The following is a 113,779-nucleotide window of genomic DNA, read 5'->3' on the forward strand; positions in this document are numbered from 1 at the left end:
GGGATCGACGCAGTCGCCGATCAGGATGACCCCGCCGCAACCGGCGGAATCAGCGGTGCGGATGATGGTGCCCAGATTGCCGGGGTCGCGGACCTGTTCCAGCGCCACCCAGCAGGGGGCCGAGGCCGGATCGATGTCGGCCAGTTTGACGAAGGTCTGGTCGAACACACCCAGCACCGTCTGGGGGTTGTCGCGACGGCTGATCTTCTCGAGGATCGGATGGGTGACGGTGACGACCTCGCCGCCGGCGGCGCGGGTCTCGGCCATGGCCCGGTCCAGCAGCGGATGGGCGCGTGCCTCCATCCCGACCATCAGCAGGGTCGGGGTGCGGCCCTGATCGAGGGCCTCGCCGATGAATTTCAGACCTTCGGCCAGGAAGCGGCCGGTGGCCTCGCGTTCCTTGCGCATGTGCAGGGCACGCACGGCCTTGACCGTGTCATTGGTCAGGGAGGTGATCAGGCGGGGCTCGCTCACCGGTCGCTCCAGCGCGAGAAGAAGCTGAGGCCGATGGCGCGGCCGTCCTTGCCGTCCTCGGCCAGGGCCAGTTCACCCCAGTCGATGCGGCCGCCGCGGGTGGCCGTGGCCTCGGCCATCACATGGGCCAGGGACAGGCCCGAGATGCGGGCGGCGTAGGCGTTCAGCAGCAGGAAGGAGGCGTCATCGGACAGCAGGGCGGCGCAGTCGGTGACCAGCCCGGGCAGGTCCTCGAACAGGCGCCAGACTTCGCCGGTCGGGCCGCGCCCGTATTTGGGTGGATCGAGGATGATGCCGTCGTATTTCGAGCCACGCCGGACCTCGCGCGCGACATATTTGCGGGCGTCCTCGACGATCCAGCGGATCGGCCGGTCGGCCATGCCGGACAGTTCCGCATTCTCGCGCGCCCAGGCGACCGACTTCTTGGAGGCGTCGACATGGGTGACCTCGGCCCCGGCGGCGGCGCAGGCCAGGCTGGCGACACCGGTATAGCCGAACAGGTTGAGGATCTTCGGCCGCGGCCCGTCCTTGCGTTCCCGGACCAGGGCGCGGATGCGGCCGTCCAGCCAGTCCCAGTTGGCCGCCTGCTCGGGGAAAAAGGCCAGGTGGCGGAAGGGGGTGAAACGGCTGGTGAAGCGCACGTCGCGCCAGGCGAGCGGGAAATTGTCGATCGGGCCACCAGCGAACCGCCAGCGGCCGTCGTCATCCTCGTCCTGCGGATCGAACACGGCGTCGGCGCGGGTGAAGGCCTCGGGATCACGCGGCGACCAGAAACACTGGGGCTCGGGCCGGACCACAGTGAAGCGGCCGTAGCGTTCCAGCTTGCGGCCGTCGCCGCTGTCCAGCAGGGCGTAGTCGGGCCAGCCCCGCGTTACGAGGGTTTCGGGCGTGGGGGAAAGAACCGGAGGCATCCGCGCTGATAGGCGCTCAGGCGGCCTGTCGTCCAGAGTCGGCAACAGCGTCGGTGTCCATCGCCTCCACCGGATCGGCCGGGTGACGGGTCTTGTCCCAGGCGAAAGGCTCGCGGATCAGCCGCCAGACGGCATGTGCAAAGGCCAGGCTGAGCAGGGACCAGTAGGCCGGGGCGGTGACCATGTCGCCCAGGTGATAGGACAGGCCGGCTCGCTTCGCCCCAACCGCGCAGCTCAGCCAGGCCGCGGCGACGCCGAGCCCGAGCACGGCGAGAGCCAGCAACGGTGTGGCCGGGGACAGGCCTGCAAAGCCGGCAACCAACACCGCCGCGGCGACCCAGGCCAGGGACACAGCATGCAGCGCCGCCGATACCAGGGCCACGCCAAGGGTCATGGTCAACGAGATCAGACCGCGTACGCCCAGGCCGAACGGAGCACGACTGTGCACCCCCCAGGTCTGCATATAACCCTTCAACCATCGGGTTCGCTGCGGCAGCCAGTGTTCCATCGGCCCGGGCGGAGTCTCCCAGGTCGGACTGGCGATCAGCCCCTGCCGCCAGCCGTGTCGCCACAGACGAAAACCGAGATCGGCGTCCTCGGTCACATTCCAGGCGTCCCAGCCGCCGACGGTGCGCAGCACGTCGATACGGAAATGGTTGCTGGTCCCGCCGAGGGGAAAGGGCAGGCCCAGACCGACCAGGCCGGGCAGGGTGACCTCGAACAGGGCGGCGTATTCGGCGGCGAACTGGTGCTCGAGGAAACCGGCCCGCCCGCTGCGGGTGCGGATGCGCAGCGGGGCCTGCAAACACGCCAGTCGACCGGCTTGGTCAGCGGCGAACCGGGCCGCGGCCTCGCGCAGTTGGCCCGGGTCCGGTTCATCCTCGGCGTCATAGACGGTCAACAGCTCGCCGGTGGCACGGGTCAGGGCGTGGTTCAGCGCCCGAGGCTTGGTCCGGGGCACACCGGGCGGCACCAGCAGCAGCTTCAGCCAGGACGGCGGCCGGGCGGCGATGACCGCCTGGATCGTCGGATGATCGTCCGCCTCAAGCACCAGCCAGCCGTCCAGCCGGTGCCGGGGATAGTCGAGGGCCGACAGACGGCCGATCAGTTGCGGCACGATCTCGGCCTCGTCGTGCAGGGCGGCCAGCACGGTATAGCGTGGCCAACGGTCCGGCGGCTCCGGTCGCGGTGGCTTCCGACCACTGCACACGACCAGCAGGAGCCGCCACACCGCGCACAGGAAGAATCCGACCCCTATGCCGAGCACGGCGGCCCGGATCGTCGCGTCCGGCCACAAGACCAGGGCTGTGGTTGTCCCGGCCATGGCAATGCCGACGACCGTCATCTGTATCGGAGTTGCCCCTGTGCGGGCGGCACTGTCCGGGACGGCCGGCCGGGCAGGCCGGACGCCGAGCCACCCCCTGTCCGGATCGCTGACCGCCACCATGGCGTACCCGTAATACGCGAAATATGGTTAATCAACCGCACAGCGTGTGGTGTTGGCGGTGCGGAGCGAATGCCGCTATTCAAGCGTCTGGTCCATTGGAGTGCAGGTTTGTCCGGCGTCACCCGTCTCAATCGCCGATCCGCACGCAAGCCCAAGGGCGAGGGCCATTCCCGGCGTGCCGAAATCCTGACCGCCGCCGAGCAGATCTTCGTCGAGCACGGCTATGAAGGGGCGACGATCCGCAAGATCGCCGATCAGGTCGGCCTGTCCTCGACCGCCCTCTACATGCATTTCTCCGACAAGCAGGCGATCCTGCACGAGATCTGCCGGGAGTCGTTCGAAACCCTGATCGCCCTGAACCAGGCGGTCCTGGCCGAGTCCGGTGAACCCGAGGCCCGGATGCGGCGGATGATGGAGGCCTATCTCGCCTTTGGCTTCGCCAATCCCAATGCCTATCGACTGGTCTATATGACCCGGGCCCTGGAGGCACCGGGCGGTGCCGAAACCGTCGCCCAGCAGTTGGGGGCCGCGCTGTTCCGGTCATTCGAGGCCGTGGTCGAGGATGCAGAGCAGGCCGGTCGGCTGCGCGGCGGGGCCCGCGCGACGACCCAGGCCCTGTGGGCCGGCGGGCACGGCGTCGTGTCCCTGATGATCACCAAGCCCAATTTCGACTGGGTTGATCGCGAGACCCTGGTGAACACGATGATGGACGCCCTGTTCATGGGGTTGCTCAAGCCGTGAGCGCGCGGGTTCTGGTGACGATGGCCGCGCTGGCCTGGCTGGCGGCCGGGCCGACGACGGCAGCCCCGTTGCGGGTCCTGTCGCTGGACCAGTGTGCCGATCAGTATGTGCTGGCCCTGGCCCCCGAGGCCGAACTGGCCCTGTCACCGCGGGCGGACGATCCCGATTCCCGGTTGCGTGAGGCGGCGCGGGGACGGCGCCAGGTCCGGCCGACACTGGAAGCCGCCATCGCCTTCCAGCCCGATGTCGTGGTGCGCTACTGGGGCGGCGAGCCGCGACTGCTGGCGGCGCTGGAGCGGCGCGGGGTGCAAGTCCTGCTGATCGACGACGCCACGGACATGGCCGGGGTTCAGGCCACGCTCAGGCGGGTGTCGGCCGGTCTTGGCCGGGCCGAGCGGGGGGATGCGTTGATCCAGCACATGGACGCCCAACTGGCCACGATCGCCTCGCCGACGGAGCCTCGGCCGGGGGCGCTGTATCTGACGGCCGGGGGGTTCACCGCCGGTCGCGACACACTGGTGGGCGCGATTTTCAGGGCGGCGGGTTTCGCCAATCTGGCGGCGTCACCCGGATTCGCGCCGGTCAGTGTCGAGCGGATCGCCCTGAACCCGCCGTTGCGCTTTGTGCTGGGCTTCTTCGACCAGATCCGGGCCGACTGGCGCGGGCCCGGACGCCATCCCGTGGTGCGCCGCGCCGCCGCCGGGCGGGTCGCTGCGCGCCTGCCGGCCACGGTGCTGTCCTGCCCGGCGTGGTTTGCCGCCGACGCTGCCGCGATGCTGGCCGACTCGCAATGAGCGCCTCGGGGACCGCCGCGCGGCTGAATCTGTTGCTGGCCGGCCTGATCGTGCTGGGTCTCGGTCTGGCCATTACGTTCGGCGAAAGCCTGTTCGGGCTGGACCAGTACCTCGCCGCCGTTACCCAGCCCGGTTCGGGACCGGCCGAGGTGTTGTGGCAGGTACGGGCCCCGCGCGCTGTCTGCGCTCTCGCGGTCGGCGCGGCCTTGGGTCTGTCGGGTGCGGTGATGCAGGGGCTTTTGCGCAATCCGCTGGCCGATCCCGGCGTGCTGGGCGTCTCGGCTACCGCAGCGCTGGGGGCCGCCTCGGCCATTGTACTGGGCGCGGCTGCAATACCCGGCGCGGTTGAGATCGCCGCCTTGGCCGGTGCCGGTCTGGCCGGGACCGCCCTGATCCTGTTCGCCAGCCGGGTGCGGGCACCCGAGGCCCTGATCCTGTTCGGCGTGGCCCTGTCCAGTTTCGCGGGCGCGGCGACGGCCCTGATCTTCAACCTGTCCCCGTCACCGATCGCCATGGCCGAGGTGATGAGCTGGCTGCTGGGATCGGTGCAGAACCGCAGCTGGATCGATGTGGCCTGGATCGTGCCGGCGGTGATCGTTTCGGGCCTGTTCGCCTGGCTGGCGGCACCGGGACTAAGGATGCTGTCGCTGGGTGAGGAGACGGCCGCCACTTCAGGCCTGCCGATGGCACGGATGCGTCTGCTGGCGCTAATCGCGGCGGCGCTGGCGGCCGGGGCGGCGGTCGCCGTGGCCGGGGTGATCGGCTTCGTCGGCCTGGCCGCGCCGCATCTGGTGCGGACGGCGATGCGCGGCGACCCGGGCCGGTTGCTGCTGCCCTCGGCACTGGGCGGCGGCCTGATGCTGGTGCTCGCCGATCTGGCGGCGCGGATGACGCCGACTGATCAGGAACTGAAGCTAGGGGTGTTCACCGCCCTGGTCGGGGCACCCTTGTTCGCCCTGATCGCCTGGCGCGCGGCGCGGGAGTGGCGGCTGTGAGCGTCGTGGCTCTGAATGGAGCGACGGCGGCGATCGGCCGACGGACGGTGCTGGATGTGGTCGATCTGACGGTCAGCCCCGGCGAACTAGTGGCCCTGTGCGGGCCCAATGGCGCGGGCAAGTCCAGTGCGATCCGCGCCGCCCTCGGCCTGCTGCCACTGACCCGTGGCCGGGCCCTGCTGGACGGACAGGCATTGTCGGACCTGTCGCCGGGCCAGAGGGCCGAATGCGCCGCCTATCTGCCACAGGAGCGGCGTATCGCCTGGAACCTGCCGGCGGTCGAGGTCGCCGCCCTGGGCGCGCCGTGGCTGGCAGGCGAGGCGGCGCTGGACCGGGCCCGCGCGGCGCTGGTCGAGGTCGACATCGGGCATCTGGTCGACCGGGGCGTGTCCGAGATGTCGGGGGGCGAGCGGGCCCGGGTTCTGCTGGCGCGGCTGCTGACGACGCGGGCGCGGGCCCTGCTGGCGGACGAGCCGGTAGCCGGGCTGGACCCCGATGCCCAGCTGATGGTGCTGGAGCGTTTGGCGGCGCGGGCGCGGGCCGGTCAGGCGGTGCTGGTCAGCCTGCACGACCTGACCCTGGCCGCGCGTTTCGCCGACCGGGTCGTAGTGCTGGACCAGGGTCGCGTGGTGGCCGATGGACCGCCGGTGGAGGCCCTGCGTCCTGACATCCTGCGCACGGTGTTCGGCCTGTCCGCCATCTGGCTGGACGGGCCGGACGGCCCGCTGCTGGCGGCCAGCCGCGCCGCGACCGGACCAGTCTCGCTTCAGGGACGGTAGGGCCGCGGACCGGCCGAGACACCACGAGCGATGTCGCTCGATGTGGACAGCGGCGCCGCCCCACCGTTCAAACGCGCCTTGTAGACGGCCATGTTTTCCATCACCCGCATCATATAGTTACGCGTCTCGGTGAAGGGCACACATTCAATGAAATCGACCGGATCAACAGAGCCGTCGCGTGGGTCGCCGCAGCGGGCGATCCACTGGGGCGGGCGGGCCGGCCCGGCGTTGTAACCGACCGTGGCCAGCAGCATCGACCCGCCGAACCGGCTGGTCAGGTCGCCCAGATGAAAGCTGCCGAGGGTCATGTTGTAGTCGGCATCCCACAACCGCTCGGCCGAGAACGGCATGTTCAGCTGGCGCGCCACCGCCGCCCCGGTCGACGGAAGAAACTGCATCATGCCGCGGGCATCGGCCCCTGAACGGGCACGCGGATCAAAGCTGGATTCCTGACGGGTGATGGCCAGGGTAAACTCAAGCGGCGCGGCACCGGCGACGGTCGGCGGAATGCGGATCGGATACTGTCGCTCGGGCATCAGATAGCCGCGCTGGCTGGCGGCGCGGCCGACCATCATCGCGGTGAAATCCTCGCCATAGCCACGCGACATGTCCATCAGCAGGGCCAGATCGGCCGCTCCGGGCAGGGTGTCGTCCAACTGATAGGTGAAGACGCGGAACAGGGAAGCCTCGCCGGTCTCACCCAGGATCCGGGTGGCGCGCACGACTTCATCGGCCTCGTACCGGGCGATGTCGGCCCGGGTCGGGACGATTTCCGCGGGCAGGGTCAGGGTGGTGATCCCGGCCTTTTCCGCAGCGAGCTGGCCGTAGAAGGTCTGAATGTGCGCTGAGCCTTCGAGATAGCGCTGGTGGGCGGTGGCGGTGTCACCGGCGGCCTCGGCGGCCCGTCCCAGCCAGTAGAGGGCCCGCCCCTGGGTGATCGGGGTCGAGGACATCGCGCGCAGGGCCTCGAAATGGCTGGCCGCGCGGGCGGGATCATTCAGCTTGGTCAGGGCGACCCAGCCGGCGAAGAACTCGGCGTCGACCATCCGTTCGCCGGACGGGAAGCCGTGGCCGGCCATGGAATCATAGGCGGCGCGCCATTCCCGGCGCTCCAGAGCGTCGAGGAAATAGTTGCGGCGCTCGCTCCACAGGGTGCTTTGCCCGTCACTGTGGGAAGGGGCCCGGGGCAGGGCGGACAGCAGGGCTAAGCCTTCGGACTGACGGCCGGCGGCGCGCAACAGCCGGACCCGTTCCAGCACAACGGCGGGGTCCCGAGCCTGTGCGGGCGTCAGGCCCGCCACGATGGAATCCCCGTTGTAGGCGGTCCGCAGGGCCAGAACGGCCTCGGCCACGGTGCGGCGCTCGGGTGAGACCAGGGTGATCATCTCGCGCGTGGCCGGACCGTGCGGACCCAGCAGCAGCATGTCGAGCCGGGCTTCGTGATCGGCCTGGGTCAGCCAGCGGCCCCAGCGGGTCAGAATTCGAGCCTGAGGCGCGGCGTCAAACGACTGGGTCCGCCACCAGTCGCGAATCAGGGGGCGGGCCTCATCGCCGCGATTCTTCTGTTCGAGCGCCCCGGCGAAGGCGATCACGCCTTCGATGGTGGCGGGGGCCTGTCCGTCGAAGAAGGCGAGAACGGTGTCGGGTCCGGCATTGGCGAGATCCAGCGCCCGTTCACCCGCGGCCTCACGTGATTCGGCCCGGGGCCAGGCGGCGAAGCGGGACTGGGCCGTCGCCAGTTCGCTGAAGGACAGTTGTTCGGCCGAGGTGTCGATCAGGGCCCATTCGACCAGCTTGCGGGCGGTCGGATCGCTGATCCGGGCCATGACGGTCTGGGTGGTGATGACGTCGCGGGCTCGCGCTGCCGCAAGGCCCTCACGAAACAGGACGGTGTCCGAATCGGTCAGCAATCGGCCCTGATACGCCGACGTGGCGACATAGGGTGTCGCCTGGCTGCTGATCAGAACGGCGGGGTCGGGGGCGAGAATCGCCAGGGCGGCGGCCAAGGTCGTCGCAAACATGATCTTTTCGATCCCCATTCATCCCGGTTGCAGCAGACCAGCGGGCAACCTACCCTCCGGCGCTTCTTATCTGGCGACAGCCGCCCGACTTCCACGCAGGACCATCGTTTCAATGACCGTCCCTTTGTTCAAGGGTGTGATCACCGCCCTGATCACACCACTTCGTGACGGAAACGTGGACGAAAGTGCGTTCGAGCGTCTGGTTGAACGCCAGATCGCTGCGGGGGTTCACGGACTCGTGCCGATGGGGACCACGGGCGAGAGCGCGACCCTGCATCCGGACGAGCATATGCGCGTCGTTGAACTGTGCGTGAAGGTCGCCGCCGGGCGGGTCCGGGTCATCGCCGGGGCTGGATCTACCGCCACTGACAAGGCGATCGAACTGGTCCGCCATGCCAAGACCGTTGGGGCGGACGGGGCGCTGGTGGTCACCCCCTATTACAACCGGCCGTCACAGACGGGTCTGGCCCTGCATTATGAGGCGATCGCCGAAGCGGTGCAGTTGCCGGTGCTGCTGTACAATGTGCCGTCGAGGACCGGCGTCGATCTGGCCAACGAGACGGTGGCCCGGCTGGCGGCCCATCCCAATATCGTCGGCATCAAGGATGCCACCGGCGACATGGTCCGACCCAGCTGGATGCGCGCCAATATTGATGCGCCTTTCGATCTGATCTCGGGCGATGATTGCAGTTGCCTGGGCCTGATGGCGCTGGGCGGGGCGGGGGTGATCTCGGTCACATCCAATGTCGCGCCCGAAGCCATGGTCGCCCTGTATGAGGCCTTCGCCAGCGGAGACCTGGCCACGGCGCGCTCGTGGCAGGACCGGCTGATCGGCCTGCACCGGGCGCTGTTCCTCGATAATTCCCCGGCTCCGGCGAAATACGCCCTGGCCCGTCTGGGCCTGTGCGACGAGTCCGTACGCCTGCCCCTGTCCCCGACCGCCGACGCGGTAAAGCCGGCGATCGACCGGGCCCTTGCGGCTGCGGGAGTGATCTGATGGCGTCCGAACAGCCCAAGACCAAGCTGATCGCCGAGAACCGGCGGGCGCGGTACGACTATTTTCTCGAGGATTTCATCGAGGCCGGCATCCAGCTGCTGGGCACCGAGATCAAGTCGCTGCGCTCGGGGCGAGCCAATATCGCTGAAAGCTATGCGGCGGTGGAGGGGCGGGAGATCGTGTTGGTCAATGCCGACATCCCGCCATACCAACAGGCCTATCGCTTCAATCACGAGCCGCGCCGGCACCGGAAGCTGCTGCTGCACCGCAAGCAGATCGACAAGTTGATCGGGGCCGTCCAGCGCGAGGGGCGGACGATCATTCCGGTGAAATTGTACTTGAACGAGGCTGGCAAGGCCAAGCTGGAGATTGCCCTGGCCAAGGGCAAAAAACTTCACGACAAGCGCGAGAACGAAGCGGCGCGGGACTGGCAGCGCGACAAGGCCAGGCTCATGCGAGACAAGGGCTAATCAGGCGGACGGCGCGCTCATGACCGGACGCGCGTCCAGAATGCCGGGGCTGGCGGCGACGTTAAAGGCATCGGTGCCGTAGGGGCCGAGCGACGGCGGGCTCAAACTCTGACCGACGGTCAGGCCGAGAACGGTCACCAGTACCGTCAGGACCAGGGCGATGACGGCCACGCGCCGTTCCGTCGCTGAAAACACTCGATCCGATCTGCGCATCATATCCTCCCGGTTCCTCACCCGATCAGAGAACGTGATCACAGCCGGGCTGTTCCCGGCGATTTCGCCGGAATCGTCGTCGCCCGCGCCCGACGTGGCGCGGGCGACACAGGTAGGTCTAGCGGATCAGCCCTCGATCAGGGCCCGGGCGCGGCGGAAGACGGTCTCGAACATCTCCGGTGTCAGCCGCCCTGTGTTCGTGTTGAGGCGGGAGCAGTGGTAGCTGTTGAGCAGGATGTAGTCGCGGACCGGGGCCTCGACGCCATGACCCGGAGCCACGGCCGAGACCGGCAGGTCGAGTGCCTTGAGCACATTGCGCCGCGATACGTCACCGAGGGTCACGATCACCCTGAGACGGGGCAGGGCGGCCAGACGCGACACGAGGAAGGGACGGCAGGTGGCCTCCTCGACAGGAAGCGGCTTGTTGCCGGGTGGGGCACAGCGCACGGCATTGGTGACCATACAGTCGACCAGTTGCAGGCTGTCGTCGGACCGGGCCTCGAACTCACCGGAGGCAAACCCCGTCTTCTTCAGCGTCTCATAGAGTAGCCAGCCGGCGTGATCGCCGGTGAAGGGCCGGCCGGTGCGATTGGCCCCGGTGCGACCGGGCGCGAGACCGACGATCAGCAAGCGCGCCTGCGGATCCCCGAACGAGGGCGCAGCCCCGTTGAACCAGTCCGGATTCTCCCGGGCATTGACCCCGCGATAGGCGACCAGTCGCGGACACAGCGGGCAGTTGCGGGGCGGATCGGGCGGGACGACGAAATTCATGTCTCGGGCTCCGGCGGGAAGGTCCGCACCGACGGTGGCGTCGCCGGGGCGCGCGGCCGTCCGAACTCGGCAATCAGTTCGGCCAGTTCGATGAAGTCATCGGCCTGCCGCCGCAGCTCGTCGGCGATGTGGGGCGGTTGAACCTTCAGCGTCGAGACCACGGTGACGCGCACGCCACGGGCCTGGACGGCTTCGACGACCCGACGGAAATCGCCGTCGCCTGAGAAGAGAACGGCGTGATCGATGTGCGGGGCCAATTCCAGCATGTCGACTGCGATCTCGATATCCATATTGCCCTTGATCCGGGCCTGCCCCTGACCGTCGGTGAAGCGCTTGGCCGGCTTGGTCACCACGCGAAAGCCGTTGTAGTCGAGGAAGTCGATCAGCGGCCGGATCGGCGAGAACTCTTCGCCCTCCACCACGGCCGTGTAATAATAGGCCCTCGTCAGCACGGCCCGGTCGCGGAACGACTCGACCATCTTCCTGAAGTCGAGATCGGCATTCAGGGCGCGGACCGACGAATAGAGGTTGGCCCCGTCGATGAAGAGGGCGACGCGATCGGTCGGATACAGGGTCATGAACACGGACGTCCCCAAAACGAACGGCCCGGTGTCCGTCAAAATCGACGGCGGGCTGGATCTGGATGCCGCAGTCATCGTTGCGCTGGGCAGCAATGACAAGGGGGTCTGGCCGAGCTGCCGCGACGGACTCCAGGCGGCACTCGCTCGATTCCGCGTCGAAGGGCTGGATGTCGTGGCACAGTCGTCATGGTGGCATTCCAGCGCCTGGCCCGATCCGACGGACCCGCCCTTCCTCAACGGCGTGGTGATTGTTCGTACCGCCCTGGACCCGCACGATGTAATGGCTGCCCTGGGGCGGATCGAGGAGGCGTTCGGGCGGCAGAGAGGGCCACGCAACGGTCCACGAACGCTGGATCTTGACCTGATCGCCTATGGTCGTATCCGCGGAGACCTGAACGGACTGATCCTGCCTCACCCGCGGGCGGCCGAGCGGTTGTTCGTGATGGGGCCGCTGGCCGAGATCGCGCCGGATTGGCTGCATCCGGAGGGCGCAGGTCGGGCGGCGGACCTGGCCACGACGGCACCCGTTGGACGGGACGCCCGGTCGATTCCGGATGACGCTGCGTCACAACGGTAGTTGCCGCCGACAGAAACATTGCCTCATTCCCGCCCATGCGGCGTTGCACAATCACGCGTAACGCTCTATTTTGTTCGGTTCTCCCCGTCGCTAGAGGATTTTCATGGCCCGCGTAACTGTCGAAGACTGCATCGAGAAGGTACCGAACCGTTTCGGACTGGTTCTGCTGGCCGGTAATCGCGCCCGCGCGATCGCCAATGGCGCGCCGCTGACCCTCGATCGGGACAATGACAAGAACCCGGTCGTCGCCTTGCGCGAACTGGCCGACGACATGGTCAAGCCGGACGAGCTGCGCGAGACCATCATCGTCACCCTGCAGCGCGTCGACGAGCGTACCGAGGCCGAGGATGAAGCCGAGGTCGTGGCCCTGCTGGCCGAACCGCAGCACATGAACATGGCCGAGGCCGAGCTGATCCGTGCGCTGCAAAGCGACCGCGACGGCGGCCAGGAGGAGCGATACTGACGGCTGAGTCCGCCAACGGTATCACCATCCTGCCGGCGCGGTCTTCCAAGGCCGCGACGTCTCCCGAAACTGCCAATCGAAACGATCCTGCGCCTGCGGGCGACGACGCTGCGCCGCGGCGCGTCCCGATCCTGCGTCAATTCGAACTGATTGAGGCCGTCAAGGCCTACGACCCGACTGCCGACGAGGCGTTGCTCAATCGCGCCTACGTCTATGCGATGAAGATGCACGGTTCGCAGTTGCGAGCGTCCGGCGATCCCTATTTCGCCCATCCCATCCAGGTCGCCGGCATCCTGACCGACTACAAGCTGGATACGGCCAGCATCGTCACGGCCCTGCTGCACGACGTGGTCGAGGACACCTCGGCCACCCGCGACGACATCGCGGCCATGTTCGGCGAGGAGGTCGCCTCCCTGGTCGAGGGGGTCACCAAGCTGAGCCGGCTGGAACTGCAGGCGGAGCACACCCGCCAGGCCGAGAACCTGCGCAAATTCATCCTCGCCATTTCCAAGGATGTCCGCGTCCTGCTGGTGAAGCTGGCCGACCGTCTGCACAACATGCGGACGCTGAAATATGTCAAACCGGAGAAGCGCGAGCGCATCAGCCGCGAGACCCTGGAGGTCTATGCGCCGCTGGGTCGGTCGATCGGTATCCATTCGATCGCGTCAGAACTGGAAGAACTGGCGTTCGAACATCTGAACCCCACGGCCCGCACCGCGATCGAGCGACGACTGGAGGCGCTGAAGCTGGAGCACGGCCGCGCTATCGACGGCGTCTCGCGCGATGTGGAAAAGGTCCTGGCCGAGGCGGGGGTCAAGGCGCACGTGTTCGGTCGGCAGAAGACGCCCTATTCAATCTGGCGCAAGCTGCAGCGCAAGTCGGTCGGCTTTTCGTCCCTGTCCGACATCTACGGCTTCAGGGTCGTCGTGATGAGCGAGGACGACTGCTACCGGGCGCTGGGCGTCATTCACCGGGCCTGGCCCGTGGTGCCGGAACGATTCAAGGATTTCATCTCGACGCCCAAGTCGAACAACTACCGCTCGCTGCACACCACGGTCGTAGGGCCGTCAGGTCTACGCATCGAGATGCAGCTCCGCACCGAGGCCATGGACCGGGTCGCCGAGGACGGGGTGGCGGCGCACTGGGCCTACAAGAACAAGAGCTATGGCTTCGATCAGGAAGCGATGGAGCGCGACGGCGGGCGCGACCCGCTGCAGAACCTGCGTCATCTGGTTCAGGTGATCGAGCACGGCGAGGGCGGCGAGGACTGGGTCGAGCACGCCAAGCTGGAAATGTATCTCGACCAGGTGTTCGTGTTCACGCCCAAGGGGGCGCTGATCACCCTGCCGCGCGGCGGTATGGCGCTGGACTTCGCCTATGCGGTTCACACCGAGGTCGGTGACACCGCCGTGGGGGTCAAGGTCAACGGCGAGCTGAAGCCGATGCGGACCCAGCTCCAGAACGGCGACGTGGTCGAGGTTATCCGCGGAGCCAAGCGCGAGATTCCGGCCGACTGGCGCTCGCTGACCGTCACCGGTCGGGCCCGCTCGGCCATCCGCCGTCATATTCGAACCAGCGAGCGCGACGAGTTCCAGAAGCTGGGCAAGGCGACGCTGGAACAGACCCTGGCGCGCGGGGAAAAGCTGCTGGCCGAGGTGACCCTGACCCCGGTGCTGGAGACCATGGCCATCGCCAATGACGATGACCTGTTTGAGGCCATCGGCCGCGGCCAACTGTCCGCCGGCAAGGTGGCCGAGACCCTGTTCCCGGCTTTAAAGGGGCGGATGAAGGCCGGACCGGACCGGCGGCGCATTGTCGATGAACAGGCCCGCCTGTTCGTGCGCGGTGGCGGCCTGACCCCGGGCGTCAGCGTTCATTTCGGCCAGTGTTGTTCGCCGGTGCCGGGCGACCGCATCGTCGGCATCCTCGGGGAGGACGTCGGCCTGACCGTCCACACCATCGATTGCCAGAGGCTGGCGGATTACGCCGACGATGATTCGGTCTGGCAGGACCTGCAGTGGACGGCGCATGCGGAACAGGGCGCTGTGGCTGCGGCCCGGCTGCACGCCACCATCAAGAACGCCCCGGGCGTCCTCGGCGAGGTCGCAACCCTGATCGGGGAGGCCGGCGGCAATATCCTCAACCTGATAATGAGCCTCCGACAGCAGGACTTCTTCGACGTCATCATCGATGTCGAGGTCGAGGACGCCAAACACGCCACCACCATCATGGCCGCGCTGAGAGCCAATCCCTCGGTGGATACGGTCGAACGGCCACGGGGTTAGGCCTTGCGGCGCGGACCAGTCCCGTTATGACGACCCCCATGACCTCAGAAGACGTATTGAACGAGTTCCGCGCCGTGGGTGCCCTGCGTGAGGGGCATTTCGTGCTGTCGTCCGGCCTGCACAGCCCGGTCTTCCTGCAGAAGAACCTGGTATTCATGGACACCGCGCGCTGCGAGCGGCTGTGCAAGGCGCTGGCGCAGAAGATCATCGCCGCCGTCGGGCCGGTCGATGTAGCCATTTCCCCGGCCGTGGGCGGTATCATCCCCGGCTATGAAACGGCCCGGCATCTGGGCGTGCCCTCGATGTATGTCGAGCGTGAGGGCGGGACCTTCAAACTTCGCCGCGGCTTTCAGGTCGAGCCGGGCCAGAAGGTGGTGATGGTCGAGGACATCGTCACCACGGGGCTGAGTTCGCGCGAATGTATCGCCGCGATCAAGGCGGCCGGCGGCGACGTCGTGGCCGCGGCCTGTATCGTCGATCGCTCGGGTGGGCGGGCCGACGTCGGCGTGCCCCTGATCGCCCTTGCGACGCTGGACGTGCCAGCCTGGCCGGCCGATGCCCTGCCACCCGAACTGGCGGCCCTGCCGGTTGAGGACCCCGGCAGTCGCCGTCTGGCCAAACAGGGTTGAGACGATGAGCGAACGGGTCCGGCTGGGCGTTAATATCGACCATGTGGCCACGGTGCGGAACGCCCGGGGCGGCAGCCACCCTGATCCGGTGCGCGCGGCCCGTGTCGCCCTCGCGGCCGGCGGTGACGGCATCACTGCCCATCTGCGCGAGGATCGTCGGCATATTACGGACCGGGACATCGAGGCTCTGAGCGCGCTTTGCGCCGAGGCTGGTCGTCCGCTCAATCTTGAAATGGCCCTGACGGAGGAGATGCTGGCCATCGCCCTGCGCCACCGGCCTCACGCGGCCTGTCTGGTGCCCGAACGGCGCGAGGAGGTCACGACCGAGGGCGGGCTGAACGTCGTCGCCCAGGCCGACGACATGGCCCGCGCCGCCGGGACGCTGTCCGCGGCCGGCATCCGGGTATCGCTGTTCATCGATCCGGACGTGGAACAGGTCAAAGCCTCGGCCGCGGTCGGGGCCCAGGTGATCGAGCTGCACACCGGTCGGTTCTGTCATGCCGTCGGCGACGCCCACGGGGTCGAATTCCGGCGTCTAGCCGAGGCGGCGCGCCTGGGTCACAGCCTCGGGCTGGAGGTGCATGCCGGGCACGGCCTGAACTATGAGACCGCGGCCGAGGTGCTGGCCATTCCCGAGATTCGCGAGCTCAATATCGGCCATTTCCTGATCGGTGAAGCCGTCTTCATCGGCCTCGACGCCGCGGTCGGGCGGATGCGGACCGTGATGGACGGAATCACCGCGTGATCATCGGCATCGGCACAGACCTGTGCGACATCCGCCGCATCCAGACCTCGCTCAACCGGTTCGGCGACCGCTTCAAGCAGCGCTGCTTCACCGAGCTGGAGCGCACCCGCTCGGATCGCAAGCCCGATCCCGCGTGGAGCTATGCCAAACGGTTTGCGGCCAAGGAGGCCTGCGCCAAGGCCCTGGGGACCGGCATGCGGTCGGACGTCTACTGGCGGGACATGGGTGTGGCGAACCGCCCCAGTGGCCAGCCCACCATGGCCCTGACCGGCAATGCCGCCCGGCATCTGGAACAACTGATTCCAGCCGGTCATGAGGCGCGGATTCACCTGACGCTGAGCGACGAACACCCGTACGCACTCGCCTTCGTGGTGATCGAAGCCTTGCCGCTGGCTTAATCACGTTATACCCGTTTCGCGGTCAAAGACCGTGCACAACGGCTGGGGGACAGGGGTCACATGAGCGACGAACACAAGACCGACGACGCACACGACACGCACGCTGCGCCCGACGCGCACGATGCGCATGACTCCGACCATCATGACGCGCCCCCGGCGACGGCTGATGACGCGCATTCGGCTGAACCTGCTGCGGATGAACCGGCCCACGCACCGGTCGAGACCGCGGACCACGGTCCCGACGATCATGCCGCCCATGACGACCACGCTCCGGCTGAAGCCGGACACCCTGACCAGGACACCCATGCCGCTCATGATGATCATGGTCCCGATCACAGTCACGAGACTCCGGCCGAAGCCGTCCACCACGAGCCTGTCGCTCACCCTGACGAAACGTCGGACCACAACATGAGCGACGCCGCCCCCGTGGCCGCCGCGGCTGTGGCCGCGACCGCCGCATCCGCCAAGCCGCCCGTGTGGAGCGACCACGGCGACGCGCCGTTCGAGGAGTCCGAGCCGGTGACCCCGCCCCCCTCGAAAAAGGGCAAGAAGGCCAGCAAGACCTCCGACGGCGGCAATGAGTTCGTCGAGATTGTGAAGACGATCGTCTTCGCCCTGCTGATCGCCCTGGTGCTGCGGGTGTTCCTGTTCCAGCCCTTCACCATTCCGTCGGCCTCGATGGAGCCCAACCTCTATGAGGGCGACTACATCGTCGTGACCAAGTGGAGCTACGGCTACTCCAAACACTCCATTCCGGGGAGCCCGGGTCTGTTCAACGGCCGGATCCTGGAGCGCGGACCGCAGCGTGGCGACATCGCCGTGTTCAAGCTGCCGGCCGATAACAAGACCGACTACATCAAGCGCGTCATCGGCCTGCCGGGTGACCGGATCCAGATGATCAACAACCGGCTGTACCTGAACGGCACGATCGTGCCGGACGTGGTGCTGGGCCAGGCTGAAGAAGCCGACGCCTATGGCCCGCGTCCGGTGACGCGACTGGTCGAGACCCTGCCCGGTGGCCGGGAGTTCACCATCAATGATTTCGGCCCCGGCTTCCCGCTGGACAATACCGAGGTCTTCACCGTCCCGGCCGGCCACTATTTCATGATGGGCGACAATCGCGACAACTCGGTCGACAGTCGTGAACACCCCGAGCGCGGCGGCGTCGGCCTGGTTCCGGCCGAGAACCTGATCGGCAAGGCCCAGATCATCCTGTTCTCCTGGTCACCGGGGGCCTCCCTGTGGGATCCCATCAGCTGGTTCAGCAAGCTGCGTCCGAGCCGGTTCTTTACCGTTCTGGAGTGATGGCCAATCTGCGGGCCGAGGCGGTCGCTGAACTCACGCGCCGTCTTGGCCACGTCTTCCACGACCCGGCCTTGCTGGAGCGGGCCCTGACCCATGCCAGCGTCGGGGAGGGGGCGGTGCGTGATGCCGCCGGTCGGCCGATCCGCGACAACCAGCGTTTTGAGTTCCTGGGCGACCGGGTGCTGGGTTTGCTGGTGGCTGAAAAGCTGATGCGCGACTTTCCCGAGGCCGATGAGGGCGACATGTCCTCGCGCCTGCACAGTCTGGTCGACAAGGTCGCCTGTGCCCGCGTGGCCGAGAGTCTGGGCGTCGGACCGGCCATGCGCCTGTCGGCCGGGGAATCCAAACAGGGCGGCCGCCGGCGTGAGAGCGTGCTGGGCGACGCCATGGAGGCCATTCTGGCCGCCGTCTATTTCGACGGCGGACTGGATGCCGCTCGCCGGGTCTTCGACTCCAGTTGGGCGGCGGAATTCCAGGCGACCCCGACCCGGGCCGTGACCAATCCTAAATCGACGCTGCAGGAATGGGCCCTGAAGCTGGGCCGCGCCCTGCCGACCTATCGCGTGGTGGACCGCAGTGGCTCCGATCATGCCCCGACCTTTACGGTCGAAGCCGTGGTAGAAGGCGTCGAAGCCTTGACCGCGACCGGACGATCACGTCAGGAGGCGGAGAAGGCGGCCGCAACGGCCCTTTTGAAACGCGAAGGCTTGATTTGACCGATACCGAAAACCCCAACCAGCACGCCGGCTTTGCCGCCATCATCGGCGCGCCGAACGCCGGGAAGTCGACGCTGGTCAATCGGCTGACGGGGTCGAAGGTCTCGATCGTCACCCAGAAGGTTCAGACCACGCGCTTTCCGGTACGCGGTATCGCCATCGAGGGCGATGCGCAGATCGTACTGGTCGATACGCCCGGCATCTTCACGCCGCGCCGCCGTCTGGACCGGGCCATGGTCGCCGCCGCCTGGGGCGGAGCCCAGGACGCCGATGTGGTCGTGCACCTGATTGATGCGGCCTCGCACATCGCATCGGAAGGCAAGGACGGCACGCCGGCCGACCGCCGCTCGGCCGAAGACACCGAAACCATCATCGCCAATCTCAAGGCGACCGGGGTCCAGGTCATCCTGGCCCTGAACAAGATCGACGGCATGCGCCGCGACACCCTGCTGGCCCTGTCCCATGCCCTGTTCGAAACCGGCGTCTATTCCGAGGTCTATATGATCTCTGCCCTGAGCGGCGACGGTGTCGACGACCTGAAACAGCGGCTGGCCCGCGGAATGCCGAAGGGCCACTGGCTGTATCCCGAAGACCAGAGCGCCGATGTGCCGATCCGGGTGCTGGCCGCCGAAATCACGCGTGAGAAGCTGTATCTGCGGGTCCACGAGGAACTGCCCTATTCGGCGGCGGTCGAGACCACGGCCTTTGACGAAAAGCCGGACGGCTCGGTGCGGATCGAGCAGACCGTCTATGTCGAGCGCGAGAGCCAGCGGCCGATCATCATCGGCAAGGGCGGCCAGACCCTGAAATGGATCGGCCAGAAGTCGCGCGAGGAACTGACCCTGCTGCTGGACCGTCAGGTCCATCTGTTCGTCACGGTCAAGGTCGATCCGAAATGGCAGGACAGCAAGGCGCTGTACGCCCAGTTCGGTCTGGACTTCAACGCCTGATGGCCGCCGGGCAGACACCGGCCCCGGTCGACTTCTATTTCTCGTTTCGCAGTCCCTATTCCTATCTCGCGGTGCGTCAGGTCCGGGCCATAACGGCCGAGCACGCGCTGGACGTCACCCTGCGCGTGGTGCGGCCGCTGGCCGTCCGCGATCCGGACTTCTTCAAGACGGTCAATCCGATGTGGCCGCCCTATCTGTTCCGGGACGTGACCCGGATCGCCGAGCGTCTGGCGTTGCCATTTCGCTGGCCGCGACCGGACCCGGTCGTGCAGGATCTGGCCAGCGGCACCATCGCTGCCGACCAGCCGTATATTGGCCGGCTAAGCCGGCTTGGCGTGCTGGCCGCTGAACAGGGCGTCGGGCTGGCCTATGTCGAGGCGGTCTCACACCTGATCTGGTCCGGTGAGGTCGACGGCTGGGACCAGGGCGATCACCTGGCCCGGGCGGCGGTCGCGGCCGGACTGGAGCCGGAAGCGCTTGAGGCGCAGGCTGTGGCCGAGTCCGAGCGGCTGGACGCGGTGCTGCAGACCCATGAAGCGGCCCAGGCGACGGCGGGACACTGGGGTGTGCCGTTGTTCGTCTACCGGGACGAGCCCTTCTTCGGTCAGGATCGTCTGCCAGACCTGCTGTGGCGCATCGCGCAGAATCGCCGGACTGAAGCGGATTGAGCAAGGCCGCCCGCAGGGTACGCCGGGTCGTAAGAGAGTAGACGTTACGTGTTCCATGTTCCCCGTCACGCCGGTGGCCATCCCCGACTGACCATGGCCCTGATTGCGGTTACCGTACTGGGCGCGGCGGTCGTGTCCGGCATCGCCTCGAGCCGACCGGTCGCCACCGAACCATCAATCGAGGCTCTGGCCGCGGTGCCACGGCCCCCGGTCCAGGTGGTCCAGACCCTGCCCGAACTGACGGAAGCTCTGGACCGTGTGTCACGCGGCGGCCGCGGGTTCAGCGGGGCCGTGCTGGTCGCGCGCGGTGATCAGGTCCTGTTCCGTCAGATCTATGGCATGGCCGACCACGCACGCGACAAGCCACTGGCTCTGGACTCCCGGTTCCGGCTCGCGTCGGTCAGCAAGCAGTTCACCGCCGCTGCCATTCTGAAGCTGCAGGATGAGGGGGTGCTGTCGGTCTATGATCCCCTGTGCAAATGGATCCAGCCCTGTCCCGCCGCCTGGGAACCGATCCGCCTGCACCATCTTCTGGCCCACACCTCGGGCGTGCCTGACCTGATGGCCCGTCCCGCCTGGGGGCTGCAGCGGGTCACGCCCGCCACCGTCGCGGAACTGACCGAGGCCTCCAGACAGTACCGGCTACAGTTCCCTCCCGGTTCCAAGGTTCGCTACGACAATGCCGGCTACAATCTGCTGGGGGCCGTGGTCGAGCGGGCGTCCGGCCTGCCGCTGGCCACCTATCTGCAGCGCACCTTCTTCACGCCACTGGGCATGAAGGACACCGGCTCTGACGCCGACGGCAAGGCCCGGGACCTGGTCACGGGCTATGCCCATTTTCCCGGCGGCCTGACGCCGCAGAACGACGCCAATGTCAGCATCGTCTTCGCCGCCGGGGCGCTGTATTCGACGCTGGACGACATGCTGGTCTGGGAACGGGCCCTGCATCACGGACGGGTCGTCAGTCCCCGGTCCTATGCGCAGATGATCGCGGATCACGCTCCGGACAGCACGCCAAAAGAGCGCGGCCGGGTCCGACGCGACTGGGGCTTCGGCCTGTTCACCAACAGCCTGGGCCGTCGGGTTCGCCCCGCCTTCGAGGATCGGCAAATCTATCATACCGGCAGCTGGTCGGGGTTCCGCAACCTGGTGACCTACCAGCCGGACGACGATGTCACGGTGATCGTCCTGTCCAACAATTATCACCAGCGTGAGCAGGTCTTTCTGATCAGCCAGCAGGCCGTGGCCGAAGTCCTGGGGCGACCGTTCCCGACGACATTGGCGCGCTGAGATCCCGGATTTCTGAACGCCGAATCGACACAGGCCCGGCCGCGACGACATGGACAAAAACCGGGACAGGCAGGACAAAAGGCGCGACATCAGACACATCCTGTATTCGGCCGACCGAACCGCCCGGAATTCGCGCCAATCGACGGAGGCACGCCCATGTTCGTCCTGATCGCCACCCTGATGCTGACTGCCGCGCCGCAGACGGCTGACACCGCCGAACAGGCGGCCGTGTCCATCGTGATTGACCGGATGCATGCAGCGGCGTCCCGGGCCGACGGCGCTGACTATTTCGCCCAGTTCACGCCGGACGCGCGCTTCATCGGCACCGACTCCGGCGAGCGCTGGTCGTTGGTCGCCTTCCGCGCCTATGCTGAACCGTTTTTCGCGCGCGGTCAGGGCTGGACCTATGTGCCGCATGACCGGGTGGTGACGATCGCCCCGATCGCCTGCCGCTGCGTGGCCTGGTTCGACGAGCGACTCGACAATGCCAGCTATGGCGAGACGCGCGGTTCCGGCGTGCTGCGCCTGACCGACGACGGCTGGAAGATCGAACAATATGTGCTGAGCTTCGCCGTGCCCAACGACGCGGCCCGGGATGTGGTCGCCCTGATCCGCCAGCAAACGGTTACCCCCGACTGATGGACTTCAACGAAGAAGCCTTCGTCCTGTCGGCCCGGGGGCACGGCGACACCGGGGTGGTCGCCGAACTGCTGACCGAAACGCACGGCCGTCGCGCCGCCTATGTGGCGGGTGGGGCGTCGCGTCGGATGAAGCCGTTCCTGCAGCCTGGAGCCCGGGTCATCGTCGACTACCGGGCGCGGACCTCGGACCATCTGGGCTCGGCGCGGCTGGAGCCGGTGGGCGAGGGGCCCAGCGCCCTGTTCGAGGATTCGATGGCCCTGACCGGACTGGCCGCCGCCGCCGCAGTGGCGCAGGGGGCGCTGCCCGAGCGCGAGCCGCATCCGGGGGCCTTTATGGCCTTCGAGGCGCTGATGGCGGCGTTTGCGATCCCCGAGGTCTGGCCGGCCATCTTTGTGCGGTTCGAGGCGGGGTTGCTGGAGGACCTGGGATTCGGCCTCGACCTGTCCAGCTGCGCCGTCAGCGGGACGATGGATGATCTGGTCTGGGTCAGTCCGCGCACCGGGCGGGCGGTCAGCCGCGACTCCGGCGCGCCCTATGCCGACAAGCTGCTGGTGCTGCCGCCGTTCATGCTGGGCGCGCAGGCGGGTTTGGGGCCAGGCGATGTCGGGGCCGGACTGGCCCTGACCGGGCATTTTCTCGAACAGTTCGTGTTCCACCCGCAGAACCGGCCGATCCCGTCGGCCCGGGTCTGGATGATCGACAAGCTGGGGGACGCGGGGCGGCTCTGACCCGCGTCAGGTTGCCGCCGGTTCCCTCGGCGGACCCGCACCAAGCCGGACGAAGTCTCGTCCGCTGGGCTGCTGGTACAGCTGCAGGCCGAACTCCGGCAGGATGGCGATCAGATGGTCGAAAATATCGGCCTGGATGCCCTCATACGCGACCCACGAGGTGGTCGCGGTGAAACAGTAGATCTCCAGCGGCAGGCCCTGCGGCGTCGGGTCCAGCTGGCGCACCATCTGGGTCATGCCCTGGTGGATGCCGGAATGGGCCTTCAGATAGGAGGCGACATAGGCGCGGAAGGTGCCAAGATTGGTGACACGGCGCGCGTTGACTGAGTCCCGGCCTGCCTCCACCATCCGGGCGTTCCAGGCTTCCAGCTCGTCCTGCTTGCTCTCCAGATAGTCGTCGATCAGGGCGAAGCGCCGCATCCGCTCACGTTCCTCAGGCTCGAGGAAGCGCACGCTGGTCTGGTCGATCAGCAGGGCCCGCATGATGCGCCGCCCGCCGGACTCCTCCATGCCGCGCCAGTTCTTGAAGCTTTCGTTGATCAGCTTCCAGGTCGGGATGGTGGTGATGGTCTTGTCCCAGTTCTGAACCTTGACCGTATGCAGGGCGATGTCGATCACGTCACCGTCGGCGTTCAGTTCGGGCATTTCGATCCAGTCGCCGACGCGCAGCATGTCGTTTGAGGTCAGTTGCACGGAGGCGACCAGCGACAGGATGGTGTCCTTGAACACCAGCATCAGGATCGCCGCCATCGCACCCATGCCGGACAGCAGCAGCAACGGCGACCGATCGATCAGCGTGGCCAGGATCAGGATCGTGGCGATCACGAACAGAATGATCTTGACGACCTGGAGATAGCCCTTGATCGGGCGGCTGGCGGCCTCTGGCCGACGCGAATAGACGGTGTTCACCAGCGTCAGCGCGGCAGCAATCGCCATCACCACGGTCAAGATGATGAAGGCGGCGGCGACGTTACGGGTTACCAGCATCACGGCGGGCGGCAGATGCGGCACAGCCTGGACGCCCTGATAGACGATGAACGCCGGCACGATCCGCGCCAGCCGCACCGACACGGGCCGCAGCGACTCGCTGACCTGGTTCAGGCCCATTCGCGACAACCCGTGGCGGATCGCTCTCAGCAGGACCTCATTGGTGATCCATTGAGACAGGAGGGCGGCCGCGACGAGGGCGGCCAGCCCCGCGGCCAGGGCGGCGAGGGGATGGACGTCAAAATAGGTAATGGCCGCGTCCATGAAGTCACTTCGGCTGTGGGGAGGAGGTCCAGCCTAGCATCCGGGTGGCGGGGCTGGCCAACCCTGTGTATCCACAGTCGCGCGCCCCCGGATGAGCGCAATCGGGCGCGCTGCCCTAGACTCGGCGACCTGCTTCCCTGATTCGAAAGCCCATGACCGTTCACACTCCGACGCCCGAGGGCGGCCGCATTATCGATGAACCGATGAGCGAGGCGCTGTCGCAGCGCTATCTGGCCTATGCCCTGTCGACCATTACCAACCGCGCCCTGCCGGACGTGCGCGACGGCTTCAAGCCGGTGCACCGGCGCATCCTGTACGCCATGCACCAGATGCGGCTGAACCCGCAGGCGGCGGCGCGCAAATGCGCCAAGGTCGTCGGTGAGGTGATGGGCGGCTATCACCCGCACGGCGACGCCTCGATCTATGAGGCGCTGGTGCGGCTGGCCCAGGATTTCGCCCAACGCTATCCGCTGGTCGACGGTCAGGGCAATTTCGGCAACATCGACGGCGATAGCGCCGCGGCCATGCGGTACACCGAGTGCAAGCTGACCTCGGCGGCGACCCTGCTGCTGGAAGGTATCGATCAGGACGCGGTCGATTTCCGCGCCACCTACGACGACCAGGACGAGGAGCCGGTCGTCCTGCCCGCGGGCTTCCCCAATCTGCTGGCCAACGGCTCATCAGGCATCGCCGTCGGCATGGCCACCTCGATCCCGCCGCACAATGTCGGCGAACTGATCGACGCCTGTATGGTGCTGCTGGAGCGGCCGGAGGCGACGACCGAGGAACTGGCCACCATCGTGCCGGGGCCGGACTTTCCGACCGGCGGTGTGGCGGTCGAGGGCCATGCCTCGATCCTCGACGCCTATGAGACCGGGCGCGGTGGCGTGCGGCTGCGGGCGCGCTGGGAGACCGAGGATCTGGGCCGGGGCGTGTGGCGCATCATCGTCACCGAGATGCCCTATCAGGTGCAGAAGAGCCGGCTGATCGAGGCGCTGGCCGACCTGATCGAGCACAAGAAGGCCCCGCTGCTGGGTGATGTGCGCGACGAGTCGGCCGAGGACATCCGGCTGGTGCTGGAACCCAAGAGCCGCACGGTCGAGCCCGAGGTGCTGATGGAGAGCCTGTTCAAGCTCTCGGACCTCGAGGTGCGCTTCCCGGTCAACATGAATGTGCTGGATGCCAGCGGCACGCCGCGGGTCATGGGGCTGAAGGCCTGCCTGCAGGCCTTCCTCGATCACCGTCGTGACGTGCTGATCCGGCGTTCGCACTGGCGCATCGACCGGGTCGAGAAGCGGCTGCACCTGCTGGAAGGGCTGCGGATCGTCTTCCTCAACCTCGACGAGGTGATCCGGATCGTCCGCGAGGAGGAACAGCCCAAGGCGGTGCTGATAGCCCGCTTCGGCCTGACGGAACTGCAGGCTGACTTCATCCTCGACACCCGACTGCGCCAGCTGGCGCGGATCGAGGAAATGACGATCGAGAAGGAATACAAGGCGCTGGCTGAGGAACTGGCGGCGTTGCAGGCGCTGTCGTTGTCGCCGGCCAAACAGTGGAAGACCATCGGCAAGGAGCTGGAACTGGTGCGCAAGGCGCTGGTCTCGCCGCGTCGGACCACGATCGCCGAGGCTGTCGACGCCTCGGCCTATGCCCCGGCCGAAGCCTTCATTCCCCGTGAGGCAATCACCGTCATCCTGTCCGAGCGCGGCTGGATCCGGGCGGCCAAAGGCAAGGTCGAGGATCCGTCCGAACTGAAATTCAAGGAAGGCGATGCGCTGGCCTTCCTCGAGCCGGCCTTCACCACGGACAAGCTGCTGGTCGCGGCGTCGGACGGGCGGATATTCACTATCGGGGCCGACAAGCTGGCGTCCGGGCGCGGGCACGGGGAACCGCTGCGGCTGATGATCGACCTCGACGAAAGCGCCGGGATCATCGCTGTGCTGGCGCATCAGCCGGGCGCGAAGCTGCTGATGGCCTCGAAGGCCGGCTATGGCTTCATCGCGCCAGAGGATGACCTTCTGGCCCAGAAGCGCGGTGGCAGACAGGTGCTGAACGGCGAATTGCTGGCGGCGCTGCGGGTCACCGGCGATCATGTGGCGACCCTGGGTGAGAACCTGAAGGCCCTGATCTTCCCGCTGGCGGAACTGCCCGAAATGGGCCGCGGCAAGGGGGTCAAGCTGCAGTCCTACAAACAGGGCGGGCTGCAGGGCCTGACCGTGTTCGACGCCGAGACCGGTCCGGAATGGGCTGACGGCGGCGGGCGCAGACGCAACTGGCCCGACTGGAAGGACTGGCTGGGCAAACGGGCCGGTGCCGGCCGGATGGGACCAAGGGGTCTGCGTAAATTTCGCTGATTATGGCCAAGGTGACGCGGATTTCATTGGAGACGGTCGCCCGGACGCGCGATACTGACGGTTGAAGTCTGGAGGACCATTCACATGACCACCCTGATCGTCGTCGGCGTCATCGTCGTCGTTCTGCTGTTCGTCGTCGTCGGTGCCTACAACCGGCTGGTGGCACTGGATCAGTCGGCCAACCAGTCGTTCGCCGACATCGATGTGCAGCTGAAGCAGCGCCAGGACCTGATCCCCAATCTGGTGGATACGGTCAAAGGCTATGCGACCCATGAAAAGAGCACGCTGGACGCGGTGATCCAGGCCCGCAACGCGGCGACCTCGGCCGATTCCGTCAATGACAAGGTCCAGGCCGAGAACATGTTGAGCGGCGCGCTGGGCAAGCTGTTTGCCCTGTCGGAGGCCTATCCGGACCTCAAGGCCAACACCAATTTCCTGCAGCTGCAGGCCGACCTGTCGGACATCGAGAACAAGCTGGCCGCAGCACGTCGCTTCTTCAACAATGCCGTCAGCGAGTTCAACGCGGTGCGTCGCCAGTTCCCGACCGTCGTGTTCGCCGGCATGTTCGGCTTCGGCTCGGACAAGCCGTTCTTCGACGTTGGGGAGGGTGAGCGGGCCACGATGTCGGCCGCCCCACCCAAGGTCAGCTTCTAGGAGCCTTGAGCTTTGGCTGCCGTCGGACTCAAGACCCATATCTGGGCCAATAATACCCGGTCAGTCCTGCTACTGGCCGGGTTTCCCCTGCTGATGATCGGCATCCTGTACGGGGTGCAGCTGATCCTGATGGGGATGGGCATCATTGAGGGCACGGGCGGCACACTGGGGGACGACATGGCCCGGGCCGGCGCGATGCTGGGCTGGACCGTGCCGATGGCCTTCGTCATCGCCGCCATCTGGTTCGCCATCGCCTATTTCGGCAGCCAGACGATGATCGATGTGATCACCGGGGCCCGCAAGGTCGAGCGGAAGGTCGAGCCCGAACTCTACAATCTGCTCGAAAATCTGGCGATCTCGCGCGGGATGAAGACGCCGACCCTGCGGATCATCGAGACCGAGGGCATGAATGCCTATGCCTCAGGCCTGCACGAGGGCCGCTACAGCGTCACCGTGACCCGCGGCCTAATGCAGGCGATGGACCGCGACGAACTGGAGGCGGTGCTGGCGCACGAGATGACCCACGTCATCAACAAGGACGTGCGGACGATGGTGATCGCCTCGATCTTCGCCGGGATCATCAGTGTCATCGCCGAACTGGTGGTGCGCAGCCTGTTCTTCTCGCGCGGCGGGGGCCGGAACAACAAGAATGCCGGACCGCTGATCCTGATCGGCATCGCCATCGCGGCGGTCGGGTTCGGCCTGGCCATCTTCATCCGCATGATGCTGTCGCGGACGCGGGAATATGTCGCTGACGCCGGGTCGGTGGAGCTGACCAAGAACCCTGACGCGATGATCGCAGCCCTGCGCAAGATCGAGGGACGCTCGAATGTGCGCGCGCCGGACGAGGTGCAGCTGATGTTCCTCGACAACCAGCCGGACGGGCGGGGACTGGAAGGGCTGTTCGCCACCCATCCGTCGATCGACAAACGCGTTGCCGCCCTGGTGAAATTCGGCGGCGGCCGCGATCCGGGTCCGTGGCAGGCCCCGGTTCAGGACCCGACGCCGGGTACCGCATCAGGTCCGTGGGGGACGGCAGAGCCGGCCGCACCTCCGCCATCGCCATTCGGCACTTCGGTCCCGCCCAGCCGCTGAGGCGATGTCGTCGCGGACCGGCCTAGCTTTCTTCGCTGTCCACAGCCGGTGTGTCTGCAAGAGCCGGCAGGCGCTGCCAGCCGAACCGGGTCAGGGCGTCCATCGGCCGGAAGCGCGACTTGTAGTCCATCTTCTGTGAGCCGCGGACCCAGTAGCCCAGATAGACAAACGGCAGGCGCACGATGGCGGCCTGGCGCAGGTGGTCGAGGATGGCGAAGACCCCGAGGCTACGCCGCTCCAAGTCCGGGTCAAAGAAGCTGTAGACCATCGACAGACCGTCCCCGAGCAGGTCGGTCAGACTGACCCCGACCAGGTCGCCGGGCCCGCCGTCGGGCGAGGGCAGGCGGTACTCGATCAGATGGGTGCGGACCGCCGTGTCCTCGATCATGGCGACATAGTCGAGCCAGCCCATGTCGGTCATGCCGCCGGCCGGATGGCGACGGTGCAGGTAGCGGCGCAGCAGGTCGAACTGCTCGGTCGTGGCTTCGGCCTCAACCAGATCGCGGGACAGATCGGCGTTCCGGGACAGAACCTTGCGGTGGGATCTTGAGAAACTGAATTCATCGACCGGCAACCGGACCGACACACAGGCATCGCAGGTTTCGCACGCCGGGCGATAGGCGATGTTCTGGCTGCGGCGGAACCCCGCCTGGGTCAGTTCGTCATTGACCCACGCCCCGTCACTGAACGGCAGGTTGGCGAACACCTTCCGCTCGGTCTGGCCCGGCAGATAGGGGCAGGGCGCGGTCGCCGTCATGAAGAAGCGAAGCTGACGCTGTGGGATATGCTGGGTCACGGCCCTAGGTCCGCACCGGAATCCGACGAGATTTTGACTGCAGGCCATCCATGGCCCGATCAGGCGACAGCTTGCGGTCGGACGCAAGGGGGTTCTCGCGCCAGCCGAAGCGGTAGCGCGCCCGGGTCACAGGCTGGTGTCCGATGGCAGGACCGGGGCCTCGCGCAGCAGGATGATGGCGATGCGGCGGTTACCGGCCAGGGTAGGGTCGTCCGGATAGAGCGGGTCGGAGCCCGCCTTGCCCGAGACCTGATAGACGCGGTCGGGATCGACCCCGGCCGTCTGCAGGATCAGACGCGACGCATCGGCACGGGACGAGGACAGGGTCCAGTCGGCCGGGCCGGTGGCGCGGTTGCTGCCGGGCGCGGCACTGGTGTGGCCGGTCACCGAAATGCGGTTGGGCAGCTGGTTGATGACCCGGGAAATGGCCCGCAGCAGGATCTGGGCGCGCGGGTTGGGACGGGCCGAGTTGGTCTCGAACATCGAGCGGCCTTCCTGGTCGACCAGCTGGATACGCAGGCCCTCAGGGGTCTGGTCAACGATCAGCTGTTTCGACAGCTCGGCCAGTTCCGGCATCGACTGCATGGCCTGACGCAGCGAGGCAGCGGCGCTGGCGAAATCGGCCGCCTCGCGCCGGGCGATCTCCTCGCGCAGTTCGGCTTCGCTGGCGGCGGCGAGATTGCTGCTCTGGCCCGCTTCGGGCGGCGCGTCCTGCGGGGCCTCGGGGGCGAGCTGGGTGACGACCGACATGGACCCGGAGCCCTTGCCACCGTCATCGCCGAGCGACGTGCCGCCAAGGATGCCGCCTGAGCCGGACGTCGTCTGGGACACGCTGGCCGGAGCGAAATATTCGGCAATGCCGCGCTTCTGCTCCGGATCGGTCATGTTGATCAGCCACATGAGCAGGAAGAAGGCCATCATCGCCGTCACGAAGTCGGCGTAGGCGACCTTCCAGGCACCGCCGTGGTGGCCACCGGCGACGACCTTCTTGATCTTCTTGATCAGGATCGGGCGGTCGCTCATGGACATGGTCGGGCTGCTCTTAACGCTGTTCGTTAGGCGTAAAATCGGCCCTCGACGTTAAGAAGCGGTTTTCATTTCACGAGCATTTGCCGATCCGGGCCTGAACGCCGCTCTGCCCTTGCCCGCAGCAGGGGGCTCGCCTAGTCGTGTGTGGTGACCCAGACTCCCGCCGCCCCGCCGTTCGACCTGACCGAGTACCGCAAGGCGCTGGGCGGATTCGCCACCGGAGTCTGCGTGGTCACGACCCAGTCGGATGACGGCGGGATCGGGATCACCGTCAACTCCTTCACGTCAGTATCTCTGGATCCGCCGCTGGTACTGTGGTGCCTCGATGACAGTTCGGACCGGCACGATGTGTTCGCCGCGGCCGAGCGATTCGCCATCCATGTGCTGCCGGTCGAGGACCGCGAGATGTCGGACCGATTCGCCTGGGGCACCTGCCGGCTGAGCCCCGAAGAGTTCGACATCAGCAATCCCGAACCGCCCCGTCTACGAAACGCCCTGGTGCGGCTGGACTGCACCGCCCACGACCGCATCCGGGTGGGCGACCATCTCGTCATCATCGGCGCGGTCCGGGCGGTCGAGAGCCGGGACGGGGACGCCCTGACCTATTTCCGCGGCCGCTACGGAGTCGCGTCGGAGTCCCTCGCATGAAGATCGCCTTCGCCGGACTGGGCGTCATGGGGGCCCCGATGGCCCGTCACCTGCTGGCCGCCGGCCATACAGTCACCGGCTTCAACCGCTCACCGGCCAAGGCCGAAGCCTGGGCCTCTGCGACCGGAGGCACGTTTGCGCCGAGCGTGGCCAAGGCCGCCGACGGGGCCGAACTGTTCGTGCTGTGTGTCGGCAATGACGACGATGTGCGCGAGGTGGTCACCGAGGCCCTGCCGTATCTGGCCGCCGGCGCGGTGATTGTCGATCACACCACCACCTCGGCCAAGGTGGCCCGGGAGATGGCGACGCTGGTGGGGGAAGTGGGCCGGTTCTTCATCGACGCGCCGGTGTCGGGCGGGCAGGCCGGAGCCGAGAACGGCCAGTTGAGCGTGATGGCCGGTGGCGACGCCGAGGCCCTGGCCCGGGTCGAACCGGCGCTGATGACCTATGCCAAGGCGGTCAAACATATGGGGCCGTCGGGCGCGGGCCAGCTGACCAAGATGGTCAACCAGATCGCCATCGCCGGCGTGGTCCAGGGACTGGCCGAGGCGGTGCATTTCGCCAGGAGCGCCGGTCTGGATACAGACGCGGTCTATGACGCCATCTCCAAGGGTGCGGCCCAGAGCTGGCAGATGGACAATCGCTGGAAGACGGCGGCGCAGGGTGAGTTCGACTTCGGTTTCGCCGTCGACTGGATGCGCAAGGATCTGGGGCTGGTGCTGGACGAGGCGCGGGCCAACGGCGCGACGCTGGACCTGACGGCGCTGGTCGACGGCTACTATGCCGAGGTCCAGGCGATGGGTGGCAATCGCTGGGATACCTCCAGCCTGAAGGCGCGGCTGAAGCCCTGAGTGCGAAAAGGTCAGGTCTCGTCAACAAGCCATCCAGCGGCCCTGAGTTCTGCGATTTTGGCGCGGGCAACCGGAGCCTCCAGGCCCGATGTCAGCTTCAGGCGAAGGTTTCGCCCGTTGTAGACGCCCCCCTGGACTGCCTGGCGGGCCACCCACCACGAGCGATGCACCCTCATGCCCTCGAGAGGGCCGATTTCGGCGATGGCGCGGGTCAGGGGCATCAGAACCAGAATCGACCCCTGCAGTGTATGCAAACGAACATAGTGATCCTCCATCTGGAGACACAGGAGGTCTCGCCCCAGTCGTCCGGGCAGACGATCCAGAATCCGGGCCTCCCCAGCCGCACCGCTTAAGTTCGCTGGCACTTCGGGAGAGGAAATCGCACCGGCCCGGGAATGAGCGGCGACGTACAGGGCGACAAATACGAGCTCGACCAACAGCGCCTGACCAGACCACTCTACCCAACCGACGGCCTGACGGACTCCCGGCCAGAGACCGATGGCGATGACTCGCGACAGCAACCCCAGCGGCACCGTAACCATCACGGCGAGGGCCGGGACCCAGGCCCACGCAGGCAGTTCCCGTCGCCGGGCCCGAGGCCACATCCAGCGCACAGCCGCACCGATGACGACGCCACTGATCAGGGAGAGAGTCATCCAGTAGGCGACCCGGCTCGGTAGGGCATCGTTGAAGAAGGTCCCGAACGGCCCGATGACGCCGAGGATCGCGCCCGCTACCGCGAAGGCAGACAGGTCGATCACCCAGGCCCGGGTGGTATTCATCGCCTGAATCGCTGCGTCCCTCATCGCCTGACTATAACGATGACTGCAGCGAGCGGAACCATTCGCCGCCTCGCGTAGCCGCTCGCCCATTGGCGAAAACCGGCTGGCGATCATAATCTGAAATCACGCAAATGGGCCTGTCCAATCCGGAGACTCCCATGCGCCTTCTCATTCCCAGCCTGCACATTCTGGGTGCCCTGTTCATCTTCGTCCTCATCGGTGCGGTCCCGCTAGCGGCATGCGCCCAAGCCGCCCGACCAGATCAGGTGATCCATTTCACAGGTCCCAACGCGGAGGTTATCGAAGGTGGTGTCTGGCTGCCAGCGGGGCCGGATGATGGTTCCGCCCATCCCCTGGTGGTCATTTCACACGGCAGCGGCGGTTGGTATGGCGGCCACGCCGACACCGCCAGAGCGCTGTCCGACGCCGGCTTTGTCGTTGCCGCGCTGACCCATCCCGGCGACAATTTCCGGGATCAAAGCCGGGGCCTGCGCCTGACAAGTCGAGCCCCCCAACTGAGTAGTCTGATCGACTACATGACCGGTACCTGGGCCGGTCCTGTCACGATCGATTCGGAGCGGGTCGGTGCGTTCGGTTTCTCGGCGGGTGGCTTCACGGTGATGTCCATCATCGGGGGCGTTTCGGACGTCCGGGCAATTCTGGCCCACTGCGTGGCGCATCCGGAAGTCTTCGCCTGCCGGCTTATAGAGGCGCTCGGAGGGTTGGATCTGGCAACCTGGCAGCCTGAGACCCGGGACCCTCGCGTCAAGGCGGCCGTCATAGCCGCACCGGCGCTGGGCTTGTCGTTCACCGATGACAGTCTGGAAGCGATCACCCGTCCGGTACAGCTGTGGCAGGCCGCCGACGACCAGATCCTGCCGTCGCCCTACAATGTCGAACCCGTGCGGGACCGGCTGGGCCGGGCTCCCGAATATCACCGTGTCGACAACGCCGGTCATTATGATTTCCTGCCCCCCTGCGGTCCGGAATTGAAGGCCGAAGCGCCGGACCTGTGCTCGTCCGCGCCCGGTTTCGATCGCGCCGCGTTCAAGGTCGAGTTCAACCGGGAGGTCGTCAGGTTCTTTCGGCAAGCCCTGGATCCGAACCTCGCCCCCTGACCTTCCGGGTCCCTGGGGCACCGCTGGGCAGCATCCAATGGCCTGGTCAATTCGCCCGAACCGGGTCTGTCCGAACGTGCTGTGCCGGTCATCTGAATCACACCAAAAACGGTCAGGGTGCTGGAGGGTTGGCCTGTCCGGGTTGCCGGCACCGTCGAGGCACTAGGTCGCCGGAACGGGCTCACGCCGGGCGGTAATGATGTCGATACGCGGCTCCAGCATCTGGCCGCGCATGAAGCCGTCTCCTTCAGTCGGCGAGGTCGGGGCGACCAGGATACCGCGCACGACCTCCATCCCCTCAACCACCTTGCCGAACACGGCGAAGCCGTGCGCGTCGATCGAGAATGGCCGGCCCGCGTCGTAGGAGGGTGTCGATCCCACCGAGACGAAGAAGTCGCCCGTGGCCGTACCGGCGCCATAGCGGGCCATCGACACCGCGCCATCGACATGGCTGAGGCCTGTCACCGTGGTCGGTTCATGGGTGATCGGCGGCAGGGTCCTGGCCGGGTCATTGTTGGTGCCAGCCTGGACCAGCCCCAGGTCGGGGGCCGAACGCACGGCGCGATAGAAATTGGTACCGTCGAACCGGTGCTCATCGACATATCTGAGGAAATTGGTGCCAGTGATCGGGGCCTGACGATCATTGACCTCGATGACGATGCGACCGGCCGAGGTTTCCATCACCACCCGGGGCAGGGGGACAGGCGGCACGGCGTCCTGGGCCACGGCGAGGGTCGGCCACAGCAGCAGCAGGGCGAGAGCGGCGAGGGTGCGTCTGATCATGGGGCTGAGCCTATGGCTGCGGGTTGGGGCCGACAAGCGATACCGCCGACGGCAGCTTGCCGCGATAGTTGCGAATTTCAGCCTGACGATTCAAACGGATGAGGGTGCGAAGACCCAGTTCGACCGCCTCACGGTTAATCTTCAGGCCGGTCGCCGCCCGGGCCTCGGCCATGAGCTGGTCGTCGATGACGATATTGGTGCGCATGAATGTGTGCTCCCTTGCACAATCTTACACATTGCATCGGACGCGCCCCCCCAACCTGGCAGGTTCAGCGCGGGCGGGTTGCGCCTTGGCCACGGACAAATTTACGGCCCTGGAACCACTCGATCTCGACCAAGTCTGCACGAGCAGACAGAACTTTGTGCAGGGCCTGAGCCAGTCGATTCGAGATCGTCAGACGATGGTTATAGGTTTCACTCAGGATTCCCTGCTCCGGCAACTGAATGTGAAGCAGCCAGGTCGCCGTCTCATCCTCCGATAACCCCACCGTCAATTCACAGACCCCAAAGTCGAATACCGCCATATACAGACCGTCGACCGTGAACGGCGGGTCGATCGGCTTGTAGCCCAACTGCTCGATTGCGGTGAAAACCTGATCCGAGACGCGCTTGAGATTGTCCCCGGTGGGGTTGGTATCCCTGAGTACGAAGACAGCAAAATCGTCTCTCGCCCCCAAGCGATTAAGGACGTCGCGCCAGCTCATCCCCCCAGCAACCGTGCCGCCTTCGGGGCGAAATAGCTGAGCACACCGGCGCAGCCGGCGCGTTTGAAGCCGTGCAGGGTCTCGAGGATGGCGCGGTCCTCGTCCAGCCACCCGTTGGCGATGGCGGCCTGCATCATCGCGTACTCACCGGACACCTGGTAGGCGAAGGTCGGGACCTGGAAGGTCTCGCTGACCCGGCGAACGATGTCGAGATAGGGCATGCCCGGCTTGACCATGACGGCGTCGGCCCCCTCGGCGATGTCCATGGCCACCTCGCGCAGGGCCTCGTCGCTGTTGGCGTAGTCCATCTGATAGGTCTTCTTGTCGCCGGTCAGGGCTTTGGCCGAGCCGACCGCGTCGCGATACGGACCGTAGAAGGCCGAGGCGTATTTGGCGGCATAGGCCAGGATCATGGTGTCGTGGAAACCGTTGGCTTCCAGCGCCTCGCGCACCGCCTGGATGCGGCCGTCCATCATGTCGGAGGGGGCGACGATATCGGCTCCGGCATGGGCCTGGATGAAGGCCTGTTCGGCCAGCCGCTCCAGCGAATCGTCATTGAGGATGCGCCCGTCGGCGATGAGGCCGTCGTGGCCGTGGTCGGTGTAGCAGTCCAGAGCCACATCGCACATGACGCCGATCTCGGGCGCGGCGTCCTTGATGGCCTTGATACAGTCGGGGATCAGGCCGTCGGGATCGGTGGCCCCGGTGCCGTTGGCGTCCTTGATGGCGGCGTCGACGTGGGGAAACAGGGCCACGACCGGAATGCCCAGATCACGCGCCTCGACCGCAGCGGCGGCGGCGGCCTTGGGCGACAGGCGGAAGACGCCGGGCATGGAGGCGACCGGCACCCGGTCCTCGGCCCCGTCGTGCACGATCAGCGGCCAGATCAGATCGGCCGGCGTCAGCGTTGTCTCGGCCACCAGCCGCCGCACCCACGGCGACGCGCGCAGACGGCGCGGCCGGGCCAGCGGGAAGGGGGCGGGGGGAAAGGGCAGGGTCATCCGGGTTCTATATACAAAGCCCCCTCTCTCCGGGAGAGGGGTTCGTTTTGCGCGCGCTTCGGCTAGAACCATGCCGATTCCAGACGTCAGGACTTTCCCATGGACTTCGCCCTCAACGACGACCAGCGCGCCATCCAGGACGCCGCCCGCGCCTTTGCCGAGGCCGAGCTGGCCCCGCATTCGGCCGAATGGGACGAGACCAAACATTTTCCCGTCGATGTGATGAAACACGCCGCCGAGATGGGCTTCTGCGGGATCTATACGGGCGAGGAGCACGGCGGCATGGCGCTGGGCCGGGTTGAGGCGGCGGTGATCTTTGAAGAACTGTCACGCGGCGATGTGTCGACGGCGGCCTTTATCTCGATCCACAACATGGCGACCTGGATGATCGACCGGATCGGCTCGGACGACCTCCGTGCACGCTATGTGCCGAAACTGGTGACGATGGATCTTATTGCTTCCTATTGCCTGACCGAACCGGGCTCGGGGTCGGACGCGGCGGCGCTGCGGACCACGGCCAGGCTGGACGGCGACCACTATGTGCTGAACGGGTCGAAGGCCTTCATCTCGGGGGCCGGGACCAGCGACGTCTATGTGGTGATGGCCCGCACGGGGGTGGACGGGCCCAAGGGGATCTCGACCTTCGTGGTCGACAAGGACGCGCCGGGCCTGAGCTTCGGGGCGCAGGAGAAGAAGATGGGCTGGAACAGCCAGCCCACCGCCATCGTCCAATTCGACGACTGCCGCATCCCGGCGGCCAATCTGCTGGGCAAGGAGGGCGACGGCTTCCGCTATGCGATGATGGGTCTGGACGGCGGCCGGTTGAACATCGCCGCCTGTTCAATCGGCGGGGCGCGGCTGGCGCTGGAAACGGCCCAGGATTACGTCACCACGCGAAAACAGTTCGGCAAGCCCTTGTCAGACTTCCAGAATACCCAGTTCAAACTGGCCGACATGGCGACCCAACTGGAGGCGGCGCGGCTACTCGTGCTGCGCGGAGCCTGGGCGCTGGATAACAAACACCCCGAGGCGACCAAATGGTGCGCCATGGCCAAGCGGTTCGCCACCGACGCCTGTTTCCAGATCGCCGACGAGGCCCTGCAGCTGCACGGCGGCTACGGCTATCTGAAGGACTATCCGCTGGAGCGGATCGTGCGCGACCTGCGGGTGCACCGCATCCTCGAAGGCACCAATGAGATCATGCGGGTGATCACCGCGCGGGAGATGCTGCGGCAGTAGGTCTGCCGCGCATTTTGTGCTATTCTGACCAGAGATATGGTCAGGAGAATATTGTGCGCACAGTTGGCGTACTCGAAGCCAAGACGAATCTGTCCGCGCTGATCGATGAGGTCGAAACGTCAGGACAGGCCATCGTGATCACCCGGCACGGCAAGGCTGTGGCCCGGCTCGCACCGGAACCGTCCGCGCGTCTTGCCGGCACCCCGGGCGTCGCCGAACGCGCCCGCGTCTTTCGTGACAAGCAGGCCCCCGATCCGGAATGGGAGTCCCTGTCGTGGGAGGAGCTGAAGGCGATCGCGCGTGACGAAACTGATCGTTGATGCGTCGACGGCAGCCGCCTGGCTTCTGGCGTCGCAGACGACTTCATCCGCGGTGAATCTGCTGGACCGGATCTCGACCTACACGCCCATCGCGCCCCATGTGTTCCAGTGGGAGGTCGGAAACCTGCTCGTTCGCCAGACCCGCCGCGCACCGGGCTTTGACCTGCGCGAGGCGTTCGCCGTCCTCGACAGCTTCGGGATCGCGGTCGCTGCGGCTCCGGGGCAGGCCGAGATTCGCTCTCTCGCAGGCATGGCCGCCGCCCGCGGCCTCAGCCTTTTTGATGCCAGCTATCTGTGGCTGACCATGGCGGTTGGGGGCACCCTGGCGTCCCGCGACGGCGATCTTCTGGACGCCGCGGCAGCCGCCGGTCTTCCCGTCCTCGATCTTCGCGACTAAGTCGGGGCCTATGACCGAAGAACCCGAAGTCCTGACCCGCGTCGAATCCGGCGTCGGCCGCATCACCCTGAACCGGCCCAAAGCGCTGCATGCGCTGAATCATCCGATGTGCGACCTGATAATCGCGGCCCTGCTGGACTGGCAGGACAACGCGGCGGTGCTGTCGGTGCTGATCGACCATGCCGGGGAGCGCGGCTTCTGCGCCGGGGGCGACATCCGCATGATCGCCGAGAGCGGGGCCGGGGACGCCAGCGCCGCCCGGGCCTTCTTCCATGCCGAATACCGGCTGAATCATCTGCTGTTCGACTATCCAAAGCCGGTCACGGCCATCGTCGACGGCATCGTCATGGGCGGCGGCGTCGGCATTTCCGAACCGGCCGTGGTCCGCATCGCCACCGAACACACCACCTATGCCATGCCCGAGACCGGCATCGGCCTGTTCCCCGACGTGGGCGGCGGCTGGTTCCTGCCGCGCCTGCCGGGATTCGCCGGCACCTGGCTGGCCCTGACCGGGGCGCGGCTGAAGGCGGCGGACACGGTAGCCCTGGGCATCCATACCCATTTCATGCCGTCCGACGAGGTCGAGGTGTTCCGCACCATTCTGACCGCCGACCCGGGCTTTCCGGTCGACATCGCCGACGAACTGGCCGTCGATCCGGGCGAGGCCCCGCTGGACGCCCATATCGACACGATCGACCGGCTGTTCGCCCACGACACGGTCGAGGCCATCGTCGCGGCGCTGGAGGCCGAGAACACCGACTGGGCCCGGACCCAGCTGGCGGTGCTGAAGACCAAGTCACCGCAGTCGCTGAAGGTGACGCTGCGCCAACTGCGGACCGGAGCACATCTGACGTCCTTCGCCGAGAACATGGCGATGGAATACCGGCTCGGCGGCCGGGTCGTGCGGACCCACGATTTCCAGGAGGGGGTGCGGGCCGTCATCGTCGATAAGGACAACACACCGCACTGGTCGCCCGCCGATCTGGCCGGGGTTACGGACGCCGCCCTCGACGCCCTGTTCGCGCCGCTGCCGGCGGGCGAGGAGTGGACGCCGCTGTAAGGCCTCTTGCGTCCGCCGCACAATCGGGGCGTATCTGCGCCAACGCCATTCGGGAAATCGCCATGTTCAAGACCCTGCTTCTCGCCGCCGCGGCCTCGGTTGCCCTGTCCGGCTGTCTGATCATCGCGACCGACGGCGGTGAGCGGACTGTGGTCCACGCGCCCGCCGCCAGCGCCACCCCGGCTCCCACGACAGCCTGGTACCGGACCGCGATCGCCGATCCGCGCCGCCCCGCCGACGAGGTGGCCCGTGACGCCCTGCGCCATCCGGCCGACATGCTGGCCTTCATCGATCTGGACCGCGGCGACCGCATCGCCGACATCCGGCCCGGAGCCGGCTATTTCACCCGGCTGTTTTCCAGCGTCGTCGGGCCGAGCGGTCAGGTCTATGCCTTTGTGCCCAACCGCACCGCCGTACGCGAGAACGGGGCGGCTGACGCCCTGGTGGCCGGTTATGGCAACGTCAGCCGGGTCAACGGCGACCTCGACACCATGACCTTCGACCAGCCGCTGGATGTCGTGTTCATGAGCCAGGAATATCACGACTTCCACATCCCCGGCTTCGGCGTCGACGTGGCGCGGATGAACCGGGCCGTCTTTGCGGCGCTCAAGCCCGGCGGTCAGTATGTGGTCATCGATCATCAGGGTGCGGCCGGGACCGGCAACAGCCAGGTCTCGACCCTGCACCGGATCGAGGGTGATTTCCTGCGTCGTGAGGTCGAGGCCGCCGGCTTCGTCTTCGAGGGCGAAAGCCGGGCCGTCGCCAATCCGGCCGACGATCACAGCCTGAACGTCTTCGACGCCGCCATTCGCGGTCAGACCGACCAGTTCGTCTATCGCTTCCGCAAACCCGACTGACACCGAACGCCGTTCGCGTTAGTCTGCCGTTGCGTCATGCGGGCGCGATGGAGGTTTACGATGCGTCGGTCCCTGTTCCTCGCCGCCACGGCGGCCCTGGCCCTGAGCACGGCGATCGCCGGGCCGGTCGCCGCCCAGTCGACAGCGGACACCGTCTATGCGGCGGCCCTGGCCGATCCGGTTCGGACCGACGCGGACCGGGCGCGGGATGCGGCGCGGCACACGGCCGAGACCCTGGCGTTTGCCGAGGTCGGCCCGGGTCAGTCGATCGGCGACATGATCATCGGTGGCGGCTATTTCACCCGCGTCTTCTCGGCTGCGGTCGGGCCTGAGGGACATGTCACCGGCTGGCAGCCGGCCGAATTTGTGGCTTTCGCCGCCGTCTATGGCCAGGCCCTGGTCGACATTGCGGAATTGCCCAATGTCACGGCCATCGACTCGCCGCTGGCTACACCGGCCTGGCCCGAGGGTCTGGACCTGATCTTCACGGCCCAGAACTATCATGACCTGCATCTGGATGTGGTGCCGCCCGACACGGCAGCCCGGATCAATGCGGCCGCCTTCGCGGCGCTCAAGCCCGGCGGCCTGTATGTGATCGTCGACCATGTCGCCGCCGCCGGGTCGTCACTGGAGGTCGCCGATAGCCAGCACCGGATCGATCCGGCCACGGTCAGAGCCGAGGTCGAGGCGGCCGGCTTCGTGCTGGACGCGGAGGACGACACCCTGATCAATCCCGACGATCCGCTCACCGCCAATGTCTTTGATCCGTCGATCCGCGGCCACACCAGCCAGTTCATGCTGCGCTTCCGCAAGCCGGGCTGAGCGAAACCACACCGCCCCGCTGGCGAAGCGGGACGGGAGGCGCTACCCCTGCCGCGAAATCGCACAGGGAAACCCTCGCCATGACGCACAAGATCGCCTTCATCGGACTCGGCAACATGGGCGGCGGCATGGCCGCCAACCAGGCCAAGGCCGGCCACACCGTCCAGGCCTTTGACCTGTCGCCGGCGGCACTGGAACGGGCCGTGGCCGCGGGCTGCGTCGCCGCCGGTTCCGTGGCCGAGGCGGTCGCCGGAGCGGACATCGTCATCACCATGCTGCCCGCCGGACCGCATGTGCTGTCGGTCTATTCCGAACAGATCATCGGTACCGCACCGAAGACCGCCCTGCTGCTGGACTGTTCGACCATCGACGTCGACACGGCCCGCAAGGTCGCCGGACTGGCCAAGGCCGCAGGCTACGCCTTCGCAGACGCCCCCGTATCGGGCGGCACGGTCGCGGCCGACGCCGGGACCCTGGCCTTTATGGTCGGCTGCGATGAGGCTGACTTCGCCCGGGTCGAGCCGGCGCTGGAGCCGATGAGCCGGGTGACGATGCGCGCCGGCGATCACGGGGCCGGGCAGGCGGCCAAGATCTGCAACAACATGATCCTGGGCATCACCATGATCGGCACCTGCGAAGCCGTGGCCCTGGCCGAGAAACTGGGGCTGGACCCGGTCAAATTCTTCGACATCGCCTCCAAGTCATCGGGCCAGTCGTGGAGCGTCAGCAGCTACTATCCGTGGCCCGGTCCGGTGCCGACCGCGCCGTCCAACCGCAACTATGACGGCGGCTTCGCCACGGCCATGATGCTGAAGGACCTGAAACTGGCCCAGGATGCGGCGGCCAAGTCCGGGGCCAGCACCCCGCTGGGGGCACAATCCGAGGCGCTATATCAACTGTTCGACCGGCTGGGTTATGGCGGTCGCGACTTTTCGGGGATCCTGCAGATGCTGCGCGGGCAGCTGGATCAATTGCCGAAATGATCCAGATCAAGGCGGGTTGATCTCCACGCGGGCAAGAAATCAGCCTGCGGAATCGCCGTGGATTCATAATTGAGAACCGTTATCAATTAAGGGTTTGCGGCGATTTGTCCTTGCGTTTGCGTGGACAGACGAAGCCAATCGGCGCAATACGCGCCCGTCTTTCCTGGACGGTCGCGCACCGCCCGGAGCTGAGAAGAGCTGTTACGTTGTACGACTACAAGACTGCATTCGAAACCGCCGTGGAGCAGGTCAAGAGCGAGGGACGCTACCGCGTTTTCGCCGATCTGAAGCGCGTGCGGGGTCAGTTCCCGCTGGCGACGCGCCGGCGCGAGGACGGGTCCGAGCAAGACGTCGTCATCTGGTGCTCGAACGACTATCTGGGCATGGGCCAGCACCCGGCGGTGCTGGAAGCCATGCAGGCCGAGATCGATGCGGTCGGAGCCGGTGCCGGCGGCACCCGCAATATCTCTGGCACGACCCGGTCAGCCGTCGATCTGGAGGCCGAACTGGCGAGCTGGCACCAGAAGGAAGCGGCCCTGCTGTTCACCTCGGGCTACGTCGCCAATGAGGCGACGCTAACGACCCTGCAGCGCATCCTGCCAAACCTGATCATCTTCTCCGACTCGCTGAACCACGCCTCGATGATCGCCGGCATCCGCAACGGCGGCTGCGAACGGCACATCTACGCCCACAACGATCTGGCGCACCTTGAGGTCCTGCTGCGCGATGCGCCGGCCGACGCGCCCAAGCTGATCGCCTTCGAGAGCGTCTATTCGATGGACGGCGACATTTCCGACCTGGCCGGCACCATCACCCTGGCCCGGAAATACGGAGCTATGACCTATCTGGACGAGGTCCATGCGGTCGGCCTGTACGGCCCGACCGGTGCCGGCGTGGCCGAACGCGACGGCCTGCTGGACGGCATCGACATCGTCGAATGCACCCTGGGCAAGGCCATCGGCGTGATGGGCGGCTATATCGCCGCCGACGCCGTGATCGTCGACGCCGTGCGTAGCTGGGCCGCCGGCTTTATCTTCACCACCAGTCTGCCGCCGGCCCTGACCGCCGGGGCCCTGGCCTCGGTCCGCCACCTGAAGGCCAGCCCGGAGCTGCGCGTGGCCCACCAGGAACGCGCCGCCACCCTGAAGTCGCGCTTTGCCGCCGCCGGCATCCCGGTCCTGCCCAGCGAGAGCCATATCGTGCCGGTGCACGTCGGCGATCCGGTACACTGCAAGCTGATCTCGGACATGCTGCTGGAAGAGCACGGCGTCTATGTCCAGCCGATCAACTATCCGACCGTGCCCAAGGGCACCGAGCGCCTGCGCTTCACCCCGTCGCCCAATCACACCGATGCGATGATGGATGATCTGGTCAAGGCGATGGACCGACTGTGGACCCACTGCAATGTGGCGCGCCTCCCTGCCGTCGCCTGATGAGTGACCCGGGCGTTGGCGGGATCATCATCGAGAAGGTCCGCAACGGCCTGTATCTGAAGGTTTCGGCCATCCATGTGGCGACCGGGCGCGAAGCCTGCGCCGTCGGTCCGGCGGCCGAGCCCAAGGCGGTCGAACGGCTGGCCATCGCCAAGCTGAAACGCGCCCTGACTCAAGCGTAGCTGTCTTGCCTCACTGAAAATGCGCCCTTAGGCTTGGACTGTGGGGTGCCATTGACGATCAGGGGGTTCCGTTGAGCGACAGTCAATCTGAGACATTCCGGCTGCCCACAGGGCTGGCGATTTCGCTGCTATGGGCCTCTCTGATGGGCCTCTACATCTACAACGACTATTTCAGCCTCTATCGTCCAGGCACAATCGAGGGGATGGCGGCCGGAAAATTTGGACCGCTGGGTGAGGCGACCGCCGGAGTCCTCCTCGGCGCGGCGATCGTGCTCGCTGTCCCGGCACTGATGATCTTTCTGTCCGCTGCCTTGCCGCGGTTGATCAGCCGCTGGCTCAATGTCGTGCTCGGTCTCGCCTATACGGCTATAGAGGCGCTGACCTTTTTCGGTTCGGCCCCATTCTATCAGCTCGTCGTGGTGCTGGAGATTTTCGTCACCCTCGGGATCGTAGCCTACGCCCTGCGCTGGCCGCGTGGCCCGACGGCGGCATAGCCTCTTCCGTCGCGGTTTACGCCCATGCCGGGCAGTCCGACCACTAGATGTTGTGGCCAGACGCGCCACGGCCTAGATAAGTGGCCTCCCTCGTCCAGCCGTGAGCCCTGCCGTGACCGTACCCTTCATCCACGACGCCTATTTCTCGCGCGGTCTGGCCGAGGCCGACCCGGAGATCGCTCGCGGTATCGCCGGGGAACTGGGTCGACAGCAGGAACAGATCGAGCTGATCGCCTCGGAAAACATCGTCTCAAAGGCGGTGCTGGAGGCCCAGGGCTCGGTCCTGACCAACAAATATGCCGAAGGCTATCCGGGCCGCCGCTACTATGGCGGCTGCGAATACGTCGACGTGACCGAAGACCTCGCCCGCGAGCGCGCCAAACAGCTGTTCGGCTGCGGCTTTGCCAACGTTCAGCCGCACTCCGGGGCCCAGGCCAACCAGGCGGTGTTCATGGCCCTGCTGCAGCCCGGCGACACCTTCCTGGGCATGGACCTGGCCTGCGGCGGCCACCTGACCCACGGCAGCCCGGCCAACCAGTCGGGAAAGTGGTTCCGGCCGGTGACCTACAAGGTCAATGAAGACGACCATCTGATTGATTATGATCATGTTCAGGCCATGGCCGAACAGGAAAAGCCCAAGCTGATCGTGGCCGGGGCCTCGGCCTACAGCCGCCACATCGACTTCAAGCGCTTCCGCGAGATCGCCGACAGCGTCGGGGCCTGGCTGATGGTCGACATGGCCCACTATGCGGGCCTGATCGCCGGCGGAGCCTATCCGGACCCGGTGGCCCACGCCCATGTCACCACCACCACCACCCACAAGACCCTGCGCGGTCCGCGCGGCGGCATGGTGCTGACCAACGACGGCGACATCGCCAAGAAGATCAACTCGGCCGTGTTCCCCGGCCTGCAGGGCGGCCCGCTGGAGCATGTGATCGCAGCCAAGGCCGTGGCCTTCGGCGAGGCGCTCAAACCGGAATTCAAGATGTATGCCCAACAGGTCGTCGACAATGCCCGGGCCCTGGCCGCGGTGCTGGAGTCACGCGGTCTGGCCATCGTTTCGGGCGGCACCGACAGCCATCTGATGCTGGTCGACCTGCGGCCCAAGGGCGTGACCGGCAAGGCCACCGAGGCGGCGCTGGAGCACGCCCTGATGACCTGCAACAAGAACGGCGTGCCGTTCGACACTGCGCCCTTCACGGTGACCTCGGGCGTGCGTCTGGGCACCCCGGCCGGGACCACGCGCGGCTTCGGCGTCGCCGAATTCCAGCAGGTCGGCCACTGGATCGCCGATGTGATCGACTCGATGCAGGGCACGGACGAGGCCGACGCCGCCGTTCAGGCCCGGGTCGCCGACGAGGTGCGGGCGCTGACCCGTCGCTTCCCGATCTATGGATAGACCGCGATGAAATGCCCCTTCTGCGGACATCAGGACACCCAGGTGAAGGACAGCCGCCCGTCGGACGACGGCGCGGCCATCCGGCGTCGGCGGTCCTGCCCCAACTGCAACGGGCGTTTCACCACCTTTGAGCGGGTCCAGCTGCGTGAGCTGATGATTCTCAAGCGCAACGGCCGCCGGACCCCGTTTGACCGCGACAAGCTGGAGCGGTCGCTGGGCATCGCCCTGCGCAAGCGGCCGGTGCAGCCGGAACAGATCGAACAGCTGGTCAGCCGCATCGTGCGTCAACTGGAGAGTCTGGGCGAGACCGAGATCCCGTCCAGCACCGTCGGCGACTTCATCATGAAGGCGCTGAAGGGTGTCGATGAAGTGGCCTATGTCCGCTACGCCTCGGTCTACAAGGATTTCCGTCACACCGGCGATTTCGCCAAATTCCTCGGCGACGAAGGGCTGGACGAGCCCGGCCGCAGCTGATGCGGCCCCGCGTCACCCTGAAACTGGCGACGTCGCTGGACGGTCGCATCGCCACGGCGTCGGGCGAGTCGAAATGGATCACCGGCGAGGCCGCGCGACTGGCCGGGCATCGGCTGCGCGCTTCGCATGACGGAATTCTGGTCGGGGTCGAGACGGTGCTGGTCGACGATCCTGAACTGACGGCGCGCCTGCCGGGGCGGCCGGTCGACCAGCCGCTGCGGATCGTGCTGGACAGCCGGCTACGAACCCCGGCCACGGCCCGGATCGCCGGGGCCAACACCTTGATCCTGACCGCCGCTGAACCGTCACCGGTTGGCGAGGCCGAAATCGAGCAGGTCGAGGCCCTGGAGGGCCGTCCGGCACCGGCGGCGGTGCTGGCGACCCTGCATCGGCGCGGGATCGGAGCCCTGATGATCGAAGGTGGCGGCCGGGTCGCGGCCTCCTTCATCGCCGCCGGACTGGTCGATACGCTGGAGTGGTTCCGGGCCCCGATCATGCTGGGGGGAGACGGTCGCGCCTGCGTCGCCGGCCTGGCGCTGGCCAAGCTTTCCGACGCCCCGGCCTTCCGGCGCCTTGCGGTCGAGCCCTGCGGTGACGACCTGTGGGAACGTTACGAAAGGCTCTGAATGTTCACCGGCATCGTCACCGACATCGGCAGGGTACGCGCAGTCAGCCAGACCGCGCGCGACCGGCGCTATGAGATCGAGACCGCCTGGGACACGGCGACGCTGGCTCTTGGGGCTTCGATCAGCCACGCGGGCTGCTGCCTGACCGTGGTCGAGACCGGCCCCGGCTGGTTCGCGGTCGAGGTCTCGGGCGAGACCCTGTCGAAGACGACGCTCAGCCGCTGGGAAGCCGGAACGCGGGTCAATCTGGAGCGGGCCGCGAAACTGGGCGACGAACTGGGCGGTCATATCGTGTCAGGCCATGTCGACGGTCTGGGTCGGGTGGTGTCGGTGACGCCCGAGGGCGGGTCGCACCGGTTGACGATCGCGGCCCCGGCCCCGCTGCACCGCTATATCGCTGCCAAGGGCTCGATCACGGTCGATGGGGTGTCGCTGACGGTCAACACGGTCGAGGACCGGGAATTCGGCCTGAACATCATCCCGCACACCTGGTCGGAGACGACGCTCGGCGAATTAACGGCCGGCGATCCGGTCAATCTCGAAATCGACATGCTGGCGCGATACCTCGCGCGATGGCAGGAGACGGCCTGATGCAATTGGCAGCCAATATGAACGACAGCCCGATCAGCCCCATCGAGGACATCCTCGAGGATGCCCGCAACGGCAAACCCTATATCCTCGTCGACGCCGAGGACCGGGAGAACGAGGGTGACATCATCATCCCGGCCCAGTTCGCCACGCCGGACCAGATCAATTTCATGGTCCGCCATGCGCGCGGTCTGGTCTGTCTGGCCATCACCGGCGAGCGGGCCCGCCAGTTGCGCCTGCCGCCGATGGCCGCCGACAACCGCGAGAGCATGGGCACGGCCTTCACCGTCTCGATCGAGGCGAAGGACGGCGTGACAACCGGCATCTCGGCCGCCGACCGGGCACGCACCGTCCAGGTGGCGGCGGACCCGACCAAGGGGGCCGACGACATCGTTTCGCCCGGACACGTCTTCCCGCTGGTGGCCCGCGACGGCGGGGTGCTGGTCCGCACCGGTCATACCGAGGCCGCCGTCGACATCTCGCGCATGGCCGGACTGACCCCGGCCGGCGTGATCTGCGAAATCATGAATGACGACGGCACCATGGCGCGGATGCCCGACCTGGTGGCCTTCGCCCAGTTGCACGGGCTGAAGATCGGCACCATCGCCGACCTGATCGCCTATCGCCGCCGCACCGAACGGCTGGTCGAGCGGGTCATGGACACGCCGTTCGAGAGCGTCCACGGCGGCCCGTTCCGGCTGATGCTGTATCGCAATGCCATTGAGGGGGTCGAGCATGTCGCCCTCGTCAGCGGCAAGATCGAGGCCGGCAAGCCGACGCTGGTGCGGATGCACCAGGTCGATTTCGCCGCTGATTTGCTGGGCCATGTCGAGGCCCGTCAGGATTATGTGCCGCTGGCCCTGAAGGCCATTCACAAACACGACGGGGCCGGCGTCACCGTTTTCCTGCGCGATCCCGAATTGCGGGGTCTGGCCGAGCGTCTGTCCGGCGGCGAAAAACCGACGGCCGTCGACCGGTCGATCCGCAACTACGGCGTCGGGGCTCAGATCCTGCTCGACCTCGGCGTGCGCGATATGATCGTGATGAGCTCGACCCGACCGTCACCGACGGCGCTGGAAGGCTATGGCCTGCGCATCGTCGGCTGGCGTGACATGGACGGAGAAGACCAATCCTGACCGAACCTGACCGCATCCTGATCGTCGAGGCGCGCTATTACGACGATCTGGCCGATGCCCTGCTGGAGGGGGCGAAGGATGCCCTGACCGCGCGGGGGGCAAAGTACGATGTCGTCACCGTACCCGGCGCGCTGGAAATCCCCACGGCCATCACCCTGGCCGAGGAGGCCGGTCGTTTTCCGACGGCCCCGCGCTATGACGGCTATGTCGCCCTGGGCTGCGTGATCCGCGGCGAGACCTATCATTTCGAGATCGTTTCCGACCAGTCAGCGGCCGGTCTGTGCCAGCTGGGCATCAAGGGCCTGCTGATCGGAAACGGCATCCTGACCGTCGAGGACGAGGCCCAGGCCTGGGCCCGGGCGCGGCTCAGCGAGGGTGACAAGGGTGGCGGCGCGGCCCGTGCCTGTCTGGAGCTCATTGCGTTGAAGAAGCGGCTGCGGGTAGGACTGGGGTCGTGACCGAACCCAACAGCATCCAGGCCGTAATCGCCCAGCTCGCCGAAGCGCAAAAGCAGCGCGCCGAGCCCCATCTGACCTCGCGCCAGCGTCGTGCCCGCACGGTCGCCCGCCTGGCCGCCGTTCAGGCCCTGTACCAGATGGAACTGGCCGGGGAGGGCGTCGACACCGTGATCACCGAGTTCCTGTCCCACCGCTTCGATGCCGACATCGAGGGCGAGGTCCTGGCCGAAGCCGATGAGGACTATTTCCAGGAGATCGTGCGCGGCGTGATCGGGGGTCAGCGTGACATCGACGCGGCGATCAAGGCGCGTCTGGCGTCCAACTGGCGCATGGAACGACTCGATTCGACCCTGCGCGCCCTGTTGCGGGCAGGGGCCTGGGAATTGCGGGAACAGCGCAACATTCCGCGCGAAATCGTCATCGATGAATACGTCGAGCTGGCCAAGGCCTTCTTCGACGATGCCGAGGCGAAATTCGTGAACGCGGCGCTCGACGGCGTGGCGCGTGATGCCCTCGGTTGACGCCGCCGGAGAGTTCGAAACCATCCGCCGGCTGCTCGCGCCGCTGGCTCATCCGGAATGGGGCCGGGGACTACTCGACGATGTCGCCGTCGTCCCGTCCCGACCCGGATACGATCTGGTCCTGACCAAGGACTCAATCGTCGAGGGCGTTCATTTTCTGGCCGAGGACCCGATGGACACAGTGGCGCGCAAGCTGCTGCGGGTGAGTCTGTCCGATCTGGCCGCCAAGGGGGCCGAACCATTCGGCTATATGCTGGGTTGTTTCTGGTCGAAGCGTTGCGGCTGGCCCGAACGCGAGGCCTTTGCGGCCGGACTGAAACACGATCAGGCGGAATTCGATGTGGCCCTGCTGGGTGGGGACACGGTCAACACCCCGGGACCGGCAAGCTTTTCCCTGACCATGCTTGGATGGATGCCGAAGGGCCGGACGGTCGGCCGCGACGGTGCCCGGCCGGGTGACGTGATCCTGGTCACCGGTGCAATCGGCGACGGCTATCTGGGCCTGCAGGCCGCGAGGGGCCTGCTCTCGCTGGAGCCCGAGCGGATCAAGTCATTGATCGAACACTACCGCTCACCGATGCCGCGCACAGCCTTTGCCGAACAGATCCGTGATCTGGCGACCGCAGCGATCGACGTCTCGGACGGACTGATCGCGGACCTCGAGCATGTGGCGGCCGCCAGCGGCGTGGCGCTGGAAATCGACCTCGGTATCCTGCCGGTCTCGGCGGCCGCCCAGGCCTGGCTGGACGGGCGGGTCGACCCGCAGGACGCCCGGGTCCAGCTGGCCACCGGGGGAGACGACTATGAGATCGCCTTCACCGCGCGCGCCGGTGACGAAGCCGATCTGCGCCGCGCCGCCGAGCGACAGCATCTGCGCCTGACGGCCATCGGTCGGGTTGTCGCGGGGACCGGAGTGACGGTTCGCTGGGCCGACAACATCGTCGCCGTCCGCCAGCCGGGCTGGACCCACGACTGAACGCAACGGAATCCTAAGGGATGATCGCCATGGTCCGACCATGCGTCGTCGTGAACTCATCGCCGGAACAATTGCCGTGGCCACCGCCGCGCCGTCAGCCGTCCTGGCCTCGACCAGCGAATCACCGCTGGACGCTCCACCGCTATCGATCGCCGGTGTGGGTCTGCCGGTCATCGCTGACGGGCGAATTCGCAATTACGTGTTTGTATCGCTGCGGCTGCATCTCGGCCGGGGACAGACGATAGAACGGATGCGGGCGAAGGAGCCCTATCTCCGCGACGCGCTGACCCGGGCAGCCTACCGAACCCCCTTCACAGTCGCCGACGACTGGGATGTGATCGACGTCTCCGCCTTGTCCGCGAGCCTGCTGCGGTCCGCTGCGACCCTGGCCGGACGCGGGGCCGTGGCCCGGGTTGAGGTGGTCAACCAGACCCCCCGGAACCGCACCCGGGTCCAACCCAGGTGATCCTGTAAAAACCGTTGTTGCGTCTGACCGGCGCATTTGGCAACTTTCCGCCGCAATTCCCCATGGACGCATCTTCGCGTCCGTTGCGCACGGGGGGACCGGAAGGCGGAGAGAGGCGAAAACGCCCCACCGCGCCAAGGGTCCGGGCGCCATGTTTGCACAGGGAAACGAAACGCCATGACGTCATACCTATGGCTGGTCATCGCAGCGGGAGCGCTCGGCGTGCTCTTCGGTGCCGTCCAGACCGCCTCGCTGATGAAGGCCAGCGCAGGCAACGAGAAAATGCAGGAGATCGCCGCGGCGATTCAGGAGGGCGCATCCGCCTATCTCCGGCGGCAGTACACAACCATTGCCATGGTCGGGGTGGTCATCCTGATCGCCGCCTATTTGCTGATCGGCATCTATGCGGCCATCGGCTTCGTGATCGGTGCGGTCCTGTCGGGCCTGGCCGGTTTCGCGGGCATGCTGATCTCGGTCCGCGCCAATGTGCGCACGGCCCAGGCCGCGTCCGAGAGCCTCGGCAAGGGACTGGATCTCGCATTCCGCTCGGGGGCCATCACCGGCATGTTCGTGGCCGGCGGTGCCCTGCTGGGCGTGGCAGGCTACTATGGCGTCCTGACCGAGGTCCTCGAACTGCCGCGCACCGGTCGTGAGGTCATCGACGGCCTCGTCGCCCTGGGCTTCGGTGCCTCCCTGATCTCGATCTTCGCCCGTCTCGGCGGCGGCATCTTCACCAAGGGTGCGGACGTCGGTGGCGACATGGTCGGCAAGGTCGAGGCCGGCATCCCCGAGGACGATCCCCGCAACGCCGCGACTATCGCTGACAACGTCGGTGACAATGTCGGCGACTGCGCCGGCATGGCCGCTGACCTGTTCGAAACCTATGCGGTGACCACGGTCGCCACCATGGTGTTGGCGGCGATCTTCTTCCGCGGCCAGCCCTATGTCGACGTGATGATGCTGCTGCCGCTGGCTATCTGCGGCATCTGCATCGTGACCTCGATCATCGGCAGTTTCTTTGTCCGTCTGGGCAAGGGCCAGAACATCATGGGGGCCCTGTATCAGGGGCTGGTCGTCACCGGGGTGCTGTCGGCGATCGCCGTGTATGTCGTCATCAAGCATCTGGTTACCGGCGACATCGTCACTAACAACGGCTTGGTCATCGAACCGATGAGCCTGTTCTGGTCCGGCATGGTCGGTCTGGGCGTCACCGCGGCCATCGTGGTCATCACTGAATACTATACCGGGTCGAATTTCCGCCCGGTGCGGTCGGTGGCCAACGCCTCGGTCTCGGGTCACGGCACCAATGTGATCCAGGGTCTGGCCGTCTCGCTCGAGTCGACGGCCCTGCCGGCCCTGACCATCATCGTCGGCATCATCGTCAGCTTCCAGCTGGCGGGCCTGTTCGGCATCGCCATCGCCACCACCACCATGCTGGGTGTGGCGGGGATGATCGTCGCCCTGGACGCCTTCGGTCCGGTCACCGACAACGCCGGCGGCATCGCCGAAATGGCGGGTCTGCCTGCTGACGTCCGTCATGTCACCGACGCTCTCGACGCCGTGGGCAACACCACCAAGGCCGTGACCAAGGGCTATGCGATCGGTTCGGCGGGCCTCGGCGCGCTGGTGCTGTTCGCGGCCTATACGTCCGACCTGCAGTATTTTGCGGCCAATGCGGCGGAGTATCCGTTCTTCGCCAATATGGGTGAGATCGATTTCGCCCTGACCAACCCCTATGTCGTCGTCGGCCTGCTGTTCGGGGGGCTGCTGCCCTTCCTGTTCGGCGGCATGTCGATGATGGCGGTGGGTCGCGCCGCCGAGGCTGTCGTGGCGGAGGTCCGGCGTCAGTTCCGCGAGAACCCCGGCATCATGACCTATGAGGTCAAGCCGGAGTACGGGCGGGCCGTCGACATCCTGACCAAGGCGGCGATCAAGGAGATGATTGTACCGTCGCTGCTGCCGGTGCTGTCGCCGATCGTCCTGTTCGTCGCCGTGCTGTCGATCTCGGACAAGGCCACGGCCTTCGCCGCGCTCGGGGCCATGCTGATGGGCGTCATCGTCACAGGCTTCTTCGTCGCGGTCTCGATGACCTCCGGCGGCGGGGCCTGGGACAATGCCAAGAAGGTGATCGAGGAAGGATTCACCGACAAGAACGGTGTCGTTCACGGCAAGGGCTCCGAAGCCCACAAGGCCGCGGTGACCGGCGATACGGTCGGGGATCCCTACAAGGACACCTCCGGCCCGGCGGTGAACCCGATGATCAAGATCACCAACATCGTCGCCCTGCTGCTGCTGGCGGTGCTGGCGAGCAACAAGATCTTCTGATCGACTGTCCGGCCGCGCCCCGGGTCATGCCCGGGGTGCGGACCGGTTCATCCGGTCCGAAACGAAAGACGCCCCGGAGAGCGATCTCCGGGGCGTCTGTCTGTATGGATGTCGGAAGGTTCGTTAGTCGGGGCGGCGCTGGCCCGGCTGGTTCTCGTCGGTCCGGGGCAGTTGGCCGCGGCCGACGTTGCCCAGCAGCTGTTCCATGATCGTCAGCTCACGGCCCCGGGTCGGGGTCTCGCGGCGCTGCATGGTCAGATCCTGACCATCTTCCAGACCCAGGGTCCGGACCGCAGCGACCTGTTCGGCGTCGTTGAAGGTGATTTCGGTGACACTGCGCTGGGTGACCTGCGGCAGGTTGTAGGTGTATTTTTCGGTCGTCTGGCTGATGTAGTACCAGATGCTGTCGCCCTCGAAGGTCGAGGTGGTCGACGGGCTGCCCAGCCGGGCGATCACGGTTTCCTTGGTGTCCGTACCCGCGACGATGTCGGTCGGCTTGGCATCGACGTTCTGGAATCCGTTGACTCCAACGGTCGGGGCGCAGGCCGTGGCCAGGGCTGCCATCGAAACGAGGGCCAGCAGTCGGGCGGTAGAAATCGGCGTCAGACGGGGCATGTGCAGGAGCCTGTGACAGAACAAGGTCTTTGACCTAACCGGACCCGCGTCCTAGTTCAACGGCGCGGCAGAAAAGGGGCCGTAATATCATGCTCAAGAATTTGCTCCGATCCCGACCGGCCGCCCTCGACGGCGATGCCCTGTATGCTCTGGCAGTGACCCAGGCTCGCCGTCCCGACTTTTACACCCGGCTGGGCGTGGACGACCGGATTGATGCGCGGTTTGAACTTTATACGCTGCATGTCCTGCTGCTGGTCCTGCGTCTGCGCGATGACGGCGACCGGGGCGGGGAGGCGGCCCAGGTCCTGTTCGACACCTATGTCTCGGCCCTCGACAACTCCTTGCGCGAACTGGGCGTCGGCGACGTGTCCGTCGGCAAGAAGATGCGCAAGCTGGGCGAGTCGCTGTACGGGCGGATGACCACCTATGAGCCCCCGCTGCGGGCCGGGGACGAGGCCGCCCTGGCCGCCGGACTGGCTCGTAATGTCTATGGCAACGATGACAGTGCCACCGCCGAAACCCTGGCCCGCTATGTCGTTGCCAGCCGCGCCACCCTGGCGGCTCAGGACTTCGATGCCGTGGTCCGTCAGCCCCAATGGGCGGAGATTTCAGCATGAGTGCGCTGCCCGACCTTCCCTTCAGCGATCCCGTACGGCTGAACCAGACCCTTGGCGGTGTGACGCGAACCCTTGAGCCTGACGCCGAGGCCCGCAAGCGCATCGCCAGGGCCCTCGACCTGGCCTCGCTGGACGCCTTCGTGGCCGAGATGAGCCTCAAGCCGGTGGCCGAGGGCTGGCGTCTGTCCGGTCGGGTCAAGGCCAGCGCGGTCCAGACCTGCGGTCTGACGCTGGAACCCCTGCCGGTGGAGGTCGATTCGCCCTTCTCGATCACCCTGAGCGAGGCCGTCGAGCCCGAGACCGACGAAATCGTCATCACCGTCGAGGATGATTCGCCCGACCTGATCGAGGACGGTCGTATCGACCTCGGCCAGTATGCGGTCGAGCAACTGGCCCTGTGCCTCGACCCGTTCCCGCGCAAGCCGGGGGCCGAGTTCGTCCAACCGGACGAGCCCGCTGAGGTGTCACCGTTCGCCGTACTGAAGACGCTTCATCCCAAGGCTTCGCCCGAGCAAGGTTGACGCGACGGCGAGCCAGTTGCATCCCCCCTGAGCGGCGCTATCGTCAGCCGCCCTTGCCGGTGCCCCAGCATTCGGCGCGACGGAGTCGAATTCCACTTGGTATCCCCTGTTCTGATCTCGCTCGACGCCATGGGCGGGGACTTCGGTCCCGTCGTTGTGGTCGCCGGCATCCGTGACTACCGCCAGCGCCATGGCGGGGAGGGCGTGCGCTTTCTGGTGCACGGAGACGAGGCGGCAATCGCCGCCGAGATGAAGCGCTGTCACCTGACGGCCGAAGTCTGCGAGATCCGCCATACCGACAAGGTCGTGGCCATGGACGAGAAGCCGGCCCAGGCGATGCGTCGCGGCAAGGGGTCGAGCCTGTGGAACGCCATCGAGGCGGTCAAGATCGGTGAGGCCGGGGCCGTGGTGTCCGCCGGCAACACCGGGGCGCTGATGGCCATTTCCAAACTGCTGCTGCGGATGGCGGTCCCAGGGCTGGAGCGCCCGGCCATTGTCGCCAGCTGGCCCACATCGCGCGGCGTCACTGCCGTGCTGGACGTCGGGGCCAACATCCAGTGCGACGCTGAACAGCTGGTCGAGTTTGCCATCATGGGCGAAGCCTTCCACGCCGCCGTGCACGGCGTCGCGCGGCCGACGATCGGCCTGCTCAATATCGGTTCCGAGGACATGAAGGGTCACGATGACGTGCGCGAGGCTCACGCCATCCTGCGTAACGGCGGCCTCGACCTCGACTATCACGGCTTCGTCGAGGGAACGGATATCGCCAGGGGCACGGTCGACGTCATCGTCACCGACGGTTTCACCGGCAATATCGCGCTGAAGACGGCCGAAGGTGTGGCCCGGTTCATCTCGACCCTGATGAAAGAGGCCCTGACCTCCAGCCTGCAGGCCAAGCTGGGCGCGCTGATCGCCCTGCCGGCGCTGCAGCAGATGCGCCAGAGAATCGACCCCAGCGCCATCAACGGCGGGCCGCTGCTGGGCCTGAACGGCATTGTCGTGAAGAGTCACGGCGGGGCCGACGCCAAAGGTTTCGGCAATGCCATCCGGGTCGCTGTCGAACTGGCGCGAAGCGACTATATGACCAAGGTGGGCACCAGCCTGCAGCGGCTCGTTACCGTCCTTGAACATCCACCTGCAACGGCGTCGGACAGCGATCCCGCCGGGGAGAGTTTATAGTGAGCGTTACCCGCAGCGCCGTCACCGGCGTCGGCTCCTATCTGCCCGAGAATATCGTCACCAATGCCGACCTTTCGAAATTCGTCGACACCTCCGACGAATGGATCGTCGAGCGCACCGGCATCCGTCAACGCCACAAGGCCCGCGAGGACCAACCGACCAGCGACCTGGCCGTCGAAGCTGCGCTGAAAGCCCTGGCCGACGCCGGACGCAGCGTGGCCGATGTCGATCTGATCATCGTCGCCACCACGACACCGGACATGACCTTTCCGGCCACGGCGGCGATCGTGCAACGCAAGCTCGGGGTGGGCGTCTGCCCGGCCTTCGACGTGCAGGCGGTCTGTTCGGGCTTCGTCTATGCATTGAGCGTCGCCGACGGCTTCGTCGCCCGCGGTCTGGCCAAATGCGCCCTGGTCATCGGGGCCGAGGAAATGACCCGGCTGATGGACTGGTCCGACCGAAGCACCTGCGTGCTGTTCGGCGACGGTGCCGGGGCGGTGGTCATGGAGCCGCGCGAGGGGCAGGGAACCAAGGCCGATCAGGGGTTGCTGGGCTTCGCCCTGCGCTGCGACGGCACCAAGTCCGAGCTACTGTATGTCGACGGCGGACCGGCCACGACCGGCGCGGTCGGCCATCTGCGCATGTCCGGCAATCAGGTGTTCCGCCATGCCGTGGTCAACATCGCCGAAGCCATCACCGCCGCCGCCAAGGCCGCCAACATCGAAATCGCCGACGTCGACTGGTTCGTCCCGCACCAGGCCAACCAGCGGATCATCAAGGGTGTCGGTGACCGATTGGGGCTGGACGAATCCAAGGTCGTCTCGACTGTAGCCACCCATGCCAATACCTCGGCGGCCTCGATCCCGCTGGCGCTGGACGCCGCCATCCGCGATGGCCGCATCAAGCGTGGCGACCTGGTGCTGATGGAGGCCATGGGCGGCGGACTGACGTGGGGCGCGTGCGCGCTTCGCCTGTAACGTGCATTTGGCGCTTTCCATTTGATCCCGCTTGCTCTTTGATGGGGTGAGGGACTGTTTGGAAGGGGAGCCAGCCATGAGCGATCACCATACCCTGACCCGCGCGGATCTTTGCGACGCCGTGCACGATGAGGTCGGATTGTCTCGCCAGGAGTGTTCGACCCTGGTCGAGCGCACACTGGAGCTGATAGTCGAGTCACTGGAACGCGGCGAGATGGTGAAGCTGTCAGGCTTCGGCGTCTTCCAGGTCCGCGAGAAGCGCGCCCGGATGGGCCGCAACCCCAAGACGGGCGAGCCGGCGGCGATCAACCCGCGCAGGGTCATCAGCTTCCGCGCCTCGCAGATCATGAAGGGCCGGGTACACGACGCGGTCGTCAAGGCCTGACGCCATGGCCAAGGGCCCCAACGCCTTTCGCACGATTTCCGAAGCCGCCGACGACATCGGCACGCCGCAGCATGTGCTGCGCTTCTGGGAAACCAAATTCAGCTTCATCAGCCCGCTGAAGCGGGCCGGGGGCCGCCGTTTCTACCGGCCGCAGGACATTGTGCTGCTGAAGGCCGTGCGGCGTCTGCTGCACGATGAGGGCCTGACCATCAAGGGCGTCCAGCGGTTGCATCGCGAGCAAGGGGTGCAGAAGCTGGCCGCCTACGGCAATCCCGAGGCGGGCGTCAGCTACAGCCCGGCCGCCATGGGTGCCGGAGACGACGAGACCAGCCCGACACCGTCGCCGACCGCGGCCAATCCGGTACGACTGCAGACGGTTCTGGCCGAAATCGAGGGCGCGCGGTTACGACTTGAGGCCGTTCTGGCTCCCTGAGCACAAATGCCCGCTTTTGGGTTTGCGGGCCGGCCGCCCCCCGGCTATAGAGCCGCCTCCCGGAGCGTGGCGCAGCCTGGTAGCGCACTTGACTGGGGGTCAAGGGGTCGCAGGTTCGAATCCTGTCGCTCCGACCATCTTCCTCAATGAAGACGGTTGGTTGAAGGGGTCGCTTTCGAGCGGCCCCTTTGCAATTGGGCGACCGGGTTTCAGGTCTGGTTGCGCTGCGGGCGTTCAGCGCCATCGCCACCGGACCAACCTGCTATCGCGTCGCAAAGTCGTTTCCCCTTGACCCCGCTCCCAATCAAGGGAAAGACACACGGCATGCAAATCCGAACCTCATTCATGCTGTCCGTCGCCCTGACCATGCTGGTGGCCGCCTGTGGCCAGGGCGATGCTCCCGCCGACAAGGCCGGGGCGGGTGAAGTCAATCTTTACAGCGCACGCCATTACGACAGCGACCGGGCCCTGTATGAGCGCTTCACCGAAGAGACCGGCATCAAGGTCAACCTGATCGAGGGCAATGCGGATCAGCTGATCGCCCGCATGACCAGCGAGGGGGCCGCCAGCCCCGCGGACCTGTTCGTAGCCGCCGACGCCGGGGCCCTGTGGCGCGCGCAAAGCGCCAACCTGTTCCAGCCCACGACCTCCCCTGTGCTGGACGCCGCCATCCCGGCCAATCTGCGCGATCCCGAGGGCCGCTGGTTTGGCCTGAACCGCCGCGCCCGCATCATCGCCTATGACTCCAGCAAGGTTCAGCCCGACGAGGTCGATACCTACGAGGACATCGCCTCGCCCCGCTTCCGCGGTCGCCTGTGCGTGCGCTCGGCCGACAGCGTCTACAATCTGTCGCTGGTCGGGGCCCTGATCGAGGCCTGGGGTCCCGAGAAGACCGCCCAATGGACGCGCGGAGTCGTCGCCAACATGGCCCGCCCGCCGGAAGGTGGTGACCGCGACCAGATCCGCGCCGTCAACGCCGGAGTCTGCGAGATCGCCCTGACCAATTCGTACTACTATATCCGGATGGCCAATGGCGAAGACGCCGGCGACCGTGAAGTTACCCGGAAGGTCAAGCTGGCCTTCCCGTCGCTGGACGGGCAGGGCACCCACGTCAACATCTCGGGCGGTGGCGTCGCCGTCGGGGCTCCAAACCGTGAGAACGCCGTCCGGTTGCTGGAATTCCTGGCCTCGCCCGAGGCCCAGTCGATGGTCTCCGCCGGCAATAACGAGTTCCCGGCCAGTCCGGACGTCCCGGCTCCGCCCCCTACCGACGCCTATGCTGACTTTACCGCTCATCCGATGTCAGTCGCGGTCTATGGCCGACACCAGGCCGAGGCCCAGACCCTGATGAGCGCGGCGGGCTGGCGATAGCCGCCGACAACAACTCGACGCCACCGGCCCGTCGCGCCCTCCGGCACGGCGGGCCTTCGCTGTTGGGGCTGCTGGCCTGGTTGGCCGCCGCCGTCGCCCTTGCCCCCCTGGTCGGTGTGGTAGCGACCGCATTTGGAGACGGGCGGGCCGACATCGCGGCCCCGGACCTGATCCGATATGCCCTGACCTCTGCCGCCCTAGCCCTGATGGTCGCCATTGGAACCGCAGTTCTCGGATCCGTCTCCGCCTGGCTGGTGGTCATGCATCGCTTTCCCGGCCGATCGGTCTTCGCCTGGGCCCTGGCCCTGCCGCTGGCGGCACCGGCCTTTGCTTTGGCCTATGCCTATGCGGACCTGTTCGATGTCGCGGGCGATCTGCGGACCTGGATGCGCGCCGTGCCCGGTATCGCGTGGGGGCCCCATATCCGCAGCCTGCCGGGAGCTGCCTTCGTCCTGTCCCTGGCTTTTTACCCATACGTCTATCTGACGCTGCGCGCGGCGCTGGTCAGCCAGTCGGCCCAGGCGATCGAGGCAGCTCGCAGTCTGGGCTGCACGCCGATCCAGGCGCTGTTTCGCGTCGGCCTGCCCCTGCTGCGCCCGGCGCTGGCGGCGGGCGTCGCCCTCGCCGTCATGGAGACGCTGGCTGATTTCGGCGCGGTGCAGTTTCTCAGCGTCCAGACCCTGACGACCGGCGTGGTGCGGTCCTGGTTCGTCTATGGCTCGCTGGCCTCCGCCGCCCGCCTTGCCCTGCCGCTTCTCGCCGCGGCGGCGATCCTGCTCTGGATCGAGCGCCTCAGTCGCCGGGGCCGAACCGATGAAGCCGCCCGGGCCCGGTGGCGCCCGATCGCGCCCACGCGCCTGACCGGCGGACGCGGCGTCCTCGCCTTCGTCTTCTGCTTCGGCCTGCTGACGCTCGGCCTGCTGTTGCCGGTCGGCTGGCTGGCCGTGAATGCGCTCGACGTCAGCCCGGAGTGGAGCCGGCTGGCCCGCGCGGCGTCGCACAGCCTGGGCCTCGGCCTCGCCGGCGCCTGCGTCACCGTTGTGCTGGCCACCTGTCTGGCCCTCTCGGCCGAGCGGATGCCGATCGTCGCCCGGATCAGCAGTCTGGGTTATGCCACCCCCGGCGCGGTCATGGCGATCGGACTTCTGGCTCCGGCCTCGCTGGTCTGGCAGAACATGCCCGGGGCGGTCTCGGGTCTCGGCGTCGGGCTGGTGCTGCTGATCTACGCCTATGCGGCGCGGCTGATGGCGGCGGCACTGGAGCCGGTCGAGGCCGGCCTGACCCGCGTCACCCCGTCCATGGTCGCCGCCGCCCGGACGCTGGGCCGCAGCGAAGTCGGTGCCGCCCTGTCGGTGCGCCTGCCGATCGCCTCCGGGGCCCTTCTGACCGCCATCCTGGTGGTGTTTATCGATGTGGTGAAGGAACTGCCCGCCACCCTCATTCTGAGACCCTTCAACGTCGATACCCTGGCTGTGATCGCCGACAACTACGCCCGTGACGAGCGCCTTGCGTATGCGGGCTGGCCCAGCCTGATGATCATCGCCCTGACCCTTCCCGCCGTGATCTGGCTGACGCGCAAGATCACTGCCTCGCGCCCCGGAGACCCGCATGGCCATGACTGACGCCATCGTCTCGGTTACCGGCGTCCGCCGCGCCTATGGCCGCAAGATCGCGGTGGACGGGGCTGACCTGACCCTGTCGCGGGGACGCATCCTAGGCCTGCTGGGCGCATCCGGCTCGGGCAAGAGCACCCTGCTGAGGGCGATCAGCGGCCTGGAATCGATTGATGCGGGGTCCATCGTCATCGACGGCCAGGTCGTGACCACCCCCGATCGCCGGGTGCCACCCGAGGCACGGCGTGTCGGCATGGTGTTTCAGGACTTTGCCCTGTTCCCGCACCTGACAGTCGCCGGAAACGTCGGCTTCGGCCTCAAGGGACGCCGCGACCGTGATGTCGTCGTCGCCGCCTTGCTGACGCGCCTGCGTCTGGCCGATCGAGCGTCCGCTTTTCCCCACACCTTGTCCGGCGGTGAGCAACAGCGCGTCGCCCTGGCCCGCGCCCTGGCGCGCGACCCGGCGGTGATCCTGCTGGACGAGCCCTTCTCGAGCCTGGACAGTTCGCTGCGGGCCGAAGTCCGCGAGGATCTGGTCCGGGCCCTGCGCGACAGCGGTGCCTCTGCCATTGTCGTCACCCACGACGCCGAGGACGCCATGATCATGGCCGACGATCTGGCCCTGATGGACGCCGGTCGCATCATCCAGACCGGCACGCCGCACGCGCTCTACACCCGCCCGACCTCGGTCGCCGCCGCCCGGTTGCTGGGGCCGCTCAATCTGGTCGAAGCCGGGGTCCGGCAGGGGCTGGCGACCTCCGTACTGGGGCAGGCCGCCACCATCCTGCCTGACGGAGAGGCGTGGATCGGCGTGCGTCCATCCGATTTGCGGCTCGCCGACGCCGGAACAGGTCTTCAGGTCCGGGTGGAGTCCGTCGGCTATGCCGGTAAGTTCCGCATTGTCCGCGTCAGCAACGGACCGCAAACCTTGTCGGTCCACGTCGATTACGAAGCACCGGCGATCGGCGCGACGGTCGGCCTTGCGGTCGACACCGCGCGCCTGCTGGTCCTGCCCCGGACCGGGGGCGGTCAGGCTGCTGTCGGTCGTTAGAACCACGACGATTCCGCGGGCCGACGGTTAGTCGTCCGTCGTACCGGTCGCCTGTTTGCGACGGCCGCCCTGTTCGGCCCAGCGCAGCAGCGGGATCAGCGGCAGGCCCCACGCGGTGCCGGCGATGCCGTAGAACAGCAGGTCGATCCACCAGGCGTCAGGCAAGCGGTCGCCGATGCTGATCGCGGCCCAGACATAGAAGGTCAGGAAGGCCAGCACGCCGACGGCGGCGATGAAGCGGCGCAGGCGCGGCGGCATCAGCGCTTGTTCCGGAACAGGAAGAATCCAAACAGGGACACAGCCGAAGCGGCCATGGCGGCGACGACCCAGAGCCAGTCGTCCATGGTCCCGACGGCGAACACCCGCACCGCCAGGAACCAGCCGCACAGGGCCCCGACGCCAGACACCAGCAGGGTGGCGAACAGGCCGCGACGGCCCGTCAACTGGTCAGCAATCCAGGCCAGGGCGAAAGCGCCGACGACGGCGGCGATGATATCGGCGTATTCCACCCGGGAGCACTCCTGCTTGCGACGACACGTCCGTCGATTGCGACTCGATCTGGCCACGAGAGGCAGGCATACCGCCCGTGTCCCGGCGCACTGGATGGCGCGCCGGACATTGTATCGAGCGGAACAGCGGGCGTCGAATGAAGCGTTTTGATAGTGACCGGAACCGGGCGATAGCGATCTGGCTGTTTGCCTGCGCAGCGCTGGTGCTGGCCATGGTCGTGGTCGGAGGGGTGACGCGGCTGAGCGGGTCGGGCCTGTCCATCACCGAGTGGAAGCCGCTGGTCGGGGCGATCCCGCCGCTGAACGCCGCCGACTGGGCCGACGCCTTCGCCCGCTACAAGGCCATTCCGCAATACAGCCACGTCAATGCCGGCATGAGCCTGGCCGAGTTCCAGACGATCTTCTGGTGGGAATGGTCGCATCGGCTGCTGGGACGACTGATCGGCGTCGCCTTTGCCGTGCCCTTTGCCATCTTCCTGGTATTGGGATGGATCCCGAAACGGCTGATCTGGCGCTGCGGCGTGCTGCTGGGTCTGGGCGGCCTTCAGGGGCTGATCGGCTGGTGGATGGTGTCCAGCGGCCTGGTCGACCGGGTCGATGTCGCGCCCGAACGGTTGACCATCCATCTGGGCCTCGCCCTGCTGCTGTTCATCGGTTTGCTGTGGACCGGGCTGGAAGCGCACGCCGGTTTTCATGCGTCACGTGCGCCGGTCGGTTGGAGTCGCGCCGCGGGCCTGCTGCTGGCGGCGGTCTTCGTCCAGTGCCTGCTGGGCGGGTTGGTGGCCGGAGGCAAGGCGGGCTTCATCTACACCGACTGGCCGCTGATGAACGGGGCGATACTGCCCCCGGTCGACTGGTCGAACGGAGTCCTGGCCTTTCTGCATGACCAGGCCCTGACCCAGTTCAATCACCGCATCTGGGCCTATGGCCTTCTGCTCGCCGGGACGGCCTATGCCGTACTGGCGTGGCGCGGACGGCTGGTCGAGGGCCTCGGGGCCTCGGCCTATGTCGTGGCCGGCACCCTGTGGCTGCAGGCGGCCCTCGGTATCGCCACCCTGATGCACGGGGTACCGCTGTGGCTGGGGGCCCTGCACCAGGCCGGGGCCGTGGTGGTGTTGGGTGCCGCGACCGTCAACCTGTGGCTGGTGCGTCGATCACAGGCGCGGATCTTCACGTCCGGATGGCGTCCCAAGGGCCTGTGATTGCCAGGGTGATACCCGGGTACTGGATGTTGACGAACAGGGTGCTGCCGTCGGGCGAGAACACAGCCCCGCAGAATTCGGCATTGCCGAGGAAGGCGTTGCGGCCGAGCGTGTAGAGCTTGCCGTCGGGCGTCACGCCCTTCAGGTGATTGCGAAGCTCCTCGGAATAGTTGTCCTCGCACAAGATCAGATGGCCCCAGGGCGCGACCGTCAGATTGTCGGCCATGTTCATCGCCTTCTCGTCGGTGGATTCGACGAACAGCTGGATACGACCGGGACGCAGGCGCTCGCCCAGCGTCCCCTCGAAGCGCGAGGGGACATAGCGCATGACCTGGCCGCGCCGGATCGGGCCGCCCGAAGTGGCGGTCAGAAACATTTCCCCGTCGCCCCAGTGCAGACCCTCGCCACGCGACACCAGGGTGGCCCCGGCGGCATGGCCACGCTTGCGTAGGTCATTGTTGGGGCTATCGACGTCCTCCATGTCGATCCACACCACTTCACGCCAGTCACCGACCGACCAGAGCCGCTCGTCATGGTTGGAGGAGTCCGAGCCGCGCGCGTCGCGGAAGGCCATGGCCTGCAGCCTGCCACCGTCGCCCAGCTTGCCCGGGGTCATGGGGATGAAGCGGTAGAACAGGCCGTCAATCTTGTCCTCGGTCTGATAGACGATGCCGGTACGCGGATCGACGCAGACGGCTTCATGGTCGAAACGCCCCATGGCCTTCAGCGGCACCGGATCGACCAGACCCGTTGCCGTAGCCGGGACCTCGAAGACATAACCATGCGCCTTCATCACATCGGCGGTGGCCGGCGTGATCTCGGTCTCCTCGCACGTCAGCCACGAGCCCCAGGGCGTGATCCCGCCGGCGCAGTTCGTGCTGGTTCCGGCCAGGCTGAGGTGCTGGCTGACCGTCTCGCCGGTGGCCATGTCATAGATCAGGGTGGTGGTACCGCCGGGCAGGGGGCGGCCATCCTTGTAGGTGTCATAGGCCCGCGCGACGTCGAGCCGGCCGATGCGTTCCTGATGATAGCCGCCAGGACCCCAGTTGCGATGCAGGGCCGAGGACCCCTTGAGTTCGTGATTGCGCACCAGGGCGATGCGGCTGCCCTCAAGGGCGAAACAGCCCATGCCGTCGAACTGGCCCGGCACCAGCAGGCCGTCGTCCATCGTCTCGCCACCCTGGGAGATGACACGGTAGGAGAAGCCCTCCGGCAGATCGAGCAGCTTGTTGGGGTCGGCGATCAGCGGGCCATAGCCCTCGACCTCGTTGACATAGGTCTCGTTCGCCTCCTGGATGGCGGCGCGCGCCTGATGCGCCAGGCCGGTGAAGGCGAGGGCGGCGGCCCCGGTGGTAAGCAGGCCGCGGCGGTGCAGACGCATGGAGGACTCCGGACAACTGATGGCGGCTTATGACCCGGACATTCGGTCCCGTCATCAGGGTTCTGTGACGCCGTTCCGCGCCGCAAACGGCCGAAAAGGAACCGAAACATACGGTATTTTAATACCGCTTACAGTTTTCTCTTTGAAATCAACACGCTTTGCCCAATGTCGGAGCGCAAGCTGCATTGACCGCAGCCGATCCATCCTCTATCAGCGCGCCTTCCGCTCGTTCCATCTTCGGTTCGGGCCACACCGTTCGTCTCCCAGGAACCCTACGTCATGCTGAAGAGCACTACGGCTGCGTTGAAGCCGGCCGACGTTGTGAAGAAATGGATTGTCATCGACGCCGAAGGCGTCGTGGTCGGTCGTCTCGCAACATTCATCGCCATGCGTCTGCGCGGCAAGCACCGCCCGGACTTCACCCCCCACGTCGACAGCGGTGACCATGTCATCGTCGTCAACGCCGACAAGGTGGTGTTCACCGGCAAGAAGCTGACCGACAAGATCTACTATCGTCACACCGGTCACCCGGGCGGCATCAAGTCGACCACCCCCGAGAAGGTCCTGAACGGCCGCTTCCCCGAGCGCGTGCTCGAGAAGGCCGTCGAGCGCATGCTGCCCAAGGAAAGCCCCCTGGCCCGCGCCCAGATGACCCACCTGCGTCTGTTCTCCGGTCCGAGCCACACGCACGAAGCCCAATCGCCCGAGACCGTCGACTTCAAGTCGATGAACTCCAAGAACACCCGGAGCGTCTGAGAATGACCGACGTCACCAACGAAGCGACGGCCGCCAGCGGTTTCGACGCCCTGCAAGGCCTCGGCACCTCGGACGGCTCGAACGACGCCCCCGTCTATGTCCAGAAGCTGGACGCCCAGGGTCGTGCCTATTCGACCGGCAAGCGCAAGAACGCCATCGCCCGCGTCTGGCTGCAGCGCGGCACCGGCAAGATCACCATCAACGGCAAGGATCAGCTGCAGTATTTCGCTCGCGAAATCTTGCGCATGATGATCGCCCAGCCGCTGACCGTCGCCGACCGCGAGACCCAGTATGACGTGGTCTGCACCGTCGAGGGTTCGGGCCTGTCCGGCCAGGCCGGGGCGATCCGCCACGGCCTGTCGCACGCCCTGACGCATTTCGAGCCGGAACTGCGCAAGGTCCTGAAGCCGCATGGCTTCCTGACCCGCGACAGCCGTATCGTCGAGCGCAAGAAGTACGGCCGGGCCAAGGCTCGCAAGTCCTTCCAGTTCTCGAAGCGCTAAACCGTTTCATCGGTTATGGATTGGGGGCGCTCCGGGAAACCGGAGCGCCCTTTTTCTTGGGTTGCTGTTCCTTCTCCCCTTGCGGGAGAAGGTGGCAGGCGAAGCCTGACGGATGAGGGGTTAAACCGTTCTCACCGTTGGATTTCGAAGGCAGTGAATTATGGGTCCGCGTGACCCCTCATCCGACCCGCTACGCGGGCCACCTTCTCCCGCAAGGGGAGAAGGATTCTGGAGCGTCAGATGAACGATCGAGCTGCTCTCGTTTACGCCGTCGTCTTGTTCGTGATGGGTGTGTTGCTGGCGATTCCGGTTCTCGCGGCGTTGCGTCTGGGAGAGATCAGAGATCCCGACAAGAAGCGCAATCAGACCATCCATCGTGCCGCCCAGCCCGCCTATTACTGGAGCGTAATCGCCGTAGGTCTGGCGCTTTTGACTCTGATTTTTGTTTCCGCCGTTGTTATCATTGGCGGTGTCCTCGGACATTGGGCCCGGATCATATGACCCACACCATCTTCATCGACGGCGAGGCCGGAACGACCGGGCTCGAGATCCGCGAGCGGCTGGAGGCGCGCGACGATCTGGAGCTGATCCTGCTGGGCGACCGGCGGCGCGACGTCGACGCCCGGCGTAAGGCGTTGAACAGCGCCGATGCGGTGATCCTGTGCCTGCCCGATGACGCGGCCATCGAGGCCGTGGCCATGATCGACAATCCCAAGGTGCGGGTCATCGATGCCTCGACCGCCTATCGCGTCGCGCCGGGCTGGGTCTATGGCTTCGCCGAAATGAGCCTGCGCCAGCGCGAGGCCATCGCCTTTGCCACCCGGGTCTCGAATCCGGGCTGCTATCCGACCGGTTTCATCGGCCTGATGCGGCCGCTGGTGCAGGCCGGGTTGGTGCCGGCCGACTGGCCGGTGACGGTCCATGCGGTGTCGGGCTATTCGGGCGGCGGCAAGGCGATGATCGCCGCATTCGAATCCGGCCCCGACGAGACGAAGCCCGACGCCTTCCGGGCCTATGGCCTGTCGCTGAAGCACAAGCACGTGCCCGAGATGACGAAGCACGCCGGGCTGGAGCGGCCGGTGCTGTTTTCGCCGGCGGTCGGCAACTATCGTCAGGGCATGCTGGTCGAGGTGCCGCTGCATCTGTCGGCCCTGCCCGAAACCCCGTCGATCGAACGCCTGCACGGCGCGCTGGTTGAGGCCTATGAACGGACCCGCTTCGTCGAGGTCGTCGATCTGGACGAGACCGAGGCCATGACCGGCATTGATCCCGAGGGGCTGAACGGCAGCAACGACATGCGGCTGCATGTGTTCGGCGACCGCGACGGGGGTCAGGCGCGGCTGGTGGCGGTGCTCGACAACCTGGGCAAGGGGGCCTCGGGCGCGGCGGTGCAGAACCTCAACCTGATGCTGGGGCTGGCCGAGGACACGGGACTCACCTGATCCTTCTCCCCTTGCGGGAGAAGGTGGCAGCCGAAGGCTGACGGATGAGGGGTCACGCCGGTGCCGAGAGTCATCGACTGCCGGTGAAGCCGCCGATTCCCCGAGCAAGAGAGACCCCTCATCCGACCTCGCTGCGCTCGGCCACCTTCTCCCGCAAGGGGAGAAGGACGCAAAGGTGAAACCGCCGGGCCCTTACCGTCGTATATGGAGACATGACCCAGATCATGCTTCACCGCCGAACCCTTCTGTCCAGCGTCGGTGCGCTGGCCGTGTCAGCCTGCTCGCCGGGGCAGGCCGATGCGTCCGAACGGCAATATGCCGACTCGCCGTTCCGGCGACTGACCGAGGCCCAGTGGCGTGAACGCCTGCCGACCGCCAGTTTCAATGTGCTGCGGCGCGAGGCGACCGAACGCGCCGGGAGCAGCCCGCTGAACGACGAGCACCGGCGCGGGACCTTCGTCTGCCGCGGCTGTGACCTGCCGCTGTTCCGCTCGCGCTGGAAATTCGACTCCGGCACCGGCTGGCCCAGCTTCTACGACGTCATCGCTGACAATGTCGGCACCAAGCGCGACTTCGTCATCGGCATTCCGCGCACCGAATACCACTGCGCCCGCTGCCTGGGCCATCAGGGCCACATCTTCAACGACGGGCCGCGTCCGACCGGGAAACGCTATTGCAACAACGGCGCGGCGCTGCGATTTCAGCCCGCCTGACGGGCCTTCAGCGCCGACTCCACGGTCACGCCGAACCAGACGGCGGCGATGATCACCAGCAGACCGTAGTCATGGCCCGGGAACACCAGCGGCACGGCGGCCGACAGGATGATCATCAGCGGGAACAGACTGGCCCAGACGGCGGTCGTGGCCGCCTCGGCATGGACCATCGGTGGCCGCACCAGCTTCATGCGCCGGCTCCACCATCCGTTCATCAGCACGAAGCCCCCGGAGCACAGCACCACCAGAACGATGTATTTCAGCACCCGGTCCGGCTCGCCGAAGACCGAGGCCGTGGTGACCAGCAGGGCCATCGCCACACCGGTGGTGATGGCCAGCAGCAGGTTCGGCTCGATCCGGATCAACTCTTCACCTTCACATAGCTGCCGGGTGCCGGTTCGATCGGCTTCAGCGGGCCCTTTTTCGGATCGCGGGCCGCGACCTGATCACCGGAATGTTCGTGCAGCCATGCCGCCCAGTGGTCCCACCAGCTGCCCGGATGCTCCTCCGCCTTGTCCTGCCATTCGGCCAGGGTCGCGGGCAGGGCGGGGTTGGTCCAGTGCTGGTATTTGTTGGCCGACGGCGGATTGATAACCCCGGCGATATGGCCGGACCCGGCCAGGGTCAGGGTCACGTCAGCGTTGGTGAAGGCCCGGGCCGATCGGTAGACCGAATTCACCGGCGCAATATGGTCCTCGCGACTGGCCTGGAAATACAGGGGGATGGTCACCTTGCTCAGGTCGACCGTTTCACCGCCGATCGTGAACTCGCCTTTGGCCAGCAGGTTCTTGCCGTACATGCTGCGCAGATAGTCCATGTGCAGGGTCTTGGGCATGCGGGTCTGGTCCGCGTTCCAGAACAGCAGGTCGAAAGCCGGCGGCGACTTGCCCATCAGATAGTTGGACACGAAGAAGGACCAGATCAGGTCATTGGACCGCAGCGCGTTGAAGGTATCGGCCATCGACGCGCCGGGCAGGATACCGCCGGCCGCGTCCATCATCTTCTCGACCTCATTGAGCCAGTGCTCATCGGTGAACAGCAGCAGATCGCCGGCCTCGGCGAAATCATGCTGGGCGGCGAAGAAGGTGGTCGCATTGACCCGCTTGTCGCCCTTGGCTGCCATATGGGCCAGGGCCGCGCCCATAAGGGTGCCGCCGATACAGTAGCCGACGGTGTTCAGCCGGTCGGTGCCGCACTGCTCCATGACTTTTTCCGTGGCGCGGTAGATGCCCTTATCCAGATATTCGTCAAAACCCCAGCCGGCCTTGTCCTTGTCCGGATTGACCCACGAGCAGACGAAGACGGTGAAGCCCTGGGCCGAGAGCCAGCGGATCATCGAATTCTGCGGCTGCAGGTCCAGGATGTAGAATTTGTTGATCCACGGCGGGAAGATCAGCAGCGGAATGGCGCGCTGCTTGTCCGTCGCGGCGTCGAACTGGATCAGTTCGAACAGTTCGTCGCGCCAGACCACCTGACCGGGGGCGGTGGCCACGTTCTCGCCGACGACGAACTGGCCATAGTCGGCCTGGCTGATTTTCAGCTTGCCGGCCCCGCGCTCCATGTCGGCGGCGAAATTCTGCATGCCCTTGACCAGGGACTCGCCATTGCTCTCGGCCATGGCTTTCAGCGCCGCCGGGTTGGAGGCGAGGAAGTTGGACGGGGAAAAGGCGTCGGTCAGCAGCTTCGTGAAAAACTCGGCCCGGCGACGCGTGCGCGGATCGACGTCCTCGACGCTGGACACGAGGCCGTTCATCCAGTCGGCGGTGGCCAGATAGGACTGGCGCATCACGTCGAACATCGGATTTTCCGACCAGGCCGGATCCTTAAACCGCTTGTCCTTCGACGGCGGCACCGGGACGTCTTCGCCGGCGGCGCGGCGGGCCGTGTCGGACCACAGATTCATGTAGCGGCCGAAAAGGTCAGCCTGGGCGGCGAACAGCTTGTCCGGGCGCGCCGCCAGACTGGACATCACCTCGCTCATGGCCGGACCGATGTTGAACGGGTCGGTCGACAGGGCGGCGGGGCGGTCGGCCTTGCTGAGCGCGGCCTCGGCAATCGCGGTCTGGGCGGTCATGGCCGCCTTGGCCAGGTTCAGTGACAGGGTCTCGATCATCCGGCGCTGGTCGGCGGCCAGATCGGCGACCGGATCAACGACGGGGTCCGGGGTTTTCGGAGCGGCTGATTCGGGGGCAGGGGCCTCGGCTGCGGGCTTTTTGGTCTTCGCGGCACGGGGGCGGGCCGAGGTCGGGCGACCCGCCTTGCGCGGCGCACGCGCGGGTGCGGCGGCAGCCTTGCCGGTGGGCTTTGACGGGCGCTTGGCCATGGTCGGGGTCCCTGGATTCGTCACTTGCGGTCACAGGGCGGCGGCACCGCCCTTCCGCCGCTCCTGATCATGGCATATGACCGGGTCCGAAATGAACGTGTCAGCGCGGAAAAAGATGGTCACGCTCCTGTCGGGAGCGATTCTCAGCGGCCTCGCCGGCTGTGCGGCGACGCATGGCGATGCGGTGGCCCCGAGCCCGGCGGTCGTGGCCCTGGTCGAGGACAACCGCACCTATCCACGCTGGGAAGACTTTCCGGCCACTCCGACTGACCTGCCGGCCGCCTCCGTCGTGGCCGCCCAGGTCGCCACTCTGGATGTCACCGGCGGTGCCCTGGCGGGCGAAGTGTCGCGACTGGAATGGACCCTGTCCGACCCCGACGCTTATGTCGCGGCCGTCATGGCCCGGATCGAGGCGGCCCGGATCGCCCCGGCCACGGCCCGGACCCGGGCCGAGATCGACGCCCTTGCTGACGAATTGCGCGCACGCGGCCGCGCCCCGCCGCCCATTCCGCGGCGCTGACCCCCTTCCATACCCTCACCCGGACACCAGAATCCGGAGATTATCGTTTCAGGAGTTCACCCATGGCTGATCAGGCCCCCTATTCCTCGACCCTCGCCGCCGACGCGGCCCGGGTGACCGAACTGGCGGCCATCGCCTCCTACGCCGGCATCGGTCGGGGCGATGAGAAGGCCGCCGATCAGCTGGCCGTGGACGCGATGCGTACAGCGCTGAATGCGCTGGCCATCGACGGCAAGATCGTCATCGGCGAAGGCGAGCGTGACGAAGCCCCGATGCTGTACATCGGCGAGAAGGTCGGCACCGGCAAAGGCCCGGCCATCGATATCGCCCTCGATCCGCTGGAAGGCACGACCCTGACGGCCAAGGCCATGGCCAACGCCCTGTGCGTGCTGTCGATGTCGCCGGGTGGCGGCATGCTGCACGCGCCCGACACCTATATGGACAAGATCGCGATCGGACCGGGCTTTGCACCGGGCACCGTCGATCTGGACATGACACCTCAGGACAATGTCCGCTCGCTGGCCTCGGCCAAGGGCGTCAGCCCCTCCGAGATCACCGTCTGCGTCATGGACCGGCCGCGCCACGCCGAACTGATCGCCGCCCTGCGCGAGGTCGGGGCCAAGGTGGTGCTGATCACCGACGGCGACGTGGCCGGGGTGATCCACACGGCCGAGCCCGAGACCGGCATCGACCTGTATCTGGGTTCGGGCGGAGCCCCCGAAGGCGTGCTGGCGGCCTCGGCGCTGAAATGCGTCGGCGGCCATTTCCAGGGCCGGCTGATCTTCCGCAACGACGACGAGCGCGCCCGGGCCCGCAAGACCGGCGTCACCGATTTCGACCGCAAATACGATCTGCACGAACTGGTGTCCAAGGATGCCATCTTCGCCGCCACCGGTGTGACCAAGGGGGCCATGCTGGACGGGGTCAGAATGCACGACGGTTTCGTCACGACCCATACGCTGGTGATGGATTCCAGCACCCGCACGGTGCAGCGTATCCGCACGACGCGGCCCGTCTGATGGCTGACGGCGGGCCCGTTTCGGCCGCCGAACCCGCCTTTCTTGGGGTGACCCGCTCGCTGTCCGGTCGGGTCTGGCGTCAGCGGCCGGCCGAGGCCGCGACCATCCGCGCCCATATGCAGACGCTGGAGCTGGAGGAACCGCTGGCCCGCGCCCTCGCGGCCCGCGGCGTGCGCGCCGACCAGGGGGCCGATTTTCTGGCCCCGACGCTGAAGGCGCTGTTTCCCGACCCGTCCAGCTTCATGGACATGGACGCCGCCGCCGCCGCGATCCTTGACGCCATCCAGGCCGGCGCGTCGGTGCATGTATTCGCCGACTATGACGTCGATGGAGCCTCCAGCGCTGCCCTGCTGGTGCGCTGGTTCCGGGCCCTCGGCGTCGACCTGCCGATCTATGTGCCGGACCGGATTACCGAGGGCTACGGACCCAGCCCGCGGGCCTTCGACACCCTGAAAGCCGCCGGAGCCGAACTGGTCATCACGGTCGATTGCGGTGCGGCCGCCAATGAGGCCGTGGCCCATGCCTCGGATATCGGGCTGAAGGTCGTGGTCATCGACCATCACATGATGCGCGAGCATCCGCCGGTCTGCGCCGCCGTGGTCAATCCCAACCGGCCCGGCTGCAATTCGGGGCAGGGCAATCTGGCGGCGGCGGGGGTGGTGTTCGTGCTGCTGGCGGCACTGAACCGCGAGGGTCGGGCCCGCAATCTGTTCACCGACCGACCGGAACCGGACATCCGTCAGTGGCTGGATCTGGCGGCCATGGGAGCGATCTGTGACGTCACCGGCCTGACCGGCTTCAACCGGGCCCTAACCAGCCTCGGCCTGAAGGTCATGTCCGAGTGGCGCAATCCGGGGCTGAAGGCCCTGCTGGCCGCGGCTGGAGCCGAGGAAGGCCCGGCCAAGAGCAATCACGCCGGCTTCATCCTCGGGCCCCGCATCAATGCCGGAGGGCGGATCGGCAAGTCCGACCTCGGGGCCCGACTGCTGTCGACTGACGATCCGGCCGAGGCGGCGTCCCTGGCCCAGGAACTGGACGCGCTGAACATCGCGCGCCGCGAGGTCGAGCGCGAGGTCACCGATCAGGCCCAGCGCCGGGTCGAGGCCACCGGAGCCCACGCCGACGGCTCGGCCGTGGTGGTCATCGCCGGCGACGACTGGCACCCGGGCGTGGTCGGCATCGTCGCCGGTCGCCTGCGCGAACGCTGGCGCAAGCCGGTCGTGGTCATCGGCGTCGATGCGATCAACGGCATCGGCAAGGGCTCGGGGCGGTCCCAGCCCGGCATGAATCTGGGCAAGGCCGTGCAGGCCGCGTGGGAGGCGGGGCGGCTGATCGCCGGCGGCGGCCACGCCATGGCCGCGGGACTGACGGTGCGCGCAGACGCCATCGACGCCCTGCGCGACTTTCTCAATGACCGGATGATCGGCGAACAGGCCGGAGCGGATGTTCTGGACCGGGTCGAGCTGGACGCCCTGATCGAACCGGGCGCCGCCAGCCGGGCCCTGTTTGAACAATTCGAACGCCTGGCCCCGTTCGGCCCGGCCAATCCCGAGCCCCTGTTCGCGCTGCAAGGCGTGCTGGCCCGTGACTCGGTGGCGATGAACGGTGGCCATGTCCGCTGTCGTCTGGTCGGGGCCGACGGGGCCTCGGTCAAGGCCATCGCCTGGCGCTGCGCCGACCTGCCGGGCGGCAAGGCCTTGCTGGCGGGGCAGGGCGGTTTGTGCGTCGCCGGTCGTCTGAAGGCCGATGACTGGAACGGCCGTCGCGGCGTGCAATTCGAGATCGAGGACATCGCCGACCCACGCATGGGCTGACCGAACGCGGCAAAAAAACCTTTGCGGACCCGTAGACTTGGGCTTGCACGACCCGGAATCGGCGGCTATATCGCCCGCTCTCCGCGCAGTGGTCCCTTCGTCTATCGGTTAGGACGTCAGGTTTTCAACCTGAAGAGAGGGGTTCGACTCCCCTAGGGACTACCACGCGGAGCTTCCCCAAATTCCCGGGCCATGCCGCCCCCTCGACCGGCGCGCGAACAGGTCCGGCCTGTTTATTGCCGGGCCCGGCGCAAAGTGGCCCCGGACGTGAAATTTCGTTCTGCCTGAGGCTGTATTGGCAGTGAAATACTCGTTTTTCCCTTTTCAGGCGTTCAACGAACCGTGTTAGTATATGCCCTGTCTGCGACAAACGTGGACCGGGGAGACGTGGTGGCCGAATACGAAGACTCCGATACTCACGCGGTTGTCCGTGTGACAGGCCGGATTAAGTGGTTCGATCCCGGCAAGGGGTACGGCTTTATCGTTCCTGATGACCCGGACCTGACCGGACTCAAGGACGTGCTGCTCCACATCTCCAGTCTGCGTGACCGCGGGCTCGACGTCGCCCCCGAGGGCGCGCCGATCGTCTGCGACTGCGTCTGCCGTGCCAAGGGCTGGCAGGTCGCCGAGGTGGTCGAGGTGGGCGATGCGCCGCCGGCCGGCAGTGGGCCTTCCGTGCCGAGATCCGGTTATGACGGCCTGCGATCCTATAATGCGCCGCACCCGGCAACGGGCGAATCGAACCCGGCCGGTCCGATGGAGATGGCGGTCGTAAAATGGTTCAATCGCACCAAGGGCTACGGTTTCGTGGTGCGCAACGGCGAGCCAGGCGATATCTTCGTCCACGTAGAGACGCTGCGGCGCTGTGGTCTGGATGATCTCCTGCCCGGCGAGACGGTGGCTGTGCGATTCGCCGACGGTCCCAAGGGACTGGTGGTCGCGGAAATCAAACCGGGCGACTGATCTCGCCCCGGAGGGCGTAACGAGATGTCCAGTCGACGTATGATCCTGACCGGCATGTTGGCGGCGGTGCTTCTGGCCCCGCTGTTTGGGTGTGCCGGAGCCCAGACGCCCAAGGACGCCACCGGGCGGCCGCTGGAGCCCCTGACCGTCATCACCGCCAGCGGCACCCACAAATTCATGGTCGAGATCGCCGACGAGGAGCCCGAGCGCCAGCGTGGCATGATGTTCCGCGAGCCGCTGGCCGACGACCGCGGCATGTTGTTCGAATTCCCGGATGTGGCCGAGCGGGGCTTCTGGATGCGCAACACCCCCAGTTCGCTGGACATCATCTACATCGACCCCCGTGGCCGGATCGTCTCGATCGCCAGCCACGCCGTACCCTTTTCCGAACAGGTCATCCCCTCGAACGGCGCGGCCAGCGGGGTTCTGGAACTGCGCGCCGGACGGGCCGGAGAGATCGGGGCCAGGGCGGGCGACCAGGTCCAGCACAAATTCTTCCAACCCGGGAGCTGATCACGCGTTGCGGCGGGCCGGGGTCCGTGGCAAGAGACGCCTCCGCCGGTTCGGGGTGTGGCGCAGCCTGGTAGCGCATCTGGTTTGGGACCAGAGGGTCGGAGGTTCGAATCCTCTCGCCCCGACCATCGGTGCCCCGGGTCTCTGGACCCCGGGGGAAGGAACGACTATCCCGGCCGCGAGCGGACGTGTGCGCCGCGAGCGACCCATCCTGGAGACCCGGCCATGCTGGCGCGCATCTATCGACCCGCGAAGACCGCGATGCAGTCCGGCAAGGCCAGAACCCGTAGCTGGCGGCTGGAGTTTGCACCGGCCTCGGCCCGCACCATCGATCCCCTGATGGGCTGGACCAGCTCCACCGACATGAACGGTCAGGTCCGGCTGGATTTCGACACCAGCGAAGAGGCGGTCGCCTATGCCGAGCGCTACGGCATCCCGTTCCGTCTTCAGGAACCGCAGGAGCCGCCGGTCATCATCAAGACCTACGCCGACAATTTCGCCACCGCGCGCAAACAGCCCTGGACCCACTGAGGCCGCTGCAACGTCGTCCGGCACTTCCCTCGGCCCTGGCCGCAGGCGCCCATAGCTCAACCGGATAGAGCACCCGCCTTCTAAGCGGACGGTTGCAGGTTCGAGTCCTGCTGGGCGCGCCAGGGTTCAAGGGGGCCTGGTCACGTCAGTTTTACACCGCCAGGCGGGTGCTTCAGCTGAAGCTGACTATCCGAATGTCCGCTATGGGGGGAAAGATGACGCGATGTTTGGCTCAGGCCAGCCCGTCGCGCGTCACCGTCGCGCGTCAGACATCCCAGGACCTTTGTTGATGTTGAGTGAGAACGGGGGGTCGGGTAAGTGGCTGAATATTAGTCCATTATGTCCCGCTGCTTACTAGACCTGACACTAACCTTCCGACCAGAAAAGTGCATTTGGGTGAATTCTGTTGCATTGAACAAATCTCCATTTTAACGTGATATTAAGATCTAGCTTGGGCATGAAGACTTGATATCTCCACTAAAGGCAAACTAGAGCCTGCGCCTCGTGCATTGTGCAAAATAGCCAGTGCGCCGGGCGTCTGCGACGCGCGACCGCAACAATGCGACCGCGCCGGACGACCGGGGGGTTGCCGTAATGTTGACTGGTCTGAAACGCGCTTGCGCGACGCCTGCTCGCCGCCCTGCTCCGGGACGGGAGCATGCGACCAAGCCAGGATGGTTTTGGTGCCTCGTTCTGCCCGCCTTGGCTTGGCTGTTGCTCGCCATGAGCGCAGGTTCGGCGCTGGCCCAGGCTCCCGCGGTGACCGCCCTGGGGCCCGATACCGGCTCCGTCTCGGGCGGCACCACCGTAACGATTGACGGTGCCTTCTTCACCGGCGCAACCGCGGTGAATTTCGGCGGCGTCCCGGCCGCTAGCTTTGTCGTGAGCAGCGATAATGCGATTGACGCGGTGAGCCCGGCTGGAACTGGAACAGTAGATGTCACCGTGACATCCCCGGGCGGCACGAGCGCTTCCGCGGGTACGGAGAACGACTATTTCTACACCACGCAACCAATAAGAAGGGCCGGGTATGGCGGCAATACGTCGGCCCTGGGCGGCGGCGCGCCCGTCACCTTCATCGGTGAGAACCTTTCCTCGGCGACCGTCACTGTGGGGGGAGTGCCCGCGACCGTCACCTTCAACAGCGACACCCAAATAACCATCAGTCCGCCCGGCGGACCGCCAGGATACGCGGACACCACGATCACCACGCCGTTCGGTTCGATCACCTTCGGGTTCGCGGTGAATTACATTCAGCCGGTGACGCTGAGCGCGGCGCTTTCCACGCCGTCAATCGGCATAGGGGGTACGAGCCGTCTGACATTTACGATGACGAAGTTCGACAGCTTCGGTCATTTCGCGCTCAAGTTCGCGACCGCGCTGCCCAGCGGGGTGGAAGTCGCCGCCACGCCAAACGCAGCCTCCACGACCTGCACAGGCGTAAGCTTCGCCCCCTCCGCCGGCGCGACCACGATCGCGCTGACGGATGGCGCATTCTCCGGTGCGAGTTCCTGTACTTTCAGTGTCGACGTCACCGCCACGACACCCGGAACGAAGACGATAACGCCAGGGGACGTGTCGCCGCCCGAGTCCAACTGGGGAGGCGTCATCGCGGGCGTCGCCGGCTCGCCCGTCGTGCTCAATGTCAGCGGCGGCGCCCCGGTGGTGACCGCGATCAGCCCGACGTCCGGGCCGACGACCGGGGGAACAACCGTCGTCATCACCGGGTCGGACTTCACCGGTGCGACAGCCGTCACTTTTGGCGTCAATCCTAGTTCGGGTCTCACCATCGACAGTGACACCCAGATCACGGTGGTCTCGCCCGCCGGAACGGGGACGGTCGACGTCACGATCACGACCGGTGGGGGGACCAGCTCCGTCAACGCGGCGGACCAATTCACCTACATAGCCGCACCGCTGACCATCACCTCGATCACGCCTCCTTCAGGCGCCACCGTCAGCCCGGCCGCGGTCACCATCGTCGGTACGAACTTCAGCGCCAGCGGCAATATCGTCACCTTCGACGGCGCCGCGGGATCCGTCACGAGCGAAAGCGCGACGTCGATCACCATCACGCCGCCCGATCATGGCGCGGGAGCGGTAGACGTGATCGTGACCAATACTCTCAGTCAGTCCGCCTCGGTGACCAGCGGATACACCTATATCGCGCCGCCGTTGGCCAACGCCGTCAGCGCGACGGTTGGGTTTGGCAGTTCGAACAATCCGATCGGCCTGAACATCACCGGTGGAACGCCGACCAGCGTCGCCACACCGGGCCTGCCGTCGCAAGGGACGGTCTCAATATCGGGGCTCAGCATCACCTACACGCCCACGGCCGGCTACTCCGGGCCCGACAGCTTCACCTACACCGCGACCAATGCCGGCGGGACCTCGGCTCCGGCGACGGTGAGTCTGACCGTGACCCCGGTCCTGGCGGTCGTTCCCGCGTCGCTCCCCAACGGCGTCAATGGCGCGGCCTACACCACAACCATCAGCGCCACGGGCGGCACGGGCGCGGGCTACACCTTCGCGGTGACCTCTGGCTCACCTCCCGGCGGCCTGACGCTCGCGGCCGGTGGAGACTTGACGGGCACGCCCAATGCGGCCGGAAGCTCGACCTTCACGGTCACGGTCACCGACAGCGTCGGCGACACCGCCGCGCGCGCCTACACCCTGGTGATCAACCCGGGCGCGGTTCTGACGGTGAACCCGGCCAGCCTGTCCAACGGAACCAACGGCACGGCCTATAACGAAACCATCAGCGCCACCGGCGGCACGGGGATCGGCCAAACCTTCGCCGTGACCTCGGGCTCGCTTCCGGGCGGCCTGACGCTCGCGGCGGGCGGCGGTCTCAGCGGCACGCCCAATGCGGCGGGCAGCTCGACCTTCACGGTCACGGCCACCGACAGCGCCGGCAACACCGGTCTGCGTACCTACACCGTTGTGATCAGCCCGGGCGTGGTGGTGACGGTGAACCCTTCCAGCCTGTCCAACGGAACCAACAGCACGGCCTACAGCGCGACCCTCAGCGCCACGGGCGGCACGGGAACCGGCTACACCTTCGCGGTGACCTCGGGCTCGCTTCCGGGCGGCCTGACGCTTTCGACCGGCGGCGGTCTCAGCGGCACGCCCAATGCGGCGGGCAGCTCGACCTTCACGGTCACGGCCACCGACAGCGCCGGCAACATCGGCCTGCGCGCCTACATCCTGGTTATCAGCCCGGGCGCAGTGCTGACCGTGAACCCGGCCAGCCTTCCGAACGGAACCAACGGCACGGCCTATAACGCGACTATCGGTGCCACGGGCGGCACAGGCGCGGGCTATACCTTCGCGGTAAGCGCGGGTTCGCTTCCCGGTGGCCTGACGCTCGCGGCTGGCGGCGGTTTGACGGGCACGCCGAATGCGGCGGGCAGTTCGACCTTTACGGTCACGGCCACCGACAGCGCGGGCAACACCGGTCTGCGTGCCTACACCCTGGTGATCAGCCCGGGCGCGGTGCTGACGGTGAACCCGGCCAGCCTTCCGAACGGAACCAACGGCACGGCCTACAACGCGACCATTATCGCCACCGGCGGCACGGGCGCGGGCTACACCTTCGCCGTGACCTCTGGCTCGCTTCCCGGCGGCCTGACGCTCGCGGCGGGCGGCGATCTCAGCGGCACGCCCAACGCGGCCGGAACCTCGACCTTCACGGTCACGGCCACCGACAGCGCCGGCAACACCGGCGTCCGCATCTACACCCTGGTGATCAATCCAGGCGCGGTGCTGACGATTAATCCCGCGACCTTGCCGGCGGGCCACGACAGGGTCGCCTACAACCAGACCCTGACGGCAACGGGCGGCGCCGGGACGGGCTATACCTATAGCGTCACGGTCGGAGCCCTGCCTTCGGGCCTGACCCTCAGCACCGCCGGTTCGCTCAGCGGCACGCCGCAGGGCCATGGAACCTTCACCTTCACGGTGCGGGTTCAGGACAGCGCCGGTAACTTCGGAATCCGGGCCTACACCCTGGTGATCGTGGCCCGGCCGGACCCCTCGCTCGACCCGCAGGTGAGAGAGATGATCGGGGCGCAGTTCAATATGAGCCAGCGCTTCGCCGAGACCCAGATCAGCAACGTCTCGCGCCACATCGAGGGCCTGGGTGCCGGCTGCCAGCTTGACATCGACGACCCCACCCGCTGCCGCGACCTCGGCATCACCTTCTGGATGGCGGCGGCTTCCGACCGCTCTCGTCGCTTCAGTCAGGACACCTCAACGCTTTCGGCGACGATCGGCGTGGACTATTGGCTGTCCCCCCACGCGGTCATCGGCCTCGCCGGCGGTCTCGCCTCCAATGACCAGAGCATCGGGACCGTTGGATCGCGTCTGAACGGTGACGCCCGCACGGTCTCCGCCTACGCCAACGCCGCTCTGTTCCCGGGCTTCAACGTCTCCGGCCTGTATGGCTGGGGTACGCAGTCCGCCTCGCTGGATCGTCGGGTGACCGCGGACGGCTCGATGGTCACCGGCGACCGTGACGGCGCCCTGCAGTTCGGCTCGATCGGCATGAGCCTGGACCGCCGGGTCGGCGAACTGTCGATCCTGCCCTATGCCCGGATCGATTACGTCAAGATCGACCTTGACCCCTATGCGGAGCGGGGCGCGTCCATCTACGCCCTGAGCTACGAGGGCTCCGACCGCGACATCACCTCGTTGGTGGCGGGCATGCGGGTCACCCTGCCGCCGTCGAGCATCGGCGAGCCCTTCGTGCGGATCGAGACTCGCAGTCGCGATCTGGGCGGCTTCGACCAGTGGATGAGCTACGCCGACAATCCGGTCGATCGCTACCGGGTGCAGGACGCGGGCGGCAGAGATCAGGTGTGGTCGGGCGGCGTCGGCACGGAAGTCCGAATGGGCCTTGGCTTCCTTCGGCTTGAGACCGGCTTCTCAGGCATCTCCGACGGCTCGTTCCAAGGCCTTGGAGTGCGGGCGGAGTACAAGATTTCTGCTTTCTAAGGTTCGAGATGGAAGCCGGTCGGCATTCAATGTCCGCAATGGGTCGAAAGCGGTCATTCGTTGCCGCACGGAAAGCAGACCTGCGACAACACGCCGGAAATCCGACCCGGGCCTCGGTGGTGGATCAGACTTGCCGGGCGCGCCAGGTCGCGAATCCCCGTTCCAGATCGGCGATCAGATCAGCGGGGTCCTCCAGGCCGATATGCAGCCGTATCAGCGGACCGGCGAGGGTGGGCGGGTTCAGGCGATAGGCCAGCTGCGAGGTCTCGTGGGTGATCAGGCTCTCGAACCCGCCCCACGAAAAGCCCAGCCCGAACAGGGTCAGGGAATCGAGCAGGGCGTCGGCGGCGGTCAGCGAGCCGCCTTTCAGCACCACACCGAGGATCGAGGCCGCCCCGTCATAGTCGCGCCGCCACAGATCATGACCGACCGAGCCGGGCAGGGGTGGGTACATGACACCTGCGACCTCGGGCCGGGCCTGCAGCCATTCCGCCACCTGCAGGGCCGAACGGCCCTGTTCGCCATAGCGCAGCGGCAGGGTGCGCAGACCGCGCAGGGCCAGCCAGGCGTCGTCGGGCGAGACGCGCCAGCCCAGGTCTTCCAGTGTTTCGGCAATCGGGCGGCCGACCACGGGATCAGTAACCGCGATCGACCCCATCAGCAGATCCGAATGGCCGGCGACATATTTGGTCACCGCCTGCACACTGACGTCGACACCCTGGGCCAGCGGGCGAAAGGCGAGGCCGGCAGCCCAGGTATTGTCCATCACCGTCAGCACGCCGCGCGCCCGGCAGGCCGCAGCCAGGGCGGCGACGTCCTGGAATTCGAACGTCAGGGAGGCCGGCGATTCGATCAGCAGCACACGGGTGCTGTCCGTCAGGGCAGCGACCACTGCGTCGGCGGAGGCCCCGGCCTCGTGGAAGCGGGTGCTGACACCGCGAGCCGTCATGTGCCGCGTCAGGAACCGGCGACTGGGGCCGTAGACGGCGTCCGTGGTCAGAACCTCGTCACCGGGCCGGGTCAGGGCGGTGATCGGCACGGTCACGGCGGCCAGGCCTGAGGGCACCAGGCCGGTCCAGCTCGCCCCTTCCAGATCCGACAGGGCGGCGCGCAGCTCGCTGGCAGCCCCCAGATCCTCGATACCGTAGACCGGGACGGGTCCCGGTTCCCGCATCAGGGCGGCGCTGTCGTTCAGCAGGGTCGAGCCGCGCTCGATCGGCGGATTGACGGGGCGACGCCCGCCACCGCGCCGGGTCGCGCCGGCGATAAGTCGGGTACGGTCAGATTGCGAAGCCATGACGGTCAGATTGCCCGAACGGGTTGCGATTGCCTCGCCAAGAGCCTCTAAAGTGCGACATGGTGCAAGACCCTGACGGCCAGGGTCATGTGCGGGACGGCGAGGCGCGGATGAGCATGAAGGCGATCTGGCGAGCGGCAACGACGGTGTCCCTTTGTCTGGCTGTCGCCGCCTGCGGTCGGGACCGGACGCCGGACGAGACGCTGCCCGAGGGCAACCAGAATCCCGCGCCGCGAACCACCACGGTCGAACCGATCGTCAGCCCGACCCTGCAGACCATCAAGCGGCGTGGCCGTCTGAACTGCGGCGTTCATGAGGGACTGGTCGGGTTCGCCTATACCGACAACCGCGGCCAGTGGCGCGGGTTCGACGTCGACTTCTGCCGGGCGATGGCGGCGGCCATCTTCAATGACGCCAATGCGGTGCGGTTCGTGCCCCTGGCCATCGGCCAGCGTTTCGCGGCGCTCAACGACGGCCGGATTGACGTCCTGTGGCGCAACAGTTCCTGGACCATGACCCGTGACGCCGGCGAGGGTCTGAGTTTCGCCGGGATCAACTATTTCGACGGTCAGGGCTTCATGGTGCGGCGGGCCCTGACCCTGAACAGCGCGGTCGAGCTGAAGGGGGCCCGTGTCTGCGTCCAGGCCGGTTCGACGTCAGAGCTCAATGCCGCCGACTATTTCCGCTCGCGCGGCATCGATTACCAGCCGGTGGTCCTGCCCAGTGAGGAGGCCGCACGCCAGGCCTATGCGCGCGAGGACTGCGACGCCCTGACCGCCGACATCTCGGCCCTGGCGGCCACGCGCACCACCCTGTCGAACCCGGAGCAACACGCCATCCTGCCGGATGTCATCTCCAAGGAGGCCCTGGGCCCGGTGGTGCGGCGCGGCGACGAACAATGGACCGCCATCGTGCGCTGGACCCTGGACGCGGTGATCCTGGCCGAAGAGCTTGGCGTGACCAAGGCCACCGTGGCCGCCCAGGCCCGCGACTCGACCGATCCCCGTGTGCGCCGCCTGCTGGGCGTCGAAGGCGAATATGGCCCGATGCTGGGCCTGTCCGACGTCTGGGCGCGCAATGCCATCAGCGCCGTGGGCAACTACGGCGAAATCTTCAATCGCAATCTGGGTGACGATTCCGCACTCGACCTGGCGCGCGGCTTGAATGCACAATGGAATGCGCGACCCGGCGGGCTGATCTACGCCCTGCCGATTCGATAGACGCCACTCAAGAGCGCCCCGGGGGACTACCAATGGACACGATCAAACGCGGCAAGCTACCGCTTCACTGGCTGATGCTGATCGGCTTCGTCGTCGGGCTCGGGGGCGGGCTGTTCGTCAACCTGACCGTCGGCGCCGACACCGGCTGGGTCCAGTGGCTGACCTCGAACATCACCGGCCCGGCGGGTCAGATCTTCCTGCGCCTGCTGTTCATGCTGGTCATCCCCCTGCTGTTCTCGGCCCTGGTGGTCGGGGTGGCCGAGATGGGCGACCTCAAGGCGCTGGGTCGGGCCGGCACCAAGACCCTGATGCTGACCGTCGTCGTCTCCAGTATCGCCGTGCTGATCGGCATCGCCATGGTCAACATCTTCCGGCCGGGCGACGGCGTCGATCCGCTGCTGGCCCAGAGACTGCTCGAAGAGGGCGCGGCCGGGGCGGCCAATATCGTCGGCAATGCGCCCAAGTCCGTCGAGCTGGGCCAGTTCTTCCTCGACCTGATTCCGTCCAACGTCTTCACCGCCGCCTCGCAGAACCAGATCCTGCCGGTGATGGTGTTCGCCCTGCTGTTCGGCATCGGCCTGGTGATGGCCAAGAGCCGTTCGACGGACCGGCTGCAGGAGGTGATCGAAGGCATCTTCGAAGTGACGATGAAGCTGATCAACCTGGTCATCAAACTGGCCCCGATCGCCATCGCCTGCCTGATGTTCAACCTGGCAGCCCTGTTCGGCTGGGAACTGCTGGTCCGGCTGGCCGCCTATGTTGGCGTGGCTGTGGGGGCCATGCTGATCCACATGTTCGTCGTCTATCCGATCGTCGTCTGGGGCCTGGGTGGCATGTCGCCGGTCAAATTCTTCAGCGCCGTGCGCGAACCGATGGTCGTGGCCTTTTCGACCGCCTCATCCAACGCCAGCCTGCCGGTGGCGCTGCGCGCCGCCGAGTTCGAGCTTAAGTTGCCGCGCAAGATCGCCCGCTTCGTCCTGACCGTCGGGGCCACTGCCAACCAGAACGGCACGGCCCTGTTCGAGGGGGTGACGGTGCTGTTCCTGGCCCAGTTCTTCAACGTCGACCTGACCATCACCCAGCAGGTGGTGGTCATGCTGGTCTGTATCCTCGGTGGCATCGGCACCGCCGGCGTACCCGCCGGCTCCCTGCCGGTGGTGGCCATGATCCTGGTCATGGTGGGCGTGCCGGCCGAGGGCATCGGTCTGATCCTGGGCGTCGACCGCTTCCTCGACATGTGCCGCACCACACTGAACGTCACCGGCGATCTGGTGCTGGCCACGGTGGTGTCGCGCGGCGAGAGCGACGACATCGTGCCCGAGGGTCTGGCCGAGCCGGTCGCCCCGCCGCCCTAATGCTCCGGAGGGGTGGTCTCGATCGCCGTGTCGGCGCGACCGCCCCATTCGGCCCAGCTGCCGTCATAGAGGCGGGACGGGCGGTCGAGGACCGCCAGCCCCAACGACAGGACAGCGGCGGTGACGCCACTGCCGCAGCTGGTGATCACCGGGCGTTCAAGATCGATCCCGGCCATACGAAAGGCCGCTTCCAGCGCTGCGCCGCGCTTCATCGTCGAGTCCGGCGTCAGGATGTCGGCGAAGGGCAGGTTGCAGGCCCCCGGCATATGACCCCCGCGCAGGCCGGGGCGAGGCTCCGGGGCGGTGCCGGCGAAGCGACCGGCCGAGCGGGCGTCCAGCACCTGAACCCCGGCGTCTGCCGCTGCCGCCACATCCCCCCGATCGGCCACGGCATCGGCATCGAGTCGGGCTCGGAATCGGCCGGGCGTCGGCGGCGAGCGTGGCCCGGCTTCCAACGGCCCGCCGGCCGCGCGCCAGGCAGGCAGCCCACCGTCCAGCACGCGCACCCGCGCCGCGCCGAACGTCCGGAACATCCACCAGATGCGCGCGGCCGACACCAGGCCGAGGGCGTCATAGACGACGATGTCATCCTGATCGCCGATCCCCAGCGCCGAAACATGCGTGGCAAAGGCTGCGGCCGCCGGCAGCATGTGGGGCAGGGGGTCGGAGCCGTCCGACCCGGCCTCCAGATCAAAGAAGACGGCCCCGGGAATCCGTGCCCGCTCGAAATCGATCCGTCCGTCGCGCCCGTCCAGATGCCAGCTGGCGTCGACGACCCGAAGATCTGGGCGACCCAGCAGGGACTTGAGCTCGGCGGCGGCAATCAGGGGCGAGGACTGGGTCATGGCCGAATCCTACACCCTCAGGTCCGGTTCAGCGCCAGCTGGATCACATCGGTTCGCCCCGAACGGAAGCCGGCCTCGCAATAGGCGAGGTAGAAGCGCCACAGACGGCGGAAGCGCTCATCAAAGCCGCCCATGCGCCGGATGTCGGGCCAGGCGGCCTGAAAACGCCGGTCCCACAGGGCCAGAGTGTCGGCATAGTCGCTGCCGAAGCGTTCGACCGCCTGCCAGTCCAGACCCGCCTGGGCGATCACCGGCCGCAGCCGGTCCTCCGACGGCAGCATGCCACCCGGGAAGACGTATTTCTGGATGAAGTCCGTGCGGCTGTTGTAGTCCTCGAACAGGGCGTCCTGGATGGTGATGATCTGCAGGCCGGCGCGACCGCCGGGGACCAGAATTTCGCGGATCTTGTCGAAATAGGCGGGCCAGTATTCCTTGCCGACCGCCTCGAACATTTCAATCGACGCGACCCGGTCGAACCGGCCCTCGACATCCCGGTAGTCGAGCATGCGAATGTCGGTGCGGTCGGCCAGACCGGCCTCGAACAGGCGACGACGCGCGAAATCATGCTGTTCCTGCGAGATGGTCACGCCGGTGACATGGGCCCCGATCTCGCGCGCCGCATATTCGGCGAACCCGCCCCAGCCGCAGCCGATTTCCAGCACCGTCTGGCCGGGCTGCAGGTCCATCATCCGGGCGAGCGCCGCGTATTTGCGGGTCTGGGCCGCCGCCAGATCGTGGTCCGGCGCCGCGAACCGGGCCGAGGAATAGGTCATCGTCGGGTCCAGCCACGCGGCATAGAAGGCATTGCCCAGGTCATAGTGGGCATGGATGTTCTTGCGTGAGCCGCTGCGGCTGTTGCGCCGCCGTCGGTGCGACAGCTGGTTGATCACGCGCATGACCGGATTGCCGTCGACCACCTGCCGGATGTGGTCATAGTTGGCGGCGATCGACTCCAGCAGCACGGCCAGATGCGGGGTTTCCCACTCACCGGCCATATGCCCCTCGGCAAAGCCGATATCGCCGCTGGCCAGCACCCGACGGGCAAAGCGATAGTCGCGCACATCGAGAATGGCCGACGGACCGGGACGGCCGCCTTCGAGTTGATGGACCTCACCGTTCGGCAACTGCACCGACAGCCGGCCGAAGGTCCAGTTGGCGGCCAGCAACCGCAGCAGCAGACCAAAGCCGCGCGGGGTGCGGGCGGCCACGGCCGACACCTCTGCCGTAACGGCGGTCATGCGCGGCACCCGGCAGCGGTCCGCTCAGTCATCGGCGTCACGCGCCCGGCTGACGGTACGCAGGGCCTCCAGCGCCCGGAGCCGGGCCTCGGCATGATCGACGATCGGCCGGGGGTAGTGGTGGCCCAGCCGGACCCCGGCGTGGCGCAGAATTTCTGGCGGGGCGGTCCACGGCGCGTGGAGCCAGCGGTCGGGCATCTGCCGAAGCTCGGGGACCCATGTCCGGACATAACGACCGTCTGCATCAAATTTCTCGCCTTGTGTGACCGGATTGAACACGCGGAAATACGGGGCGGCATCGGCTCCGGATCCAGCGATCCACTGCCAATTCTGAATATTGTTGCCCGGATCGGCATCCACAAGGGTTTCCCAGAACCAGCGTTCGCCCGCGCGCCAGTCGATCAGCAGGTCCTTCACCAGGAAGGAAGCGACGATCATGCGCACACGATTATGCATCCAGCCGGTCGTCCACAGCTGGCGCATACCGGCGTCGACGATGGGAAATCCCGTGCGACCGGCCTGCCAGGCGGCAAGGCCCGCGGGGTCATCGCGCCAGGGCATGGCGTCGTAATCCGGTCGGAAGGCTCTATCGGCCATGGCCGGAAATTGATGGAGCAGATGGGCCGAGAAATCGCGCCAGCCCAACTCGGCGACGAATTTGCCCGCCTCCGCCCCGGGGACCCGACCGTCGGCCGCCGCGGCGCGGGCCGCAGCCACCGCGCGCCACGGGCTCAGCTCGCCGAAATGCAGATGTGGCGACAGGCGACTGGTGCCCGAAGCCGCCGGAATGTCGCGGTCGCGGCTGTAGGTCCGGAGTCCGCCGGCAACAAAGGCTTCCAGCGCCGCAATGGCCCCGGCCTCACCCGGTAACCCGGCGAAGCCTGCAGCCCAGTCCGGGCGTGTCGGTTTCAGCGCCCAGTCGTCCAGGGAGTCGGAGGCCAGCCCCTGAACGCCCGGAATGATCGCCGGCAAGGGTGTGGGCGGCGGCGGCTCGGCTCCGGCCAGCAGGGTCTTCAGAAAGGGGGTGAACACCTTGTAGGGCCCGCCGCTGCCGGTCAGCACCGACCCCGGCCGGGCCAGCAGCGATCCGTTGAAGCCGCGACAGTCGACGCCCTCGGCCTTCAGCCCGTGGGCGATGTCGGCATCCCGGGTCCACGCCTCGGGCTCGAACAGCCGGTTCAGGAACACCGTTTCGGCCCCGGTCTCGGCGATCAGGCGGCGCAGCTCGGCCTCGGAGTCGCCGCAACGCAGGATCAAGGGCGCGCCCCGACCCGCGAGATCGGCGGCCAGGGCCCGCAACGACCCGTCCAACCACCACAGGGACGCGGCCCCGGTCCGACGCACCCGGCCGCCGTCGTCATGGATATACACCGGCACGACCGGACGGCCGGTCGCCATGGCGTGGTTCAGGGCCGGATTGTCGGCCAGTCGCAGGTCGCGGCGAAACCAGACAATGACGGGGGTGTCGCGGCGGGCCGTCTCGGTGGTCACAGGGTCGATCTCCATGGTAGCTTGCGCCCAGTTACGGCTGACGCCACCTGATGGCCGCATAGACCCGTCATCGACCCAGCGTCACAAACCCCATTCAGTTGCCCCTTCGCTCGAAAGTCCCGCCCGTGAGCCGACCCAACGCCATCATCACCCTGTCCGAAGGCCTGAAGCGGCCGGTCGTCATCGGCGGCGGCAACCGCATTGCCTTCATCGCCGGCCCCTGCCAGCTGGAGAGCCGCCAGCACGCGCTGGAGATGGCCCATGCCCTGAAGGAGATCGGCGAGCGGCTGAATGTCGGCATCATCTACAAGACCAGTTTCGACAAGGCCAACCGTACCTCGGCCAGTGCCGCGCGTGGTCTTGGGCTGAAGGACTCCCTGCCGATCTTCGCCGAGATCCGCGAGGTCACCGGCCTGCCGGTGCTGACCGACGTCCATTCCGAAAGCCAGGCCATCGAGGCCGCCCAGGCCGTCGACGTGCTGCAGATCCCGGCCTTCCTGTGTCGCCAGACCGATCTGCTGCTGGCCGCCGCCGCCACCGGCAAGGTGATCAACATCAAGAAGGGTCAGTTCCTGGCTCCGTGGGACATGAAGAACGTCATCGCCAAGGTGGCCGGGGCCGGCAATCCCAATGTCATGGCCTGCGAGCGGGGCACCAGCTTCGGCTACAACACCCTGGTCAGCGACATGCGGGGCCTGCCGGTCATGCGCGAGATCGGCTGTCCGGTGGTGTTCGATGCGACCCACAGCGTGCAGCAGCCGGGTGGGCAGGGCACCTCGTCGGGCGGTCAGCGCGAGTTCGTGCCGGTGCTGGCACGGGCCGCCGTGGCCGTGGGCGTCGACGCCGTGTTCATGGAAACCCACCAGGACCCGGACAATGCCCCGTCGGACGGCCCCAATATGGTGCCGCTGCACCAGTTCGAGGCCCTGTGCGCCGAGCTGCTCGCCTTCGACGATCTGGCCAAGGCCGTGATGGCCAAGGCCGGGTGAATCCGGTAGCCCGGTTCCATGGCTGAGCGCGCTCCCGATATCCGTCCCCTCGACCTCGGGTCCCTGCAAGCCCTGCTGGAGCGGGTGCGCGACCTCAAGGTCGCCTGCGTCGGCGACCTGATGCTGGATCGCTATGTCTATGGCGAGGTCAGCCGCATCTCGCCCGAGGCCCCGATCCCGGTGCTGCGGGCCGGACAGACGGTGGCCATGCCCGGCGGGGTCGGCAATGTCGCGCGCAATGTCGCCGCTCTGGGCGGCTTGGCGCGGCTGGGCGCGGTGGCCGGAGATGACGCGGCGGGTCGGGATCTGGGACAGCTGATCGCCGATGAGGCCCGGATCGAGGATTTCGTGGTTCGACCGACTGGTGCCAGCACCGTGATCAAGACCCGGTTCGTGGCCGCAGGCCAGCAGTTGCTGCGCCTCGACGACGAGTCCAGCCAACGTCAATCCCTCAACGATAGCGACGCTTTTTCCTCGGCTTCTTCCATTCTCCTGTCTGACTACGCCAAGGGCGTTGTCGGTGACGACCTGATCGCGTCAGCCCTGACGGCGGCCCGGAGCAGCGGCGCGCCCGTGGTGGTCGACCCCAAGGGCCGCGACTTCGCCCGCTACGGGGCCGTCGATGTGATCAAGCCCAATGCCAGCGAACTGGCCGGGGCCACCGGCCTGCCGGTCGAAACCGACGCCGAGATCGAGGCGGCCCTGACGGCCCTGCTGACGGCCACAACCGCGAAGGCTATCGTCGTCACCCGCGCCGGCAAGGGCATGAGTCTGGCCCGCCGCGACGGCGCGATCAGCCATTTCCCGGGCCGGGCACGCGAGGTGTTCGACGTTTCCGGGGCCGGGGACACCGGTCTGGCGGCTCTGGGGCTGGCGCTGGGGGCCGGCGCGACGCTGGAGACCGCCGTCCAGTTCGCCATCCTCGCCTCGGGCGTGGTGGTCGGCAAGGCGGGCACCGCCGTGGTCACCCCGGCCGAGCTGATCGACGCCGAGATGAGCCAGCACGCCCATGCCGCCCACGCCAAGGTGACGCCGCTGGACGAACTGGCGGCCGAGGTTGAGGGCTGGAAACGTCAGGGCCTGAAGGTCGGCTTCACCAACGGCTGTTTCGACATCTTGCACCGCGGCCATGTCGCCTATCTGGCCCAGGCGCGCGGCTGGTGCGACCGGCTGGTGGTCGCCCTGAACACCGATGCGTCGGTGCGGCGGCTCAAGGGCGAGGGGCGGCCGGTCAATGATCTGGACAGCCGCGCCGTGGTGCTGGGCGGCCTGACCAGCGTCGACCGCGTGACCTCATTCGACGACCCGACCCCGATCGCCCTGATCGAACGGTTGCGGCCCGATGTGCTGATCAAGGGGGCCGACTATACCCGCGAAGGCGTGGTCGGCGGTGATCTGGTCGAGAGCTGGGGCGGGGTGGTCCGTCTGGCCACGTTCAGCGACGGCTATTCCACCACCCGCACCATCGAGAAGATGAAGGACCCGGCATGAGCCGTCAGATGATCGTGGTGACCGGCGGGGCCGGCTTCATCGGCTCCAACGTCGTGGCCCGCCTGTGCGCCGAGGACCGCCACGACGTCGTCGTGTGCGACCGGCTGGAGACGGCCGATCTGGCCAAGTGGAAGAATATCGCCAAACACCCGATCGCCGACTTCTGGCAGCCGGAAGAGCTGTTCGAACAGCTGGAGCGCCACGCCGAGGACATTCTGGCCGTCGTGCACATGGGCGCGATCTCCGCCACGACCGAGCCCGACGCCGACCTGATCCTGCGCACCAACTACACATTGTCGCGCGACCTGTGGGACTGGTGCGCCATCCGCGACTGCCGGCTGATCTATGCCTCGTCAGCCGCGACCTATGGCGACGGGGAGCAGGGCTTCGAGGACAAGGATGATGTTGAATCGTTGTCAGCACTTCGCCCGCTAAACGCTTACGGCTATTCGAAATTTCTGTTTGACCAGTACGCCCTGCGTCAGGCCGAGCGCAGCCAGGCCCCGACCCAGTGGGCCGGGCTGAAATTCTTCAACGTCTATGGGCCGAACGAGGGTCACAAGGGCACGATGAAGTCGGTCGTGGCCCAGATCTGGCCCAAGGTGGCGGCGGATGAGCCGGTCGCCCTGTTCCGCTCGCACCGGCCCGACTATGCCGACGGCGGCCAGATGCGTGACTTCGTCTTTGTCGACGATGTGGTCGACATCATCGTCTGGCTGCTGGAAACGCCTTCGGTCTCGGGCATCTACAACGCCGGCTCCGGTCAGGCCCGCTCGTTCGCCGATCTGGCCAAAGCCACCTTCGCCGCTGCCGGAAAAGAGCCCCGCATCGACTATGTCGATACGCCCGAGGTCATTCGCGACAAATACCAGTATTTCACCGAGGCCCGGATGGACCGCATCCGCGCCGCCGGGTTCGAAGGCCAGTCGACACCGCTGGAAGAGGGGGTCCGGCGCTATGTGCAGGACTATCTCGCCACCCCGGACCCGTATCGATGAGGGGGCCGCCACTGACCTTGCGCCAATGGGTCGGCTGGACCGGCTTCGCGCTGGTGTTCCTGCTGGTGGCCGCCATTATGGTCTGGCGCGGCGACATCCTGCAGGATGCCCTGAACCCGCAGGTGCCCTTCCAGACCTATGACCCGCCACCGCCGCCGAATTACGATACCCCGGCGGCCTGGGCCTTGCGCGACGTACGCACGGCCGAGGCGGGGCCCGCCGCCGTCTTCTTCGTCCATTCGACCACCTATGACGGCGGACAGGAGTGGAACGGACCGATCGGCGACCGCAAGGCCGACGCCTATCTGCAGCGGATCGTCCTGCCCAACTATGCCGGGCCCTTCGCCCGCGCCGGGGCGATCAGCGCGCCGCGCTATCGTCAGGCCAGTCTCTACACCCGGATGACGCTGCGCGATGACGCGCGCGAGGCCCGGGCCTTTGCCTATGGCGACGTCGCCGCCGCCTTCGACGTCTGGCTGGACGGCCACCCGAGCGGCCCGCTGGTGCTGGCCGGGGTCGAGCAGGGCGGGGAACTGCTGGAGCGGCTGGTTCGGGAACGGATCGCCGACGATCCAGCCCTACGGCGACGGCTGGTCGCGGCCTATCTTATGGACGTGGTGGTGCCGGCCTCGGGCCTGTCGCCGGCCGTGCCGGCCTGTGCCACCCGCAACCAGACCGGCTGTATCGTCGCCTGGTCTCCGGTCGCCTTCGACAATGACGGGGCGGCACGCGGTCGGCTGCGGCGGGCCCTGGTGTGGAATGATCGGGGCCAGTTGGTCGATCTGAACGACCGGGCGGCCCTGTGCGTCAATCCGGTGACCGGCTCCACCGATACCGGTCCGGTCGACGCCCGCCATCACCGGGGGGCGACCAATGCCACCGGCCTGGAACAGGGTGCGCGTCCGGCCCTGATCGCCCGCGAGGTGGCCACACAATGCCGCGACGGCCTGTTGCGCTACTCCCAGCCCGATCTGGAGTCCTTCCGCGAGAGCGGGAGCTGGAGTGATCGCCGAAAAGCGCGTCCCTACAATCTGTTCTACGGTGATATTGAAGCAGATGTTGAGGCTAGACTGGCGCTCTGGATCCACGACCAACCCCCGATCTAGTCGGTTCCGGCCCGGTCGTTGCGCCAGTCGAACAGGGCTTCGAGAATCTGCACCGCCTGCCCCCGGGGCGAGGTCAGGTCGGGGTCGCGGTTGAGTACCAGACGGGCATCGTCCGCCGCGGTCTGCATCAGGGCCCGGTGGCGTACCGGATCGGCGAACCGGTAGGCCGGAAAGCCGCTTTGGCGCAGGCCCAGCGGATCGCCACCGCCGCGCAGGCGGAAATCCTCCTCGGCGATCTCGAAGCCGTCCTCGGTGCGGCGCAGGGTCTCGAGCCGTTCACGCGCCGTATTGCCCAGGCCGCCGTCCTGATTGCCGTACAGCAGAATACAGGCGCTGGCCTTGGACCCGCGCCCGACCCGCCCGCGCAGCTGATGCAGCTGGGCCAGACCGAACCGGTCGGCGTGTTCGATGACCATGATCGAGGCATTGGGCACGTCGACCCCGACCTCGACCACCGTGGTGGCGACCAGAACCGGCAGGCGGCCGGCGGCAAACTCGGCCATCACCGCCTCGCGTCGGGCTCCGGGCATCTGGCCGTGGGCCAGACCGACCTCGACCCCGAGCACGCGCGCCAGATCGACGGCCCGGGCCTCGGCCGCCGCCAGATCGCTGGCCTCGGACTCCGCCACCAGCGGGCAGATCCAGTAGGCCTGGGCCCCGCTGTCGACAGCAGCCTTGAGCCGGGCGGCCACCTCGCCGATGCGGGCCAGCGGCAGGACCGCCGTGGCCACCGGCGTGCGGCCGGGCGGCTTTTCGGTCAGACGCGACACCTCCAGCTCGCCATACTGGGTCAGTTCCAGCGTGCGCGGGATCGGCGTCGCCGACATGGTCAGCAGATGCACCCCGCCGGTGCGCGGGTCGCCCTTGGCCTGCAGCCGCTGGCGTTCGCTGACGCCAAAGCGGTGCTGTTCGTCGATCACCGCCAGACCCAGCCGGTCGAACACGACCGCCTCCTGGAACAGGGCATGGGTGCCGATGGCCACGGCGGCGTCGCCGGACGCCAGGGCCGCCAACCGCGCGCGTCGCTCAACGGTCGTGTCCCGCCCGGTCAGCAGCACGCTGCGCACCCCGGCGGCCTCCAGCATCGGGGCCAGCCGCTGCCAGTGCTGACGGGCGAGAATTTCGGTCGGGGCCATCAGGGCCGACTGGACCCCCGACGACGCGGCATCGGCCATGGCCAGGGCCGCGACCGCCGTCTTACCGGAGCCAACGTCGCCCTGCAGCAGCCGTCCCATCTGCTCGCCCGAGGCCAGATCGGCGCGGATCTCGGCGATGGCTCCGGCCTGGGCCCCGGTCAGGGTGAAGGGCAGGGCGGCCAGCAGGGCAGCGGAAGCCTCGCCCGACACGATCCGCGGGGCCGGGGTGACGCGCCGCGCCTGCCGCCGTCGCGCCAGGGCCAGCTGGTGGGCCAGCAGTTCGTCATAGGCCAGCCGCTGGCGCACCGGGGTATCGGGTTCGAGGTCGGCCAGACCGGCAGGGGCGTGCAGGGCCACGATCGCCTCATGCCAGCGGGGCCAATCGCGCGCCGCCAACCAGGCCGGGTCCTGCCATTCCGGCAGCTCGGGAGCCACGGCCAGCGCGCCCAACACCAGCTTGCGCATCACCCGCGACGTCAAACCGGCTGTGGCCGGATAGACGGCCTCGACCACCGGGATCTCGTCGGCCTTGTCGGGCGACAGGATGTAGTCCGGATGAGCGATCTGGACCTCGCCATTGAAGCGTTCGACCTTGCCCGAGACCAGACGTCGCTCACCCGCCGGGGCCAGCCGGTCGATATGGCTGGGCGAACCGGCGAACCAGATCATGTGAATAAAGCCGGTGTCGTCGCTTGCCCGCATCTTCAGCGGGGCCCCGATCTTGTGCGGCGGGATCAGCCGGTCGATGACCACATCGAACACCCCGACCTCGCCCTCGACCGCAGCGGCGGCCGTGGTGCGGCGACGCAGGATCAGTCCGGACGGGCCGAGAAACAGCACATCGCGCACCAGCGGCCCGGCCAGTTTCTGCACCAGCGGCAGGATACGGGGCCCCACGCCCTTCAGGCTGGAAACCTCCGCGAACAGGGGAAAGAGAATCTGGGGCCGCATGATGGAGACAGCATAGCTGGCGAAACGGTCCATGGAACGCTATCTGAACGCGTCAGTGAAACGAATAGACCGGGCAAGGATCCTTGTGGCCGATACCAACGCACGTCTGAAAGAACGACTGGGCCGGATCATCTTCCGGGCCTGGCGACGCGGCTTCCGCGAGGCCGACCTGGTATTGGGCCCGTTTGCCGAGCAGATCGGGCCGACGCTCGACACCGCCGAGCTGGATGCCTTTGAAGCGATGCTCGAGGCTGAGGATCACGACCTCTACGCCTGGATCATCGGCAAGACCCCCATCCCGCCCGAGCACGACGGCCCGGTAATGGCACGCCTTCAGACCTTCATGCGCGACCATGTCGCCGCCGTAGTCGCCGAAGGCGCGGGTTGATGGACGGCAGTCTTCCGCGACGCATCGATACCCAGCTGGGCGGCGCGCCCGAGGGACTCGACGCCCTGACTGTGGCCGAACAGCTGTCGGCCAGCGGCGGCGTCAGCCTGTTTATCGCCCGCGACCACAGCCGGGCCAATGAGTTCAGCCAGGCCCTGGGATTCTTCGCCGGCGACCTTGAGGTGCTGGACTATCCCGCCTGGGACTGCCTGCCCTATGACCGGTTGAGCCCGTCGTCCTCGGTCTCGGCCGCGCGCATGGCGACGCTGACCCGGCTGTCGCACCGTGCGCCGGACGACCGCACCCCGCTGCTGATCGTGACCACGGTGGCCGGGGCCATCCAGCGCACCCCGCCGCGCACCGTGACCAACAGCGCCGGTTTCGAGACCCGGGTCGGGCGCGATCTCGATACGGCGGCGCTGGAAACCTATTTCACCACCAACGGCTATGTGCGCGCCTCGACCGTGTCGGAACGCGGCGAATACGCGGTGCGCGGCGGCGTCATCGATGTGTTCCCGCCCGGTTTCGAGGAGCCGGTCCGGCTGGACATGTTCGGATCGGAACTGGAGTCGATCCGCACCTTCGACCCGGCCACCCAACGCTCGACCGGCAAGCTGAAATCCGTATCCCTGTCACCGGTGTCCGAAGCCCTGCTGGACGCCGAGACCATCTCGCGCTTCCGCACCGGCTATCTGAACCTGTTCGGCGGCGGCAGCGACGACCCGCTGTACGCCGCGGTCAGCGAAGGCGCGCGTCGGCAGGGGATGGAGCACTGGCTGCCGCTGCTCTATCCGCAGCTGGAGACCCTGTTCGACTATCTGCCGGACAGTGCCGCCGTCTTTCTCGACAACCAGGTTGAGCAGGCGCGGGCCGAACGCTGGACCCTGACCGCCGACGCCTGGGACGCGCGACAGGAGGCGTCGAAGACCAAGGCCGGGGCCGCCAACCGGGCCCTGAAGCCGTCGGCCCTGTATCTGGATGAGGGCGACTGGAACAGCGCCCTGGCCGGACGAGCCGTACGCCGCTTCACCCCTCTGCAGGGGCCCGACGACAATGTCGGCGGACGGCTGGCCCGGACCTTCGCTGCCGAACGCGCCCAGGACAGCGTCAATCTGTTCGAGGCCGTCGCCGCCCATGCCCGAACCCTGCAGGCCGAGGGTCGGCGCGTGCTGTTCGCCTCGTGGAGCGAGGGCTCGTCCGAGCGGCTGGCGGCCATGCTGGCCGATCACGGGCTCGACCATGTCATCGCCGTGCGCAACTGGGCCGACGTCCAGGCCGCCCCACGCGAGATGATGTTGCGCGGCGTCCTGCCGGTCGAGCACGGCTTCATCACCGACGATGTGGCGGTGATCTCGGAAACCGACATCCTCGGCGACCGACTGGCGCGGCCGCGACGCAAGCGCCGGGCCTCGAACTTCCTGGCCGAGGCCTCGGCCCTGACCACCGGCGATCTGGTCGTCCATCTGGACCACGGCATCGGCCGCTACGAAGGCCTGAAGACGCTCGAGATCCAGGAGGCCCCGCACGACTGTCTCGAGCTGCTGTATGCCGGGGACAGCAAACTCTATCTGCCGGTCGAGAACATCGACCTGCTGACCCGCTACGGCACCGACAGCGACGGGGTCCAGCTGGACCGGCTGGGCGGGGCCGGGTGGCAGTCCCGCAAGTCGAAAGCCAAGGCCCGGCTGCGCGACATGGCCGAGGGGCTGATCGCCCTGGCGGCCAAGCGGGCGATGCGAACCTCGGAATCGATCACCCCGCCGCATGGCCTGTTCGACGAATTCTGTGCCCGCTTCCCCTATGAGGAGACGGACGACCAGCTGAACGCCATCGGCGATGTGCTGGAAGACCTCGGCAAGGGCACGCCGATGGACCGGCTGATCTGTGGCGACGTCGGCTTCGGCAAGACCGAGGTGGCCCTGCGGGCCGCCTTCGTCGTGGCCATGACCGGCCAGCAGGTGGCCATCGTCTGTCCCACGACCTTGCTGGCACGCCAGCATTTCAAGACCTTCAGCGAACGCTTCGCCGGCTGGCCGGTAACGGTGCGCCACCTGTCGCGCATGGTCACCGCCAGGGATGCAGCCGAGACTCGCGAAGGCCTGAAGACCGGCCAGTTCGAGATCGTCGTCGGCACGCATGCCGTCCTATCAGATCAGGTAGGGTTCCGCGATCTTGGCCTTGTTATCGTTGATGAAGAGCAGCACTTTGGGGTCAAGCATAAGGAGAAGCTCAAGTCGCTTCGCGCCGACGTGCATCTGCTGACCCTGACCGCCACGCCGATCCCGCGCACGCTGCAGATGGCGCTGTCGGGCATCCGCGAGATGTCGATCATCGCCACCCCGCCGGTCGACCGGCTGGCCGTGCGGACCTATGTGACACCGTGGGACCCGGTGCTGGTGCGCGAGGCCCTGCTGCGCGAGAAATACCGTGGCGGTCAGGCCTATTATGTCGCGCCGCGGCTGAAGGACCTGCCGGACATCGAACAGTTCCTGCGCGAACAGGTGCCCGAGGTGAAATTCGTCGTCGGCCATGGCCAGATGTCACCGACCCAGCTGGAAGACGTGATGAGCGCCTTCTACGACGGGACCTACGATGTGCTGCTGTCGACCACCATCGTCGAGAGCGGCCTCGACATCCCCACGGCCAACACCCTGATCGTCCACCGCGCCGACATGTTCGGCCTGGCCCAGTTGCACCAGATCCGTGGCCGCATCGGCCGCTCCAAGGCGCGCGCCTTCGCCTATCTGACGACACCGACCAACAAGCCGATGAGCCTGTCAGCCGAGCGGCGGCTACAGGTGCTGCAGTCGCTGGACAATCTGGGGGCCGGATTCCAGCTGGCCAGCCACGATCTCGACCAGCGCGGCGGCGGCAATCTGCTGGGCGACGAACAGTCGGGCCATATCCGCGAGGTCGGGGTCGAACTGTACCAGCAGATGCTGGAAGACGCGGTCGCCGAGCTGCGCGAGAACGGCGACGGCGAGGCCCCGGACCGCGGCTGGTCACCGGCCATCAATGTCGGCGCGGCCGTCTTGATTCCAGAAGCTTACGTCCCGGACCTGAATGTCCGCCTGAGCCTGTATCGCCGCCTGTCGGACGCTGAGCAGAGCGAGGAGCGCGAAGCCCTGGCGGCCGAGCTGATCGACCGGTTCGGCCCGCTGCCGGACGAGGCGCGCCAGCTGCTGCGCATCGTGGGCATCAAGGCCAACTGCAAGATTGCCTGCATCGAACGGATCGACATCGGGCCCAAGGGGGCAGTGCTGACCCTGCGCAACAACACCTTCCCCAATCCGATGGGGCTGGTCGGGCTGATTCAGAAGAACCATGCCTTCTGGAAGCTGCGGCCGGACCAGAAGATCGTGGTCAAGGGCGACTGGGACACGCCGGAAGAGCGGCTCAAGGTGGCGGAACGGATCACCACCGACCTGGCACGGGTGGCTTCGGCCTGAGCCCCGATCGACGACTTCAGTCCGGGACGATCTTGCTCTGGTTCCTGCCGACGTCGCGTGAAGCGCGCTCCAGTACGGCGGCAGGGGATTCCGAGGTGACGGCCTCGGCGGCCCCGACCTCGAATTCGACCACGAACGGCGACCGGTCCGGCCCGGCATCGAAGGCCGTGCAGCCGATCACCGCCGCAATCCGCTCGGCGGCGATGCGACCGGCGGCGGCCGGCGTCGCCGGCAAGGCCAGGGCGAAGACGTCGGCCGACAGGCGCGCCGCCGTGTCCTCGGTGCGGATCAGACGCGACACCATGGCCCCGATCTGGGGCAGGGCCCGGTCCAGCCAGCCGTCGGCGCGGGCCTGGACCACCGCCTCGGTCTCGGCCACCCGCAGCACGCACACCGACAGCGGCCGACGCCGCGCCCTGGCCCCGCCGGAGATCCGCGCCAGATGGGCGGCGAACAGTTCCGGGGTGAACAGGCCGGTGGTCGGATCGGTCAGGCCAGAGCCGCGCGCAGCCTCCAGCGACTTGCGGATGCTTTGATGATGCCGGTGGCCCCTAGCCAGGGTCACGACCCGCTCGGCCGTGTCGTCCTCGGCCGAATCGGCGGCGGCGACGTCGGCGAAGCCGCGATTGTACAGCTCACCCAGATTGATCTCGCCGCTGCCCCTCAGATAGAGGACCACCGGGATATGATAGAGGCGGGTATTGCGCTTCATACCCGCGGCGATCGACAGGGCCGGGGCATGATCCTCCGCCCCCCACAGGATGGCGGCATCGAACGGCCGCTCATGCAGATAGTCGAAGGCCGTATAGGGGGTCGGGGCCGCCACCACCTCGCAACCGCGCGCGCTCAGGGCGTTGGACAGGGCGAGAAAGCGGTGATCGGGCTTGCCCGCGGCCAGAATCCGCAGGGGTGAGGCGTCCACCACGGCCGGGGGCAGGGGGGACCCGCGCTCGGCGAAGGTGGCGTCGCGCTGGATCATTTCCTCCGCGGCGATGGCGGTACGCACCAGATGCTCCAGCCGCAGGGCAGCCTGCACAGCATGCGGCGGCGTCGACATGACGATGTCGGCCCCGGCGGGCGGGGCCCCGCCAGCGGCCATGCCCACGGCCATCACCGGCAGTTTTCGCGGCAGGACGGCCTCATGCAGGGCGGCGATCGTGGCCGCGACGTCCGGAGCCCGGGCATCAACGATGGCCGCCTCGACCGGCAGGTCGTCCAGACTGGCGAGAGCTGCAGGCAGGGACCTTGCCGTGACCGTGGTCCAGCCCAAGGCATCGAGCCCCTGGCACAGGGGCCCGATCAGATCGTCGTCAGGTGCGACAACCAGAATACGCGGATCGAAACCCAATCACTGTCTCCATAGCCCCGGTCCGTCATCACTAAACGCCCCTGACGCGAACCCAGCGGAACCATAGCGACGTGAAGGCCGAACACGCAACGCCACAACCGCGAATGACCGGGGATGAACCATCTGCTTTCCCAACGACCGAATTGCGCTAGACTTGTCGACTGGGCGGTCGCGGGAACCGGTTTGAATCTTAAGTCGGACATTGCCGAAGCCCGATTCATGGGCCGACCGTCGCTCTGGGGCCGGCTGGCCGTGCGCGCCTTTACCCGCAGCTGGGGTCGGGACGTCATGCTCTATACGGGCGGGGTGTCCTTCTTCGCCCTGCTGGCGGTCTTCCCGGCCATCGCCATCCTGATCGGCTTCTACAAGGTGGTGATGTCGATCGGGCAGGTCGGCGAGCAGGCCGCGGCCTTGGCCGACGTGCTGCCGTCGGCGGCCCGCGCCATCTTTCTCGCCGAGATCGAACGACTGGCCAATACCTCGGCCCGCACCGTCTCGACCCAGAGTGCCTTCGCCCTGATCGTCGGCGCCTATGCGGCCCATCGTGGATTCAAGGCCTTGTTGGCCGGACTGAACCTTATTCATGATGAAAGCGAGCCGCATGGCTTCTTCCGGTTCAATCTGCTGGCCTTCTTCGTCGCCGTCGTCGCCTTCACCCTGTTCACGGCCGTCTCCGGAGCCGTGGTGACCCTGCGCCTGCTGCAGCACGCCGGCACCAATATCCGGATCAGCGAGAGTGGCCTGCCCTATGACGGCCTGTTGCCAGCGGCAGGCCTCGCTGTCGGCCTGACCCTGCTCTATCGCTATGCGATGGCGCACCGCGTTCCGGTCGCCTGGGGCCCGTCGGTCGCCGGCGGACTGGTGGCCACGGTGATGTCGATGGTGTCGTCGTGGCTGTGCGCCGTCTATGTCGAGCAGATTGCCCTGCTGGGCGCGACCTACGGCTCGGTCGGTGCCGTCGTGGTGCTGCTGATCTGGCTGTCGTGGAACGTCAACGCCATCTTCTACGGCGGAGCCTTCGCTACCGAGCTGGAGATCGCCCTGCGGGCCCACCGGATCGCGTCGCTCGATCCGCCCGAACCGCTGCCGGACTCGGTCGTCAACCTGTCGGAGCGGCGGGCGTCTCGACGGTAAGCGACAGCACCCCGTCCACCTCCTCGATACTGATCATCCTGCCGCCGATCTCGGTCATCAGATACGGCACATCGATGCGCGCCATGGCGTCGGTGGCCAGCAGGGTCAGCCGCACCCCCGGGTCCAGACCCTCCATGGCCCGACGCAGTTTCAGACTGGGCACCGGGCAGCGGTGACCACGCGCATCGACGACGATCGGATCGGTTCCGCTCATCCGGCCTGCAACCGGTCAATCAGCAGGTTCAGCGCCACCCGGACACTGGCCAGGCGCACCGCCTCACGGCCCGGATCGCCGAATCGATGCTCGACATGCACCACCCCGGCCGGCCCCGCCGCGGCGAAATGCACCAGACCGACCGGCTTGTCGGCCGTACCACCGCCGGGCCCGGCGATGCCGGTGACGGCCACAGTGACCGCGGCAGCCGACCGCGCCAGCGCGCCGTCGGCCATGGCCCGGGCGACCGGCTCAGACACGGCCCCGTGGGCCTCGATCAGGGCGGCCGGCACCGCGACCAGATCGGTCTTGGCGGCATTGCTGTAGGTGACGAAACCGCGATCGACCACCGCCGACGACCCGGCCACGCCGGTCAGGGCCCCGGCCACCAGCCCGCCGGTGCAGCTTTCGACCGTGGCGACCTGCAGGCCGCGCGCGACTGCCAGCCGGATCACCGTCGCGGCAAGGACATCGATGTCGTCTGGAAACATGGGTCTATCCGAAGCGGGCGCGAGTCGGTCTAACGTGGCCCCCGGCCGCCGATCTGTCGACGGGGCCCGTGTGGGGAGGGGCAGATGAGCGACACCGTGATCGACCGGAGCACGGCCCTGCCGATCGCCGACCGCCTGACTCCGTGGCTGTTCGTGGTCGCCATCTTCACCTCGGCTGCGCTGGTGTTCGTGGTCCAGCCGATGGTGACCCGGCTGGTCCTGCCGATGCTGGGCGGGTCGCCGGCCGTCTGGAACACCGCCATGGTCTTCTTCCAGACCGCGCTGCTGGCCGGCTACGGCTATGCCCATCTGCTGCAGAAGGTCGGGTCGATGCGCGTCCAGCTCGGGGTACATCTGGCCCTGCTGCTGGCCGCGGCCATCAGCCTGCCGTTGTCGATCAGTGGCGTGACCGGCGATCCGGATCCGTCCGCCCCCATTCTCTGGCTGCTGGCGACCCTGACGCTGTCGGTCGGCGCGCCTTTCGCCGTCCTGTCGGCCACCGCGCCGCTGCTGCAGGCCTGGTATGCCCGCGTGCGCGCCGGCCATCCCGACGGCAAGAACCCCTACGCCCTGTATGCCGCCTCCAATCTCGGCAGCTTCCTGGCCCTGCTGGCCTATCCGGTGGTGGTGGAGCCGCTGGCCGCCCTGTCGAGCCAGCGCTGGGGCTGGAGCGGAGGCTATCTGCTGTTCGTGCTGATGATCGCCACCCTGGCCGGTGTCGTCTGGTTCCGTCGCGCCGATCGCAGCCTCGAGCCGCCGCGTCTGGTGCGCAGCCCGCCGATCGCCTGGCTGGAGCGGGGCAAATGGGTGCTGCTGGCCGCCGCCCCGTCCAGCCTGATGCTGGGGGTCACCGCCCATCTGTCGACCGATGTGGCCTCGGCGCCGTTCCTCTGGGTCATTCCACTGGCCCTGTATCTGCTGACCTTCGTCATCGCCTTCCAGACCCGGCCGTGGATCCCCCTGCCGATCACCCTGACTGTCGCCGGGGCCCTGGGCGCGGTCTGCGTCAGCTTCACCGCCTTCCGCACCGGGGCCTGGCCGCTGATGTTCGTCCTGCATCTGACGACCTTCTTCTTCCTCGCCCTGATGTGTCACCAGCGCCTGGCCGAACGTCGTCCGCCGCCGGACCGGCTGACCGAATTCTATCTGCTGATGTCGCTGGGCGGAGTCGTCGGCGGGGCCTTCACCGCCCTGCTAGCCCCGGTCATCTTCAACATGGTGTGGGAATATCCGCTGGTGCTGGTGCTGGTCGCCCTGGCCCGCCCGTGGAACCGCGATGAGGTGCGGAAATGGGAGATCCTGACCTTCGTCGGCGCGGTGCTGGTCTGCGCCGTACCGCCGCTGCTGTCGGCCATGTTCCAGGCCGACTGGGACCTGGCCTGGGCCTTCAATCGCCATTTTGACTGGCGCATGGAGCAGTTGACCCAGGTCATCCTGATGGTCGCGATGATCGGGGCCTTCCTGCTGCGCGACCGGACCCCGGCCTATGTCATCCTGCTGGCCCTGATCACCCTGTCGGCCCAGTACATCGCCCGCGGCTATGACTGGAGTTACAGCGAGCGCAGCTTCTTCGGCGTAATGCGGGTGGCCAATGTGCCCGACCCGCGACTGGGCGGCGATGTCCATGTGCTGATGCACGGCACCACCCTGCACGGGGCCCAGGCCCGCGCCCCGGCCTTTGAATGCCGACCGACCCTCTACTATGCGACGACGACCCCGATCGGCCAGGCGACCCAGCTGGTCCAGTCGCGCGGGCCGGGGGCCAATATCGGCGTGGTCGGTCAGGGCTCGGGGGCCATGGCCGCCTACAAGCGGGCCGGCGATCAGATGACCTTCTTCGAGATCGATCCGATGGTCGACCGATTGTCGCGCGACCCCGACTGGTTCACCTACATTTCCCACTGTGCCGCCGGACCGGTACGGACGGTGCTGGGCGACGCCCGGCTGACGATGGCGGACGAACCGGCCGGGACCTATGATCTGCTGATCATCGACGCCTTTTCGTCCGACGCCGTGCCGACCCATCTGCTGACGGTCGAGGCCATCGACGGCTATCTGTCCCTGCTGAAGCCGGACGGGGTGGTGGTGCTGCATCTGTCGAACCGCAACCTCGACATCACCCTGCCGGCCGCCGCCGCGGCACAGGCGCTCGGTGTCGCCAGTCGCCACCGGGTCTATATCGAACCCCGGGACTCACCGGTCATGGCCGAAGCCTCGACTGAAGCCCTGGTGCTGTCGCCGACCGCTGCCGGTCTGGCCGAATTCCGCCCCGACACCGGCTGGCGCACCCTGGCGGATTCCCCGGTGCGACCGTGGACCGACGACTACGTCAATCTGTTCGGGGCCATGGTCCGGGGCATGGGCGGCGGGCGCTAGACGGGGAGGGTGATCGTCGCCAGCGCCTGGGCAGCCAGACCTTCGCCACGGCCGGTAAAGCCCATGGCTTCGGTCGTCGTCGCCTTGACGCTGACCGCATCGAGCGGCAGCGACAGCAGATCGACAAGGCGTTCGCGCATGGCCTGCCGGTGCGGCTTCACCTTGGGTCGCTCGCAGATCAGGGTCACGTCGACATTGACCAGCTGCCCGCCCCGCGCGGTCAGTCGTTCAACGGCGTAGGTCAGGAACCGGTCGGAGGACGCACCCTTCCACTGCGGATCGGTCGGCGGGAAATGGTCGCCGATGTCGCCGTCACCCATGGCCCCCAGAATGGCGTCGGTCAGGGCATGCAGTCCGGCGTCGGCGTCGGAATGGCCGATCAGGGTCTGGTCATGCGCGATCTCGACTCCACACAGCCACACCGAACTGCCCGGGCCCCAGCGATGGGCGTCGAAGCCCTGACCGACGCGGGTCTGGCGGGTGATCATCGTCTCGGCCATGGCGAAATCCTCGGGATAGGTCAGCTTCGTCAAGCGCGCGTCGCCGGCGACCAGCCGCACGCGCCCACCGGCGCGCTCAACGGCGCTGGCCTCGTCGGCCGGTCCGGGCGCTTCTGTCCAGCCGGCGCAGGCGTCGACCAGGGTGCGATAACGGAAGGCCTGGGGAGTCTGGGCCCGCCACAGGCCGTCACGTTCGACCGCGCCGCTGACGAAACCGTCGTCGCCGCGACGCAGACTGTCAGCCACGGGCAGGGCGGGCAGGGCCCCGTCAGCCCCCTCCAGACCCGCCAGCACCCGGTCGATCACGGCCCGGTCAAGAAAGGGACGGGCGGCATCATGCACCAGCACCGAGCGATCGTCGGGGCCGCCCAGCGCCTCCAGCCCGTTGCGCACGGACCCGGCACGACTGTCGGCCCCGGTCGCGGTGCGCCAGCCTTCAAGGCCGGACAGGGCATCCGCAGCGGCGGACTCAGCCCCCGCAGCCACCACCACGACCACGTCCTCGGCCCCCGCCGCCAGCAGGGCCTCGACCGACCAGCGCAGCACCGGCTTGCCGCCCAGCGACCGCCACTGCTTGTTGCCCCCGGCCCGGGAAGCCGTCCCGGCGGCCACGACGATCGCTGCAAATGTCATGGCCGCCTTCTAAGCGCCCAACTCGGCCTTGACGAGAGGGGCCTCAACCGGTGTCAGGGAGCGGATGCGTACAGGACTTCAGATCGGCGACGTTTCGGTACCCGGGCGGGTGCTGATGGCCCCCATGACCGGAATCACCGATCTGCCCTTCCGGCAGCTCGCCTCGCGGCTGGGTGCGGCCTATGTCGCGACCGAGATGGTGGCCGCCGCCGAACTGGCCCGGGCCCGGCCCGATGTCGTGCGTCGCGCCGCCGTGGGCGAGGGGTTGCCGCTGACCGTGATCCAGCTGGTTGGCCGCGATCCGACGGCCATGGCCGAGGGTGCCCGCATGGCCGAGGCGGCCGGGGCCGACATCATCGATCTGAATTTCGGCTGCCCGGCCAAGGAGGTCACCGGTGCCGCCTGCGGTTCGGCCCTGATGCGCACGCCCGACCTGGCCTGCCGGTTGATGGAGGCTGCGGTTCAGGCCACCAGCCGTCCGGTCACGGTCAAGATGCGGCTGGGCTGGGACGACACCAGTCGCAACGCCGCCGAACTGGCCCGACGGGCCGAGGGGCTCGGCGTCAGGGCCGTGACCGTCCATGGCCGCACCCGCAAACAGTTCTATACCGGCGTGGCCGACTGGACGGCGGTCGGCGAGGTCAAGGCCGCGGTAGCGATCCCGGTCATCGTCAACGGCGACATCCTGACCGTGCAGGACGCGCGCGACGCCCTGGCGCAGTCGGGCGCTGACGGGGTGATGCTGGGTCGTGGCGTCTATGGTCGTCCGTGGCTGGCGGCCCATCTGGAACGGGCCCTGGCCGACGGCACGGTGCTGGATGAACCGGGTCGCGAGGCACGGCTCAAGATCGTCATCCAGCATCTACGCGCCTCGGCCGCCTTCTACGGCCTGCCGCTGGGGCTGAAGATGTTCCGCAAACATCTGGGCTGGTACATTGAACAGGCCCCGTGGCCGGTGGACCCGCTCGAGCGCCGCGCCGCCAAGGCCCGCCTGTGCCGGCTGGACGATCCGACCGCGGTCGAACTGGCCCTGACCGAGCTATGGCGCACAGAAGTGGTTCATATCCGCAACTCTGCTGTTGATCCTGCGCCACAGTTGGTCGAAGCTGGAGGGCTATGAGCACCCCGCCGCAAATCCTGTCGGACAAGGACACCGGAAACTCGTTCCGGAGCCCAGCCCTGCTGACCGGCTGGCTGTCGCAGAAACGCAGCCGCACCCTGTTTGCCGCGGCCTATATCATCGCCTTCCTGATCACCGCCGCCGCCATCTGGCTGGTGGCCGTGGCCCCCGGCGGCAGCGGCAGCCCCGAAGAGGGCGGAGCGCGCGCCGTCGCCGGCCATGCCGTCCTCTACATTCTGATCGGCAATTTCCTGCTGATCGCCGGGCTGGCCGCCGTCGTCGGCCGTCGGGTGCTGCTGGTGGTGCGCAATCGCCGCGATGCGGGTGCGCGCCTGCATCTTCGCTTCGTTACCCTGTTTTCCCTGGTGGCCGTGGTTCCGGCCATTCTGATCGCCCTGGTGTTCGGGGTTCTGGTCAATCGCGGCGTCGACCAGTGGTTCAGCCAGAACGTCCAGGCGGCGGTCGAGAACGGGGCCAACATCGGCCGCGCCTATGTCCGCGACGTCAGCCTGCAGGTGGAATCGGACCTTGAGGTCATCTCGAACGAGCTGTCGGCACCCGAGGCACGCTCCCGCTTTCCCTACCGGATCGAGTTTTCCGAGATCCTGGCCCAGATCGCCGATCTGTTCGGCTATCCGGCGCTCTACATCCTCGACGGACAGGGGCAGGTACTGGCGCAGGGCGAACTGTCGGGCGCGCCCCCCTACCTCGCACCCTCGCAACAGGACCTCGAACAGGCGGCGCAGGGAGAGACCGCCCCGATCAATGTGACGGAAAACCCGGACACCATTCGCACCCTCTATCCGCTACCGGAATACGGCGACGCCTATCTCTATCTGGTGCGTCCGATGCAGCCCGGCTTGATCGCCCAGATGCGCAACGGCGAGGAATCGATCATCGCCTATCGCGAGGCCGAGGAAAGCCGGGCCCGGATCCAGACCGCCTTTGCCCTCAGCTATCTCGAGACCGCCCTGCTGGTGCTGGTCGGGGCGGTGTGGCTGGGCATGTCGGCGGCGGGCGCGATCTCGGCGCCGATCGGGCGGCTGGTCAAGGCGGCGGACCGGGTCGCCGGCGGCGATCTGACGGCCCGGGTCAATTCCGAAGGCGACCCCGGCGAAATCGTCGTCCTGTCCCAAGCCTTCAACCGCATGACCGAGGACCTGCAGGCCCAGCAGGCGGCGCTGAAGGCGGCCAGCGAGGAGGCCCAGGGGCGCAGCCGCTTCATCGAGACCGTGCTGTCCGGCGTCTCCGCCGGGGTCATCGGCCTCGATCGCCGGGGGCGGATCTCGGCCGTCAACGACAGCGCCGTCCAGCTGCTGGGCATCGACGCCCCGACCGTTCACGGCAAGCCTCTGGCCTCGATCTCGCCGGAGCTTAGCGATCTGGTCAAACGCGCCGAGGCCCATATCGAGGAAGACATCGACGTCACCCGCGACGGCGAGACCCGTCGCCTGCGCGTGCGTATCGAGGGCGGCCTGGGCGGCGAGATGGTGCTGACCTTCGACGACATCACCCGGCTGGTCACGGCCCAGCGCAACGCCGCCTGGCGCGACGTGGCCCGTCGCATCGCCCATGAGATCAAGAACCCCCTGACCCCGATCCAGCTGTCGGCAGAGCGGCTGCGACGCAAATACCGCTCGCAGGTGGTCGACGATGTCGAGGTCTTCGACCGCTGTACCGAGACCATCATCCGTCAGGTCGGGGATATCGGCCGGATGGTCGACGAATTCTCATCCTTCGCCCGGATGCCCGCGCCGCGCTTCACCACCGAGAACCCGGCCGAACTGCTGCGCGAGGCGGTGTTCGCCCAGCGTGTCGCGGCCCCCGACATCGAGGTCGACATCGTCGACCCGCTGCCGCGCGCGCCGCTTCAGGGCGACGGCCGGATGATCGGCCAGGCCTTGACCAACATCCTCAAGAACGCCGGCGAGTCGGTGGCGGCGCGACGCGAGCGCGACCCGCGCCCCGACGATGACAAGACCCCCGGCGTGATCGCCCGGCTCGAGATCGAGGACGGTATCGCCAGCTTCATCATCGAGGACGACGGCGTCGGCCTGCCGGCCAAGGACCGGGACCGGTTGACCGAACCCTATGTAACGACGCGCGAGAAGGGCACCGGCCTCGGCCTGGCCATCGTCAAGCGCATCTGTGAGGACCACGGCGGCGAGCTGAAATTGGCCGACGCCGACCAACTGGGCGGCGCGCGTGTCTGCCTGACCTTTCCCCTGAAACCGACCGGCGCCGCCGGGGACCGGAAGGCGGGCTCACGCCCGTCCACCGCCCCTGCGGCCGAATAGCGAGGCGTCATGAGATCCACGGGAGCCGACATTCTTGTCGTCGACGACGAGGCTGACATCCGGGAACTGGTGTCCGGCCTGCTGGAAGACGAGGGCCATGCGGTCCGCATTGCCGCCAACTCCGACGAGGCCCTGGCCGCGATCCGGGCCCGAAAGCCGTCGCTGGCCCTGCTCGACATCTGGATGCAGGGCGGTGGGCTGGACGGGCTGGAGCTGCTCGACATCATCAAGGAGCTGGATCCGGACCTGCCGGTGGTGATGATCTCCGGCCACGGCAATATCGAGACCGCGGTCAGCGCGCTGAAGCGCGGGGCCTATGACTTCATCGAGAAGCCATTCAAGTCCGACCGTCTGGTGGTGGTGATCGAACGGGCGCTGGAAGCGGCGACGCTGAAGCGCGAGAACAAGCGGCTGCGCGCCCAGGTGATGACCCCGGCGGGACTGATCGGTCGGTCGGCCGCGGCCCAGACCCTGCGCACCACCATCACCAAGGTCGCCCCGGCCAACAGCCGGGTGTTGATCTCAGGCCCGCCCGGCGCGGGCAAGGAGCTGGTCGCGCGCCAGATCCACGAGGCCAGCGCCCGGGCCCGGGCCGAGTTCGTGGCCATCTCGGCCGCCGGCATGACCCCGGAACGGCTGGACCTTGAACTGTTCGGAGAAGAGGGGGTCGACGGCCGTCCCCGCAAGATCGGCGTGTTCGAACGGGCCCATAACGGCACCCTGTATCTGGATGACGTCGGCGACATGCCGCGCGAAAGCCAGAGCCGCATCTTGCGGGTCCTGGTCGAGCAGCGCTTCCGCCGGGTCGGCGGCGAACAGGACGTCCAGGTCGATGTCCGCGTCGTCACCTCGACCTCGCGCGACCTGAAGCTGGAGATCGATGCCGGGCGCTTCCGCGAAGACCTGTTCCACCGGCTCAATGTCGTGCCGATCCGGGTGCCGCCACTGTCGGAACGGCGCGAGGATATCAGCGAGCTGATCGACTATTTCATCGACACCCTGTGCAGTTCCCAGGGCCTGCCGCGCCGCCGCCTGGGTGACGACGCCATCGCCGTGCTGCAGGTCCATCCGTGGCCGGGCAACGTCCGTCAGCTGCGCAACAACATCGAGCGGCTGCTGATCCTGGCCACCGGCGACGTCAGCGAACCGATCACCGCCGACATGCTGCCGCCCGAGGAAAGCAACAACGCCGCGGGCGCGACCATGGGGGCAGAGCGGATCATCGCCCTGCCGCTGCGCGAGGCGCGTGAGGTGTTCGAGCGTGAATATCTGGCCGCCCAGATCATGCGCTTTGGCGGCAATATCTCGCGCACGGCCGGCTTCATCGGCATGGAACGGTCGGCGCTGCACCGGAAACTGAAATCGCTGGGCGTGTCGCCGTCACGGGGCGGGGACGACGAGGTTGAAGGACCGACCGAACCATGAGCCGCGTCGCCTATGTCAACGGCGCCTATGTGCCGCACGGCCAGGCCGTGGTCCACGTCGAGGACCGCGGCTTCCAGTTCGCCGACGGCGTCTATGAGGTCTGGTCCGTGTTCGACGGTCGGCTGGCCGATTTCGACGGTCACATGACCCGTCTGGGGCGCAGCCTGACCGAGCTGCGCATCGACGTGCCGATGACCCGCGACGCCCTGACCCGGGTGCTGAAGGAGACGGTGCGCCGCAATCGCGTCCGCAACGGCATCGTCTATCTGCAGGTCACCCGTGGCACCGCCCGGCGCGACCATCCGTTTCCGCCCGAGGGCACGCCGCCCAGCGTCATCGTCACCGCGCGGTCGATGAGTGCCGTCAAGGCCGAGGCCCAGGCCGACAAGGGCGTCGCCGTCATCACCCAGCCCGACATCCGCTGGGGCCGTTGCGACATCAAGACCGTGGGCCTGCTGCCCAACATCCTGGCCAAACAGGCCGCCCGCGACCGCGGGGCCTATGAGGCCTGGTTCGTCGACGACATGGGTCTGGTCACCGAGGGCTCATCGACCAATGCCTGGATCGTCGACGAGCACGGCAAGCTGCGCACCCGCGACACCCAGGCCAATATCCTGCGCGGCATTACCCGTGCGGCGATCCTGGATCTGGTTGAACAGGAGAAGATCGAACTCGACGAACGCCCGTTCAGCGTCGACGAGGCCAAACGGGCGCGTGAGGCCTTCCTCACCGCCGCCGGAGCCTTCGTCATGCCCGCCATCTCGATCGACGGCATCACCATCGGCGACGGCACCCCGGGGCCGGTCACGCGCAAACTGCGGGCCCTGTATCTTGAACAGGCGAAGCGCGAGGCCATCTAGAGACCAGGGGACGGTTGCCCGGCGGCGAAGGCGCCGTCTAGGGTAGGCGGTCGACGTCGATCCGACCCGTGTCGCTCCCCCGACCGGCCAACAATCAAGAACAGGAACAACCTGACATGCCTCAAGAAAAGCGCCAGAACCTGCAGGACACCTTCCTCAACACCGTGCGCAAGACCAAGACCCCGCTGACCATCTTCCTGGTCAATGGCGTCAAACTTCAGGGCATCGTGACCTGGTTCGACAATTTCTGCGTCCTGCTGCGCCGCGATGGCCAGTCGCAACTGGTCTACAAGCACGCCATTTCCACCATCATGCCCGCTGCGCCCGTCACCATGTACGAGCCCGAGGCCGACGAAGACTGATTGACCCAGAAATTCATTGATCACACCGTCCCGCTGATCCGGGCGGTCGTCATTCACCCCGAACGCACCGGTGCCGGCGCGGACGACAGTCCGCGTCTGGCCAGCGAACGGCTGGAAGAAGCGGCAGGCCTGGCCCGGGCGCTGGACCTCGACGTGCGCGCCGAGGAGATCGTCAACCTGCGCCGCATCACGCCCGCCACCCTGTTCGGCTCGGGCAAGGTCGAGGAACTGGCCGCCCTGGTCCGCGCCGCCGAGGCCGAGGCCGTGGTCATCGACGACGACCTGACCCCGGTGCAGCAGCGCAATCTGGAAAACGCGCTGGACGCCAAGGTCATCGACCGCACCGGCCTGATCCTCGAGATCTTCGGCCGCCGCGCCCGCACCAAGGAAGGCCGGCTGCAGGTCGAACTGGCGCGGCTGGACTATGAGAAGTCGCGGCTGGTCCGCACCTGGACGCACCTGGAACGCCAGCGCGGCGGCACCGGCTCGACCGGCGGCCCCGGCGAGACCCAGATCGAACTGGACCGCCGCCTGATCGCCGACGGTATCGTCAAGCTCAAGGTCGAGCTGGACGAGGTGCGCCGCACCCGCGGCCTGCACCGCAAGGCCCGCAAGAAGGTGCCGTTCCCGACCGTGGCCCTGGTCGGCTATACCAATGCCGGCAAGTCGACCCTGTTCAATCGCCTGACCGGCTCGGACGTGGTGGCCAAGGACCTGCTGTTCGCCACCCTCGACACCACCCAGCGCACCATCCGCCTGCCGCAGGGCCGCCCGGCCATCGTCGCCGACACGGTCGGCTTCATCTCCGACCTGCCGCACGAACTGGTCGAGAGTTTCCGCGCCACGCTGGAAGAGGTCGGCGAGGCCGATCTGATCCTGCACGTGCGCGATATCGCGTCCCCCGACAGCGAGGCCCAGGCGAAGGACGTCGAGGCCGTGCTGAAACAGATCCCGACGCCCGAGGGTAAGACCCGGCGCATGCTGGAGGTCTGGAACAAGACCGACCTGCTCGACCCCGAGACCCGCGAGGCCGTCCTCGGCCAGGCCGACCGCCTGCGCGCCCAGGGCAAGGCCGTCGCCGTCTCGGCCTGGACCGGGGAGGGGATCGAACCCCTGCGCCAGACCATCGCCGACCTGATCGACGACGACCCCGAGACCGAACTGATCCTGCTCCCCGCCCAGGGCGAGGCCCTCGCCTGGCTCTACGAAAACGGCCGCGTCACCGGCCGCGAGACCGACGCCGAGGGGCGGACGCATGTCGTGGTGCGGTTACACCCGGCGGCGCTGGGGCGGTTTGAGCGGCAGTTCGGGTAGACTCCAGAAACCCTCTCCCGGCGGGAGAGGGGACGCGGCGGCCTGACCCGCACGCCATCGGACCGTTCGAGCAGCGTTCGGGAAACCGGGACGCTAGCGAGAAGCGGGCTGCCTACACTGCGTTGCTCTTGGAGTTTTTCATGAGTTGGCGTCGACGCTGCCTTTCACCCGGCCGCTTCAGATACTCTGCGTCTAGCCGCAATGCTCGCTCAAAACTTTCCGGCCATTCCTCTGTTAGCTGTTCAGCTCGCCCAAATCGATGCGTCCGACACCTGTAGGATCGACCAAACATCGCGGACCATTCTGCTTGGAAGCGGTACAAAGCCTTCGTCTCGGTTTCTTCCCTTTTTGCGTCTTCGTAAGCCGCTTCCCACGGACGATGACGATAGGGCCCCCAAGCCTCCGAGCGGCCATTATCCCACCCCGCCACAACGCTTCCGCCCATGTGAAGATGCCTCGGATCAGGCATCAGAAGATAGCCATTCCCAAGTTTTCGCCAGTGGTCGCAAGTCAGAGACAGTTCAGGATATAGCCAATCCTGTTCTGCCGCTGCGATGTAGCGATGCGCTCGCCGCTTGATGATATAGTTTATCTCTAAGACTTCTTCTTCCGTGAGCATGCGACCAGTTTGAACATCCATCATGTTGAATATGGTGTTCCGCATGAGCCTCTCGTTGGGCCCCATCCTGGTTGCCGATTGATATGGGTTTCTGACCCACGCCATGTTGGTCAGAATGAGTATTTTCTCAATCGTCAACGGAAATATGGTGTGCGTTCCGACTAGGCGGACGTCTGGATCATTTGGAAATCTGCAAGCTGACGAATTTGGGAAGCAATCTCGATTGTAGATCGTGACCGGGTTGTCCGAGACGATGAATTTGGTCGGGGATTGACTTGCATCTGCAACTTGCCAAACGCAATCCGTCCATATTGCGCCGAATAGATTCTGATAGTCCTGCAATACGCGCATCGTAATGTTTCGATGGACGCTGCCAGTCATCGATTCGAGCCAGGCCAATCCTTTTGGCGTTCGGAGTTTCTGAACGCTCAAATATCGGATAAAGTCCTGAAATGATGTATGTGTCTCGTCCCTAATGCTATAGTCCGCAAATACTGAAACAGCCTCTTTTCCGGCTGAGTCTAGACCGCCGAAAAAGAAGCGTTCGATGTCAACATTCTCAATTCCACCCCATCGGGTCGTATAGAGGTCATCCTGAACAAAACACCTTTCCGGCCCCCAATGGAGCAGGGCTTTGCGCGTCCATCTGTGTCCGTTTTGGGTTCGTTCTTCTGGTGCCAAGTCCAAATAGTGGAACTTCGACTGTCCAGTTCTCATAAAGTTTCGCTGATACCACTCAGGGACATAGTGGTTTCGATGATAACCCTCGTTTAT

114 protein-coding genes and 4 tRNA genes (2 of these 118 cut by a window edge) are annotated in these 113,779 nt (G+C 67.0%); 87 read left to right on the plus strand and 31 right to left on the minus strand.

What is annotated here, in order from left to right; genetic code table 11:
• The 3 genes from AAC067_RS02060 to AAC067_RS02070 all read right to left on the minus strand — a co-directional run.
• Positions 1–408, minus strand: the 5' portion of a protein-coding gene (locus AAC067_RS02060; RefSeq protein WP_339929760.1) for an RNA methyltransferase. The gene continues 327 nt to the left of window position 1, outside the view; the window shows 408 of its 735 coding nt (coding positions 1–408); it begins with the start codon at positions 406–408; the stop codon falls past the left edge of the window.
• A gap of 62 nt (positions 409–470) precedes the next feature.
• Positions 471–1,385 (minus strand): class I SAM-dependent methyltransferase, encoded by a 915-nt coding sequence (locus AAC067_RS02065; protein ID WP_339929055.1) that lies wholly within the window; start codon positions 1,383–1,385, stop codon positions 471–473.
• 16 nt (positions 1,386–1,401) lie between these two features.
• Complete coding sequence (locus AAC067_RS02070) at positions 1,402–2,730, minus strand: glycosyltransferase family 2 protein (RefSeq protein WP_339929057.1); 1,329 nt, start codon at positions 2,728–2,730, stop codon at positions 1,402–1,404.
• Between the two features lie 210 nt (positions 2,731–2,940).
• On the opposite strand from AAC067_RS02070, the gene AAC067_RS02075 reads away from it, so the two are divergent.
• Genes AAC067_RS02075 through AAC067_RS02090 form a run of 4 tightly spaced genes read left to right on the plus strand, consistent with a single transcriptional unit; the run spans position 2,941 to position 6,141 of the window.
• Positions 2,941–3,573 carry a TetR/AcrR family transcriptional regulator gene (locus AAC067_RS02075; RefSeq protein ID WP_339929059.1) on the plus strand — a complete coding sequence of 211 codons (633 nt, stop codon included), beginning with the start codon at positions 2,941–2,943 and terminating at the stop codon, positions 3,571–3,573.
• On the plus strand, positions 3,570–4,367 hold the full coding sequence (locus AAC067_RS02080) for an ABC transporter substrate-binding protein (protein WP_339929061.1): 798 nt from the start codon (positions 3,570–3,572) through the stop codon (positions 4,365–4,367). The genes AAC067_RS02075 and AAC067_RS02080 overlap by 4 nt, the downstream gene beginning before the upstream one ends.
• Positions 4,364–5,362, plus strand: a complete 999-nt coding sequence (locus AAC067_RS02085) for an iron ABC transporter permease (protein WP_339929063.1) — start codon at positions 4,364–4,366, stop codon at positions 5,360–5,362. Before AAC067_RS02080 ends, AAC067_RS02085 begins: the two co-directional genes overlap by 4 nt.
• The gene (locus AAC067_RS02090; protein WP_339929065.1) at positions 5,359–6,141 is read left to right on the plus strand and encodes an ABC transporter ATP-binding protein; all 783 of its coding nucleotides are present in this window, start codon (positions 5,359–5,361) and stop codon (positions 6,139–6,141) included. Before AAC067_RS02085 ends, AAC067_RS02090 begins: the two co-directional genes overlap by 4 nt.
• Here AAC067_RS02090 and AAC067_RS02095 read toward each other — a convergent pair.
• The gene (locus AAC067_RS02095; RefSeq protein ID WP_339929067.1) at positions 6,129–8,162 is read right to left on the minus strand and encodes a lytic transglycosylase domain-containing protein; all 2,034 of its coding nucleotides are present in this window, start codon (positions 8,160–8,162) and stop codon (positions 6,129–6,131) included. The two genes, AAC067_RS02090 and AAC067_RS02095, sit on opposite strands and share 13 nt — an antisense overlap.
• Before the next feature lie 112 nt (positions 8,163–8,274).
• Here AAC067_RS02095 and dapA point away from each other — a divergent pair, with 112 nt between their 5' ends.
• Together dapA and smpB are read left to right on the plus strand one after the other, a co-directional pair.
• Positions 8,275–9,159, plus strand: a complete 885-nt coding sequence (gene dapA / locus AAC067_RS02100) for a 4-hydroxy-tetrahydrodipicolinate synthase (protein WP_339929070.1) — start codon at positions 8,275–8,277, stop codon at positions 9,157–9,159.
• Positions 9,159–9,629 (plus strand): SsrA-binding protein SmpB, encoded by a 471-nt coding sequence (gene smpB, locus AAC067_RS02105; protein ID WP_339929072.1) that lies wholly within the window; start codon positions 9,159–9,161, stop codon positions 9,627–9,629. Before dapA ends, smpB begins: the two co-directional genes overlap by 1 nt.
• Here smpB and AAC067_RS02110 read toward each other — a convergent pair whose 3' ends face one another.
• From AAC067_RS02110 to AAC067_RS02120, 3 genes are all read right to left on the minus strand, one after another.
• On the minus strand, positions 9,630–9,800 hold the full coding sequence (locus AAC067_RS02110; protein ID WP_339929074.1) for a hypothetical protein: 171 nt from the start codon (positions 9,798–9,800) through the stop codon (positions 9,630–9,632).
• 168 nt (positions 9,801–9,968) lie between these two features.
• The gene (locus tag AAC067_RS02115) at positions 9,969–10,613 is read right to left on the minus strand and encodes a uracil-DNA glycosylase (protein ID WP_339929076.1); all 645 of its coding nucleotides are present in this window, start codon (positions 10,611–10,613) and stop codon (positions 9,969–9,971) included.
• The gene (locus tag AAC067_RS02120) at positions 10,610–11,191 is read right to left on the minus strand and encodes an NYN domain-containing protein (RefSeq protein ID WP_339929762.1); all 582 of its coding nucleotides are present in this window, start codon (positions 11,189–11,191) and stop codon (positions 10,610–10,612) included. Before AAC067_RS02120 ends, AAC067_RS02115 begins: the two co-directional genes overlap by 4 nt.
• Here AAC067_RS02120 and folK point away from each other — a divergent pair.
• The 13 genes from folK (at position 11,190) to recO (ending at position 22,590) form a co-directional block, all read left to right on the plus strand.
• On the plus strand, positions 11,190–11,771 hold the full coding sequence (gene folK, locus AAC067_RS02125; RefSeq protein ID WP_339929078.1) for a 2-amino-4-hydroxy-6-hydroxymethyldihydropteridine diphosphokinase: 582 nt from the start codon (positions 11,190–11,192) through the stop codon (positions 11,769–11,771). The genes AAC067_RS02120 and folK overlap by 2 nt on opposite strands.
• Positions 11,772–11,874: 103 nt before the next feature.
• The gene (gene rpoZ / locus AAC067_RS02130) at positions 11,875–12,234 is read left to right on the plus strand and encodes a DNA-directed RNA polymerase subunit omega (protein WP_339929080.1); all 360 of its coding nucleotides are present in this window, start codon (positions 11,875–11,877) and stop codon (positions 12,232–12,234) included.
• A 191-nt stretch (positions 12,235–12,425) separates the two neighbouring features.
• Positions 12,426–14,519, plus strand: coding sequence for a bifunctional (p)ppGpp synthetase/guanosine-3',5'-bis(diphosphate) 3'-pyrophosphohydrolase (locus tag AAC067_RS02135; protein ID WP_339929082.1), 2,094 nt, complete (start codon positions 12,426–12,428; stop codon positions 14,517–14,519).
• A gap of 38 nt (positions 14,520–14,557) precedes the next feature.
• A complete protein-coding gene (gene pyrE, locus AAC067_RS02140; protein ID WP_339929084.1) occupies positions 14,558–15,148 on the plus strand; it encodes an orotate phosphoribosyltransferase in 591 nt (196 codons plus the stop codon).
• 4 nt (positions 15,149–15,152) lie between these two features.
• Complete coding sequence (locus AAC067_RS02145; RefSeq protein WP_339929086.1) at positions 15,153–15,893, plus strand: pyridoxine 5'-phosphate synthase; 741 nt, start codon at positions 15,153–15,155, stop codon at positions 15,891–15,893.
• Entirely contained in the window at positions 15,890–16,291 is a 402-nt protein-coding gene (gene acpS, locus AAC067_RS02150; RefSeq protein ID WP_339929088.1) for a holo-ACP synthase, read from the plus strand. Before AAC067_RS02145 ends, acpS begins: the two co-directional genes overlap by 4 nt.
• 408 nt (positions 16,292–16,699) lie before the next feature.
• The gene (gene lepB, locus AAC067_RS02155) at positions 16,700–17,596 is read left to right on the plus strand and encodes a signal peptidase I (RefSeq protein WP_339929764.1); all 897 of its coding nucleotides are present in this window, start codon (positions 16,700–16,702) and stop codon (positions 17,594–17,596) included.
• The gene (gene rnc / locus AAC067_RS02160) at positions 17,596–18,312 is read left to right on the plus strand and encodes a ribonuclease III (RefSeq protein WP_339929090.1); all 717 of its coding nucleotides are present in this window, start codon (positions 17,596–17,598) and stop codon (positions 18,310–18,312) included. Before lepB ends, rnc begins: the two co-directional genes overlap by 1 nt.
• Positions 18,309–19,262, plus strand: coding sequence for a GTPase Era (gene era, locus AAC067_RS02165; protein WP_339929092.1), 954 nt, complete (start codon positions 18,309–18,311; stop codon positions 19,260–19,262). Before rnc ends, era begins: the two co-directional genes overlap by 4 nt.
• A complete protein-coding gene (locus AAC067_RS02170; protein WP_339929094.1) occupies positions 19,262–19,930 on the plus strand; it encodes a DsbA family protein in 669 nt (222 codons plus the stop codon). Before era ends, AAC067_RS02170 begins: the two co-directional genes overlap by 1 nt.
• A 48-nt stretch (positions 19,931–19,978) precedes the next feature.
• Entirely contained in the window at positions 19,979–21,220 is a 1,242-nt protein-coding gene (locus AAC067_RS02175; protein ID WP_339929096.1) for a serine hydrolase domain-containing protein, read from the plus strand.
• A 156-nt stretch (positions 21,221–21,376) separates the two neighbouring features.
• The gene (locus AAC067_RS02180; RefSeq protein ID WP_339929097.1) at positions 21,377–21,859 is read left to right on the plus strand and encodes a nuclear transport factor 2 family protein; all 483 of its coding nucleotides are present in this window, start codon (positions 21,377–21,379) and stop codon (positions 21,857–21,859) included.
• A complete protein-coding gene (recO, locus tag AAC067_RS02185; protein WP_339929098.1) occupies positions 21,859–22,590 on the plus strand; it encodes a DNA repair protein RecO in 732 nt (243 codons plus the stop codon). Before AAC067_RS02180 ends, recO begins: the two co-directional genes overlap by 1 nt.
• Positions 22,591–22,596: 6 nt before the next feature.
• Here the strand turns inward: recO and AAC067_RS02190 are convergent, their stop codons facing one another.
• Positions 22,597–23,841: a mechanosensitive ion channel family protein gene (locus AAC067_RS02190; protein WP_339929100.1), complete on the minus strand. Its 1,245-nt coding sequence runs from the start codon at positions 23,839–23,841 to the stop codon at positions 22,597–22,599.
• A 152-nt stretch (positions 23,842–23,993) separates the two neighbouring features.
• Between AAC067_RS02190 and parC the strand changes: the two genes are divergently transcribed.
• From parC to AAC067_RS02205, 3 genes are all read left to right on the plus strand, one after another.
• A complete protein-coding gene (gene parC / locus AAC067_RS02195) occupies positions 23,994–26,195 on the plus strand; it encodes a DNA topoisomerase IV subunit A (RefSeq protein ID WP_339929102.1) in 2,202 nt (733 codons plus the stop codon).
• Between the two features lie 84 nt (positions 26,196–26,279).
• Complete coding sequence (locus AAC067_RS02200; protein ID WP_339929104.1) at positions 26,280–26,849, plus strand: LemA family protein; 570 nt, start codon at positions 26,280–26,282, stop codon at positions 26,847–26,849.
• A 12-nt stretch (positions 26,850–26,861) separates the two neighbouring features.
• A complete protein-coding gene (locus tag AAC067_RS02205; RefSeq protein WP_339929105.1) occupies positions 26,862–27,944 on the plus strand; it encodes a M48 family metallopeptidase in 1,083 nt (360 codons plus the stop codon).
• 22 nt (positions 27,945–27,966) lie between these two features.
• Here the strand turns inward: AAC067_RS02205 and AAC067_RS02210 are convergent, their stop codons facing one another.
• Positions 27,967–28,740, minus strand: coding sequence for an arginyltransferase (locus AAC067_RS02210; protein ID WP_339929106.1), 774 nt, complete (start codon positions 28,738–28,740; stop codon positions 27,967–27,969).
• 126 nt (positions 28,741–28,866) lie between these two features.
• Positions 28,867–29,769 (minus strand): flagellar motor protein MotB, encoded by a 903-nt coding sequence (locus AAC067_RS02215; RefSeq protein ID WP_339929107.1) that lies wholly within the window; start codon positions 29,767–29,769, stop codon positions 28,867–28,869.
• Between the two features lie 147 nt (positions 29,770–29,916).
• On the opposite strand from AAC067_RS02215, the gene AAC067_RS02220 reads away from it, so the two are divergent.
• On the plus strand, positions 29,917–30,417 hold the full coding sequence (locus AAC067_RS02220) for a flavin reductase family protein (RefSeq protein ID WP_339929108.1): 501 nt from the start codon (positions 29,917–29,919) through the stop codon (positions 30,415–30,417).
• Positions 30,414–31,268: an NAD(P)-dependent oxidoreductase gene (locus AAC067_RS02225; RefSeq protein ID WP_339929109.1), complete on the plus strand. Its 855-nt coding sequence runs from the start codon at positions 30,414–30,416 to the stop codon at positions 31,266–31,268. Before AAC067_RS02220 ends, AAC067_RS02225 begins: the two co-directional genes overlap by 4 nt.
• A gap of 11 nt (positions 31,269–31,279) precedes the next feature.
• Here the strand turns inward: AAC067_RS02225 and AAC067_RS02230 are convergent, their stop codons facing one another.
• The gene (locus tag AAC067_RS02230) at positions 31,280–32,050 is read right to left on the minus strand and encodes a LytTR family DNA-binding domain-containing protein (protein WP_339929110.1); all 771 of its coding nucleotides are present in this window, start codon (positions 32,048–32,050) and stop codon (positions 31,280–31,282) included.
• Positions 32,051–32,208: 158 nt separating this feature from the next.
• On the opposite strand from AAC067_RS02230, the gene AAC067_RS02235 reads away from it, so the two are divergent.
• Complete coding sequence (locus AAC067_RS02235) at positions 32,209–33,168, plus strand: dienelactone hydrolase (protein WP_339929111.1); 960 nt, start codon at positions 32,209–32,211, stop codon at positions 33,166–33,168.
• A gap of 162 nt (positions 33,169–33,330) precedes the next feature.
• Here the strand turns inward: AAC067_RS02235 and AAC067_RS02240 are convergent, their stop codons facing one another.
• From AAC067_RS02240 to hemB, 4 genes are all read right to left on the minus strand, one after another.
• Positions 33,331–33,951 carry a peptidylprolyl isomerase gene (locus AAC067_RS02240; protein ID WP_339929112.1) on the minus strand — a complete coding sequence of 207 codons (621 nt, stop codon included), beginning with the start codon at positions 33,949–33,951 and terminating at the stop codon, positions 33,331–33,333.
• Positions 33,952–33,961: 10 nt separating this feature from the next.
• The gene (locus AAC067_RS02245; RefSeq protein ID WP_339929113.1) at positions 33,962–34,156 is read right to left on the minus strand and encodes a type II toxin-antitoxin system VapB family antitoxin; all 195 of its coding nucleotides are present in this window, start codon (positions 34,154–34,156) and stop codon (positions 33,962–33,964) included.
• Positions 34,157–34,220: 64 nt separating this feature from the next.
• Entirely contained in the window at positions 34,221–34,655 is a 435-nt protein-coding gene (locus AAC067_RS02250; RefSeq protein ID WP_339929114.1) for a hypothetical protein, read from the minus strand.
• Entirely contained in the window at positions 34,652–35,656 is a 1,005-nt protein-coding gene (gene hemB, locus AAC067_RS02255) for a porphobilinogen synthase (RefSeq protein WP_339929115.1), read from the minus strand. Before hemB ends, AAC067_RS02250 begins: the two co-directional genes overlap by 4 nt.
• Positions 35,657–35,755: 99 nt before the next feature.
• Between hemB and AAC067_RS02260 the strand changes: the two genes are divergently transcribed.
• The 20 genes from AAC067_RS02260 to AAC067_RS02355 all read left to right on the plus strand — a co-directional run bounded on the left by AAC067_RS02260 (position 35,756) and on the right by AAC067_RS02355 (position 52,412).
• Positions 35,756–36,895 carry an isobutyryl-CoA dehydrogenase gene (locus tag AAC067_RS02260; RefSeq protein WP_339929116.1) on the plus strand — a complete coding sequence of 380 codons (1,140 nt, stop codon included), beginning with the start codon at positions 35,756–35,758 and terminating at the stop codon, positions 36,893–36,895.
• Positions 36,896–36,948: 53 nt separating this feature from the next.
• On the plus strand, positions 36,949–37,215 hold the full coding sequence (locus AAC067_RS02265) for a type II toxin-antitoxin system Phd/YefM family antitoxin (RefSeq protein WP_339929117.1): 267 nt from the start codon (positions 36,949–36,951) through the stop codon (positions 37,213–37,215).
• The gene (locus AAC067_RS02270; protein ID WP_339929118.1) at positions 37,196–37,612 is read left to right on the plus strand and encodes a type II toxin-antitoxin system VapC family toxin; all 417 of its coding nucleotides are present in this window, start codon (positions 37,196–37,198) and stop codon (positions 37,610–37,612) included. The genes AAC067_RS02265 and AAC067_RS02270 overlap by 20 nt, the downstream gene beginning before the upstream one ends.
• A 10-nt stretch (positions 37,613–37,622) precedes the next feature.
• A complete protein-coding gene (locus tag AAC067_RS02275; protein WP_339929120.1) occupies positions 37,623–38,672 on the plus strand; it encodes an enoyl-CoA hydratase/isomerase family protein in 1,050 nt (349 codons plus the stop codon).
• Positions 38,673–38,734: 62 nt separating this feature from the next.
• On the plus strand, positions 38,735–39,529 hold the full coding sequence (locus AAC067_RS02280) for a hypothetical protein (protein ID WP_339929122.1): 795 nt from the start codon (positions 38,735–38,737) through the stop codon (positions 39,527–39,529).
• Between the two features lie 60 nt (positions 39,530–39,589).
• On the plus strand, positions 39,590–40,351 hold the full coding sequence (locus AAC067_RS02285; RefSeq protein ID WP_339929124.1) for a methyltransferase: 762 nt from the start codon (positions 39,590–39,592) through the stop codon (positions 40,349–40,351).
• Positions 40,352–40,431: 80 nt separating this feature from the next.
• Positions 40,432–41,334 carry a 3-hydroxyisobutyrate dehydrogenase gene (gene mmsB, locus AAC067_RS02290; RefSeq protein WP_339929126.1) on the plus strand — a complete coding sequence of 301 codons (903 nt, stop codon included), beginning with the start codon at positions 40,432–40,434 and terminating at the stop codon, positions 41,332–41,334.
• Between the two features lie 206 nt (positions 41,335–41,540).
• Complete coding sequence (hemA, locus tag AAC067_RS02295) at positions 41,541–42,767, plus strand: 5-aminolevulinate synthase (RefSeq protein WP_339929128.1); 1,227 nt, start codon at positions 41,541–41,543, stop codon at positions 42,765–42,767.
• Entirely contained in the window at positions 42,767–42,949 is a 183-nt protein-coding gene (locus tag AAC067_RS02300) for a hypothetical protein (protein ID WP_339929130.1), read from the plus strand. The genes hemA and AAC067_RS02300 overlap by 1 nt, the downstream gene beginning before the upstream one ends.
• Before the next feature lie 71 nt (positions 42,950–43,020).
• Positions 43,021–43,443 (plus strand): DUF6326 family protein, encoded by a 423-nt coding sequence (locus AAC067_RS02305; RefSeq protein WP_339929132.1) that lies wholly within the window; start codon positions 43,021–43,023, stop codon positions 43,441–43,443.
• A gap of 127 nt (positions 43,444–43,570) precedes the next feature.
• Positions 43,571–44,842: a serine hydroxymethyltransferase gene (gene glyA / locus AAC067_RS02310; RefSeq protein ID WP_339929766.1), complete on the plus strand. Its 1,272-nt coding sequence runs from the start codon at positions 43,571–43,573 to the stop codon at positions 44,840–44,842.
• A gap of 6 nt (positions 44,843–44,848) precedes the next feature.
• On the plus strand, positions 44,849–45,316 hold the full coding sequence (nrdR, locus tag AAC067_RS02315; protein WP_300445443.1) for a transcriptional regulator NrdR: 468 nt from the start codon (positions 44,849–44,851) through the stop codon (positions 45,314–45,316).
• Complete coding sequence (locus tag AAC067_RS02320) at positions 45,316–45,942, plus strand: RibD family protein (RefSeq protein WP_339929134.1); 627 nt, start codon at positions 45,316–45,318, stop codon at positions 45,940–45,942. Before nrdR ends, AAC067_RS02320 begins: the two co-directional genes overlap by 1 nt.
• Positions 45,943–46,533 (plus strand): riboflavin synthase, encoded by a 591-nt coding sequence (locus AAC067_RS02325; RefSeq protein WP_339929136.1) that lies wholly within the window; start codon positions 45,943–45,945, stop codon positions 46,531–46,533. It begins immediately after the preceding gene.
• Positions 46,533–47,666 carry a 3,4-dihydroxy-2-butanone-4-phosphate synthase gene (gene ribB / locus AAC067_RS02330; RefSeq protein WP_339929138.1) on the plus strand — a complete coding sequence of 378 codons (1,134 nt, stop codon included), beginning with the start codon at positions 46,533–46,535 and terminating at the stop codon, positions 47,664–47,666. Before AAC067_RS02325 ends, ribB begins: the two co-directional genes overlap by 1 nt.
• Positions 47,663–48,124, plus strand: coding sequence for a 6,7-dimethyl-8-ribityllumazine synthase (gene ribH, locus AAC067_RS02335; RefSeq protein WP_339929768.1), 462 nt, complete (start codon positions 47,663–47,665; stop codon positions 48,122–48,124). Before ribB ends, ribH begins: the two co-directional genes overlap by 4 nt.
• The gene (nusB, locus tag AAC067_RS02340; RefSeq protein WP_339929140.1) at positions 48,121–48,645 is read left to right on the plus strand and encodes a transcription antitermination factor NusB; all 525 of its coding nucleotides are present in this window, start codon (positions 48,121–48,123) and stop codon (positions 48,643–48,645) included. Before ribH ends, nusB begins: the two co-directional genes overlap by 4 nt.
• Complete coding sequence (thiL, locus tag AAC067_RS02345) at positions 48,632–49,621, plus strand: thiamine-phosphate kinase (protein WP_339929770.1); 990 nt, start codon at positions 48,632–48,634, stop codon at positions 49,619–49,621. Before nusB ends, thiL begins: the two co-directional genes overlap by 14 nt.
• A 40-nt stretch (positions 49,622–49,661) precedes the next feature.
• Positions 49,662–50,087: a hypothetical protein gene (locus tag AAC067_RS02350; protein WP_339929142.1), complete on the plus strand. Its 426-nt coding sequence runs from the start codon at positions 49,662–49,664 to the stop codon at positions 50,085–50,087.
• 177 nt (positions 50,088–50,264) lie between these two features.
• Positions 50,265–52,412 carry a sodium-translocating pyrophosphatase gene (locus tag AAC067_RS02355; RefSeq protein ID WP_339929144.1) on the plus strand — a complete coding sequence of 716 codons (2,148 nt, stop codon included), beginning with the start codon at positions 50,265–50,267 and terminating at the stop codon, positions 52,410–52,412.
• Between the two features lie 123 nt (positions 52,413–52,535).
• Here the strand turns inward: AAC067_RS02355 and bamE are convergent, their stop codons facing one another.
• On the minus strand, positions 52,536–53,027 hold the full coding sequence (gene bamE, locus AAC067_RS02360; protein ID WP_339929146.1) for an outer membrane protein assembly factor BamE: 492 nt from the start codon (positions 53,025–53,027) through the stop codon (positions 52,536–52,538).
• A gap of 89 nt (positions 53,028–53,116) precedes the next feature.
• On the opposite strand from bamE, the gene AAC067_RS02365 reads away from it, so the two are divergent.
• From AAC067_RS02365 to AAC067_RS02410, 10 genes are all read left to right on the plus strand, one after another.
• Entirely contained in the window at positions 53,117–53,644 is a 528-nt protein-coding gene (locus AAC067_RS02365) for a ubiquinol-cytochrome C chaperone family protein (RefSeq protein ID WP_339929148.1), read from the plus strand.
• Entirely contained in the window at positions 53,641–54,165 is a 525-nt protein-coding gene (locus AAC067_RS02370; protein WP_339929150.1) for a DUF177 domain-containing protein, read from the plus strand. Before AAC067_RS02365 ends, AAC067_RS02370 begins: the two co-directional genes overlap by 4 nt.
• A gap of 96 nt (positions 54,166–54,261) precedes the next feature.
• A complete protein-coding gene (plsX, locus tag AAC067_RS02375; protein WP_339929152.1) occupies positions 54,262–55,344 on the plus strand; it encodes a phosphate acyltransferase PlsX in 1,083 nt (360 codons plus the stop codon).
• Positions 55,344–56,321: a beta-ketoacyl-ACP synthase III gene (locus AAC067_RS02380; RefSeq protein WP_339929154.1), complete on the plus strand. Its 978-nt coding sequence runs from the start codon at positions 55,344–55,346 to the stop codon at positions 56,319–56,321. Before plsX ends, AAC067_RS02380 begins: the two co-directional genes overlap by 1 nt.
• Before the next feature lie 76 nt (positions 56,322–56,397).
• Positions 56,398–56,706 (plus strand): integration host factor subunit alpha, encoded by a 309-nt coding sequence (locus AAC067_RS02385; protein WP_339929156.1) that lies wholly within the window; start codon positions 56,398–56,400, stop codon positions 56,704–56,706.
• A gap of 4 nt (positions 56,707–56,710) precedes the next feature.
• Positions 56,711–57,139 (plus strand): MerR family transcriptional regulator, encoded by a 429-nt coding sequence (locus tag AAC067_RS02390; protein ID WP_339929158.1) that lies wholly within the window; start codon positions 56,711–56,713, stop codon positions 57,137–57,139.
• 60 nt (positions 57,140–57,199) lie between these two features.
• A tRNA-Pro gene (locus tag AAC067_RS02395) sits at positions 57,200–57,276 on the plus strand.
• A 187-nt stretch (positions 57,277–57,463) separates the two neighbouring features.
• Complete coding sequence (locus tag AAC067_RS02400; protein WP_339929160.1) at positions 57,464–58,510, plus strand: extracellular solute-binding protein; 1,047 nt, start codon at positions 57,464–57,466, stop codon at positions 58,508–58,510.
• Between the two features lie 62 nt (positions 58,511–58,572).
• A complete protein-coding gene (locus AAC067_RS02405; protein WP_339929162.1) occupies positions 58,573–60,132 on the plus strand; it encodes an iron ABC transporter permease in 1,560 nt (519 codons plus the stop codon).
• A complete protein-coding gene (locus AAC067_RS02410) occupies positions 60,119–61,174 on the plus strand; it encodes an ABC transporter ATP-binding protein (protein WP_339929164.1) in 1,056 nt (351 codons plus the stop codon). Before AAC067_RS02405 ends, AAC067_RS02410 begins: the two co-directional genes overlap by 14 nt.
• A gap of 27 nt (positions 61,175–61,201) precedes the next feature.
• Here AAC067_RS02410 and AAC067_RS02415 read toward each other — a convergent pair whose 3' ends face one another.
• Positions 61,202–61,432 (minus strand): DUF2842 domain-containing protein, encoded by a 231-nt coding sequence (locus AAC067_RS02415; RefSeq protein WP_339929166.1) that lies wholly within the window; start codon positions 61,430–61,432, stop codon positions 61,202–61,204.
• A complete protein-coding gene (locus AAC067_RS02420) occupies positions 61,432–61,683 on the minus strand; it encodes a transglycosylase (RefSeq protein WP_339929168.1) in 252 nt (83 codons plus the stop codon). Before AAC067_RS02420 ends, AAC067_RS02415 begins: the two co-directional genes overlap by 1 nt.
• Before the next feature lie 137 nt (positions 61,684–61,820).
• On the opposite strand from AAC067_RS02420, the gene AAC067_RS02425 reads away from it, so the two are divergent.
• Positions 61,821–62,885, plus strand: a complete 1,065-nt coding sequence (locus tag AAC067_RS02425) for a COX15/CtaA family protein (RefSeq protein WP_339929170.1) — start codon at positions 61,821–61,823, stop codon at positions 62,883–62,885.
• Here the strand turns inward: AAC067_RS02425 and AAC067_RS02430 are convergent.
• Complete coding sequence (locus AAC067_RS02430; protein ID WP_339929172.1) at positions 62,854–64,266, minus strand: alkaline phosphatase PhoX; 1,413 nt, start codon at positions 64,264–64,266, stop codon at positions 62,854–62,856. The genes AAC067_RS02425 and AAC067_RS02430 overlap by 32 nt on opposite strands.
• Before the next feature lie 279 nt (positions 64,267–64,545).
• Here AAC067_RS02430 and rplM point away from each other — a divergent pair, with 279 nt between their 5' ends.
• From rplM to msrB, 5 genes are all read left to right on the plus strand, one after another.
• Positions 64,546–65,022 (plus strand): 50S ribosomal protein L13, encoded by a 477-nt coding sequence (gene rplM, locus AAC067_RS02435; RefSeq protein WP_300445423.1) that lies wholly within the window; start codon positions 64,546–64,548, stop codon positions 65,020–65,022.
• 2 nt (positions 65,023–65,024) lie between these two features.
• On the plus strand, positions 65,025–65,525 hold the full coding sequence (rpsI, locus tag AAC067_RS02440; protein ID WP_339929174.1) for a 30S ribosomal protein S9: 501 nt from the start codon (positions 65,025–65,027) through the stop codon (positions 65,523–65,525).
• 240 nt (positions 65,526–65,765) lie between these two features.
• The gene (locus tag AAC067_RS02445; RefSeq protein ID WP_339929176.1) at positions 65,766–66,026 is read left to right on the plus strand and encodes a hypothetical protein; all 261 of its coding nucleotides are present in this window, start codon (positions 65,766–65,768) and stop codon (positions 66,024–66,026) included.
• Positions 66,023–66,967, plus strand: a complete 945-nt coding sequence (argC, locus tag AAC067_RS02450; protein WP_339929178.1) for an N-acetyl-gamma-glutamyl-phosphate reductase — start codon at positions 66,023–66,025, stop codon at positions 66,965–66,967. The genes AAC067_RS02445 and argC overlap by 4 nt, the downstream gene beginning before the upstream one ends.
• A 212-nt stretch (positions 66,968–67,179) precedes the next feature.
• Complete coding sequence (msrB, locus tag AAC067_RS02455) at positions 67,180–67,680, plus strand: peptide-methionine (R)-S-oxide reductase MsrB (protein WP_339929180.1); 501 nt, start codon at positions 67,180–67,182, stop codon at positions 67,678–67,680.
• Here msrB and AAC067_RS02460 read toward each other — a convergent pair.
• Positions 67,668–68,045 (minus strand): hypothetical protein, encoded by a 378-nt coding sequence (locus AAC067_RS02460; protein WP_339929182.1) that lies wholly within the window; start codon positions 68,043–68,045, stop codon positions 67,668–67,670. The two genes, msrB and AAC067_RS02460, sit on opposite strands and share 13 nt — an antisense overlap.
• Complete coding sequence (gene phaC / locus AAC067_RS02465; RefSeq protein ID WP_339929184.1) at positions 68,042–70,003, minus strand: class I poly(R)-hydroxyalkanoic acid synthase; 1,962 nt, start codon at positions 70,001–70,003, stop codon at positions 68,042–68,044. The genes AAC067_RS02460 and phaC overlap by 4 nt, the downstream gene beginning before the upstream one ends.
• 115 nt (positions 70,004–70,118) lie before the next feature.
• Here phaC and AAC067_RS02470 point away from each other — a divergent pair, with 115 nt between their 5' ends.
• The 10 genes from AAC067_RS02470 (at position 70,119) to AAC067_RS02515 (ending at position 80,358) form a co-directional block, all read left to right on the plus strand.
• The gene (locus AAC067_RS02470; protein WP_339929186.1) at positions 70,119–70,523 is read left to right on the plus strand and encodes a hypothetical protein; all 405 of its coding nucleotides are present in this window, start codon (positions 70,119–70,121) and stop codon (positions 70,521–70,523) included.
• Positions 70,524–70,585: 62 nt separating this feature from the next.
• On the plus strand, positions 70,586–71,542 hold the full coding sequence (gene glpX, locus AAC067_RS02475) for a class II fructose-bisphosphatase (protein ID WP_339929188.1): 957 nt from the start codon (positions 70,586–70,588) through the stop codon (positions 71,540–71,542).
• Entirely contained in the window at positions 71,542–73,356 is a 1,815-nt protein-coding gene (gene recJ / locus AAC067_RS02480; protein WP_339929190.1) for a single-stranded-DNA-specific exonuclease RecJ, read from the plus strand. Before glpX ends, recJ begins: the two co-directional genes overlap by 1 nt.
• A 90-nt stretch (positions 73,357–73,446) precedes the next feature.
• A tRNA-Glu gene (locus AAC067_RS02485) sits at positions 73,447–73,521 on the plus strand.
• Between the two features lie 225 nt (positions 73,522–73,746).
• Positions 73,747–74,319, plus strand: a complete 573-nt coding sequence (locus AAC067_RS02490; RefSeq protein WP_339929192.1) for a cold-shock protein — start codon at positions 73,747–73,749, stop codon at positions 74,317–74,319.
• 24 nt (positions 74,320–74,343) lie between these two features.
• Positions 74,344–74,832 (plus strand): DUF192 domain-containing protein, encoded by a 489-nt coding sequence (locus AAC067_RS02495; protein ID WP_339929194.1) that lies wholly within the window; start codon positions 74,344–74,346, stop codon positions 74,830–74,832.
• Positions 74,833–74,883: 51 nt separating this feature from the next.
• Positions 74,884–74,960: transfer RNA gene (locus tag AAC067_RS02500), tRNA-Pro, on the plus strand.
• A gap of 97 nt (positions 74,961–75,057) precedes the next feature.
• Positions 75,058–75,363 (plus strand): ETC complex I subunit, encoded by a 306-nt coding sequence (locus AAC067_RS02505; protein ID WP_339929196.1) that lies wholly within the window; start codon positions 75,058–75,060, stop codon positions 75,361–75,363.
• A 45-nt stretch (positions 75,364–75,408) separates the two neighbouring features.
• Positions 75,409–75,485: transfer RNA gene (locus AAC067_RS02510), tRNA-Arg, on the plus strand.
• Positions 75,486–76,086: 601 nt separating this feature from the next.
• Positions 76,087–80,358 (plus strand): putative Ig domain-containing protein, encoded by a 4,272-nt coding sequence (locus tag AAC067_RS02515; protein WP_339929198.1) that lies wholly within the window; start codon positions 76,087–76,089, stop codon positions 80,356–80,358.
• 124 nt (positions 80,359–80,482) lie between these two features.
• Here the strand turns inward: AAC067_RS02515 and metC are convergent, their stop codons facing one another.
• Complete coding sequence (gene metC, locus AAC067_RS02520) at positions 80,483–81,655, minus strand: cystathionine beta-lyase (RefSeq protein WP_339929200.1); 1,173 nt, start codon at positions 81,653–81,655, stop codon at positions 80,483–80,485.
• A 59-nt stretch (positions 81,656–81,714) separates the two neighbouring features.
• On the opposite strand from metC, the gene AAC067_RS02525 reads away from it, so the two are divergent.
• Positions 81,715–82,875 (plus strand): amino acid ABC transporter substrate-binding protein, encoded by a 1,161-nt coding sequence (locus tag AAC067_RS02525; protein WP_339929202.1) that lies wholly within the window; start codon positions 81,715–81,717, stop codon positions 82,873–82,875.
• A 32-nt stretch (positions 82,876–82,907) separates the two neighbouring features.
• Positions 82,908–84,230, plus strand: a complete 1,323-nt coding sequence (locus tag AAC067_RS02530; RefSeq protein ID WP_339929204.1) for a dicarboxylate/amino acid:cation symporter — start codon at positions 82,908–82,910, stop codon at positions 84,228–84,230.
• Here the strand turns inward: AAC067_RS02530 and sseA are convergent.
• The 3 genes from sseA to AAC067_RS02545 are packed head-to-tail and all read right to left on the minus strand — an operon-like array spanning position 84,227 to position 87,819.
• Positions 84,227–85,075 (minus strand): 3-mercaptopyruvate sulfurtransferase, encoded by an 849-nt coding sequence (gene sseA / locus AAC067_RS02535; protein ID WP_339929206.1) that lies wholly within the window; start codon positions 85,073–85,075, stop codon positions 84,227–84,229. The two genes, AAC067_RS02530 and sseA, sit on opposite strands and share 4 nt — an antisense overlap.
• Before the next feature lie 17 nt (positions 85,076–85,092).
• Positions 85,093–86,313, minus strand: a complete 1,221-nt coding sequence (locus AAC067_RS02540) for a cyclopropane-fatty-acyl-phospholipid synthase family protein (RefSeq protein WP_339929208.1) — start codon at positions 86,311–86,313, stop codon at positions 85,093–85,095.
• Positions 86,314–86,337: 24 nt separating this feature from the next.
• Positions 86,338–87,819, minus strand: coding sequence for a deoxyribodipyrimidine photo-lyase (locus AAC067_RS02545; protein WP_339929210.1), 1,482 nt, complete (start codon positions 87,817–87,819; stop codon positions 86,338–86,340).
• Between the two features lie 110 nt (positions 87,820–87,929).
• Between AAC067_RS02545 and kdsA the strand changes: the two genes are divergently transcribed.
• The 4 genes from kdsA to AAC067_RS02565 are packed head-to-tail and all read left to right on the plus strand — an operon-like array spanning position 87,930 to position 92,388.
• Entirely contained in the window at positions 87,930–88,793 is an 864-nt protein-coding gene (gene kdsA / locus AAC067_RS02550) for a 3-deoxy-8-phosphooctulonate synthase (protein WP_339929212.1), read from the plus strand.
• Between the two features lie 18 nt (positions 88,794–88,811).
• Entirely contained in the window at positions 88,812–90,284 is a 1,473-nt protein-coding gene (gene rfaE2 / locus AAC067_RS02555; protein ID WP_339929214.1) for a D-glycero-beta-D-manno-heptose 1-phosphate adenylyltransferase, read from the plus strand.
• Positions 90,281–91,282, plus strand: coding sequence for an ADP-glyceromanno-heptose 6-epimerase (rfaD, locus tag AAC067_RS02560; RefSeq protein ID WP_339929216.1), 1,002 nt, complete (start codon positions 90,281–90,283; stop codon positions 91,280–91,282). Before rfaE2 ends, rfaD begins: the two co-directional genes overlap by 4 nt.
• Positions 91,279–92,388 carry a DUF3089 domain-containing protein gene (locus AAC067_RS02565; RefSeq protein WP_339929218.1) on the plus strand — a complete coding sequence of 370 codons (1,110 nt, stop codon included), beginning with the start codon at positions 91,279–91,281 and terminating at the stop codon, positions 92,386–92,388. The genes rfaD and AAC067_RS02565 overlap by 4 nt, the downstream gene beginning before the upstream one ends.
• On the opposite strand, the gene recG is transcribed toward AAC067_RS02565, so the two are convergent.
• Positions 92,385–94,475, minus strand: coding sequence for an ATP-dependent DNA helicase RecG (recG, locus tag AAC067_RS02570; RefSeq protein ID WP_339929772.1), 2,091 nt, complete (start codon positions 94,473–94,475; stop codon positions 92,385–92,387). The genes AAC067_RS02565 and recG overlap by 4 nt on opposite strands.
• An 85-nt stretch (positions 94,476–94,560) precedes the next feature.
• On the opposite strand from recG, the gene AAC067_RS02575 reads away from it, so the two are divergent.
• Together AAC067_RS02575 and mfd are read left to right on the plus strand one after the other, a co-directional pair.
• Positions 94,561–94,863 carry a succinate dehydrogenase assembly factor 2 gene (locus AAC067_RS02575; protein ID WP_339929220.1) on the plus strand — a complete coding sequence of 101 codons (303 nt, stop codon included), beginning with the start codon at positions 94,561–94,563 and terminating at the stop codon, positions 94,861–94,863.
• Positions 94,863–98,312, plus strand: coding sequence for a transcription-repair coupling factor (gene mfd, locus AAC067_RS02580; protein WP_339929222.1), 3,450 nt, complete (start codon positions 94,863–94,865; stop codon positions 98,310–98,312). Before AAC067_RS02575 ends, mfd begins: the two co-directional genes overlap by 1 nt.
• A 16-nt stretch (positions 98,313–98,328) precedes the next feature.
• Here mfd and AAC067_RS02585 read toward each other — a convergent pair whose 3' ends face one another.
• Positions 98,329–99,660 carry a diguanylate cyclase gene (locus tag AAC067_RS02585; RefSeq protein WP_339929224.1) on the minus strand — a complete coding sequence of 444 codons (1,332 nt, stop codon included), beginning with the start codon at positions 99,658–99,660 and terminating at the stop codon, positions 98,329–98,331.
• Between the two features lie 183 nt (positions 99,661–99,843).
• Between AAC067_RS02585 and AAC067_RS02590 the strand changes: the two genes are divergently transcribed.
• Positions 99,844–100,794 (plus strand): YihY/virulence factor BrkB family protein, encoded by a 951-nt coding sequence (locus AAC067_RS02590; RefSeq protein ID WP_339929226.1) that lies wholly within the window; start codon positions 99,844–99,846, stop codon positions 100,792–100,794.
• Here AAC067_RS02590 and AAC067_RS02595 read toward each other — a convergent pair.
• Positions 100,760–101,008 (minus strand): sulfurtransferase TusA family protein, encoded by a 249-nt coding sequence (locus AAC067_RS02595; protein ID WP_339929228.1) that lies wholly within the window; start codon positions 101,006–101,008, stop codon positions 100,760–100,762. The genes AAC067_RS02590 and AAC067_RS02595 overlap by 35 nt on opposite strands.
• Positions 101,005–101,499, minus strand: coding sequence for a CinA family protein (locus tag AAC067_RS02600; RefSeq protein ID WP_339929230.1), 495 nt, complete (start codon positions 101,497–101,499; stop codon positions 101,005–101,007). The genes AAC067_RS02595 and AAC067_RS02600 overlap by 4 nt, the downstream gene beginning before the upstream one ends.
• An 84-nt stretch (positions 101,500–101,583) precedes the next feature.
• On the opposite strand from AAC067_RS02600, the gene AAC067_RS02605 reads away from it, so the two are divergent.
• Positions 101,584–103,875 (plus strand): fused MFS/spermidine synthase, encoded by a 2,292-nt coding sequence (locus AAC067_RS02605; protein ID WP_339929232.1) that lies wholly within the window; start codon positions 101,584–101,586, stop codon positions 103,873–103,875.
• On the opposite strand, the gene AAC067_RS02610 is transcribed toward AAC067_RS02605, so the two are convergent.
• Complete coding sequence (locus AAC067_RS02610; protein WP_339929234.1) at positions 103,872–105,008, minus strand: bifunctional 2-C-methyl-D-erythritol 4-phosphate cytidylyltransferase/2-C-methyl-D-erythritol 2,4-cyclodiphosphate synthase; 1,137 nt, start codon at positions 105,006–105,008, stop codon at positions 103,872–103,874. The genes AAC067_RS02605 and AAC067_RS02610 overlap by 4 nt on opposite strands.
• 64 nt (positions 105,009–105,072) lie before the next feature.
• On the opposite strand from AAC067_RS02610, the gene dusB reads away from it, so the two are divergent.
• The 6 genes from dusB (at position 105,073) to hflX (ending at position 112,386) form a co-directional block, all read left to right on the plus strand.
• Positions 105,073–106,128: a tRNA dihydrouridine synthase DusB gene (gene dusB / locus AAC067_RS02615; protein ID WP_339929236.1), complete on the plus strand. Its 1,056-nt coding sequence runs from the start codon at positions 105,073–105,075 to the stop codon at positions 106,126–106,128.
• The gene (locus AAC067_RS02620) at positions 106,125–108,425 is read left to right on the plus strand and encodes a PAS domain-containing sensor histidine kinase (RefSeq protein ID WP_339929238.1); all 2,301 of its coding nucleotides are present in this window, start codon (positions 106,125–106,127) and stop codon (positions 108,423–108,425) included. The genes dusB and AAC067_RS02620 overlap by 4 nt, the downstream gene beginning before the upstream one ends.
• Positions 108,426–108,434: 9 nt before the next feature.
• Positions 108,435–109,850: a sigma-54 dependent transcriptional regulator gene (locus AAC067_RS02625; protein ID WP_339929240.1), complete on the plus strand. Its 1,416-nt coding sequence runs from the start codon at positions 108,435–108,437 to the stop codon at positions 109,848–109,850.
• Positions 109,847–110,710 carry a D-amino-acid transaminase gene (locus AAC067_RS02630; RefSeq protein ID WP_339929242.1) on the plus strand — a complete coding sequence of 288 codons (864 nt, stop codon included), beginning with the start codon at positions 109,847–109,849 and terminating at the stop codon, positions 110,708–110,710. Before AAC067_RS02625 ends, AAC067_RS02630 begins: the two co-directional genes overlap by 4 nt.
• Positions 110,711–110,826: 116 nt before the next feature.
• A complete protein-coding gene (gene hfq, locus AAC067_RS02635) occupies positions 110,827–111,072 on the plus strand; it encodes an RNA chaperone Hfq (RefSeq protein ID WP_339929244.1) in 246 nt (81 codons plus the stop codon).
• Positions 111,073–112,386, plus strand: coding sequence for a GTPase HflX (hflX, locus tag AAC067_RS02640; RefSeq protein ID WP_339929246.1), 1,314 nt, complete (start codon positions 111,073–111,075; stop codon positions 112,384–112,386).
• 112 nt (positions 112,387–112,498) lie between these two features.
• Here hflX and AAC067_RS02645 read toward each other — a convergent pair whose 3' ends face one another.
• Positions 112,499–113,779, minus strand: the 3' portion of a protein-coding gene (locus tag AAC067_RS02645) for a DUF4238 domain-containing protein (RefSeq protein ID WP_339929248.1). The gene runs 3 nt beyond the window's last position; the window shows 1,281 of its 1,284 coding nt (coding positions 4–1,284); its start codon lies off the right edge, out of view; it ends in the stop codon at positions 112,499–112,501.

This window comes from uncultured Brevundimonas sp. (assembly GCF_963977465.1).
Taxonomy (GTDB): Bacteria; Pseudomonadota; Alphaproteobacteria; order Caulobacterales; family Caulobacteraceae; genus Brevundimonas.

Bases quoted from the DNA above. Each gene is read 5' to 3' on its own strand.
- AAC067_RS02065 (WP_339929055.1), bottom strand. From the start codon at position 1,385: ATGCCTCCGGTTCTTTCCCCCACGCCCGAAACCCTCGTAACGCGGGGC.
- AAC067_RS02070 (WP_339929057.1), bottom strand. From the start codon at position 2,730: ATGACGGTCGTCGGCATTGCCATGGCCGGGACAACCACAGCCCTGGTC.
- AAC067_RS02085 (WP_339929063.1), top strand. From the start codon at position 4,364: ATGAGCGCCTCGGGGACCGCCGCGCGGCTGAATCTGTTGCTGGCCGGC.
- AAC067_RS02095 (WP_339929067.1), bottom strand. From the start codon at position 8,162: ATGTTTGCGACGACCTTGGCCGCCGCCCTGGCGATTCTCGCCCCCGAC.
- dapA (WP_339929070.1), top strand. From the start codon at position 8,275: ATGACCGTCCCTTTGTTCAAGGGTGTGATCACCGCCCTGATCACACCA.
- smpB (WP_339929072.1), top strand. From the start codon at position 9,159: ATGGCGTCCGAACAGCCCAAGACCAAGCTGATCGCCGAGAACCGGCGG.
- AAC067_RS02115 (WP_339929076.1), bottom strand. From the start codon at position 10,613: ATGAATTTCGTCGTCCCGCCCGATCCGCCCCGCAACTGCCCGCTGTGT.
- folK (WP_339929078.1), top strand. From the start codon at position 11,190: ATGAACACGGACGTCCCCAAAACGAACGGCCCGGTGTCCGTCAAAATC.
- AAC067_RS02120 (WP_339929762.1), bottom strand. From the start codon at position 11,191: ATGACCCTGTATCCGACCGATCGCGTCGCCCTCTTCATCGACGGGGCC.
- rpoZ (WP_339929080.1), top strand. From the start codon at position 11,875: ATGGCCCGCGTAACTGTCGAAGACTGCATCGAGAAGGTACCGAACCGT.
- pyrE (WP_339929084.1), top strand. From the start codon at position 14,558: ATGACCTCAGAAGACGTATTGAACGAGTTCCGCGCCGTGGGTGCCCTG.
- AAC067_RS02145 (WP_339929086.1), top strand. From the start codon at position 15,153: ATGAGCGAACGGGTCCGGCTGGGCGTTAATATCGACCATGTGGCCACG.
- lepB (WP_339929764.1), top strand. From the start codon at position 16,700: ATGAGCGACGCCGCCCCCGTGGCCGCCGCGGCTGTGGCCGCGACCGCC.
- rnc (WP_339929090.1), top strand. From the start codon at position 17,596: ATGGCCAATCTGCGGGCCGAGGCGGTCGCTGAACTCACGCGCCGTCTT.
- AAC067_RS02170 (WP_339929094.1), top strand. From the start codon at position 19,262: ATGGCCGCCGGGCAGACACCGGCCCCGGTCGACTTCTATTTCTCGTTT.
- AAC067_RS02180 (WP_339929097.1), top strand. From the start codon at position 21,377: ATGTTCGTCCTGATCGCCACCCTGATGCTGACTGCCGCGCCGCAGACG.
- recO (WP_339929098.1), top strand. From the start codon at position 21,859: ATGGACTTCAACGAAGAAGCCTTCGTCCTGTCGGCCCGGGGGCACGGC.
- AAC067_RS02190 (WP_339929100.1), bottom strand. From the start codon at position 23,841: ATGGACGCGGCCATTACCTATTTTGACGTCCATCCCCTCGCCGCCCTG.
- parC (WP_339929102.1), top strand. From the start codon at position 23,994: ATGACCGTTCACACTCCGACGCCCGAGGGCGGCCGCATTATCGATGAA.
- AAC067_RS02200 (WP_339929104.1), top strand. From the start codon at position 26,280: ATGACCACCCTGATCGTCGTCGGCGTCATCGTCGTCGTTCTGCTGTTC.
- AAC067_RS02215 (WP_339929107.1), bottom strand. From the start codon at position 29,769: ATGTCCATGAGCGACCGCCCGATCCTGATCAAGAAGATCAAGAAGGTC.
- AAC067_RS02225 (WP_339929109.1), top strand. From the start codon at position 30,414: ATGAAGATCGCCTTCGCCGGACTGGGCGTCATGGGGGCCCCGATGGCC.
- AAC067_RS02230 (WP_339929110.1), bottom strand. From the start codon at position 32,050: ATGAATACCACCCGGGCCTGGGTGATCGACCTGTCTGCCTTCGCGGTA.
- AAC067_RS02235 (WP_339929111.1), top strand. From the start codon at position 32,209: ATGCGCCTTCTCATTCCCAGCCTGCACATTCTGGGTGCCCTGTTCATC.
- AAC067_RS02240 (WP_339929112.1), bottom strand. From the start codon at position 33,951: ATGATCAGACGCACCCTCGCCGCTCTCGCCCTGCTGCTGCTGTGGCCG.
- AAC067_RS02245 (WP_339929113.1), bottom strand. From the start codon at position 34,156: ATGCGCACCAATATCGTCATCGACGACCAGCTCATGGCCGAGGCCCGG.
- AAC067_RS02250 (WP_339929114.1), bottom strand. From the start codon at position 34,655: ATGAGCTGGCGCGACGTCCTTAATCGCTTGGGGGCGAGAGACGATTTT.
- hemB (WP_339929115.1), bottom strand. From the start codon at position 35,656: ATGACCCTGCCCTTTCCCCCCGCCCCCTTCCCGCTGGCCCGGCCGCGC.
- AAC067_RS02260 (WP_339929116.1), top strand. From the start codon at position 35,756: ATGGACTTCGCCCTCAACGACGACCAGCGCGCCATCCAGGACGCCGCC.
- AAC067_RS02275 (WP_339929120.1), top strand. From the start codon at position 37,623: ATGACCGAAGAACCCGAAGTCCTGACCCGCGTCGAATCCGGCGTCGGC.
- AAC067_RS02280 (WP_339929122.1), top strand. From the start codon at position 38,735: ATGTTCAAGACCCTGCTTCTCGCCGCCGCGGCCTCGGTTGCCCTGTCC.
- AAC067_RS02285 (WP_339929124.1), top strand. From the start codon at position 39,590: ATGCGTCGGTCCCTGTTCCTCGCCGCCACGGCGGCCCTGGCCCTGAGC.
- mmsB (WP_339929126.1), top strand. From the start codon at position 40,432: ATGACGCACAAGATCGCCTTCATCGGACTCGGCAACATGGGCGGCGGC.
- AAC067_RS02300 (WP_339929130.1), top strand. From the start codon at position 42,767: ATGAGTGACCCGGGCGTTGGCGGGATCATCATCGAGAAGGTCCGCAAC.
- nrdR (WP_300445443.1), top strand. From the start codon at position 44,849: ATGAAATGCCCCTTCTGCGGACATCAGGACACCCAGGTGAAGGACAGC.
- AAC067_RS02320 (WP_339929134.1), top strand. From the start codon at position 45,316: ATGCGGCCCCGCGTCACCCTGAAACTGGCGACGTCGCTGGACGGTCGC.
- AAC067_RS02325 (WP_339929136.1), top strand. From the start codon at position 45,943: ATGTTCACCGGCATCGTCACCGACATCGGCAGGGTACGCGCAGTCAGC.
- ribB (WP_339929138.1), top strand. From the start codon at position 46,533: ATGCAATTGGCAGCCAATATGAACGACAGCCCGATCAGCCCCATCGAG.
- thiL (WP_339929770.1), top strand. From the start codon at position 48,632: ATGCCCTCGGTTGACGCCGCCGGAGAGTTCGAAACCATCCGCCGGCTG.
- AAC067_RS02350 (WP_339929142.1), top strand. From the start codon at position 49,662: ATGCGTCGTCGTGAACTCATCGCCGGAACAATTGCCGTGGCCACCGCC.
- AAC067_RS02355 (WP_339929144.1), top strand. From the start codon at position 50,265: ATGACGTCATACCTATGGCTGGTCATCGCAGCGGGAGCGCTCGGCGTG.
- bamE (WP_339929146.1), bottom strand. From the start codon at position 53,027: ATGCCCCGTCTGACGCCGATTTCTACCGCCCGACTGCTGGCCCTCGTT.
- AAC067_RS02365 (WP_339929148.1), top strand. From the start codon at position 53,117: ATGCTCAAGAATTTGCTCCGATCCCGACCGGCCGCCCTCGACGGCGAT.
- AAC067_RS02370 (WP_339929150.1), top strand. From the start codon at position 53,641: ATGAGTGCGCTGCCCGACCTTCCCTTCAGCGATCCCGTACGGCTGAAC.
- AAC067_RS02385 (WP_339929156.1), top strand. From the start codon at position 56,398: ATGAGCGATCACCATACCCTGACCCGCGCGGATCTTTGCGACGCCGTG.
- AAC067_RS02390 (WP_339929158.1), top strand. From the start codon at position 56,711: ATGGCCAAGGGCCCCAACGCCTTTCGCACGATTTCCGAAGCCGCCGAC.
- AAC067_RS02400 (WP_339929160.1), top strand. From the start codon at position 57,464: ATGCAAATCCGAACCTCATTCATGCTGTCCGTCGCCCTGACCATGCTG.
- AAC067_RS02410 (WP_339929164.1), top strand. From the start codon at position 60,119: ATGGCCATGACTGACGCCATCGTCTCGGTTACCGGCGTCCGCCGCGCC.
- AAC067_RS02415 (WP_339929166.1), bottom strand. From the start codon at position 61,432: ATGCCGCCGCGCCTGCGCCGCTTCATCGCCGCCGTCGGCGTGCTGGCC.
- AAC067_RS02425 (WP_339929170.1), top strand. From the start codon at position 61,821: ATGAAGCGTTTTGATAGTGACCGGAACCGGGCGATAGCGATCTGGCTG.
- AAC067_RS02430 (WP_339929172.1), bottom strand. From the start codon at position 64,266: ATGCGTCTGCACCGCCGCGGCCTGCTTACCACCGGGGCCGCCGCCCTC.
- rplM (WP_300445423.1), top strand. From the start codon at position 64,546: ATGCTGAAGAGCACTACGGCTGCGTTGAAGCCGGCCGACGTTGTGAAG.
- rpsI (WP_339929174.1), top strand. From the start codon at position 65,025: ATGACCGACGTCACCAACGAAGCGACGGCCGCCAGCGGTTTCGACGCC.
- AAC067_RS02445 (WP_339929176.1), top strand. From the start codon at position 65,766: ATGAACGATCGAGCTGCTCTCGTTTACGCCGTCGTCTTGTTCGTGATG.
- argC (WP_339929178.1), top strand. From the start codon at position 66,023: ATGACCCACACCATCTTCATCGACGGCGAGGCCGGAACGACCGGGCTC.
- msrB (WP_339929180.1), top strand. From the start codon at position 67,180: ATGACCCAGATCATGCTTCACCGCCGAACCCTTCTGTCCAGCGTCGGT.
- phaC (WP_339929184.1), bottom strand. From the start codon at position 70,003: ATGGCCAAGCGCCCGTCAAAGCCCACCGGCAAGGCTGCCGCCGCACCC.
- AAC067_RS02470 (WP_339929186.1), top strand. From the start codon at position 70,119: ATGGTCACGCTCCTGTCGGGAGCGATTCTCAGCGGCCTCGCCGGCTGT.
- glpX (WP_339929188.1), top strand. From the start codon at position 70,586: ATGGCTGATCAGGCCCCCTATTCCTCGACCCTCGCCGCCGACGCGGCC.
- recJ (WP_339929190.1), top strand. From the start codon at position 71,542: ATGGCTGACGGCGGGCCCGTTTCGGCCGCCGAACCCGCCTTTCTTGGG.
- AAC067_RS02495 (WP_339929194.1), top strand. From the start codon at position 74,344: ATGTCCAGTCGACGTATGATCCTGACCGGCATGTTGGCGGCGGTGCTT.
- AAC067_RS02505 (WP_339929196.1), top strand. From the start codon at position 75,058: ATGCTGGCGCGCATCTATCGACCCGCGAAGACCGCGATGCAGTCCGGC.
- AAC067_RS02515 (WP_339929198.1), top strand. From the start codon at position 76,087: ATGAGCGCAGGTTCGGCGCTGGCCCAGGCTCCCGCGGTGACCGCCCTG.
- metC (WP_339929200.1), bottom strand. From the start codon at position 81,655: ATGGCTTCGCAATCTGACCGTACCCGACTTATCGCCGGCGCGACCCGG.
- AAC067_RS02525 (WP_339929202.1), top strand. From the start codon at position 81,715: ATGGTGCAAGACCCTGACGGCCAGGGTCATGTGCGGGACGGCGAGGCG.
- AAC067_RS02530 (WP_339929204.1), top strand. From the start codon at position 82,908: ATGGACACGATCAAACGCGGCAAGCTACCGCTTCACTGGCTGATGCTG.
- sseA (WP_339929206.1), bottom strand. From the start codon at position 85,075: ATGACCCAGTCCTCGCCCCTGATTGCCGCCGCCGAGCTCAAGTCCCTG.
- AAC067_RS02540 (WP_339929208.1), bottom strand. From the start codon at position 86,313: ATGACCGCCGTTACGGCAGAGGTGTCGGCCGTGGCCGCCCGCACCCCG.
- AAC067_RS02545 (WP_339929210.1), bottom strand. From the start codon at position 87,819: ATGGAGATCGACCCTGTGACCACCGAGACGGCCCGCCGCGACACCCCC.
- rfaE2 (WP_339929214.1), top strand. From the start codon at position 88,812: ATGGCTGAGCGCGCTCCCGATATCCGTCCCCTCGACCTCGGGTCCCTG.
- rfaD (WP_339929216.1), top strand. From the start codon at position 90,281: ATGAGCCGTCAGATGATCGTGGTGACCGGCGGGGCCGGCTTCATCGGC.
- AAC067_RS02565 (WP_339929218.1), top strand. From the start codon at position 91,279: ATGAGGGGGCCGCCACTGACCTTGCGCCAATGGGTCGGCTGGACCGGC.
- recG (WP_339929772.1), bottom strand. From the start codon at position 94,475: ATGCGGCCCCAGATTCTCTTTCCCCTGTTCGCGGAGGTTTCCAGCCTG.
- mfd (WP_339929222.1), top strand. From the start codon at position 94,863: ATGGACGGCAGTCTTCCGCGACGCATCGATACCCAGCTGGGCGGCGCG.
- AAC067_RS02595 (WP_339929228.1), bottom strand. From the start codon at position 101,008: ATGAGCGGAACCGATCCGATCGTCGTCGATGCGCGTGGTCACCGCTGC.
- AAC067_RS02600 (WP_339929230.1), bottom strand. From the start codon at position 101,499: ATGTTTCCAGACGACATCGATGTCCTTGCCGCGACGGTGATCCGGCTG.
- AAC067_RS02605 (WP_339929232.1), top strand. From the start codon at position 101,584: ATGAGCGACACCGTGATCGACCGGAGCACGGCCCTGCCGATCGCCGAC.
- AAC067_RS02610 (WP_339929234.1), bottom strand. From the start codon at position 105,008: ATGACATTTGCAGCGATCGTCGTGGCCGCCGGGACGGCTTCCCGGGCC.
- dusB (WP_339929236.1), top strand. From the start codon at position 105,073: ATGCGTACAGGACTTCAGATCGGCGACGTTTCGGTACCCGGGCGGGTG.
- AAC067_RS02620 (WP_339929238.1), top strand. From the start codon at position 106,125: ATGAGCACCCCGCCGCAAATCCTGTCGGACAAGGACACCGGAAACTCG.
- AAC067_RS02625 (WP_339929240.1), top strand. From the start codon at position 108,435: ATGAGATCCACGGGAGCCGACATTCTTGTCGTCGACGACGAGGCTGAC.
- AAC067_RS02630 (WP_339929242.1), top strand. From the start codon at position 109,847: ATGAGCCGCGTCGCCTATGTCAACGGCGCCTATGTGCCGCACGGCCAG.
- hfq (WP_339929244.1), top strand. From the start codon at position 110,827: ATGCCTCAAGAAAAGCGCCAGAACCTGCAGGACACCTTCCTCAACACC.